98 protein-coding genes (1 of these 98 running past the window's edge) are annotated in these 115,343 nt (G+C 40.7%); 43 read left to right on the top strand and 55 right to left on the bottom strand.

Annotated features, from left to right (window positions below; genetic code table 11):
* Positions 1–151, bottom strand: partial view of a sodium-dependent transporter gene (locus H5183_RS08580; RefSeq protein WP_145233634.1) — the 5' portion only. The gene continues 1,274 nt to the left of window position 1, outside the view; only the first 151 of its 1,425 coding nucleotides appear in the window; the start codon lies at positions 149–151; its stop codon lies off the left edge, out of view.
* 316 nt (positions 152–467) lie between these two features.
* Between H5183_RS08580 and H5183_RS08575 the strand changes: the two genes are divergently transcribed.
* The 5 genes from H5183_RS08575 (at position 468) to H5183_RS08555 (ending at position 3,658) form a co-directional block, all read left to right on the top strand.
* The gene (locus H5183_RS08575; RefSeq protein WP_182731443.1) at positions 468–770 is read left to right on the top strand and encodes a YciI family protein; all 303 of its coding nucleotides are present in this window, start codon (positions 468–470) and stop codon (positions 768–770) included.
* A 218-nt stretch (positions 771–988) separates the two neighbouring features.
* Positions 989–1,252: a PepSY domain-containing protein gene (locus H5183_RS08570; protein WP_145233630.1), complete on the top strand. Its 264-nt coding sequence runs from the start codon at positions 989–991 to the stop codon at positions 1,250–1,252.
* 3 nt (positions 1,253–1,255) lie between these two features.
* On the top strand, positions 1,256–1,930 hold the full coding sequence (locus H5183_RS08565) for a response regulator transcription factor (RefSeq protein ID WP_016709350.1): 675 nt from the start codon (positions 1,256–1,258) through the stop codon (positions 1,928–1,930).
* The gene (locus H5183_RS08560; RefSeq protein ID WP_145233628.1) at positions 1,924–3,261 is read left to right on the top strand and encodes an ATP-binding protein; all 1,338 of its coding nucleotides are present in this window, start codon (positions 1,924–1,926) and stop codon (positions 3,259–3,261) included. The genes H5183_RS08565 and H5183_RS08560 overlap by 7 nt, the downstream gene beginning before the upstream one ends.
* Positions 3,248–3,658, top strand: a complete 411-nt coding sequence (locus H5183_RS08555) for a hypothetical protein (protein WP_145233626.1) — start codon at positions 3,248–3,250, stop codon at positions 3,656–3,658. Before H5183_RS08560 ends, H5183_RS08555 begins: the two co-directional genes overlap by 14 nt.
* 12 nt (positions 3,659–3,670) lie before the next feature.
* Here H5183_RS08555 and H5183_RS08550 read toward each other — a convergent pair whose 3' ends face one another.
* Entirely contained in the window at positions 3,671–4,711 is a 1,041-nt protein-coding gene (locus H5183_RS08550; RefSeq protein WP_182731442.1) for an AI-2E family transporter, read from the bottom strand.
* 132 nt (positions 4,712–4,843) lie between these two features.
* On the opposite strand from H5183_RS08550, the gene H5183_RS08545 reads away from it, so the two are divergent.
* The gene (locus H5183_RS08545) at positions 4,844–5,737 is read left to right on the top strand and encodes a TIGR01777 family oxidoreductase (protein WP_182731441.1); all 894 of its coding nucleotides are present in this window, start codon (positions 4,844–4,846) and stop codon (positions 5,735–5,737) included.
* Between the two features lie 220 nt (positions 5,738–5,957).
* On the opposite strand, the gene H5183_RS08540 is transcribed toward H5183_RS08545, so the two are convergent.
* The gene (locus H5183_RS08540; RefSeq protein WP_182731440.1) at positions 5,958–6,809 is read right to left on the bottom strand and encodes a universal stress protein; all 852 of its coding nucleotides are present in this window, start codon (positions 6,807–6,809) and stop codon (positions 5,958–5,960) included.
* 10 nt (positions 6,810–6,819) lie between these two features.
* Positions 6,820–8,307 carry a SulP family inorganic anion transporter gene (locus H5183_RS08535; RefSeq protein ID WP_182731439.1) on the bottom strand — a complete coding sequence of 496 codons (1,488 nt, stop codon included), beginning with the start codon at positions 8,305–8,307 and terminating at the stop codon, positions 6,820–6,822.
* 544 nt (positions 8,308–8,851) lie between these two features.
* On the opposite strand from H5183_RS08535, the gene H5183_RS08530 reads away from it, so the two are divergent.
* Positions 8,852–9,688 carry an ABC transporter substrate-binding protein gene (locus H5183_RS08530; RefSeq protein WP_259397135.1) on the top strand — a complete coding sequence of 279 codons (837 nt, stop codon included), beginning with the start codon at positions 8,852–8,854 and terminating at the stop codon, positions 9,686–9,688.
* 43 nt (positions 9,689–9,731) lie between these two features.
* Here H5183_RS08530 and H5183_RS08525 read toward each other — a convergent pair whose 3' ends face one another.
* The 8 genes from H5183_RS08525 to H5183_RS08490 all read right to left on the bottom strand — a co-directional run bounded on the left by H5183_RS08525 (position 9,732) and on the right by H5183_RS08490 (position 23,011).
* Positions 9,732–11,609 carry a hypothetical protein gene (locus H5183_RS08525; protein WP_145233610.1) on the bottom strand — a complete coding sequence of 626 codons (1,878 nt, stop codon included), beginning with the start codon at positions 11,607–11,609 and terminating at the stop codon, positions 9,732–9,734.
* Positions 11,610–11,618: 9 nt separating this feature from the next.
* On the bottom strand, positions 11,619–12,710 hold the full coding sequence (locus H5183_RS08520) for a hypothetical protein (RefSeq protein ID WP_145233608.1): 1,092 nt from the start codon (positions 12,708–12,710) through the stop codon (positions 11,619–11,621).
* Between the two features lie 57 nt (positions 12,711–12,767).
* Positions 12,768–15,833: a hypothetical protein gene (locus H5183_RS08515; RefSeq protein WP_182731437.1), complete on the bottom strand. Its 3,066-nt coding sequence runs from the start codon at positions 15,831–15,833 to the stop codon at positions 12,768–12,770.
* A 433-nt stretch (positions 15,834–16,266) separates the two neighbouring features.
* Positions 16,267–17,442 (bottom strand): 2-methylaconitate cis-trans isomerase PrpF, encoded by a 1,176-nt coding sequence (gene prpF, locus H5183_RS08510; RefSeq protein WP_145233606.1) that lies wholly within the window; start codon positions 17,440–17,442, stop codon positions 16,267–16,269.
* A gap of 11 nt (positions 17,443–17,453) precedes the next feature.
* Complete coding sequence (acnD, locus tag H5183_RS08505) at positions 17,454–20,060, bottom strand: Fe/S-dependent 2-methylisocitrate dehydratase AcnD (RefSeq protein WP_182731436.1); 2,607 nt, start codon at positions 20,058–20,060, stop codon at positions 17,454–17,456.
* A 146-nt stretch (positions 20,061–20,206) separates the two neighbouring features.
* Positions 20,207–21,331 carry a 2-methylcitrate synthase gene (gene prpC / locus H5183_RS08500; protein WP_145233600.1) on the bottom strand — a complete coding sequence of 375 codons (1,125 nt, stop codon included), beginning with the start codon at positions 21,329–21,331 and terminating at the stop codon, positions 20,207–20,209.
* A 25-nt stretch (positions 21,332–21,356) separates the two neighbouring features.
* Positions 21,357–22,235 (bottom strand): methylisocitrate lyase, encoded by an 879-nt coding sequence (prpB, locus tag H5183_RS08495; protein ID WP_145233598.1) that lies wholly within the window; start codon positions 22,233–22,235, stop codon positions 21,357–21,359.
* Positions 22,236–22,306: 71 nt separating this feature from the next.
* Positions 22,307–23,011 (bottom strand): GntR family transcriptional regulator, encoded by a 705-nt coding sequence (locus H5183_RS08490; protein ID WP_145233596.1) that lies wholly within the window; start codon positions 23,009–23,011, stop codon positions 22,307–22,309.
* A gap of 264 nt (positions 23,012–23,275) precedes the next feature.
* Here H5183_RS08490 and rsmF point away from each other — a divergent pair, with 264 nt between their 5' ends.
* Positions 23,276–24,712, top strand: coding sequence for a 16S rRNA (cytosine(1407)-C(5))-methyltransferase RsmF (gene rsmF, locus H5183_RS08485; RefSeq protein WP_145234083.1), 1,437 nt, complete (start codon positions 23,276–23,278; stop codon positions 24,710–24,712).
* Between the two features lie 369 nt (positions 24,713–25,081).
* Entirely contained in the window at positions 25,082–25,906 is an 825-nt protein-coding gene (locus H5183_RS08480; protein ID WP_182731435.1) for a polysaccharide deacetylase family protein, read from the top strand.
* Here the strand turns inward: H5183_RS08480 and H5183_RS08475 are convergent.
* The 14 genes from H5183_RS08475 to yceD form a co-directional block, all read right to left on the bottom strand.
* A complete protein-coding gene (locus H5183_RS08475) occupies positions 25,903–27,756 on the bottom strand; it encodes a metallophosphatase (protein ID WP_182731434.1) in 1,854 nt (617 codons plus the stop codon). The genes H5183_RS08480 and H5183_RS08475 overlap by 4 nt on opposite strands.
* Before the next feature lie 7 nt (positions 27,757–27,763).
* Positions 27,764–28,543 (bottom strand): TatD family hydrolase, encoded by a 780-nt coding sequence (locus H5183_RS08470; protein ID WP_182731433.1) that lies wholly within the window; start codon positions 28,541–28,543, stop codon positions 27,764–27,766.
* Between the two features lie 11 nt (positions 28,544–28,554).
* Positions 28,555–28,881, bottom strand: coding sequence for a PilZ domain-containing protein (locus H5183_RS08465; protein ID WP_145233592.1), 327 nt, complete (start codon positions 28,879–28,881; stop codon positions 28,555–28,557).
* Positions 28,882–28,888: 7 nt separating this feature from the next.
* The gene (locus H5183_RS08460; RefSeq protein ID WP_182731432.1) at positions 28,889–29,785 is read right to left on the bottom strand and encodes a DNA polymerase III subunit; all 897 of its coding nucleotides are present in this window, start codon (positions 29,783–29,785) and stop codon (positions 28,889–28,891) included.
* A 1-nt stretch (position 29,786) separates the two neighbouring features.
* On the bottom strand, positions 29,787–30,416 hold the full coding sequence (tmk, locus tag H5183_RS08455) for a dTMP kinase (protein ID WP_145233590.1): 630 nt from the start codon (positions 30,414–30,416) through the stop codon (positions 29,787–29,789).
* Positions 30,417–30,470: 54 nt separating this feature from the next.
* Positions 30,471–31,472: an endolytic transglycosylase MltG gene (gene mltG, locus H5183_RS08450; RefSeq protein WP_149982365.1), complete on the bottom strand. Its 1,002-nt coding sequence runs from the start codon at positions 31,470–31,472 to the stop codon at positions 30,471–30,473.
* A complete protein-coding gene (gene pabC, locus H5183_RS08445) occupies positions 31,466–32,308 on the bottom strand; it encodes an aminodeoxychorismate lyase (protein WP_259397134.1) in 843 nt (280 codons plus the stop codon). Before pabC ends, mltG begins: the two co-directional genes overlap by 7 nt.
* A gap of 54 nt (positions 32,309–32,362) precedes the next feature.
* Positions 32,363–33,601, bottom strand: a complete 1,239-nt coding sequence (gene fabF, locus H5183_RS08440; RefSeq protein ID WP_149982366.1) for a beta-ketoacyl-ACP synthase II — start codon at positions 33,599–33,601, stop codon at positions 32,363–32,365.
* Between the two features lie 118 nt (positions 33,602–33,719).
* On the bottom strand, positions 33,720–33,956 hold the full coding sequence (gene acpP, locus H5183_RS08435) for an acyl carrier protein (protein ID WP_016707440.1): 237 nt from the start codon (positions 33,954–33,956) through the stop codon (positions 33,720–33,722).
* A 240-nt stretch (positions 33,957–34,196) separates the two neighbouring features.
* Entirely contained in the window at positions 34,197–34,943 is a 747-nt protein-coding gene (gene fabG, locus H5183_RS08430) for a 3-oxoacyl-ACP reductase FabG (RefSeq protein WP_182731431.1), read from the bottom strand.
* Between the two features lie 12 nt (positions 34,944–34,955).
* Positions 34,956–35,882 carry an ACP S-malonyltransferase gene (gene fabD / locus H5183_RS08425; protein WP_145233586.1) on the bottom strand — a complete coding sequence of 309 codons (927 nt, stop codon included), beginning with the start codon at positions 35,880–35,882 and terminating at the stop codon, positions 34,956–34,958.
* Positions 35,883–35,941: 59 nt separating this feature from the next.
* A complete protein-coding gene (gene plsX, locus H5183_RS08420; RefSeq protein ID WP_145233585.1) occupies positions 35,942–36,985 on the bottom strand; it encodes a phosphate acyltransferase PlsX in 1,044 nt (347 codons plus the stop codon).
* 12 nt (positions 36,986–36,997) lie between these two features.
* Positions 36,998–37,168: a 50S ribosomal protein L32 gene (rpmF, locus tag H5183_RS08415; RefSeq protein ID WP_002962381.1), complete on the bottom strand. Its 171-nt coding sequence runs from the start codon at positions 37,166–37,168 to the stop codon at positions 36,998–37,000.
* 9 nt (positions 37,169–37,177) lie between these two features.
* Positions 37,178–37,702 carry a 23S rRNA accumulation protein YceD gene (gene yceD, locus H5183_RS08410; protein WP_145233584.1) on the bottom strand — a complete coding sequence of 175 codons (525 nt, stop codon included), beginning with the start codon at positions 37,700–37,702 and terminating at the stop codon, positions 37,178–37,180.
* Between the two features lie 142 nt (positions 37,703–37,844).
* Here yceD and H5183_RS08405 point away from each other — a divergent pair, with 142 nt between their 5' ends.
* A complete protein-coding gene (locus H5183_RS08405) occupies positions 37,845–38,438 on the top strand; it encodes a nucleoside triphosphate pyrophosphatase (RefSeq protein WP_182731430.1) in 594 nt (197 codons plus the stop codon).
* An 18-nt stretch (positions 38,439–38,456) separates the two neighbouring features.
* On the opposite strand, the gene H5183_RS08400 is transcribed toward H5183_RS08405, so the two are convergent.
* Complete coding sequence (locus tag H5183_RS08400) at positions 38,457–39,101, bottom strand: HAD-IA family hydrolase (RefSeq protein WP_182731429.1); 645 nt, start codon at positions 39,099–39,101, stop codon at positions 38,457–38,459.
* On the bottom strand, positions 39,098–40,057 hold the full coding sequence (gene rluC, locus H5183_RS08395; RefSeq protein ID WP_145233581.1) for a 23S rRNA pseudouridine(955/2504/2580) synthase RluC: 960 nt from the start codon (positions 40,055–40,057) through the stop codon (positions 39,098–39,100). Before rluC ends, H5183_RS08400 begins: the two co-directional genes overlap by 4 nt.
* Positions 40,058–40,682: 625 nt before the next feature.
* On the opposite strand from rluC, the gene rne reads away from it, so the two are divergent.
* Positions 40,683–44,108 (top strand): ribonuclease E, encoded by a 3,426-nt coding sequence (rne, locus tag H5183_RS08390; protein ID WP_182731428.1) that lies wholly within the window; start codon positions 40,683–40,685, stop codon positions 44,106–44,108.
* A gap of 216 nt (positions 44,109–44,324) precedes the next feature.
* Here the strand turns inward: rne and H5183_RS08385 are convergent, their stop codons facing one another.
* The 5 genes from H5183_RS08385 to yejK form a co-directional block, all read right to left on the bottom strand.
* Positions 44,325–44,783 carry a GFA family protein gene (locus H5183_RS08385; RefSeq protein ID WP_149982369.1) on the bottom strand — a complete coding sequence of 153 codons (459 nt, stop codon included), beginning with the start codon at positions 44,781–44,783 and terminating at the stop codon, positions 44,325–44,327.
* The gene (locus tag H5183_RS08380) at positions 44,764–45,495 is read right to left on the bottom strand and encodes an alpha/beta fold hydrolase (RefSeq protein ID WP_182731427.1); all 732 of its coding nucleotides are present in this window, start codon (positions 45,493–45,495) and stop codon (positions 44,764–44,766) included. The genes H5183_RS08385 and H5183_RS08380 overlap by 20 nt, the downstream gene beginning before the upstream one ends.
* Before the next feature lie 213 nt (positions 45,496–45,708).
* Positions 45,709–45,909 carry a hypothetical protein gene (locus tag H5183_RS08375; protein WP_182731426.1) on the bottom strand — a complete coding sequence of 67 codons (201 nt, stop codon included), beginning with the start codon at positions 45,907–45,909 and terminating at the stop codon, positions 45,709–45,711.
* A gap of 196 nt (positions 45,910–46,105) precedes the next feature.
* Positions 46,106–46,891 carry an alpha/beta fold hydrolase gene (locus H5183_RS08370; protein ID WP_220496299.1) on the bottom strand — a complete coding sequence of 262 codons (786 nt, stop codon included), beginning with the start codon at positions 46,889–46,891 and terminating at the stop codon, positions 46,106–46,108.
* A gap of 300 nt (positions 46,892–47,191) precedes the next feature.
* Complete coding sequence (gene yejK, locus H5183_RS08365) at positions 47,192–48,205, bottom strand: nucleoid-associated protein YejK (RefSeq protein WP_149982371.1); 1,014 nt, start codon at positions 48,203–48,205, stop codon at positions 47,192–47,194.
* Between the two features lie 62 nt (positions 48,206–48,267).
* On the opposite strand from yejK, the gene H5183_RS08360 reads away from it, so the two are divergent.
* The 7 genes from H5183_RS08360 to H5183_RS08330 all read left to right on the top strand — a co-directional run bounded on the left by H5183_RS08360 (position 48,268) and on the right by H5183_RS08330 (position 54,512).
* Positions 48,268–48,480, top strand: coding sequence for a DUF1414 domain-containing protein (locus tag H5183_RS08360; RefSeq protein WP_016707302.1), 213 nt, complete (start codon positions 48,268–48,270; stop codon positions 48,478–48,480).
* A gap of 5 nt (positions 48,481–48,485) precedes the next feature.
* Positions 48,486–49,982 carry a DUF3413 domain-containing protein gene (locus H5183_RS08355; RefSeq protein ID WP_182731425.1) on the top strand — a complete coding sequence of 499 codons (1,497 nt, stop codon included), beginning with the start codon at positions 48,486–48,488 and terminating at the stop codon, positions 49,980–49,982.
* Between the two features lie 76 nt (positions 49,983–50,058).
* The gene (locus tag H5183_RS08350; RefSeq protein WP_145233567.1) at positions 50,059–50,535 is read left to right on the top strand and encodes a DUF4124 domain-containing protein; all 477 of its coding nucleotides are present in this window, start codon (positions 50,059–50,061) and stop codon (positions 50,533–50,535) included.
* An 82-nt stretch (positions 50,536–50,617) separates the two neighbouring features.
* The gene (gene aceK / locus H5183_RS08345) at positions 50,618–52,336 is read left to right on the top strand and encodes a bifunctional isocitrate dehydrogenase kinase/phosphatase (protein WP_145233564.1); all 1,719 of its coding nucleotides are present in this window, start codon (positions 50,618–50,620) and stop codon (positions 52,334–52,336) included.
* 15 nt (positions 52,337–52,351) lie between these two features.
* The gene (locus H5183_RS08340; RefSeq protein WP_145233562.1) at positions 52,352–53,290 is read left to right on the top strand and encodes a LysR family transcriptional regulator; all 939 of its coding nucleotides are present in this window, start codon (positions 52,352–52,354) and stop codon (positions 53,288–53,290) included.
* Between the two features lie 167 nt (positions 53,291–53,457).
* Complete coding sequence (locus H5183_RS08335; RefSeq protein WP_182731424.1) at positions 53,458–53,901, top strand: PA2169 family four-helix-bundle protein; 444 nt, start codon at positions 53,458–53,460, stop codon at positions 53,899–53,901.
* 215 nt (positions 53,902–54,116) lie between these two features.
* Positions 54,117–54,512 carry a biopolymer transporter ExbD gene (locus H5183_RS08330; protein WP_182731423.1) on the top strand — a complete coding sequence of 132 codons (396 nt, stop codon included), beginning with the start codon at positions 54,117–54,119 and terminating at the stop codon, positions 54,510–54,512.
* 56 nt (positions 54,513–54,568) lie between these two features.
* Here H5183_RS08330 and H5183_RS08325 read toward each other — a convergent pair whose 3' ends face one another.
* From H5183_RS08325 to H5183_RS08315, 3 genes are read right to left on the bottom strand one after another with little or no spacing between them, the layout of a single operon-like run.
* Positions 54,569–57,568: a TonB-dependent receptor plug domain-containing protein gene (locus tag H5183_RS08325; protein ID WP_404936101.1), complete on the bottom strand. Its 3,000-nt coding sequence runs from the start codon at positions 57,566–57,568 to the stop codon at positions 54,569–54,571.
* A gap of 41 nt (positions 57,569–57,609) precedes the next feature.
* A complete protein-coding gene (locus H5183_RS08320; protein ID WP_145233555.1) occupies positions 57,610–58,686 on the bottom strand; it encodes a FecR family protein in 1,077 nt (358 codons plus the stop codon).
* A complete protein-coding gene (locus H5183_RS08315; protein ID WP_145233553.1) occupies positions 58,683–59,240 on the bottom strand; it encodes an RNA polymerase sigma factor in 558 nt (185 codons plus the stop codon). Before H5183_RS08315 ends, H5183_RS08320 begins: the two co-directional genes overlap by 4 nt.
* Before the next feature lie 384 nt (positions 59,241–59,624).
* On the opposite strand from H5183_RS08315, the gene H5183_RS08310 reads away from it, so the two are divergent.
* From H5183_RS08310 to H5183_RS08275, 8 genes are all read left to right on the top strand, one after another.
* Positions 59,625–60,821, top strand: a complete 1,197-nt coding sequence (locus H5183_RS08310) for an efflux RND transporter periplasmic adaptor subunit (protein ID WP_182731422.1) — start codon at positions 59,625–59,627, stop codon at positions 60,819–60,821.
* Between the two features lie 14 nt (positions 60,822–60,835).
* Entirely contained in the window at positions 60,836–64,009 is a 3,174-nt protein-coding gene (locus H5183_RS08305) for an efflux RND transporter permease subunit (protein ID WP_182731421.1), read from the top strand.
* Between the two features lie 123 nt (positions 64,010–64,132).
* Positions 64,133–64,765 (top strand): PilZ domain-containing protein, encoded by a 633-nt coding sequence (locus H5183_RS08300; protein WP_145234077.1) that lies wholly within the window; start codon positions 64,133–64,135, stop codon positions 64,763–64,765.
* Positions 64,766–64,852: 87 nt separating this feature from the next.
* Positions 64,853–65,908, top strand: a complete 1,056-nt coding sequence (locus H5183_RS08295) for an agmatine/peptidylarginine deiminase (RefSeq protein ID WP_182731420.1) — start codon at positions 64,853–64,855, stop codon at positions 65,906–65,908.
* Complete coding sequence (locus tag H5183_RS08290; protein WP_182731419.1) at positions 65,905–66,798, top strand: carbon-nitrogen hydrolase; 894 nt, start codon at positions 65,905–65,907, stop codon at positions 66,796–66,798. Before H5183_RS08295 ends, H5183_RS08290 begins: the two co-directional genes overlap by 4 nt.
* 44 nt (positions 66,799–66,842) lie before the next feature.
* Positions 66,843–70,316: a transcription-repair coupling factor gene (mfd, locus tag H5183_RS08285; RefSeq protein ID WP_145233542.1), complete on the top strand. Its 3,474-nt coding sequence runs from the start codon at positions 66,843–66,845 to the stop codon at positions 70,314–70,316.
* Complete coding sequence (locus H5183_RS08280) at positions 70,316–71,152, top strand: peptidoglycan binding protein CsiV (RefSeq protein WP_145233539.1); 837 nt, start codon at positions 70,316–70,318, stop codon at positions 71,150–71,152. The genes mfd and H5183_RS08280 overlap by 1 nt, the downstream gene beginning before the upstream one ends.
* Positions 71,153–71,170: 18 nt before the next feature.
* Positions 71,171–71,422, top strand: a complete 252-nt coding sequence (locus H5183_RS08275) for a DUF3862 domain-containing protein (protein ID WP_145233537.1) — start codon at positions 71,171–71,173, stop codon at positions 71,420–71,422.
* 45 nt (positions 71,423–71,467) lie between these two features.
* Here the strand turns inward: H5183_RS08275 and H5183_RS08270 are convergent, their stop codons facing one another.
* The 4 genes from H5183_RS08270 to H5183_RS08255 form a co-directional block, all read right to left on the bottom strand.
* Positions 71,468–72,016, bottom strand: a complete 549-nt coding sequence (locus H5183_RS08270; RefSeq protein WP_145233523.1) for an HPP family protein — start codon at positions 72,014–72,016, stop codon at positions 71,468–71,470.
* A 70-nt stretch (positions 72,017–72,086) separates the two neighbouring features.
* Positions 72,087–73,442 carry a hypothetical protein gene (locus H5183_RS08265; RefSeq protein WP_182731418.1) on the bottom strand — a complete coding sequence of 452 codons (1,356 nt, stop codon included), beginning with the start codon at positions 73,440–73,442 and terminating at the stop codon, positions 72,087–72,089.
* A gap of 113 nt (positions 73,443–73,555) precedes the next feature.
* Positions 73,556–76,273, bottom strand: coding sequence for a TonB-dependent siderophore receptor (locus H5183_RS08260; protein WP_182731417.1), 2,718 nt, complete (start codon positions 76,271–76,273; stop codon positions 73,556–73,558).
* An 822-nt stretch (positions 76,274–77,095) separates the two neighbouring features.
* On the bottom strand, positions 77,096–77,518 hold the full coding sequence (locus H5183_RS08255; protein ID WP_145233516.1) for a hypothetical protein: 423 nt from the start codon (positions 77,516–77,518) through the stop codon (positions 77,096–77,098).
* A gap of 338 nt (positions 77,519–77,856) precedes the next feature.
* On the opposite strand from H5183_RS08255, the gene ccoN reads away from it, so the two are divergent.
* The 11 genes from ccoN to ttcA all read left to right on the top strand — a co-directional run bounded on the left by ccoN (position 77,857) and on the right by ttcA (position 87,761).
* On the top strand, positions 77,857–79,290 hold the full coding sequence (ccoN, locus tag H5183_RS08250; protein ID WP_145233514.1) for a cytochrome-c oxidase, cbb3-type subunit I: 1,434 nt from the start codon (positions 77,857–77,859) through the stop codon (positions 79,288–79,290).
* 12 nt (positions 79,291–79,302) lie between these two features.
* The gene (gene ccoO, locus H5183_RS08245; protein ID WP_145234075.1) at positions 79,303–79,977 is read left to right on the top strand and encodes a cytochrome-c oxidase, cbb3-type subunit II; all 675 of its coding nucleotides are present in this window, start codon (positions 79,303–79,305) and stop codon (positions 79,975–79,977) included.
* 6 nt (positions 79,978–79,983) lie between these two features.
* The gene (locus tag H5183_RS08240; protein ID WP_064667100.1) at positions 79,984–80,169 is read left to right on the top strand and encodes a cbb3-type cytochrome c oxidase subunit 3; all 186 of its coding nucleotides are present in this window, start codon (positions 79,984–79,986) and stop codon (positions 80,167–80,169) included.
* Complete coding sequence (gene ccoP / locus H5183_RS08235; protein WP_145233511.1) at positions 80,166–81,131, top strand: cytochrome-c oxidase, cbb3-type subunit III; 966 nt, start codon at positions 80,166–80,168, stop codon at positions 81,129–81,131. Before H5183_RS08240 ends, ccoP begins: the two co-directional genes overlap by 4 nt.
* Positions 81,132–81,280: 149 nt before the next feature.
* On the top strand, positions 81,281–81,772 hold the full coding sequence (locus tag H5183_RS08230; protein WP_145233509.1) for a FixH family protein: 492 nt from the start codon (positions 81,281–81,283) through the stop codon (positions 81,770–81,772).
* Between the two features lie 10 nt (positions 81,773–81,782).
* A complete protein-coding gene (locus H5183_RS08225; RefSeq protein ID WP_182731416.1) occupies positions 81,783–84,158 on the top strand; it encodes a heavy metal translocating P-type ATPase in 2,376 nt (791 codons plus the stop codon).
* Positions 84,155–84,322, top strand: coding sequence for a cbb3-type cytochrome oxidase assembly protein CcoS (gene ccoS, locus H5183_RS08220; protein WP_145233504.1), 168 nt, complete (start codon positions 84,155–84,157; stop codon positions 84,320–84,322). Before H5183_RS08225 ends, ccoS begins: the two co-directional genes overlap by 4 nt.
* On the top strand, positions 84,315–84,986 hold the full coding sequence (locus tag H5183_RS08215; RefSeq protein WP_182731415.1) for a sulfite exporter TauE/SafE family protein: 672 nt from the start codon (positions 84,315–84,317) through the stop codon (positions 84,984–84,986). The genes ccoS and H5183_RS08215 overlap by 8 nt, the downstream gene beginning before the upstream one ends.
* A gap of 41 nt (positions 84,987–85,027) precedes the next feature.
* The gene (locus tag H5183_RS08210) at positions 85,028–85,762 is read left to right on the top strand and encodes an FNR family transcription factor (protein ID WP_145233499.1); all 735 of its coding nucleotides are present in this window, start codon (positions 85,028–85,030) and stop codon (positions 85,760–85,762) included.
* Between the two features lie 92 nt (positions 85,763–85,854).
* Positions 85,855–86,781, top strand: a complete 927-nt coding sequence (gene uspE, locus H5183_RS08205; protein WP_182731414.1) for a universal stress protein UspE — start codon at positions 85,855–85,857, stop codon at positions 86,779–86,781.
* 74 nt (positions 86,782–86,855) lie between these two features.
* Entirely contained in the window at positions 86,856–87,761 is a 906-nt protein-coding gene (ttcA, locus tag H5183_RS08200) for a tRNA 2-thiocytidine(32) synthetase TtcA (RefSeq protein WP_145233494.1), read from the top strand.
* Between the two features lie 68 nt (positions 87,762–87,829).
* On the opposite strand, the gene secF is transcribed toward ttcA, so the two are convergent.
* From secF to H5183_RS08180, 4 genes are all read right to left on the bottom strand, one after another.
* Complete coding sequence (gene secF, locus H5183_RS08195) at positions 87,830–88,756, bottom strand: protein translocase subunit SecF (protein WP_145233492.1); 927 nt, start codon at positions 88,754–88,756, stop codon at positions 87,830–87,832.
* Positions 88,753–90,606, bottom strand: a complete 1,854-nt coding sequence (gene secD / locus H5183_RS08190) for a protein translocase subunit SecD (protein WP_182731413.1) — start codon at positions 90,604–90,606, stop codon at positions 88,753–88,755. Before secD ends, secF begins: the two co-directional genes overlap by 4 nt.
* Positions 90,607–90,713: 107 nt before the next feature.
* Positions 90,714–91,211 (bottom strand): hypothetical protein, encoded by a 498-nt coding sequence (locus H5183_RS08185; RefSeq protein WP_182731412.1) that lies wholly within the window; start codon positions 91,209–91,211, stop codon positions 90,714–90,716.
* 127 nt (positions 91,212–91,338) lie between these two features.
* Positions 91,339–92,388 carry an NAD(P)-dependent alcohol dehydrogenase gene (locus H5183_RS08180; protein WP_145233486.1) on the bottom strand — a complete coding sequence of 350 codons (1,050 nt, stop codon included), beginning with the start codon at positions 92,386–92,388 and terminating at the stop codon, positions 91,339–91,341.
* Between the two features lie 222 nt (positions 92,389–92,610).
* On the opposite strand from H5183_RS08180, the gene H5183_RS08175 reads away from it, so the two are divergent.
* The 4 genes from H5183_RS08175 to H5183_RS08160 all read left to right on the top strand — a co-directional run bounded on the left by H5183_RS08175 (position 92,611) and on the right by H5183_RS08160 (position 98,849).
* The gene (locus H5183_RS08175) at positions 92,611–94,353 is read left to right on the top strand and encodes an ABC transporter ATP-binding protein/permease (RefSeq protein ID WP_145234073.1); all 1,743 of its coding nucleotides are present in this window, start codon (positions 92,611–92,613) and stop codon (positions 94,351–94,353) included.
* 173 nt (positions 94,354–94,526) lie between these two features.
* On the top strand, positions 94,527–96,593 hold the full coding sequence (locus H5183_RS08170) for a M13 family metallopeptidase (protein WP_182731411.1): 2,067 nt from the start codon (positions 94,527–94,529) through the stop codon (positions 96,591–96,593).
* A 179-nt stretch (positions 96,594–96,772) separates the two neighbouring features.
* Positions 96,773–97,486 (top strand): YebC/PmpR family DNA-binding transcriptional regulator, encoded by a 714-nt coding sequence (locus H5183_RS08165; protein ID WP_145233481.1) that lies wholly within the window; start codon positions 96,773–96,775, stop codon positions 97,484–97,486.
* A gap of 88 nt (positions 97,487–97,574) precedes the next feature.
* On the top strand, positions 97,575–98,849 hold the full coding sequence (locus H5183_RS08160) for a leucine-rich repeat-containing protein kinase family protein (protein ID WP_182731410.1): 1,275 nt from the start codon (positions 97,575–97,577) through the stop codon (positions 98,847–98,849).
* Positions 98,850–99,047: 198 nt separating this feature from the next.
* Here H5183_RS08160 and H5183_RS08155 read toward each other — a convergent pair whose 3' ends face one another.
* From H5183_RS08155 to glk, 7 genes are all read right to left on the bottom strand, one after another.
* Positions 99,048–100,802 (bottom strand): hypothetical protein, encoded by a 1,755-nt coding sequence (locus tag H5183_RS08155; RefSeq protein ID WP_182731409.1) that lies wholly within the window; start codon positions 100,800–100,802, stop codon positions 99,048–99,050.
* Between the two features lie 187 nt (positions 100,803–100,989).
* Positions 100,990–102,114, bottom strand: a complete 1,125-nt coding sequence (locus tag H5183_RS08150; RefSeq protein WP_182731408.1) for a sterol desaturase family protein — start codon at positions 102,112–102,114, stop codon at positions 100,990–100,992.
* Between the two features lie 279 nt (positions 102,115–102,393).
* A complete protein-coding gene (gap, locus tag H5183_RS08145) occupies positions 102,394–103,398 on the bottom strand; it encodes a type I glyceraldehyde-3-phosphate dehydrogenase (RefSeq protein ID WP_145233472.1) in 1,005 nt (334 codons plus the stop codon).
* A gap of 18 nt (positions 103,399–103,416) precedes the next feature.
* Positions 103,417–104,037, bottom strand: coding sequence for a bifunctional 4-hydroxy-2-oxoglutarate aldolase/2-dehydro-3-deoxy-phosphogluconate aldolase (gene eda / locus H5183_RS08140; RefSeq protein WP_145233470.1), 621 nt, complete (start codon positions 104,035–104,037; stop codon positions 103,417–103,419).
* A gap of 32 nt (positions 104,038–104,069) precedes the next feature.
* Entirely contained in the window at positions 104,070–105,920 is a 1,851-nt protein-coding gene (edd, locus tag H5183_RS08135; protein ID WP_145233468.1) for a phosphogluconate dehydratase, read from the bottom strand.
* A 478-nt stretch (positions 105,921–106,398) separates the two neighbouring features.
* Positions 106,399–107,412 carry a LacI family DNA-binding transcriptional regulator gene (locus tag H5183_RS08130; protein WP_145233466.1) on the bottom strand — a complete coding sequence of 338 codons (1,014 nt, stop codon included), beginning with the start codon at positions 107,410–107,412 and terminating at the stop codon, positions 106,399–106,401.
* Positions 107,413–107,447: 35 nt separating this feature from the next.
* Complete coding sequence (gene glk, locus H5183_RS08125; RefSeq protein ID WP_145233464.1) at positions 107,448–108,446, bottom strand: glucokinase; 999 nt, start codon at positions 108,444–108,446, stop codon at positions 107,448–107,450.
* Positions 108,447–108,797: 351 nt separating this feature from the next.
* Between glk and H5183_RS08120 the strand changes: the two genes are divergently transcribed.
* On the top strand, positions 108,798–109,814 hold the full coding sequence (locus tag H5183_RS08120; protein WP_149982408.1) for a LacI family DNA-binding transcriptional regulator: 1,017 nt from the start codon (positions 108,798–108,800) through the stop codon (positions 109,812–109,814).
* A gap of 224 nt (positions 109,815–110,038) precedes the next feature.
* A complete protein-coding gene (locus H5183_RS08115; protein WP_182731407.1) occupies positions 110,039–110,671 on the top strand; it encodes a trimeric intracellular cation channel family protein in 633 nt (210 codons plus the stop codon).
* A 100-nt stretch (positions 110,672–110,771) separates the two neighbouring features.
* On the opposite strand, the gene H5183_RS08110 is transcribed toward H5183_RS08115, so the two are convergent.
* The 4 genes from H5183_RS08110 to H5183_RS08095 all read right to left on the bottom strand — a co-directional run bounded on the left by H5183_RS08110 (position 110,772) and on the right by H5183_RS08095 (position 114,933).
* Positions 110,772–111,422: a membrane protein insertase YidC gene (locus H5183_RS08110; protein WP_182731406.1), complete on the bottom strand. Its 651-nt coding sequence runs from the start codon at positions 111,420–111,422 to the stop codon at positions 110,772–110,774.
* Between the two features lie 585 nt (positions 111,423–112,007).
* Positions 112,008–112,862 carry a CPBP family intramembrane glutamic endopeptidase gene (locus tag H5183_RS08105; RefSeq protein WP_182731405.1) on the bottom strand — a complete coding sequence of 285 codons (855 nt, stop codon included), beginning with the start codon at positions 112,860–112,862 and terminating at the stop codon, positions 112,008–112,010.
* Between the two features lie 339 nt (positions 112,863–113,201).
* On the bottom strand, positions 113,202–113,522 hold the full coding sequence (locus H5183_RS08100; protein WP_182731404.1) for a DUF2834 domain-containing protein: 321 nt from the start codon (positions 113,520–113,522) through the stop codon (positions 113,202–113,204).
* 835 nt (positions 113,523–114,357) lie between these two features.
* Positions 114,358–114,933, bottom strand: coding sequence for a hypothetical protein (locus H5183_RS08095; RefSeq protein WP_182731403.1), 576 nt, complete (start codon positions 114,931–114,933; stop codon positions 114,358–114,360).
* Between the last annotated feature and the right edge of the window lie 410 nt (positions 114,934–115,343).

Here is a 115,343-nt window from a genome sequence, read left to right as displayed (position 1 = left end):
CAAACAGCGCGTAAACGAGCAAAAAAGCACCACCACCATTTTTTGTTGCTGAGACTGGAAAACCAACCAAGTTACCAATACCGACCGCAGAGCCAGCAGCTGCTAATATAAATCCAAGGCGGGAGCTAAAGTGCTCACGAGTATCGCTCATTTAAAAACCTTATTATTATTTTGTACCATTCAAGCGACTCTACCAGTGTTGTGCTGGGCTTTTCAAGCAGATTCCACTTAAAAATATAATGATACTGTAAACCTTAGAGGTTGTTGTTCTTTTAAGATTAAAATTTGTTCAAGCTAACAGTGATTAAATCGCAGCATCAATTTACAGCCTCGAAAGTTAACTAAAAACTGCGCAAAGCTTTCGCGCTTTAATAGCGCTCTAAACTAATCGTAATTTATTCGCCTATTAATTTTGCTGTGCTAATATCAGCATAATTCCAATAATATTCAAATCCAGAGAACACACCATGCTGTATATAATTTACTCAACTGATGTTGAAAATAGCTTAGAATTAAGAAAAGCCGCCCGCCCTGCTCATTTAGCACGCTTACAAGAATTAGACGAGCAAGGCCGATTACTGACAGCAGGTCCATTACCTGCCATTGATAGCGCCGAGCCAGCTGAAGCTGGTTTTACTGGTTCTTTAGTGATTGCAGAATTTAGCTCATTAGAAGCAGCTCGCGAATGGGCTGCAGCAGATCCTTACGTCAACGGCGGCGTATATGAAAACTCACAAGTTAAACCGTTTAAAAAAGTTTTTCCTGGCTAAGTAAAACCAACAATCAAACAGGATTATACTATTTAAATGAACCAGATTTTAATGCGATGGGTATAAGACTTTGAGTCAAATCACCACAATTCAGTGTTTGTTCACCGGATGTTAATTAAACTCTGCTGCATTGAATCATCAGATTTAGTGATTTTTCACTTGAATTATAGCTACTTGGTTCATTAAACTATTCAGGTCTGGTTTAGGAGTTTTTCATCATGCGTACTGTGTTAGCTCTCAGCGTCGCCATCACTGTGCTATTTTCGAGTGTTTTTTCGACTAGTAGCCAAGCTGCATCTCAAGTCAATAAAGCTGAGATAAATAAAAAACAAGCTGTTGAGCTTGCTAAAAAAGTCGAAGATGGTAAAACTCTTAAAATTACCGTACTTAACGATATTTATACTGTAAGAATATTAAAATCGGACGGCCATGTCGTCGACGTTCATGTCAATAAAAAGACCGGCGAAGTGAAGAAGGATTAAGAAATGCGAATTTTAGTAATTGAAGATGATTTACACTTAGCAGACAATCTGCGTAATGCATTAGAAAAAGAACGTTATAGTGTCGATCTCTGTCATGATGGCGAAGCTGGTTTATTTCACATCACAGAATATCCTCTTGATATGGCGGTAGTTGATTTAGGCTTACCAAAAATTGACGGTATTGAACTGATCAATAAAGCCCGCGCACAAGGGATTACAATTCCAATTCTGATTTTAACAGCACGTGACCGTTGGCAAGATAAAGTTGAAGGACTTGATGCTGGTGCTGATGACTATTTAACTAAACCATTTCATGTTGAAGAGTTAATAGCCCGGTGTAACGCGTTGATCCGTCGTAGCGCAGGCAAAGCAAATCCTGAAATGACTGCTGGGCCTATTAAAATTCACACCCGCTCACAACAAGTGTGGGTTGATGACCGAGAGCTAAGTCTCACCGCATACGAATACAAAGTGCTTGAGTATTTAATGGTTAATCCACAAAAAGTGATTTCCAAATCTGAGCTAACAGAGCACATATACGATCAGGACTTTGATTTAGATTCAAATGTAATCGAAGTATTCGTACTGCGCTTACGTAAAAAGCTTGACCCTGATGGTACTTTAAACCCAGTAGAAACACTACGCGGACGCGGTTACAGGCTTAAAAGTCAGTGGTAGCATCGCAAATACCGTTAAAAGTAAGGCAAGGATTTATCCTTGTCTTTGTTTTATTAGTCGCTTTACCCATTTTATTCTTCTCTATTGGTAAGGCATACTATGCTTCGTTAGTCGAAGCCACCGAAAAAACCCTCGAAGCCCATTTATATTCTTTAATTTCAGAAGTCGATTTTACTGAGCGCGGCATTATCATGCCCAGCACTATTTTAGCTCCTGAATTGAATCGTTTAAATTCTGATACTTATGCGATGATCTATCGTGAAGAACAGCCTGTATGGCACTCTGAGTCGGCGGTAAATGTTAACTTTGTGCCTGACGAACTAGAAACCAAAGCAGGCGCTGCCGACTTTCGTCGTGTGGAATATAAAAATACAGTGTATTGGCAACTTAGCCTAACCGTTATTTTAAATAACATTGACCAGTCAGAGCATGCTCGCTTTATTTTATTAAAACGCAACGATGCTCTACTGCGGTTAATGGATGGTTTTAAGCAAACCCTTGTAAACTGGATGTACGTCATGGGTGTAGCCATTGCAGCATTAATGGCTGTGGGCTTTGTGTGGAGCGCGCGGCCGTTGCAACGACTGGATAAAGAAATAAAAGCCATTGAGTCAGGTGATATTCAAGAAATTAAAGGACTTTATCCTGTTGAGCTGCAAACTATAAAAGCCGATTTAAATTTACTACTCGAAACTCAGCAACGCCAAAAAGAGCGCTATCGTGCGTCTTTAAGCGACTTAGCTCACGCACTTAAAACGCCACTGGCAGTATTAAAATCGAGCCCGCTTGCCAACGATGCCGATGCCCAAGAGCAGCTTGACCGTATAAATGTGATGATCGAACACCAATTAAAACGCGCTGCAACGGGTGCAGCTGATACATGGAAAAAACAAACAGCCATTAAGCCGGTGCTAGATTCAATCCTCAATGCAATGAGTAAAGTTTACCGCGATAAAGATATTATTTTTACCCATGCGGTTAAAGACAAAGATTACTTTTTAGGTGACAAAACTGATTTACTCGAACTACTGGGTAACTTAATTGATAACGCCTGTAAAGCTTGTCGTTCACAAGTCGATATCCAAGTCATTCAAAAACGCAACCTCACTATCGCTATTAGTGATGATGGACCCGGTGTGCCGGTTGATAAACGCGAATCCCTGCTTACTCGTGGTACCCGCTTGGACACCTACGAAAGCGGACACGGTGTCGGTATGGCGATTGTGTCAGATTTAGTAAAGTCGTATCACGGTACCCTGACTATTTTAGATGCTGATACCTTAGGCGGCGCGAAATTTATTTTAGAGTTTAATTATAATGATAAAAAATAACTGGTTAATAGCTGTATCAGGGCTGCTTTTAGCACTGAGTACAACAACGTTTGCAGCAGAAGAGCAATGTACAGTCGTTGAGCAAGCAACACCTGATGAAGCTAAAAAATATATTCAATGTTTAGATAAACAGATAGAGACCTTAACCCGTATTCAACAAACCTGGATAAATAAAATCACTTTAGATTTAAATAAGATCCAAGAAGATACCGGTAACTCTCAGTTGCTACCAATTTTTAAACGTAGCATTATCAATTACCAAAAATACCTGGAAGACAGCTGTAAATGGCGTTATTTACACAAAGTACCCAACGCCACCCAGGCTGCAATTGTATATAAGCGCTGTGAATTGCGTATATTAGAGCAGCACATTACTGTATTAAAACAACCTATCTGACCACCACGGTGGTTATTTAGAAGGTGACTCGATTTCTTCACCATTACCTAACAGAGTCGCTAACCAGCGCCCTTCGTCGCTGGCTTCTAAGGCTATTTTAACAATCATCGTCAATGGCACCGATAACAACATACCTACCGTGCCAATCAGCCAACCCCAAAAGATGAGTGATAAAAATACCACTAAGGTCGACAGTCCTAAACCTTTACCCATGTACTTTGGTTCAACTATATTACCCATCACGGTATTAATAGTTAAATACCCTACTGCTACAATCCCTGCGACCAATGGTCCTTGCGTGATCAAAGCTAATAAAACTGCTGGGATAGCAGCAATAATAGAGCCAATATTAGGAATGTAATTAAACATAAATGCCATTACCCCCCATAACACGAAGTAGTCAACATTTAAGATCCACAGTAGTAGCCCAGCTAATATGCCTGTACCAACGCTTACCACTGTTTTGATCGCTAAATAAGAGTTAATAGAATTTAAAAAACGGTCTATTTGCTGCATTTTCATATCAGGATCGTCTAATGCCATATGAATTTTATGACTAAGCATAGGTCCTTCAAAAAGCATAAATACCACAGTTAAAATAATTAAGAACAAATTTGCCATCACGCCACCTAAGCCGGTCAGCATACCGGTGGCAACATCAATCATTTTTCCCGGGTCGAACATTGATATAACTTGCTCTTTATTGAGCAAAATATTGTACTTGGCAGCAACATCAACCAGCCAAATAAACTCATCCTGTAACTTACTTTTATATTCAGGTAAATGCTGTGAAAAGTCAGTCAATGATTGCCCGACTAAGCTGGCAAGGCTAACCCCTAAGCCAACCACCATCAACATCACTAGCATGATCGCGATGCCTTTAGGTATTTTGTAACGACCAAAAAAACTTAATAAAGGACTACAAATAATGGCAATAAATGCTGCAAGTACAAACGGAATGACAATAACACTTGCCGCTTTAATACCAGCTAAAGCAATCACCAACGCTGCAAAGATAACTAAACTTTTGTTTACCCCAGTTAAACTAGCCAAACTACAATCCTTTAAAATATAAACTGCAGCTAGTGTATGTGAAAAGTCTGTAAAATGAAATATTTGCAAAGTGATCAAAGCAGCCTACTCTACGTATAACGATTACATAATTACTAAAAGAGTTTTATTGCTATGCATATCTTAATAACCGGCGCAACAGGCCTGATCGGTCGTCATTTGTGCCCTGAGCTAAACAAAGAACATCAATTGACAGTGCTCACCCGCAATCCTGCAAATGCGACAAAACTGTTAGGTGAGAACATTAATGCGACTGACTCCCTTGAAGAGGTTGATTTTAACAATCTCGATTGCGTTATCAATTTAGCCGGTGAACCCATAGTAAATAAACGCTGGAGTGAAAAACAAAAACAAATACTGCGAGACAGCCGTATTACGATCACTCAACAAATTAGCGCTGCAATTAACCAATGCGATACACCGCCGCATACTTACATATCAGGCAGTGCGGTCGGATTTTACGGTCGCCAATCAACCACCGTAATTGACGAAAGCTTTGTTGATGTGACCCCTGAATTTAGTCATCAGCTATGCCATGATTGGGAACAAGCCGCCCTGCAAGCAGAATCAATCAATACTCGAGTATGTTTATTACGTACAGGTATCGTTTTAGCTAACAATGGTGGTGCATTAGCCAAAATGTTACCGCCATTTAAATTAGCACTAGGTGGTCCTATTGCTGATGGCCAGCAAGGCATGTCATGGATACATATCGAGGATATGATTAATTTAATTATACAGATTATCAATAACGTGCAACTCAGTGGCGCAATTAATATGACCGCCCCAACACCTGTATCAAATAGCGAATTTAGTCAAAGCTTAGGTAAAGTATTAAATCGACCAGCAAAAATAACTATGCCTGCATGGGTTCTAAAATTAGTAATGGGTGAAATGGCAGATTTGCTGCTTTACGGACAATATGTACAACCAACTAAAGCTCTTGAAAGCAGCTATTGCTTTCGTTATAAGACATTAGATACTGCACTTACGAATTTATTAAAGTGAACGCAGTAATTTATGCTAGATTACTATATGGCAATAGAACTAGTCAAAATGGGCTAGTTGGCCGGTATTTCTCATAATGTTTTCATTACTTTATGTTAAGGTCCACATTATGAGATACGATATTAAGCGAATTTACAGCATCTATCTAGAGCTCTATCGGAAGCTTCTAAAACGTTTATTTAGCTATAAGTATCTTTTTACATCTCGATTAGATGGTAGTTTAGCGTAAAATAACTAACGGCAATAGCGTGTTTTCTATCATTTTTAGGGTGTTACTGCCCAAAAAAGCATGTGCTATTTTTGAATGCGAAAAGGCCCCCATTACCAGCATTGCTATTTTATTTTTAGTTTTATATGCCATTAAAGAACTAAAAATATTACCCTCTAAAATACTTGATTTGACTTCAAAACCACTTTCAATAAGCAACGCTTCGGTGCGTTTAAATTTTTCCAACAAATCATGTTTGCCATTTTCTACAGTCACCAAATGACACGTTAAATGATGCAACAAACCACCAGCAATAATCTGTTTAACCATTTTATCTGCTGTTTCTCGTCCATCATAAGCAAGCATAAAGTTGTTCGGCTCACTGAAGTGACGATTGGCAATTAAAATAGGTGTATGAACATGGCGAATAACCTGCTCAATATGCGACCCAATAGCTTTAAAATTCTGTTCGTGAGTTTTACCGCTTCGGCCAATAACAATCAGTCGCGCTGCATCTTCAAGGTCGCAAATTGCCTCAACAATACCGCTATGGCGCTGCTTACTTTCAATTGACTTACACCCTTGTTGGCTAGCAAATACACTCGCGTGCTCTAACATTTCTTTGCCTATTTGCAATGCTAATTTACTGCGTTGCTCATCCAGTATCGCCATCTCTGATAATAATGATGTAGTTGCACCAAAACCAATTATGCCACTTAAGTCGTCAATCACAGCAGCGTTTTGTTTTTCTATGGCATGCAAAAATAGCATCGATTTATTAAGTTTCTTGGCCGCCCAAATCCCCGCCTTACACACATCATCTGTGTAAACTGAGCCATCTATACAAGTAATAATTTTATTCATTGTGCTCTCCTTAATGGCCTGTCATGAGTTTTTCAACTTCTTCAGGGTCATTGTGAACGCCAAATTTGTCAACAATCGTTGCTGTCGCGTCGCTCATACCAATAATCTCGACCTCTGCACCTTCGCGTCTAAATTTAATCACAACTTTATCAAGCGACGACACTGCCGTAATATCCCAAAAATGCGAATGAGTTAAGTCAATCACTACTTTAGCAACGACCTCTTTAAAGTCAAACGACTCAATAAACGGCTCTGAGGATGCAAAAAACACCTGTCCAACAACCTGGTATACTCGTTCATCAGCCGATGATTGCGCTGGCTTTACAACCATAAAACGACCAATTTTATTGGCGAAGAATAGTGTCGCCAATAGCACACCGACCAATACTCCCATGGCCAAATTATGCGTTGCGACAACAACAACGACCGTAGCAACCATTACGATGCTACTTGATAATGGGTTTTTCTTTAAATCTCGCAGTGAATTCCAAGAAAAGGTGCCAATCGACACCATTATCATCACGGCAACCAGTGCCGCCATTGGAATTTGCTTTAGCCATTCATCTAAAAACACCACCATAAGTAGCAGAAAAGCACCCGCGGTAAAACTTGATAAGCGGCCACGTCCCCCTGATTTTACATTAATGATCGACTGGCCAATCATCGCGCAGCCGGCCATTCCTCCCATTAAACCTGAACCTATGTTCGCGATCCCTTGACCTTTACATTCACGATTTTTATCACTAGCGGTATCGGTTAAGTCGTCAACAATTGTCGCTGTCATCATCGACTCCAATAAACCAACGACAGCAAGGCCAAATGAATAAGGAAGAATTATTAGCAGTGTGTCGAGGTTAAAAGGCACATCAGGCCATAAAAATATTGGTAAGGTATCTGGTAACTGGCCCATATCGCCAACAGTTCGAATCTCAAGTCCTACCAACATTGCAACCAAAGTTAAAACCACGATACACACTAGTGGTGATGGAATTGTTCTGCCTATCACCGGTAAGTAAGGGAATAAATAAATGATCCCAAGACCCGCAGCCGTCATCGCATATACATGCCATGTTACATTCGTCAGCTCCGGCAGCTGTGCCATAAAAATAAGAATTGCCAACGCATTTACAAAGCCTGTAACCACGGAGCGAGACACAAAGCGCATTAAACTCCCCAGTTTTAAATAGCCTGCAATAATTTGTATCACACCGGTGAGTAATGTCGCCGCCAAAAGGTATTCTAAACCATGCTCTTTAACTAAGGTAACCATCAGTAAAGCCATAGCGCCAGTAGCGGCAGAAATCATCCCTGGTCGTCCACCCACGATCGAAATAACCACGGCAATACAAAATGAAGCATACAAACCGACTTTAGGATCCACGCCCGCTATAATAGAAAAAGCAATCGCTTCTGGTATTAGCGCAAGCGCCACCACAGTACCTGCTAGTAAGTCCCCTCGGATGTTAAAAAGCCAATCTCGTTTTATTTTTTCTAACATAAAAAACCTTGTCATGTAGTTAACATTAACGCCCATACAGCAGTCAATAAAACACCGACAATGCTTTTACTAAACGATGACAACCGCATTTTCATTAATGTTTTTTTATTTATTAAAACGGCACATAAGCGCCTACCAATGTTTGGTATATAGGTATCACGCAGCGGTGATTTAGAGGAGGAATAACTTAGGGCGGCGTTAAACGCAAAACATTGTTCCTTATGTAGAATGAATAAATTATCGTCTTTATTCTTGCATCTAACGTATTTTTAAGCAAGCCAAGTAACTTTTGTGTAGGCGCTGACAGCTGCTGTCACTCCTTACCTTGCCAATAAAAACACATAAAAAAACATGCAATCATTTACCCGTTCCTTCTCAAACGGCTGCAACGATAAACATTGTAAATACATTTTAGTTATCGTCTTTTTAAGTTGTTAAATACATATATGCGACTAAACTTTAAGAATAATTACAAAAACTTATCAAATAAATGAAAAAGTACTTAGTCTTTCTATTGTTGTTTAGTGGATTCGCGAAAGCGACTATGACCCCTGTTTCTTACCAAGTCGGTGATCAAACAATCGTTGCTCCAGCAGTACGATATGAATATGGCTATGCTTACAATATTGAAGCAAAGAAACTTTTAAAACTAGTCACTTTAAATTGGCCCCCTTATATTGATGAATCACTTTGTAACAACGGTTGGCTATTTCAACTAACCGTTAAACTACTACTACAAAAAGGTTATGGAGTGCATATAGAGTTTCTCCCATGGGCCCGAGCACTAAGAGCGGCCGAATTAGGTCATGCAGATATTTTATTTCCTGAGTATTTTATTGATAATAATGTTATGTCAGAGAATAAGCCAAATAAAACGCGCAATGATTTAATGGCTTTATCCTCGGCTATTCCAGGTGGAAACTTGTCACTAGTCGCACTAAATGGCAGCCACTCAAACTATGACGGCAGTGTAGAGTCTATAAAAGATCAAATTATTGGTGTTGTCCGAGCATATAAAAACACCCCAGAACTCGATAAACTAATTGACTCAAAACAAATTAATACCATTGTTGCCAATAATGAGTTTCAGCAAATTCATTTACTTATGGGCCTACGGGTAGACCTAATTGTAGCTGATTTTGACGTGTTGATTGCCAGCATTGAAAAGTCTGCTGCCTCCGAAAAAGAAAAACAGCAAATGAAAACTGCTCTAATGGTATTGTCCCCACCTTTAGGTTACAAACCCCTCTATTACACAGTAAGTAAAGCAAACCCATATTGGCAGGAAATTTTAGCCGATCTCAATAACGAGATAAAAAAAATGAAAGAGCAAGGAGCACTTTCAAGCTATATTGAAGAAAAAAAACAATGTAGCAGCTAAAAATAAGGCGCTTAAATGTTAGCAAATAAGCGCCTATATATTATTAAAACAACGACTCAAATGTCCCATCAGGAAATAATATACCAGGAACCCCTCTTACCGCTGTTACATCTGCGATTTGTGTATCGCCAAAATATAATCCACCACTGTAGTTTCGACCTTTTTGCTTAACATCTAACCAGCGACCTTGAGCACCGTGGATCACTGCATTAATATTATTGCCAACAGTACGTAAGTTAATTTCAAGTGCTCTATCCTTTAGCCGTAAGGCAATCTCTGCATTGCTAATATCAGCTAAACGATTCAAACGACCAACATAAGCAAACTGAAAATCCGGTGCGCCATTTAATGGCGTTATCAATTGCACAGCAAATGCAAGATTCTGTGTAGCTTCATTTATAAATGGCGTTGCTTCTATTGCTTGTAGGTTAAACTGTGTCGTTTGATTTTCACTAACAAGCTGACCTTTAAAGTCAAAGCCAGATACCACTGTCACAAGCTCTTCAAAAGGAGTAACGAAGCGATCAGCGTTTAGCTTTATATCACCGGTTAAGACGCCGCTATTGGCACTTTCTAATGAAACCTTTGTCTCTATATTCAGCTGCCCGGTTGTTTCACTTTGATCATTTGAAAATGGATCGTCAGTTCCATCAAATGACAACACTAAATCACTCACATCGGCGTTTAGTTGAGCATCTTTGCCTATCACTTTCGCACTAATAATACCGGATACTTTATTACCCAGCAGTCCACTTACTTGCCATTGTGGAATATTTAAATCTAGCTGTACGTCATGCTCATCATACTGGCCACTAATAGCCCAAGAATAAGGGGATTGTTGGTAGTTTATTGTCAGTCCCTGTAAATTATAAACTCCTGCGTCGGTATTATTTAATGGCGAAAAGTTATAGAGCACGTCATAAAGCACATTCGCTAAAACGATAATAGTTTGTTGCGAGTCTTCGCCTAATATTGTTTCAAATTCAGTTAGCTTTTGTTTGAGCTCATCACTGTACGTTTGCTCTTGTAAGCGTGCCACACCTATTATATTACGCACATCTTCGAGTAACTCACGAGAGTGTAATTGCTCTTCATCTCGTTCTAGTGGCGAAATATTGCTAGCATTCCCAATCATAACTAGCTTTTGTTTGACCTCTCCAACGACGGATTGCAATAATTGATTACCATCTTCATTAAGTAAATTCTCTGACACATAGCGATCTGCAAAAGTACGATAAAGTGGCAAACTTGCTAACTGGGCCTGTTGTTCTACCACCGTATTATTGGCTGTATTTAAACTCGCCTCGATATCCGCAGCTCTTTTTAAGATCACACCAAAAGTCAGTGCATTAGTAAGCAACTCAGCTTCAAGGCTGTCATTCAACTGACTATGAGTGAGGTGATAAAAAGGTGTCGCACTCAAGCTTTGTGTGGTTATGCTTATGTCTAAGTTATTGTCGCTAATCACTGAGCTGATCGGCGATAAATAAACCTTATTTTCGCCCGGGGCTGCAAAAAAATCAGCACGGTAACTTAATGTCATATCCATCACTTCTTGATAATCAATGCGACGATTAGAATTCTGATCATTCGGGTTGTTTCTCACTGTGCGACCACAACCTGCAAAACTTGGACATGTTAACGTCGTTGCATTTGAGGTAAATTCAACATGATGAAAATTTAAAGTTGTGGTTGGTAAAGTCACATCATTAATATTTGCAACGTCAATATTTTCTATAGAGCCCGTGTTATCATTAATGAGTGTTAACGTACCCGCAGTGGATTGCCAAGGCGCAATATAAAAGCTTACCGAGGAGGACGTCAGCATGACAGGCAAAGTGTTTGTTGTGCCATTATCTGATGAGTCACCACAACCAACTAATGACATAAGTAAACTAACTGATATAAGTTTTTTAAACATCACAAGTCCTTAAAACGCTAACTTCAGGTACCAATTTACATTGGCATAATACGCTTTATCAATATCGAGATTATCGGTCTGTATATTAAAACCAAAATAATCGTTCTCAATACCCAGCAAAAATGCTTCACTTTTTATTTCATAACCACCAATAACTGCCCAATGATCCCAAAAGTGCATGCGTGCTTTTAATTGAGAAAACGTATCTTGATCAAATTGTTTAACCATCAGCTCTGAAGAAAACAAATCATTAATACGATAATCCGCATAAACCTTAACGCGCACCGGCATATCAAATTTATGTGTAACTTCATTACCATACTCTGACGTTGCTAAGCGTATTGTAGGCTCAGTAGCAATATCGCCATCATCGTTTTCAGTAAACGGGAGCTCTGTTGTATAACCATTTGCAAAACCACTTTTTTTATACTCGGTTTCATACAGTAAGTCTTGTGCGAGAAGGCCGATGGTTAAGTCTTGATTTATTTTCCAATTAACTGCTAAATCAACGCTGTACCCTAAGCCGGATGGGTTCTCATCAGGAGTAAATCGCTTAAATAAAATATCTTTCGAAAAATAAGAGTCAACTGTTAATGCGCCTTGGATCTCATCACTATAAACTGTACCTTCTACATTTATATCTTGAAAATGCGTACTAGCAAAAACCGTTAATTTAGGCGTTATTGTTAATGCGTCAGAGTCTAAAAATTTGAAATCATATGAAACAAACAATCCATTGGTGGTTGATTGCTTACCGTCTAGGTAATAAACATAATTTCTATCTTCAAAAGGAAGGTCATTTTTTTCGGTATGAAAGTAAACAGCAGTATCCGGATCAAAACTTAAAACATAATCAAAACGACTTTGATAACCGACTTTAAAATTTCCATAACCAACGCCAAACTCAAACACATTATAAGTAAATGCGCTATCACCTGATGTAAGTGGAGCATCAAAGTCGTCAATAAAGGCAGTGACAGGTTGTGCTTCTGTATACACTTCTGAATCGAATGTGGTAAAGACTTGAAACTGCTCTGCAGCGTAACTAATAGGGGTAATTAAAAAAGCGGAAAATCCTAACGTGAGAATTTTTTTTTTCATACTTATTTCACTTGTTATTATTTAAGAGGGAGAACGACTCTCCCTCTTATTTTTACGTTACTTCGATGAATCTAAAAAACTAATATCAGTGTAATCGATAACTTCACCATCAATATACTCTACAGAAATACCATTTGTGATCTCTGTTACTGTACCAAACTTCATCATCGCACCTGCGAAGTTAGCATTTACGCTACCCATAAAGTCCTCACCCTCTTCTGCCATCAAAGATAGTGTATAGCCAATACTATTATGTAACTCGATATCAACGGCATAATTATCATTTTCATTTGCCCAATCAACAGATAACATCGCAGTGAAATCAATATCACCTGTAACACCTGTTGCGCTGATCATGCCAAGCTCTGTTACATCTGCGCCAGATATGCTTAATGTACCAATAAATCCTGAATCACCGTCAACTATTTCAACACGACTCCAGCCATCTACTGATAACACATTTCCATCAACAGCCGTATCGCTTGAAACTTCCTCTTCAAAGTTAATTACTAAACAAGAATCTGATAGATCTTTAGGAATAGTCCCACTGTTAGCGTCGATACAATTCTGTAAAGCCTCACCCATATCATCAAGTGTTTCAATACTAACTTTTGCACCATCAACTGTTTCAATCATACCGCCAAACGCAAATACAATTGCTTTATTATTGATAGAACCATTAACGTTGATCTTATCGCCATTTTCACTATTAACAAGATTTAGCTCTAATGCATCTTTATCAAAGCTATACGTCCAATTAGGATATCGTGTAGAAACAACACCAGTGGCTTCATCTCCTAAGTCCCAAGCTTCTGTTAGCACATCATAAATAACTTCGGCAGTATCAAATAATGCTCGACCGCCTGTTTTCGTTACCAAAGTTGCATTTCGAATACTCTCAGTGCCTGCTTTAACATCAACTAATACTGTAAATGTTGCAATTGCTGCTTGGGCATCAGATTCAAGTGAGGTTGCACTGCTCAAAGCAGTATCTGCTTCGTTGCTAACGCTTGTGGCTAATGTAGCACTGAGTTTAGCTTCTGCAGATAAATTTGTAGCAATCTCTTTATCACTCGCTTCAGCGGCAATATCCATTAATGCAGCAGCAGCAACCTCAGCTTGTACTGCCGCATTAGCGAGTTCGGCTGCTTTTGCACTAGTCGCTGTAGCCACGGTAATTGCAGCTTGAGCGGATGACAAAGCAAGTTCTGCATTAGCTTTGTTGTCAATCGCTGCAGCGGCAACTGCAATCATAGCTGTTGCTAAATCACTTTGCGCAATCATTGCCGCAGAATCAGCAGCATCTAGGTTATTGCTTGCGATAGTCACATTGCTTTTTGCAACGTCGATATCGATGCCTAATGCAGTCACAGCCTCATTAGAGCGAACCACCTCAGCATCAATCCCCGTAATTAAAGTTGAAACCGCTGCGAGTTGGGTTGCAACAGCGCTACTTAACGAGTTTGCTTTATCAACTAATTGTTGATATTGCTCACCTAAACTTGCGGCGGTTGTTGCAATCCCTTGTGTTGAAGCAAGTGCAGCAGAAAGCTCTACTTGTAACTGGCTATATTCCGCCTTGCTCCCTGATAACGTAAACACATCAGCACTGTAAGCCAAAACCTGCTCGGTTGTTTCTAAACCAGCATCACCCAACGTTTTCACTTTTGTCAATTCAGCAGTACCAACAGCGATTGAGTCGGTAGACGTAGCTAATGCAGCAGTTGTTGCAGTAACTTGTAATTCTAACTCAGCCGCTACTTTAGCTGTTAGATCATCACCAGCATCACAGTTATCTTCACAGCCAATTTTCTCTAATGCTTTTTTAACTTCTTTTGCGGTTTCTTTTAAATCTTTATCAAGCCCTTTATCTTTTGCTTTTGCTTGCACATCTTCAACAGCTTTGGTGGCTTTATTTTTGAGTTTTGCAATTTCATCAGGATCGGTAATACCTAAGTTTTCAGCAACTTTAGCAAATGCTTCATCAATACCTTCACCTGTAACTACTGCGGCAAAAATAAGGCTGGTATTCTCAACTGCTTTTTGTAACTCAGCTGCAATCTTCTGGACAATTTCATTGTCACTGTTGCTTACTTTGCCTTCTTTAACAGCTGCAGATAGACTTGCAATAAGGTCTTTTAATGAGCCATTGGCACCCGCCCCCGCGACAGACTGCAATGAAACGGCAGTTTGAACTAATGCCAAAGTACCTGCATCCAGTGAATCACCTTCGCCAATATCACTGAAATCAACCGCACCACCAAGAGAAATATCACCAAGTAAAGAAGCGGCTTTAATTGCTGTATCAGGCCCTAATACTTGAATTAATGTTTTTAAACTTGCCGCTGCAACTGCTTCATCTGAGACTGCTGAACCATCTTTAGCACCGTCTAACAACATTTTTGCTGCGATACTCGTATATAAAGTCACATTAGCAAAGTACTGCTGCACACCAGTACCATCACCCTCCGCGAAATTAATACCACGAGCACTTGCTGGTGCTGGTGAAGCTTTAATAAACTTAACAACTTGTAATTCAAGATCATCTTTGTACCATTCGCCAAAATCAATCGCGGCATCGCCATTATTGATCATCCCAGCGACTTCAGATGCTGCTGGGGTTTCATCATAGCTGCCACAACCGGTAAATGAATCACACTTGACCATGCTGTCATCTTCTTTCGACGTACTCACCGTAATATAAAGCGGACCCGAAAAGCCGTCTTCTAGATAAATATTATAGGCACCACTGGTTGACGTCATTGTCTCTGTTGGATTAGCTGCCGCAACCAATGCCAATGCTTTGGCATCAGCGTCTGCTTGTGAAGTTGTCGATTCTGCAGTATAGCTTGCATCAGATGCAGCCTCTAAACGATAAGCTACTGGGACAGATTCCCCCGCATCATCAACAGTAGATACTGTCACTTTGGCATTTTTTAACGCGCCTTTTACAGCTTTCCCCGATACTTGGGTATTAAAATTAGTGCTGACTTCGCCTTTGTATACTGTAACTGGTTCAGGCTTGTTATAGTTATTATCATTTTCTGAGCCACAACCGGTCAGGCCGAGAGTCAATGCAACCGAGGCTGCAATTGGGGTAAATTTAATTATTCTTTTCGCCATGAAAATCTCCTAGGGTGCTTGTTAGCAAATAGCATTACTGAAATCGTAGCCTATATTAATATCAACAGTCATTTAAGTTAAAATTATGTATAAAACCGTATCAAATTAACGTAATTAACCACATTATTATTACATGTTATCAACTTACCACCAATATATGACAATTTATAAAAAAATGTAATTTTAATTACACCTGTAAATATGCATCTAACTAGCACTGCCATTTTTAACACAAGTTAAAAGAAATAAAATAAAAAACATTTAAAAACAAAGAATTAAAAAAACACTGTTTTTTTTTGAAACTCATTGAGGGACTAACTTTAGGGGAAATATCAAGCAAAAAATACAATTTGACGCAATACTGTTTACATTTTTTCACATAAATATGGATGTAAAAGTGGCCTGACTGCCACTTTTAGTTTTATTTCACTAATTAATTGACCTCAGGTACTCGGACAACGCCTTCCATTAGCACACGAGCACTGCGACTCATACTGGCCTTGGTAACCTGCCACTTACCGTTTTGAAGTATCGCTTGCGCGCCTACAGTTAATGTACCTGACGGATGACCAAAGTTAACTTCGCTCAACTGACCGCCACCAGCTGCAAGATTAACGAGCGATCCTGCTATCGCAGCTGCGGTGCCGATTGCAACAGCGGCAGTACCCATCATGGCATGATGAAGTTTCCCCATCGACATGGCACGTACCAGTAGGTTGATATTATCACTGTGAATTTCTTTACCGCTTGAAGCTAGATATGTCATCGGTTTATTAATAAATGCCACTTTTGGTGTATGTTGACGCGCTGCCGCCTCACTAATATGAGCGATCAAGCCCATTTTAACTGCCCCATGCGCTCTAATAGACTCAAGCTTAGCTAATGCTTGTTCGTCATTATTTATATCATCTTGAAGTTCAGTGCCGGTATAGCCGATATCTGCTGCATTAACAAAAATAGTAGGGATACCCGCGTTGATCATAGTGGCTCTAAGTACACCAAACTCAGGGACTGCTAGTTCATCTACCACATTGCCTGTTGGAAATAGCGCACCATCGCCATCCGCTGGATCAATGAACTCTAATTTCACCTCAGCGGCGGGAAATGTCACCCCGTCGAGTTCAAAGTCACCCGTTTCTTGTACTTCACCGTTAGTCATTGGCACATGCACTAAAATGCTTTTTTTAATATTAGCTTGCCAAACTCGCACTATAGCCATACCGTTTTCTGGAATACGGCTAGCATCAACAAGACCATTACTAATTGCAAATGCGCCAACTGCAGAGGTTAAATTGCCGCAGTTCCCGCTCCAATCAACAAACGCTTTATCAATAGCAACTTGGCCAAATAAGTAATCAACATCGTGATCAGCTTGCTCACTTTTACTTAAAATAACGGTTTTACTGGTACTAGAAGTAGCCCCCCCCATACCATCGGTTTGTTTGCCATATGGATCTGGGCTACCAATCACTCGCAGCAATAAATTATCTCGCCCAGAACCTGCCACTTGTGCAGCCTCTGGTAAATCGCTGAGATTAAAGAATACCCCTTTACTAGTGCCACCGCGCATGTAGGTGGCAGGTACTTTAATTTGTGGTTTAAATGTCATGACTGTTTTCCTTATACACTTTGCGTGGCTTCTAAAAAGTCTTGAGCAAAGCGTTGTAATACGCCACCTGCAGCATAAATGGATAGTTCTTCTTGAGTATCAATACGGCACTTTGTTGGCACATTTAATACTTCACCATCAGTGCGGGTAATCGTTAAATTAACGCTCGCACCTGGTGTTAATTCACCAGTTACATCGTAACTTTCACTACCATCTAGCTTAAGCGTTTTACGGGTGGTGCCCGCTTTAAATTCCAGCGGTAATACACCCATACCAATTAAGTTAGTACGGTGTATACGCTCAAAACCTTCTGCAGCAATAACTTCAACGCCTGCTAAACGCACGCCTTTGGCTGCCCAATCACGAGAAGAACCTTGGCCATAGTCAGCTCCTGCAACAATAATTAATGGTTGTTTGCGCTGCATATAGGTTTCGATTGCTTCCCACATCCGAGTAACTGTGCCCTCAGGCTCAATACGGGCATATGAGCCTTGTTTCACTTCGCCATTTTCAATCACCATTTCATTAAGTAATTTAGGATTAGCAAAGGTTGCACGTTGCGCAGTTAAATGGTCGCCGCGGTGCGTTGCGTACGAGTTAAAGTCATCTTCTGGCACACCCATATGCGTTAAGTACTCACCTGCTGCACTACTGGCCATAATTGCATTTGACGGTGATAAATGATCAGTTGTGATGTTATCGCCAAGTACCGCTAATGCGCGCATACCTTTCATGGTACGCTCACCAGCGAGTGCGCCTTCCCAATATGGCGGGCGGCGAATATAAGTACTTTGTGGGCGCCAATCGTAAAGTGGGTCGTTATCTTCACCGTAATCAACGGTTAAATTAAACATCGGCTCGTAAACCTTCTTATACTGCTCAGGTTTTACGCTTTGTTTAATCACTGCGTCAATCTCTTCATCTGATGGCCAAATATCTTTTAAGGTTACGTCATTGCCCTGCTGGTCTTGTCCGAGTACGTCTTTTTCAATATCAAAACGAATAGTTCCTGCAATGGCATAGGCAACTACTAATGGCGGAGACGCTAAAAATGCTTGCTTAGCGTACGGGTGAATACGGCCATCAAAATTACGATTACCAGAGAGCACAGCCGTGGCGTATAGGTCGCGATCAATCACTTCTTGTTGAATAACGGGATCAAGCGCGCCACTCATACCGTTGCACGTAGTGCACGCAAAGCCAACAATACCAAAACCAAGTTGCTCTAATTCTGACAGTAATTTGGCATCTTCAAGATACGATTGCACTGTTTTTGAACCCGGTGCTAATGAGGTTTTAACCCATGGCTTGCGAGTTAAGCCCTTCGCATTTGCATTACGCGCAATAAGACCAGCTGCAATGACGTTACGTGGATTACTGGTATTCGTACAACTAGTGATAGCAGCAATAATGCAGGCACCGTCCGGCATTAAACCGTCTTCATTTTCAACAACCCCAGAGATCCCCTGCACTGCCAAATCACTGGTTGAAACACGGCGATGCGGATTTGACGGTCCAGCAATATTGCGGCCAACGCTTGATAGATCAAATTTTAATACCCGATCGTACTGCGCTGTTTTTAGGCTGTCGCTCCACAGACCGGTAGTTTTTGCGTAATTTTCAACTAAGGCAATTTGCTCTTCTTCACGTCCTGTTAGGCGTAAGTAATCAATGGTCATCTGGTCGATATAAAACATCGCTGCGGTGGCACCAAATTCTGGTGTCATATTTGAGATAGTAGCGCGATCGCCTAATGTCAATGCATCTGCGCCTTCACCATAAAACTCTAAATAGCTTGATACGACACGCTGGCCACGTAAAAACTCAGTGATCGCAAGCACGATATCCGTTGCTGTAATACCCGGTTGACGTTTGCCACTGAGTTCAACACCAATAATATCAGGCAAACGCATATAAGAGGCGCGGCCAAGCATCACGCTTTCGGCTTCAAGGCCGCCAACACCTACTGCAATGACACCTAACGCATCAACATGCGGTGTGTGGCTATCAGTACCGACTAAGGTATCAGGAAAAGCAATCCCATCGCGGCTTTGGATCACCGGCGACATTTTCTCAAGGTTGATTTGATGCATAATGCCGTTACCCGGAGGGATCACATCAATATTTTTAAACGCAGTTTTAGTCCAATTAATAAAGTGGAAACGGTCATCGTTACGTCTATCTTCAATAGCGCGGTTTTTTTCAAAAGCATCAGGATCAAACCCTGCGTATTCAACGGCTAATGAGTGATCAACAATCAGCTGTGTTGGTACTACTGGGTTAACTTTAGCTGGATCGCCGCCTTTGGCTGCAATGGCATCACGCAAGCCAGCTAAATCAACCAGCGCTGTTTGTCCCAAAATATCGTGACAGACTACGCGCGCGGGATACCAAGGGAAATCTAAATCTTGTTTGCGTTCGATAAGCTGCGACAGTGCTGCGGTTAGCATTTGCGGCTCACAGCGGCGTACTAAATTCTCTGCTAAAACACGTGATGTATAGGGTAAGGCTGCGTACGCACCAGCCTTAATTTCATCAATTGCAGCTTGGGTGTCAAAATAATCGACATTAGAGTTAGGTAAGGGTTTTCTGTATTTAGTATTGTTTATGATAGTCATTACAAGACTCGCTAATTTGGTGACGGTGGTCGCACACGTATAGCGTGTTTAAGGGATGTATGAAAAAAGAGGCCTTAAAAACTATGCGCTAGTGGCAATGTGCAAAAAATAAAAGGTGAGCGTATTTTCGCCCACCTTTAATAGTCTTAACGTGATTCGATTGGCGTATAACTACGCGCTTCTGGCCCAGTGTAATCTGCACTTGGGCGAATAATACGGTTATTAGCGCGTTGCTCTTTTACGTGTGCGGTCCAGCCTGTTACACGGCTCATAACAAAAATAGGGGTGAATAACTTAGTTGGAATGCCCATAAAGTGATACGCCGATGCATGGAAAAAGTCTGCGTTACAAAATAACTTCTTCTCACGCCACATAATTTCTTCACAGCGCACTGATACTGGATAAAGTACCTCGTCGCCTAGCTCTGCAGCGAGTTTTTCAGACCACTTTTTAATGATCACATTACGTGGATCTGATTCGCGATAGATTGCGTGACCAAAGCCCATAATTTTATCTTTACGCTCCAGCATGCCCATGATTTCTTGCTCTGCATGGTCTGCATCTTTAAAGCCTTCAATCATATCCATTGCCGCTTCATTCGCGCCGCCATGTAATGGGCCACGTAACGTGCCAATGGCACCTGTTACACAAGAGTGAATGTCAGATAATGTCGATGCACAAACGCGACCAGTAAAGGTTGAGGCATTAAATTCATGCTCTGCATATAAAATCAGCGATACATTCATCACTTGAGCAAATAACTCTGATGGCGCTTTATCATGTAGTAGCGTTAAAAAATGCGCGCCAACTGAGTCATCATCAGTTTGTGTTTCAATACGCACACCGTCGTGAGTAAAACGATACCAGTAACAAATAATGCTTGGGAATACCGCAACCATACGGTCAATGGCATCATTAGCCTGACTAAAGTCATGCTCCATTTCAAGGTTACCTAGCATAGAGCAACCTGTACGCATGACATCCATTGGGTGCGCGTCTTTTGGAATGTTTTCAAGTACAGTTTTCAGTGCCGGTGGTAAACCACGTAAACTTTTTAGTTTAGCTTTGTATTCGCTAAGCTCTGCAGAGGTCGGTAATTCACCGCGCGAAAGTAGGAAAGATACTTCTTCAAACTGCGCTTTTTCAGCAAGCTCTGCAATGTCGTAACCACAATACGTTAAGCCTGAACCGGTTTGCCCTACTGTACAAAGTGCTGTTTGGCCTGCTACTTGTCCGCGAAGTCCTGCGCCGCCTAATGCTTTATCTACCATGATGTGTCTCCTGTTGAATTTATTATTATTTATCAGATTTTGCTGAAAAAAGGTTATCGAGTGTATTTTCATACGAGTGATAATCTAAAAAGTCATAAAGCTCAGCACGTGTTTGCATATTTTCAATTTGGCTCTGTTGAGAGCCTTCATTTAAAATTGCTGAATAGACGTTAAGTGCCGCTTTATTCATTGCTCTGAACGCGCTGAGTGGGTAAAGCACCATTTCTACGCCTACATCACTTAGTTGCTCTTTAGTATAAATTGGCGTTTGGCCAAACTCAGTAATGTTAGCCAAAATAGGCACATTAATCGCTTTGGTAAAGGCTTGATAGTCGGCAAGATCGTGTACGGCTTCTGCAAAAATCGCATCGGCGCCGGCTTCAACACAGGCTGCTGCACGTTCAATCGCGGCATTTAAGCCTTCTTTTTGAAACGCATCAGTACGCGCCATAATGTAAAAGTCACTGTCAGTTTTAGCATCAACAGCTGCTTTAATACGGTCAACCATCTCGCTTTGCGAGACAATTTCTTTATTCGGGCGATGGCCGCACCGCTTTTGCGCTACTTGGTCTTCAATATGAAACCCCGCCGCGCCGGCTTTGGTCATCTCTTTGACTGTGCGAGCAATATTAAATGCTCCACCCCAACCAGTATCGGCATCAACAAGTAATGGTAAATCGCTGGCACCTGTGATGCGGCGAATATCTTCCAAAACATTATCAAGACTGGTCATCCCCAAATCAGGCATACCAAATGAAGCATTCGCGACACCTGCACCTGAAAGGTAAATTGCTTGATGACCCATTTTTTCAGCCATCATCGCCGTGTAAGCGTTGATTGTGCCGACGACTTGTAATGGATGATTATTGGCAATCGCCTGTTTAAATTTTAATCCTGCTGACATTACATTCTCCTAACTTTGAACGGGGTTGCTTTATGACAACTTATATTTTTTAATGGTTTAATATGACGTTTTTACTGCTCCGCGCGCTCATTTTGCGCGGCATGTAAATTAAACTTCGTTTGTATATTGGCTTGCGATGCACTGATATGGCGCTTCATCAATAACTCAGCTAATTCCCCATCATGGTTTTCAATCGCATTAATAATGGCTAAGTGCTCATCAAACGCTTTTGATACGCGAGGCCCAACCATGCCCATTTGCACACGATACATACGAATTAACTGATAAAGTCCGTTACTCAATAAGTGAATAAGGTGGTCGTTTTTACTGCCTTTAATAATGCGATAATGAAAATCCAGATCGCCGGCTTCTTGATAGTAAGACTCACCCTCTTTTACACGTTGTGTTTTCAGATGCTGATTAAGTAATTGCTTTAAACTTTGTACTTCATCCGGTGCCATATTGTCGGCAGCTAAACGACACGCTAAACCTTCAAGCGCACTGCGAACTTGATATACTTCTATTAAACGTTCAGCTGTAAGTGCCACAACACGACAACCCACATTCGCTTTACGCTCAACTAAATAACAACTTTCAAGGCGGTTAAGCGCTTCACGAAGCGTTGCACGGCTTACACCATAACGCTTTGCCAGTTCTGGCTCGGATATCTTGCTACCTTGAACAATACTGCCTTCGACAATTTCTCGACGCATATCCACAAATACCTGATCTGAGGCGGTAGTAATAGGTGTTTCACTAAAAGCATCTTGCGTCATTGTTCACCTTCTAAGATTGTCGACAATTTACGGATACACTATGGTCTTTAGCTGTAAATGTGTCAACCCTAAATCAGTAAAAACTGCGTTTAAAAACGGCTATTGTCGACATAAGTATAATAAATAATGTTTAAAAACACTTAAAACACACATTTATGCACCAAGTGTCGACAGGTTTGTATACTTTAAAAGATTATTTAAGGCACTGCTCTGAGCCACTAATAATGCTAGAATACAACTTTAAAATTCTCTGTGAGCACTGCCTTGGACGCCAATACCTATATTCCCCAGCATTTTATAGATGACGTAAAGACCTATTTACCAGCACACCTAACATTGGATGACTTTCTCAATGCCTGTCGCAGACCGCTTCGTAAATCTGTACGTGTCAATACGCTTAAAATGTCGGTTGAGGATTTTCAGCAGTATGCCCTTGATAGAGGCTGGACATTAAGCCCAATCCCATGGTGTAGCGAAGGTTTTTGGTTAGAGCGCAGTGAACATGAAGAGCAAGCTCTGGCACTGGGTAACACGGATCTACATTTAAGTGGCGCTATGTATGTACAAGAAGCCAGTTCGATGCTGCCACCAATAGCACTTAAAGACGCATTAACTGATGCAACTCATGTGCTCGACATGGCATCCGCTCCTGGCTCTAAAACTTCTCAATTAGCAGCATTAATGAATAATCACGGGGTATTGGTTGCCAATGAACTGTCGTCATCTCGTTTAAAAGTACTCAGCGCAACCTTAAAGCGTATGGGAGTTGGCAATTGTGCATTGTCGCATTTTGATGGGGCTATTTTTGGCGATTATATGTATGAATGCTTTGACAGTATTTTACTCGATGCCCCATGCTCTGGCGAAGGTACGGTTCGAAAAGATGCTGATGCCTTAAAGAATTGGTCAATTGAGTCAAACATTGATATTGCCAAAGTGCAAAAAAACTTAATAAAAAGCGCTTTCTATGCATTAAAACCAGGCGGTACATTAGTCTATTCAACCTGTACTTTAACCCCGCTCGAAAATCAGCAAGTGTGCGAATATCTTCTCACTGAGTTTGCAGAGCATCTTGAAATACAACCATTAGATCATTTGTTTGCAGGTGCAGAGCGAGCCACAACCAGCGAAGGCTATTTGCATGTCTGGCCGCAAACATTCGACAGCGAAGGCTTTTTTATTGCTAAGTTTAAAAAGCTTGCTAGCTGCGATAATCCAAATCAAAAAGTAAAAAAAGGTGCATTCCCTTTTCAGCCGTTTGACAAAAAATCCAGCCAAGCATTTTACACTGAGCTAAAAAAACAATTTGACCTGACATCACTCAGCGGCTCACTAATGCAGCGCGATAAAGAACTGTGGCTATTCCCTGAGCAGTTTGCCGCCATTGAAAACAAAATAAAATACGCGCGACTTGGTATCCACCTCGGCATGATCCACAAAAATGGGGTGCGTCTTAACCACGAATTTGCCACCGTATTTGGTGGCCAATGTAAGGCTAATGTAATTGCGCTAAGTAACGAGCAGGCCAATGACTACTTTCAAGGTAAAGATATTCGTTTAAGCGAACCTAGCAACGCACTTGGCGAAGTGGTTTTAACCCTTTGTGGCTGTCCGATAGGGCTTGGAAAATGGCAAAAAAATAAAATTAAAAACTCCTTACCTCGAGATTTAGTACAAAACACTCAACTGATCAGCTGGTGATAATAATAAGGTGTGGATAAGTTGGCAACAACCAATGTATAAAATTTAAGCTTTGCGCTTCGTTTTAAGACAAACAGTTGTTTTATAAGCAGTATAAAAAATCATCATTTATTGGGTTTTTTTACATATGTTAACTACACTTAATATTACTTTCTACTTCTCCCTTAATGAACTTAGAAGGTGTTTTTAAAGTTAGCGCAGGCTCATTAGAGCCATCCCCTAAGCCCAGAACAATGCGGATTCGTTCTGGGCGTTTTTTTGTCTATAAATAAGCTATCGTCTTGAAATTTATTCAGTCACTTAGGTAATCATTGCTTTATTACACATAACTTGTTTCTATATATAGACTAAGAAAGTGTAAGGACTACCATGTTAAAAATATCTTCATTGATCATGACTATTTCAGTACTGTCATTCTCTGTTATTGCCAATCCTGAGTCGCAAAAATACCTTGGTTTTAATTACCCGCATAAAGCGCAAAATGCTGTGAGTATCACGTTTGATGATGCCCGTCACAGCCAAGTCGATGTTGGCGCTGCGATTTTGAACAGGCACCAAGTCAAAGCAACTTTTTATGTTTCCCCTTTTAACGTCAAGCAGCGCCTAACTCAGTGGCAAGACGCGGTAAAATCGGGCCATGAAATTGCAAATCATACCAGCAGCCACGTATGTACAGGGAATTTTGAATGGTTAAGAGCACAAGACTTATCACTTGAACACACTACACTCAAGTGGCTTGAAAATGATATTTTATCAGCGCAGCAATACCTAAAAGATCATTTAGGAGTGACCCCTCGCGCCTTTGCTTATCCGTGCGGCAATACATTTGTTGGCCGGGGCATTGATACTAAGAGCTACGTGCCTTTAATCGCTAAACATTTTGACAGCGGCCGAACTTGGTTAGATGAGTCAGCTAATAATCCTAATTTTACTGATTTTGCACAGCTAACAGGACTTAGGATCGACGGAATGAGTTTTGATGAAATCATTACCATGCTGGATCAATTACGGGAAAATAATGCTTGGTTGATTTTAGCGGGCCATGAAATTGGTAACGGAGATCAATATACCACTGACGCAAAAGTACTCGAGCAATTGCTTGTTTATCTGAAAGATCCTGCTAACGGTTATTGGTTAGATACAGTAAGTAACGTTAGCGACTATGTAAGACAACAGCGCAAACCATTAAATTAATCATTGCTTAAATCAAACTCTGTGGTGCGATTATCGGGATGGAGTAACTGATAACGCGCCAGCTTTCCTTGTTGTAATTCAATCAAACTAATCGCTGAATCACTCACCAAGTATTTTTGCCCCTCCCCGATGGTTTGATGTTTATCGACTTCCATCTGCCAACGCTTTGTAAAAAAGTTTAACGGGCTTTTCGGCGCGTATAAAATCGAGTCTAACTTATCCAGCACGTTAATTAATTTACGCGGAAACTCATTTTTAATACCACTGGCAGTAAGTTGCCAAATTCTATTGGGGTGCTTACCAAAGCGTTTCTGTACGGAAAAACAGAATGAGTAATGTACATCACCCGATAAAATAAGCGTTTCTTTAGGGGTATCGTCACGGCGAAAGGTATCCAGTAACTTTTTAGCTGAGCCTTCGTGGGCCATCCAGTTTTCAACATCAACTAATAATGGCTGTCCGCAAATATTAAACAATGACTGAATAGCTTCAATTGATTTAACGCCAAACACCGGTGCGGGTGAGACAATGATCACTTGTTCATGAGTCACTAAACTGTCTTCGAGCTCAGTGAGACGCTCCCAATCAAGTAGACCAGAGGGCTCATTAAAGTTTTGCTCATTACGCCAACGATGAGTGCGGGTATCCAGCACGACCACTTTAGGCACAGTATTCAGCTCATAATGCCAATGATTAAACTCGAGAATGGTTTTATCAAACGCTTTAAATTGCCATTGTTTTTGCTCAGAAAAACTCGTCTTAAACGCATCAAGTAAAGCGGCTGTTTTATGACCTGCATCATTGCCAAAGCCTTGCATCAGCCAATAACTGATCAAGCCATTATTAACAATACGGCGGCTAACTGGATGTTGGTAAATAACCTGCTCCCAACCAGCCGTCAAGTTCCAATCATCGGTAACATCATGATCGTCAAACATCATTAACGTTGAAATATTTGCCAGTAGCACCTGAACGTGTACTAAGCCATTTTTAAAATCCGTTAAAGCTGCTTTTTCATTATCAAAAACTTGCTGGCATTTGGGCGAGCTTGCTTGATAGCTAATACTATCAAAGTCAATTAAGTCCCACAGTAACGGGCTAAAATTGAGTAAATAAAGGGCTATAAACTCTTCAAAAAAGATCAAGTGATTTGCAGCTTTTAAGCTTGAAAAATGTGGCTCATCTTTTTTTAGCCAATAGCCAACCCCTATTTTATTGCGTTTTTGCCAAGGGACCGTCGGTAAATATAAGTGGCGCTGATAAAGTTGTTCACTTAACTGTGCAGGTAAATCAATTGCCAGTGGTTGCTCTTGGTATATTCCTAATACGCTGATCAGTCGTTCAATTGCTAATAACATCGCACCAGCAACATCATCGGCATACACTTGATCACCAGAGAGCAGTAAAACATCCGCCCCGGTTTGATTTACACTGCGATTTTGCTGTTGAAAATCATTCGCAGCCACTAAGCTATCTTTTGCAGGATGATGTGGGTTACGGCATGAGCCATGTAAAATCTGCTCAAGTTTTTGCGGGATCACAAATTCAGGGGTGGCTTTTCCTTGATAACAAAAATCACTTAAATCAACGTCTAAGTTGCTGTTTAATAGTCGGTAGCTGATCAGCTGATTAACAGGCAATGTTGCGGCAATCGGTTTTACGATCACAAAGTGCAAGTAAAGATGAGTACCTAAAGCAATGCTCTGTTGCTCACTAAAAACGTCTATATCATCAAATTCAATACTAAATTGTGATGCTACAGACGTTGCAAACTGTATGCAAACCTCTGCAGCATCAGCTCGGCGCACCATCGGCCCCATTATTAATAGAGGAAGTGATGCTGTGCTCATATGCTAATTAACCTTTGTTCACTAAGTTGAACAATGAGTAGAAGTTTTCCGTAGTCGCGTTGGCAAGCTCTTTGTAGCTAATACCTTTTAAATCAGCAATGTAATAAGCAACATCTTGCACATAAGCGGGCTGATTAGTTTTCCCACGATACGGTACTGGCGCTAGATAAGGCGAGTCTGTTTCGATTAATAATCTATCAAGAGGGATTTGTTTAACAACATCTTTAAGCTCTACGGCATTTTTAAAGGTCACAATGCCAGAGATAGAAATATAAAAGCCTAAGTCGATGGCTTTTTTAGCCATATCCCAATCTTCAGTAAAGCAATGCAATACACCACCACACTTTTGTGCGTTATGTTCACGCATTAAGTTTATGGTGTCGTCGCGCGCATCGCGAGTATGAATTATAAGTGGTTTTTGTAACTCGTTCGCCACTTCAATATGACCCACAAAACTTTCTTGTTGCACGGCATGGGTGTCTTTCGAATAATAGTAATCAAGCCCTGTTTCGCCAATTGCTACTACTTTATCGTGGCTTGCTAAATCAATTAAGCGTTGTTTATCAAGTGCGTCTTTTTGATCAAGCGGGTGAACACCACACGAAGCAGAGACATCACTATAGCCTTGAATTTTTTCTAGCATACTAGGGAATTGATCAAGTGTGACACTCACACATAAAAAGTGTTCAACTTGTTTAGCCCGTGCACTATCAAGTACTTGGTCTAAGTTTAAATCGAGTTTATCAAAATCGAGTCGGTCTAAATGGCAATGAGAATCTACAATCATGTTACTGCTTACTACATGGTATAAGTTGGATTACCAGAGTTTAACATAGTCCCTAGTAGTTTTTCGATCTTCACATTTAGGTTAGTTTTATCATCGATAAAACTAATACCAATGCCCGGTGGATTAGAACTTTGCGCGCCTTGTGGCGTGATCCATGTAACTTTTCCGGTTATTACATCATCTTCAAGCGCATCCGGTAATGTCACTTTTAATGCCAATGAATGACCCATCTCATAACGCATATTAGTGCGCACAAATAGTCCACCATTTTTTAAATACGGCATATAGCAGCGGTATAATTCATCTAGATCATCTAAATCGACTAATAATTCTTGCACAATAATCCTACTTATAGCTTTTACGTAAACGATACGCTAAACGAGACACTGCCAACGGCAAGTTCAATCCTAATATCTGTGTACTGTTTTGCACAAATTCGGCCAATGCATTTTGCGCACTCTGATATGAATCAAAATCCATTCCAACAATGAGTTGTTGTTTTAATTGTTCGCTTAAAAATAAACAAAAGACGCGAACACGCTCTGTATCTTTACTGATAATATCAACTAACGCACTGAAATTATGGCCTTGTTTTAGCTCAGTTGCAAACTTATACAATTCATCGATTACTTCCAGCTGCTCATCTTGTTGCCAACGGGCAATCAATAATGGCTGCTGGGTAAACATTTTTAACCATGGATATGCAGGAACGTGCAGTTGGGAAATCCAATTCATAGCAACATTGGCGTCATTCACTTTTACTTGTGTAAGCGCGCAGCGACTTAAAATAGTGGCCGGTAATTGCGTTGTCGCACTCGTTGTTAGTAACAAAAATCGCTGCGGGCTGGGCTCTTCTAACGTTTTAAGTAAGGCATTGGCCGCCGCTGTGGTCATTTTATGGCAATCATTGATCACCACCACTTTATTGGCATTTTGCGCCGCTGATTGATGCATGAAATCGCTGACACTGCGAATATCATCCACACCAATGCTTTGTCCATCAGCTTGCACTACATATTTGTCAGGATGAGTAACCGCTTGATTTAAATGGCAGCTCTTACAATGCCCACAAGGGACTAAGTTAGTTGCAGACAAGCACAATAATGCATTAGCCAGCTGCTCCACTAAGGCGAGCTTACCAACACCTTGTTGACCATTAAATAATTGTCCATGGTGAAAACGCCCAGCATTAAAACTGGCTGCTAATTGCTGCTCAACATTGCTAAGCCAAGGATAAATCATGTTAATTGTTACTTTTCATAAATTGTTCAAGCACGGTAATAATATCTTGATGTACTAATTGCATACTTTGACCTGCATTAACTGTTTTAATAGTGTCATCACTATTTGCGAGTTCTAAATAGCGTGCGCGGGTACGTTCAAAAAAACTCAATGCTTGTTGTTCTATACGATCCAGTTCACCGCGTCCTTTCGCACGGGCAAGGCCCACCGCAGGTTCAATGTCCAAATAAATGGTCAGATCTGGTTTTAAACCTTTTAATACAATATTGGCGAGAGAATCTAACGTAGTAGCGGCAATTTCACGTCCGCCGCCTTGGTAAGCCTGCGATGATAGATCGTGACGATCGCCTAATACCCATTGTCCTTTAGCAAGTGCTGGACGAATAACATTATGTAGCAGTTGCGAACGGGCTGCATACATCAGCAGTAATTCTGTTTCGCTGGCAATCTGTTCGACATGGTTATCTTTTACAATAGTGCGCAGTGCTTCAGCGATGGGTGTGCCGCCGGGCTCGCGTACATTAATAAAATCAACTTTGTGCTGCTCTAAAAAATGTTGGCAAATTGCTATAGCTGTCGATTTACCGGCCCCTTCTAAGCCTTCAATCACAATAAATTTTGCTGCTGTCATGATCTCTCTTTTTAGTTTGAAAAAGCATTAATCGGCTTTCTCGTTTTATATTCTTTACTCTGATTTGCTTAACTGTTTTTGATAACGTAAGTAATCTTGTACTGCTTTGTTATGTTCTTTTAAGGTTTTAGAAAATTGATGGCTACCATCGCCTTTGGCAACAAAATAAAGGTACTCAGACTCAGGTGGATTGACTGCTGCAAGTATTGCCGCTTTTGACGGCATAGCAATCGGCGTAGGCGGTAAGCCATTAATTTTATATGTATTATACGGAGTATGATTAGTTAAATCTTTACGTTTTATATCACCATCAAAGTCAGCACCAATGCCATAAATCACGGTTGGATCAGTTTGCAAGCGCATTTTTGTATTTAGTCTATTAGTAAATACAGAGGCTATTAATGGCCGTTCGCTGGCAAGACCTGTTTCTTTTTCAATAATTGAGGCCATAATCAATGCTTCGTAGGCCGTTTTAAACGGTAAATCAGCAGCCCTGTTTTGCCAAGCCTCATCAAGTACATTTTGCATTATTTTATGCGCTCGTTTGAGCACTGAGCTTGTCGTATCATTAGCATGATAATAATAGGTATCAGGAAATAACCACCCTTCTAAATGCTGCTCAGAGCCGACTATTTGCTGAGATAACTCACCAAGACTTAAATCTTGACGAAGATACTGGGCTTTACTTATTGCCGCTAACACGTCACGAAGTGACTGACCTTCAATAATTGTAAAACTAAAGCTTACTTGTTTACCTTGATTGATTTGCCGAATGTTATCAAGCACCGTGGCGTTATTAAGTTGATATAAACCAGCTTTTAAATCCGTCAGTGTCGGATCGAGTTTCGCGAGTATCTGATAACGTAAGCACCCATCTAACCATTTTTTTGCTTGCCACTGTTGGCAGAGTTGATTAAACCCCGTGCCTTTTTTAACTTCAAACAACGTATTCGCTGGCGCTTTTAAACTACTGTTAATAGTAGCTTGCAACTGTTGATAACCAACTCCAGTTACCAATAATGCTAGCAACACAATCGATATAATCACTCTTAACACGCAGACTCCTTGGTAAATAAACCATGCAATAATACTAAACTATTTGCTAACTCAAATTGCATACCATCAATCGCTGTAACAGGCACAATTCCCATTAAGCTATTACAACTAAATACTGCTTCCATTTGCAGCAATTGTTCTAGCTTAATATCAGTAAATTCAATGGTTAACTTATCACACAGTGATTGCAGATAAACCCCTTGAATGCCACAGTTTTGCAAACTTGGACTAAAAACTCGAGCATTTTTAATAGCAAAAATATTTGCCGCAGAGGTTTCAATCACATTATTGTGATAATCACACACCAGTACATCATCACAATCTTGCCCTTGCATGGCGCGTTTGATCATTACTTGCTCTAAACGATTTAACGTTTTCAAACCAGCAAGCAATGGTTGCGATGCAAGTTGCACAGGGCTAATAGCGAGTTTAATACCTTGTTGTGCTAATTGAGCGTAGTGTGAAGGAAACGGTAATAGCGACAGTACAATCAATAAATTGCTTTGTTCAGGAAGGCCATAACCACGCCCTCCTTTACCACGTGTAACCACTATTTTTAATACGCCCAGCAAAACCGTCTTAATATACTCAGCGATTGCTTGCTGCAGCGCCGATAAATCCAGCTCACCAAAACTAAGTCGCTGCGCGCATTCAACTAATCGTGCACTGTGAAGTGGCCAATGCTCTACTTGAGCATCAACTATTTTTGCAGTTGTAAAAAAGCCATCGCCATAATTAAAGCCGCGATCATTGCTACTTATGCTAACGCCTTGCTGTGGCGTGACTAATTTTATTGTTTGCGCTATGTGAGTTTTTTGTTTTGGCATATTTTGCATATAAAAAAGCCCAGTAACAACTGGGCTCTTATTTTGTCTCGTTGTTAAAAAAGATTATACCTTTTTAAATACCAACGAGCCATTAGTACCACCAAAACCAAATGAGTTACATAATGCGTAATCAAGTTTCGCATCACGAGCCGTGTGTGGAACGTAGTCCAGATCACAGCCTTCATCAGGGTTATCAAGATTAATTGTTGGTGTTACTTTTTGATCTTGTAACGACAAAATAGTGATAATTGATTCAACAGAGCCTGCTGCACCGAGTAAATGACCCATCATAGATTTTGATGAACTCACCATCACATCTTTGGCAGCATTACCAAAAATTGACTTAACCGCAGAGGTTTCTGCTTTATCGCCAGCGTTAGTCGATGTACCGTGAGCATTAATATAACCCACTTGATCTGCATTGATTTGCGCATCGTTTAAAGCATTTTCCATCGCCAAGGCTGCACCGGCACCATCTTCTGGTGGCGACGTCATGTGATAAGCGTCACCGCTCATACCAAAACCAACCAACTCAGAATAGATTTTTGCACCTCGGGCTTTCGCATGCTCGTATTCTTCAAGTACGATAACACCTGCACCATCAGCAAGTACAAAGCCATCACGGTCTTTGTCCCATGGACGTGATGCAGCTTGCGGATCGTCGTTTCGGGTTGATAACGCACGTGCAGCGTTAAAACCACCCATACCAATTGGCGTTGAGGCTTTCTCTGCACCACCGGCAACCATCGCATCAGCATCACCATAAGCAATCATGCGCGCAGCGTGACCAATGTTGTGTAAACCTGTTGTACAGGCTGTCACGATAGAGATATTTGGACCACGTAGACCGTGCATAATCGATAAATGACCAGAGATCATATTGATAATGGTCGACGGCACGTAAAAAGGAGAAAGCTTACGTGGACCACTGTTTAATAGCTTTATGTGGTTTTCTTCAATAAGTGTTAAACCACCAATGCCTGAACCCACAGCAACACCAACGCGGGCTGCGTTTTGCTCTGTGATCTCAAGGCCAGAATCTTGTAGTGCTTGTACACCTGCTGCAATGCCATACTGGATGAACAAATCCATTTTTTTAGCATCTTTTGCCGGCATATAGGCTGACGCATCAAAATCATTCAGCAAACCAGCGAACTTGGTGCCAAAACTAGATGTATCAAAATGAGTGATAGTTTGGATACCACTTTTGCCATTTAACAAGCCTTGCCAGGTTGATTCAACATCATTACCTAGCGGCGTCAACATTCCTAAGCCAGTTACGACGACTCGACGTTTAGCCACGGTTTGCCTCCAATAAGGGAATTATTATTTTTCTGGTGGGTATTAATACCCAAATGCGTGGAAATACAGGGTATAGATAGATTAAGGGCAGCGAACGCTGCCCTTAATATGCGATTGATTACTCAGCGTGAGCCGTTACGTAATCGATTGCAGCTTGTACTGTAGTGATCTTTTCAGCTTCTTCATCTGGGATCTCAGTATCGAACTCTTCTTCAAGAGCCATTACTAATTCAACAGTATCAAGTGAATCTGCGCCTAAGTCATCAACGAAAGAAGCTTCATGCTTTACTTCTTCTTCTTTAACACCTAGTTGCTCAATGATGATTTTCTTTACGCGTTCTTGGATGTCGCTCATTCTTCTTTCCTTTATTAAAAACGCCAATGCGTTATTTTCAGATTGCGGCGTAGTTTACGGCGCATAATTCTGTGATTCAAGGATTTGCTGATAATTTTTTATCTGGTCAAACCTCTTGACGGTTATTTGTGTCTTTTATCGCTTATTTTCAGCACGAATTCAAGTATGTTTAAAGCAAGTTAACAAAAAATTCAACATTTTTCGACAAGCCGCCTCAAAACAAAATAGGAACAAAGTTCCTTACACCATGTACATCGCACCATTTACGTGCAAAGTTTCGCCTGAAACATACGCTGCTGCATCAGATGCTAAGTAACATACTGCGGCGGCAATTTCATCCGGTTGGCCTAAACGCCCAGCAGGAACATTAGCAAGCGTAGCTGCTTTTTGCTCGTCAGTTAAGCTGTCGGTCATATCTGTTTGAATAAAACCAGGAGCAACTACGTTGACTGTAATACCACGAGAAGCAACTTCACGCGCTAACGACTTAGAAAAACCAATTACACCCGCTTTAGCTGCTGCGTAGTTAGCTTGCCCTGCATTACCCATTGTACCAACAACTGAACCTATATTGATAATTCGACCGTTTTTCTTTTTCATCATCGGGCGTAACACTGCTTTAGATAAACGAAAAACTGAGCTCAAGTTAGTATCAATGATATCGTCCCACTCTGCATCTTTCATACGCATAAGTAAGTTATCGCGGGTAATACCGGCATTATTTACTAATACGTCGATATCGCCTAAATCTGATTTTATCGCAGCAAGTGTCGCCTCGATCGACGCAGGATCAGTTACGTTTAACGCATAACCTTTACCATTCTCGCCTAAGTATTCGCTGATATTTGCAGCACCGGACTCGCTGGTTGCAGTACCGGCAACTTTAGCACCTTGTGCTACCAATGTAGTGGCGATTGCTTTACCAATACCGCGACTAGCGCCTGTAATTAGGACAACTTTGCCCTCTAACGAAAATAAATTTGCCATTTTTCCCTACTCTTATTTTGCTTCGTCAATGGCAGTTTGGCTATTCACCGAACCACATACCATTGCTTTATCAATGCGTTTAGCAAGACCCGTTAACACCTTCCCAGGGCCAAACTCGTAGCTTTGGGTAATGCCCTGCGCTACCAATGCTTGTACTGTTTCTGTCCATCGTACTGGACTGTATAGTTGACGCACTAATGCATCTTTAATAGCGTCCGCTGAACTTGCAGCTGTTACATCAACATTATTAATTACATCACACTTAGGTGTATTAAATGTTAAAGCAGCTAAATCTTTTGCTAATTTTTCTGCCGCTGGTTTCATTAGTTCACAATGTGAAGGTACGCTTACCGATAAAGGCAATGCACGTTTTGCACCGGCTTCTTTACACGCTTCCGATGCTCTGTCTACTGCGGCTTTATGACCTGCAATCACAACTTGACCCGGTGAGTTATAGTTTACTGGTGCAACCACTTCACCTTGTGCTGATGCCAAGCACGCGGCTTTAATTTCGTCATCACCTAAACCAATGATCGCAGCCATTGAACCCACGCCTGCTGGCACAGCTTCTTGCATATATAAACCACGGTTTTCAACCAATTTTACAGCTTCGCCTAAGCTCAACACATCAGCACATACCAGCGCTGAGTATTCACCTAAACTGTGACCTGCCATCGTTACGTCTGCATCTGGATTTGCAGCAAGCCATTGGCGGTAAATTGCCACCGATGCTGTTAATAATGCCGGTTGCGTACGATGGGTTTGATTTAATTCTTGTTCAGGACCATTAAGTACTAATGCAGCCAAATCATAACCAAGTGCCGCTGATGCTTGCGCAAACGTCGCTTTAACAATATCAGATTGCTCTAATAGTTCACTTAACATACCCACAGATTGTGAGCCTTGACCCGGAAAAACAAGTGCAATTTTTTGTGCCATACTTTGCTCTTTTAATTAAACAAATAAATAAATTTTTAAGTACGCACCTGACATAGTAATTAATCGTCAGTTGCGACTTTTTTAGTTGAATGTGTTTGCTCGAAGATAGCTGCAATTTTTTCAGGAAGTTGACGTTCCACCTCTCTAGCAGCTTCGTCGATAGCAGCATGAAATGCTTTAGCTGAGGCATTTCCATGGCTTTTTACGACAATACCGCGCAATCCTACCAGAGAAGCGCCGTTATACTGGTCGGGGTTCACCCGTTTATAGAGTTTTTTTATTACTGGCTGTAACATAAATGCTAAACATTTATAGAAAAAGTGCTTTTGCAGTGCTTTGGTAAGCTTAAACATAATCAGCTTGGCAATCCCTTCACAGGTTTTCAAAGCCACATTGCCCACAAAACCTTCACAGACGATCACATCTGATTTACCAGTAAAAATATCACTACCTTCGCTGTAACCAGTATAATTAAGGTAGCTACATTGTTGCATCAGTTGTGCAGCTTGTTTGATATCTTCATGGCCCTTAATGTCTTCGGAGCCAATATTTAATAAACTCACTTTTGGACTATCACAGCCCAGTGCTTGCCCTGCGACAACCGAACCCATAATGCCAAATTGATATAAGGTTTGTGCATCACAATGCACGTTCGCACCTAAATCAAGTAAGTAAACCGGATTTTTTCGCTCAGTTGGCACAGCAGAGATCAATGCAGGACGTTTTACGCCTGGCAACATTTTCAGCACATAGTGAGCCATAAATAATAATGCACCGGTATTTCCGGCACTAACGCACGCTTGTGCCTCACCTGATTTAACTAAATCAAGAGCAACGCGCATTGAGGAATCTTTTTTAGATCGCACAGCAGAAGACGGTTCACAGCTATTGGTGACTACTTGACTACAATGACGAATTATTAAACGAGGATGAGATAGAGAATCGAGAGACTCGAGTTCTTTAGATATTACTTGTTCGTTGCCACATAAGATCAATCTTAGGTTGGCATTTGCATTTACCGCGTTAACGGCTGCGGGGATAGATGAACGGGGGCCATAATCGCCCCCCATCATATCTAACGCAATTGTTAGATTGGTCAGCATAAAAGCAATCTCTTATTTAGAAATTACTTGAACGCCTTTGTAGTAACCATCTGCAGTCACATGGTGACGACGATGAGTCTCACCAGATGTTTGGTCTACAGTTAAAGTTGGACCACTGATCGCATCGTGTGAACGGCGCATGCCGCGTCTTGCACGAGACTTTTTGCTTTTTTGTACAGCCATAGTCTTCTCCTAAGAATCTTTCTTAAGTTGTTTCAAAATATCAAATGGATTTGGTTTATCATCTTCCGCTTTTAAAACACCAAAGCTGGCAGGCTTTGCTGAATAACTGCATGAAGCTTCGTTGTGGGTAGCAACTAATGGCACGGCTAAAATTAGTTCGTCTTCGATTAAATCAAAAACGTTAACTTCACCATTTTCATCAAGCGCTACTTCATCGTAGTCTTCTGGAAAAATCTCTAACTCTGTATCCTCACCGACTGGTGAATAAACAAAGTCTTGAACCAAATCCAACCCTAAATCACCATTACAACGTTGACAAGTGACAGTAACATGTGTGGACAAATTGCCTCTAATCACAGCGAAACCTTGATCATCGTTTTTGCAATGAATTTTTACCGCTATTTCACCTACTTCTTCCTGCACAACTTCCCGTAAACGGGTAAGTTTTTCAAGCGGTACAATACCGTCATACTTTAAACGGTGTTGCGCTGCCTTGCCTGGATGAAGAGTGATGGGAATTTTCACCTTTTGCATAGGGGCTGCATCATATAGATAGTTACTTGGTTAGTCAAAGTAAAAAACCAATTTTAGCTGGTTTTTCGCGATTCATTTCTTTGTTTTGCCAACGGATCTGATTTATCCTAACTCAATCTAATTTTCATTAGGAAAACAATCCATGCAGCACCCGCTTATTTTAGCCTCAAGTTCACCCTTTCGTCAGTCTTTATTGCAAAAATTTAATCTGCCGTTCGACAGTTTTTCACCTGATATTGACGAATCAGCACTACCCAATGAAGCCCCAGTTGAACTTGTAAAACGCTTAAGTGAACTCAAAGCACGCGCAGCCACTACCCTTTTTAAACAAGGCTTAGTAATTGGCTCTGATCAAGTTGCCGTATTTGAGCAACAAATCTTAGGTAAACCACACAACAAAGAAAATGCCATTAAACAACTGAGTTTATTTAGCGGTAATACAGTCACATTTCTAACGGGCTTATGTGTTTATGATATTCAAAGCAATAAAACAAAAACCCTAGTTGAACCCTTTAATGTTACATTTAGAACACTGACACAAGCACAAATATCTGCTTACTGCGACGCAGAGCAACCCTACAATTGTGCAGGCAGCTTTAAAAGCGAAGGCTTAGGTATTTGTTTATTTGAAAAGCTTAGCGGTGATGACCCTAATAGCTTGATTGGTTTACCACTTATCAAACTCAGCCAATTATTGACTGAGTTTGGTATGGATGTGTTAAGTAATCAAGACTAACTATTTATTCGCTACGACTTAAACTAAACGCGCAGCTAATTGCTGATACGAATCAACTGTCGCAATCGGTGTAAACTCGTTTAGCTGCTGGGCGTTATGCACCCCCATAGTTACACCTAAACGGTCAATATTGGCCGCTTTTGCCATCGCCATATCTATTTTAGTGTCGCCAATCATCAGCGCATCATCATGGCTAATATTGAGTTCATCGAGCAGTTGCAACAACATATCAGGAGCTGGTTTTGACAATGCATCATCACTGGTGCGGGTCGCTACAAAGTAATCCCGTAACTGTGTTTCATCCAGCAAGCGTTCAAGGCCGACTCGGCTTTTGCCAGTAGCAACAGCTAACAATACGCCACGGTTTTTTAATGCCGCTAAAGTCTGTTCTACATCAGCAAATAAAGGCGTAGGCGTGTTATCAAGATGTTTATACTGATGCTTATAACCGGCGATTAAATCAGCGTGTAAATGGCTCTGCTGAGGAAATAACACCGTCACGGCCTGCTCAAGTGATAAACCAATGATATTTTTAACCGCCTCGTCACTGGGGCAAACTACACCACAGACTCTCGCGGATTGATGCATACAGTTAACTATTTTAGCCACTGAATCTATCACCGTGCCATCCCAATCAAATATAACTAATTTATAGGGTTTCACGGTTTTGCGGCACGTAACGTTTTAATACAATTAGCCAGCGCTTTATCAAGCGGCGCTTCTACTCGCATAGTAGTTTCATTTTTTGGATGATAAAAACTCAAATCGTGCGCATGTAAAAATAATCGCCCTAATCCCACTTTACGCATCGCCGCATCAAATGCTTGGTTGCCATATTTATCATCACAAGCAATTGCATGACCTTTACATTGTGTATGCACACGAATTTGGTGAGTACGACCTGTTACTGGTGATGCCTGCACTAACGAACATTCAGCAAAGCGCTCCAGTACTTTAAAACGAGTATGTGAAGGTTTACCTTCAACGTTATCCACACGTACTACTCGTTCACCTGATTGTAGGGTGTTTTTACGCAGCCCTTCGGTGACATTTTTAGTTTTAGAATCCCATTGCCCATCAACCAATGCCCAGTAATTCTTTTCCATGGTTTTTTCACGTAACTGTTCATGCAAGCTGGTCAACACTGAACGACGTTTCGAGATTAACAAACAGCCTGATGTATCACGGTCTAAACGATGTACAAGCTCTAAACTGCGCTCATCTGGGCGCAATACGCGCAATGCTTCAATTAAACCATAACTGAGCCCACTGCCGCCATGCACAGCCATGCCTGATGGTTTGTTAATGACGATAAGGTATTTATCTTCAAATAAAATAGCCTCTTCAAGTTTGGTCACTACATCAAGATTTTTAGGCACAAACTCTTCACGTTCAGCTATTTGTATTGGTGGAATACGAACGATGTCATCGAGTTGTAATTTATACACAGGTTTGATGCGTTTTTTATTAACCCGCACTTCCCCTTTGCGAAGAATTCGATACACAGCGCTTTTAGGCACCCCTTTTAAATGAGTAATAAGAAAGTTATCAATCCGTTGACCTAAATGGTCTTCGGTAATCGTGACGAAAGATACTTGTAAGCCGGTTTTTTCTGACATTGCCTAATCACTGATTTAAGTAAAATAATTTTAGTTGCTAACACAGTTATAATAATGGGATAATCACCGTCGCAAATATATATTTGCAAATAACAACGGTGCTTTTTAACACATTAAAACATTCGTGATGCACATTCTGGGTAATTGATCATACAGATCCGAGATAAGTTTTCCAAAGCTTTTATACATACCCAGTTTACACGTGCCTTCAATTAACTCCGATGCGTGTAATATATCGCCAGTTAAGTTTGAGCATGAAGTGTTATTTAATGTTGATGAAAAAAGCAATTTGAACAGATAATTTGTCTGATCGTGACGGCGTACAATACGCCGTTCAGCAGATGTGTTGTAACCGTACAAGTTAATTTAATTAATGGTCGACTCTGGACAGAACTCGAATACGTCACTGTAAAAAAACAGCCGATAGTTTTGGCACCATAATAGAATTTAATAACGTGACAACACGTTATTGTCAGCCAGCACCATAAAGATACTTAGAGTACGGATACAGTACCAAGCTCCCCCACAGACCCAGTCGTGAGATTGTACAAAAAGAAGCGATGGGAGCAACTGAACAGGCGAAAAGTTTCGTCATGTCAGAGACATAACACAGTAGAGTAACAATATGAAACGTATGCTAATCAATGCGACGCAGCAAGAAGAAATGCGCGTAGCACTGGTTGATGGCCAGCGCCTGTATGATTTAGATATCGAAAGCCCGGGTCACGAACAAAAAAAAGCCAATATTTATAAAGGCAAAATCACTCGTATAGAACCGTCATTAGAAGCCGCCTTTGTTGATTACGGCGCTGATCGTCACGGATTCCTTCCTTTAAAAGAAATAGCCCGTACTTACTTCCCACAAGGTTATACTTTCCATGGTCGTCCGAATATTCGTGACGTGATCAAAGAAGGTCAAGAAGTTATTGTCCAAGTAGACAAAGAAGAACGCGGCCAAAAAGGCGCAGCCCTCACCACTTTTATTAGTGTTGCAGGTAGCTACTTAGTCTTAATGCCTAATAATCCTCGTGCTGGCGGTATTTCTCGTCGCATCGAAGGTGATGAACGCACTGAACTTAAAGAAGCTTTAAGTCGTTTAGAACTGCCTAAAGGCATGGGTTTAATCGTGCGTACTGCCGGTGTTGGTAAATCGTTTGAAGAACTAAACTACGATTTAAAAGCGCTGCTTGTTCATTGGGATGCGATTCAGCAAGCCTCTGATGGCGGTAAAGCACCGTTCTTAATTCATCAAGAAAGCAACGTGATTTTCCGTGCGATTCGCGATTATTTACGCCGTGACATAGGTGAGATCCTAATTGATAAAGCCCGTGTATTTGAAGAAGCTAAAGCGCACATTGAGCGTTTTCGCCCTGACTTCATGAGCCGTGTAAAACTTTATCAAGGTGAAGTGCCTCTTTTTACTCATTATCAAATCGAAAGCCAAATTGAGTCTGCGTTTCAACGTGAAGTACGCTTACCTTCTGGTGGTTCAATTGTTATTGACCCAACTGAAGCACTTACTTCTATCGATATCAACTCATCTAAAGCCACTAAAGGCGGCGATATCGAAGAAACTGCGCTTAATACCAACTTAGAAGCTGCAGACGAAATTGCTCGCCAATTACGTTTACGCGATTTAGGTGGCTTAATCGTTATCGACTTCATTGATATGACACCACCGCGCCATCAACGTGAAGTAGAAAATCGCTTAAAAGATGCTGTTCGTCCAGATCGTGCCCGTGTACAAATTGGTAAAATTTCGCGTTTTGGCTTACTTGAAATGTCGCGTCAGCGCCTACGCCCTTCATTAGGTGAAGCGAGCCAAGGCCCATGCCCACGTTGTAGTGGTCAAGGTACTATTCGTTCAAACGAGTCGATTGCATTGTCAATCCTACGTTTAATCGAAGAAGAAGCGATTAAAGACAATACCTCACAAGTTAATGCCCAAGTACCTGTAGCGGTTGCCTCATATCTGTTAAATGAGCAACGCCGTAGCGTGCATCGCATCGAAAAACGTCATAACTGTGATGTGGTGATCATTCCAAATCAACATATGGATACACCACATTATGAAGTAATGCGTTTGCGTAAAGATGAAACAATTGAAGCGGCAAGCTACGAGCAAATCACATTACCTGAACAAGAAGTGTATGAAACATCAAAAACACCAACGGTTGCGGTACGTGAAGAGCCGGTGTTAAAAGGCGTAGTTATGCCATCAACACCAGCACCACAAGCTCAGGCTCAAGCAACCCCAGCAGCGGCACCACAAAGTGTTGCAGCCCAGCCGCAGGTAAGTTTATTTACTACTATCAGCAATTGGTTTAAGGCTTTATTTGCAACGCCTGCTGAGCAAACAGAAAGTAAAGAACAACAGCAGCAAAAAACAGCGAGTGAATCTCGTAATAATCCACGTCGTAACAATGACGGTGATACACGTCGTCGTAATAACCAACGTCGTCGTAACAATAATTCACGCACTAAACCGCAAAGCGAGCGTACAGAAAGCGTAGCTGAAGAAACGCCAGCAGTTGAAAACACGCAAAACAACGAGCAACAGGAAAGAAACGATAACCGTAACAAACGTCGTCGCAATCCTAACTCACGTAAGCGTAACGATAACCGTAACGATGACAGCAAAGTAGTAGCAGAAAAAACCGAAGCAAAAGCTGACGTAAAAGACGTTGCACCAAGCCAAGATGTCGTTGTTGAAGCAACGGAGCAAAAACCTAAGGTTCGTCGTCAGCGCCGTAACTTACGTAAAAAAGTTCGCCTACAAGATGAAAATGCACAACCGGCTACAACCAACAATGACGCGGAGCAACAAGCTACGCCTGTTGTTGATGACAAGCCAGCTAAGTCAGTTGTAACTCAAACTGAAGAAGTTAAAGCACCTGTTGAGGCTACTGCTGTTGAAACAACGGCTGTTGAAGCGCCTGAGCAAAAAGCTGAACAGAGGGCACCAAACGAGCAAGAGACAGTAACATCGACTGATGAAGAGCAAGGCCAAACGCGTACGCGTTCACGCCGTTCTCCACGTCATTTACGTGCTGCCGGGCAACGCCGTCGTCGTCCTGAGGGTGAAGAAGCTACGCCAACGCAAGGTACACAACCACCAGCATTTATTCCAGTTGCAGATCAAGCCGCTGCTGAGTATGAAGCTGAGTTAAAAGCCAAGCAAAATAAGCAAGCTGCAGAAGTAGTTGAAGAAAAACCTGCCGTTGCTGAATCAGCTCCGGAAGTGGTTGAACAAGCACCTGTTGCTGCTGAACCGACTCCAGAAGCGGTTGAACAAGCACCTGTTGCTGCTGAAGCAACTGAAGAAGTGGTTGAACAAGCGCCAGTTGCTGCTGAAGCAACTGAAGAAGTGGTTGAACAAGCACCTGTTGCTGCTGAAGCAACTGAAGAAGTGGTTAAACAAGCGCCAGTTGCTGCTGAAGCAACTGAAGAAGTGGTTGAACAAGCGCCAGTTGCTGCTGAACCTACTGAAGAAGTGGTTGAACAAGCACCTGTTGCTGCTGAAGCAACTGAAGAAGTGGCTGAACAAGCGCCTGTTGCTGCTGAACCTACTGAAGAAGTGGTTGAACAAGCGCCTGTTGCTGTAGAACCAACTCCAGAAGTGGTTGAACAAGCGCCTGTTGCTGTAGAACCAACTCCAGAAGTGGTTGAACAAGCGCCTGTTGCTGTAGAACCTACTCCAGAAGTGGTTGAACAACCGCCTGTTGCTGCTGAACCAACTGAAGAAGTGGTTGAACAAGCGCCTGTTGCTGCTGAACCTACTCCAGAAGTGGTTGTTGAGGAAGCACCAATGGCAGAGACTAAGCCTACTGCAAAACCTGTAGCACACACTAAAACAGTGATCACTTCAGGTAAAGCAAGTGCGCCAATGGCACAACCTACTGCCGTTGCAGATAGCGAAGTCGCCCATACGCCAAAAGCGATGGCACACGACAAACGTGACGCTATTCCAGATAGCGGCTTACGTGCCGGTTCTATCAAACCAGCTGGTCGCGCGAATGCTGCAATGACTAAAACGATGAGTGTTGACTAACACTTTTGGTTTAGCTTAAAAGCACACTAAAAAGCCGCGTTAATGAAAATTAACGCGGCTTTTTTAATAGCAGTTATAAGGTTAAAGAGAACGATTTACTAGGTTCTAGCTAAAGCAGACTAGCCTAAGCAGAGATATTAGATAAATAGTGATGGAAAAACAAACAGCACATTGCACTTGTTATTTATAAAAAGCGCATGAAGGGTAATGCTATATTTATCCTTGTTTTAGCATATACTCATGCAGCAATTCAGGAAACTTTTCTTGCGGTGGAAACTTACAAAAACTGTGCTCTGCCCCCGTACTCGCCCACTCAAGTTTTTCATCCGTGTAAGTTTCAATGAATGGCTTGTAGGTGCGAGAATCATCTAGCATTGTTGAGCGAACATTTACAAAATCATCCAAACCTTCTAGGTGGGTAAATAACCAGCTCATACAATGTCCACAAAAAAAGTGCTGCGTACTGCTGTCATGCAGCCCGCCAATAACAGGCGTTCCAGATGTAATAAAAAAGGCAGCTCGTTGGAATAATGAGCTTAAGCTAAATGCGCTAGACGTCATTTTCTGACAACCAGTGCAATGACAAGCCATGGTGATCATTGGCTTTGCGCTAACTTCAAACTTTACCTGTCCACAACGACAATGGCCTTTTGTTTTATGAGATGTACTGTCCATTATAATCTTCCTTTAAGTTCAATTTTATCAACGCCGATGCTACGTTGAATGTATCACAAATAACCTTAGCACATGCTACAGGGTTTGATTGCGCTATAAAATGTCCGCCTTCAATCTCAACTTGGCTGAAGCTGGAACACATTGACGCTAAGTACTTCACCGCACTCGCGCTTACCAGTAAATCTCTACTAGGGCGAATATAAGTCACTGGGCAATCTAACTCGCACTGTTGTTTTGAAAGGCCAGCTATGTTGCCTAATCTTAATTTGAGTTTACGTTTATTCGCTGTTTGCAGCGAAGCAAATACGGGATAAACCAACGTTTGGCCACCCGTTAAACTAAAACCAAACAGATAAAGTAGCTTTTTACTTAAATAATTTGCTGACAGTAAGCTAACAGGTAAAAAGCCTGCCAACTTAGATAACAAAGAAGGCGCTGAGATAAAGCTGGCCAAAAATACGATGCCTTTCACACGACTGCCAAGTAGCTTATAAAGCTCACAAGCCACCGGCCCAGAATAAGACTCCGCGACAATATAAATATCAGTATCTTTAAAACGCTTTGCTATTTCTGCCGCTTGTTTAGCATAAGTTACGCCTTCAAGTGATTCATATGAGATCACTTCAGTATTTATATTTTCAGGCAAGTTTTTTGTCAATTTAGCAAACAGACGGCCAGTACCATCAAGGCCAGGAAGCAGTATAATTTTCATATTTAAATTCAGCACCCAACGTTAGCATTCAAATACTTGAACTTTGATTTTGGCCAAGTGCTTTTGTGCACAAAAATCATGAGCAAGAAATATGAAAAGTGTAAAAACAATTTAGCTTTGCTCATAAACACCTAGACTCGTTAAATTATACAGTAACTAATTGATTATCTAAAACGATGGCAAGTCGAAGGCTCATATTATTAGGGATGTTTGTTATTTTTTCTTTTCTTGTATTGCGGTGCCAACTGAAAGACCAATGCCAGCGCCAACAGCAATGCCAATAGCTAAACTAAAATGTAATATGTTAAATATTACATCAATAACCACACCGATAGCAGAGCCAACTCCACACCCTATTGCCATATATACACCTAAGGTTTTATTTGCTGATTTACCTTCCTTTTTATTACTCATATCAGTCCTTAAATCATCACAGCTATATCGGCTTATCTACAAGTCTAAAAAATGACTCGATTTGATTTATTTTCATTTGTAAACTAAACACAGCCTAGTTACTATTTTGGTTAAATTATTTGTAAGCACATAGCTAACTATACCGTCTCATCGCTTACTGCAGCGGCAAATCATGTAAATCAATTCCCTGCATTTATTAGTCTTTAATTCTTTTCAATAATTCAATTACTTCTTGCACCACCCTATCTGGTTCATCATTTTGAGGATAATGATAGCTCTTATCTGTTAATACAGCTTTACCTTGTGGAAAAGACTCAGCCGAAGTTGAATGCAATTCGCCCCACATTTTTCGGCCTTCATCGGTAAAAAAGAGTAATGGCGGATTTTTATACTTTTTCACGGATGCAATAACGGTTACTGGAATATCTGGGATCTGTGGATAATCTGGCAATGGTCTTTTCGCCCAAAAGTCCAGATACTGGTTGGACATACCATTAGCCATATCGTCTAATTTCACTTGTGCTATTTCTTTCTCAGCTTTTGCAAGATCAATTTGGCGCATGATATCAACATCATGCTCCGAAGCAGGCTCAATCAGCATGAGGGCTGAAACCCACTCAGGATAAGTTGCAGCGAATCGTCTTGCGATATAAGCACCATATGAATGAGCAATATAGACAATTGGTTTTTCAACGTGTAACGCTTCAAGTAGCATGAGAGCTTCGTTTGCATACTCTTCCGAGCTGTAGTTTTTTCTCAATTGCGTAGAACCGCCGTTACCAATTTTTAAATAACGAATGATGCGGGCTTCCTTTGCAAGCTTTTCAAAAACCGGCTCCCAATCAAATAACCCCGCAGAGCCACCAGCCTCTAAAAATAGAGTATGCTTGCCACTCCACGCAATTTCGTACTCAATATCATAGCCATTAACCTTAATAAAATTAGGCTTGGCAAACACACTTGCCGTAACAAAAAACAGCAAAACATTAATCCAAATTTCACTTTTTCTCCTTAAAGACTAGCAAGCCTGTGGATTAACTCATTTTATAATTCACTTTTATTAATAAACCATAGCCAAGTTACTATTTTGGTTAAATTATTTTTTGTATTAAAAGCTAGAGTAATAATCTTATTCGCGGTGGTTTTTTCATACAACTTAATTAATTTAGTATCGACTGTAACTATGCTTCGGCACACAGCAAAAACAAGAAAGCGCGGTGTAAACACCACGCTTTCAACTAATTCAAATCTGCTTAAAACTTACTGCTTATGGCTTATGGCTCTAGTCTTCACTTTCCATAAACCGTTGCAATTGATCTTTAAGGTTCGGCGGTATGCCTTTAATAACTAACGTATCCGTAGCTTCGTTGTACATTACCCGTTCGCCTAGATGTTTGCGTTCAAAGCTGATGCTCACGCCGCCGCCAAGGCCAGAGAATTTAACCATACTGGTAACGGTTTTTTTATCGACCGGGAATGACTCTTCTAGGTCATAGCTTTGCTCTTTGCAAAAGCTTTCAAATGGGTTGTCGTCACCTTTTGTGAGCGTTGCTGATAACTCGCTGACGTTAGCATCTTCACCAGTAGTAACGCAGTCATTACAGTAATCAAATACTTGTTTACGCAGATCGTCTTTTTCAGATTTATCAAATTGTTGCTCTGATAAATAATCTTCAACTGCATTGAGCATTACTTGGCTTTGCTGTTTTGGATCGATGCCTTCTTCGCAACCTAAAAAGTCTAAGAAGAAGTCGGCGACTTTGCGCCCTGCTCGGCCTTTAATAAATGAGATATAACGATTGTCTTCTGCTTGGGTGTCCCACGCAGTTAAATCGATGCGTGCAGCTAGTTGCATGCGGGAAATATCTAAATGGCGTGACGAGGCTAAATCAAGCTCAGAGGTAATAGAGTAATGCTCTTTGATGTTGATCATTGCAATCAGCATATAATCGGTTGCTACGTATTGATAATGACAAAATACTAAATAGCCAGTTTCGTTAAACGCGTACTTATCAAGTTCCTCTTTAAGTACAGCTGAAGCTTGCTCTGTCATGTGCCAAAAGCCAAGCTCGCTGTTGCGGTAACTTTGCATGGCTGATGCAACTACAGAGTTTTTATCACCACTAAAAGCACAGTACCCTTTACCTGGTTTGCCGTTGTATGCGTGATGAAGTTGCTCGATGAATACAGCGACTTTATCATTCACTGCCATTTCGTCATTGCGCAAATGAATTTGCGTATCGTCGTCTTTTTTGTCTACATAATGAACGACTAACTTTTTAACATCTATTGCCATCTTTGTTTTTCACGCCTCTGGTGTTAAAATGTGAGAATATAACTCTTTTATTGAACCAACTGATGCCAATCTTATCAAAATATTCTAATGATGAAGTAGAACAAATCGTCGATCAGCTCATTGATGTGTTAACTAAGCACAATGCGCCGGTTGATTTAAGTCTTATGTGTTTAGGAAATTCTATCACGCATATCTTAAAAGAGCATGTACCAACAGGGAAAAGACAAGCGGTTGCAGACAATTTTGCCAAAGCACTTGCGCAATCGGTTAAATAGACTTTATGAATTTATCGCAGCACAATCAGTTTTCGTCTAAAGCGAGTCAATTATTAAGTTGGGGGCATTTGTTTACTTTTGCCAATATCGGCTTAGTGTTGCTCATAAGTTTAAGTTACTTATTTGCTGACTCTCCACCTACCAGCTTTATGGGTATTCTTTATATGCTAGTGACATGGCTTAGTCACACTAGTTTTATTACATTTATTGCCTTTGTACTGACGATATTTCCGCTAAGTTTAATATTTCCTTATCCACGTCATATCCGCGGTATGGCTGCAATACTTGCCACTTGTGGTGCATCACTACTGACGCTTGATGCCTATGTGTATTTTAACTTAGGCTACCATTTAAGTAGCTCTGCGTTACCTGAGATTATTACCTTATTGTGGCATCGTTTAACTAGCTCTCCAGCGCTGACAACCCTGCTCGCTGGGGGAATTGTAATGCTTATTTTTGCATTTCAGTTATTAGCAAGTAACTATACATGGCACCATTTAGCTCGCTTAAAACAATATAAATTTGCTCGCTACGCCGGCTCATTGTTATTGGTATGTTTTGCGATGAGCCACAGTATTCATATTTGGGCTGATGCAAATTTGAAGTTTGACATTACTAAGCAAGATAATGTTTTACCCTTGTCCTACCCAACGACAGCAAAAAGTTTATTGGCAAAAAATGATTTACTTGATATTGAAAGTTACGAGCAAGCACATAACGTAAAGGTTAATACACAAAATGTAGATTACACGGCTCCAACACCAATTGCTCGCTGTGAAGACTTTACTGCTGCGACAGTCGATATTTTAGTGTTTAGCTCTGCACCTGCGTTAACTAATTTTGCTAAACAGCACAAAAATTTAAATAAAACAGAGCAGTTTTTACAACCCGTTCACCATCAAGATGTACTATTTAGCTTGATTTACGGTTTACCTGCATACTACAAGCCAGCCTTAATGACAGAGCAAACATTGCCGGTGTGGCAAAGTAATCGTCGTAGTATTAGTGTCAGTGGCTTTGATGATTATAACTATATCAATAATACAACAGCGGGTGATGCAGCAATTCGTATCATTAAAGCCGATGAAAACACTGCGCTTCGAGAGGGAGTCAATCAAGTATTTGCATTTAGTTTAGCCGATGTTGATCACGGTATTGTGAGTGCTTCATCTTTATACAGCACGGATAGAAAAGTAACCCGCACTGAAGGCTTGATCCAGCCAAGCGATTTAATTGCCACAAGCGTTGGCCAATATTTAAATTGTGCTGATATCGCAAAGCAAAGCATGCTAGGCGTTAATCTGTATAACAAAAAAGGCGATATGGGCGTTAATTATTCGCAAGGCGTATTTATTGCCTATAAGAAAGACCGTATTACATTAATTGATTCTGATGGTAATTATAAAAATATCTCTGCTGCTCAAGGCTTTTCAATAGAGCAAGGTTTAGATATTCCGTTTTTAGCACAAAGCATTAAAAAGCTAAAAACCTTTACCGAATAACTGCCACTGGCAATTTACCCAAGTTAGGTTATAGTTTTTGTATATGATTATGCCCTAACTAGGGAAGGCTAGCGTAATGAAACTGTGTACTCTTTTCGTTATTTTTATTAGTTTGCTATTTGTTGCTGATCAGGCGGCTTCCGCAGATCAATATTACAAGTGCGTAACCGACAGAGGTACTACTTTTAGCCAATTTCCCTGTGGCGGGCAGGCAACGCAACATAAAATAGCAGTGTCGCCCAACGTCACTCCGGCCAATGTAAATCATGTCAAAGCGCTTAATTCTCTTGAGCGTGAACAAATTATTCGTAATCTCAACGCTGAGATACGCAGCGTTAAATATAAACTCGCCATTTTGAGTCGTGACCGTGATCGCGCTGAATACGAGCAACTGCAACGGCTTAATCGTTTAATGAGTGATGATGATAAAAAAAAGCTTAGTAAAGAGATAAAAAAGCAGCTAAAAGTGATCAATAAAACGTTTGCCAAAAACACCAAAACGACCAACAAACAGCTCTCTGCACTCGAAAAAAAACTGAAACGTTATGAATAAACTATTGGGTTTTACCAATATTTAGCATACTCTTAACATGTGTAGAGCATATACTCTACAGGTCATTTTGGAGTACCCGTTCATGCAACCACAAAACATTGCCGAGCTAATTTTAAATGGCTTTAAAAAGCATTATAAATTATTTCAGCAGATCACCGCACAAGCACCTCTGGCATTTGCAAATAAAAACTGGACAAAAATGCACGACATTAGTCGCTTGCGGATCACTTATTACGATGATCGGGTTAACGAAACCACCCAGCAACTACAAAATCAGCAATTAGCCAATCAACTGGATGAATCACTCTGGCTGCAAACAAAACAAATCTACCAGCACTTTTTAACGTTTCATCCACAAGCAGAATTAGCCGAAACATTTTATAACTCTGTGTTTTGCCGCTTATTTCATCGACGTTATTTTAATAATGATTTTATTTTTGTAAAAGCCACCTTAGCAGATGCCCCTGCGCTTCCTGTAGAAGCAGAATACCGCAGCTACTTTCCTGTTGTAGACGGCTTAAAGCCCACTATCCGTAAAATAATTAATCAATTTGATTTTAAAGCCGATTTTGTTAATTTAGAGCGCGATATACGACTTTTAGTAAAGGCGTTTTATAAACAAGCACCCGACACCCATCACCGTGCGTGGCAAATGCGCTTTGACATATTACAAACGCCGTTTTATCGCAACAAAGCAGCCTATATTGTCGGCCGTGTGGTATCACAAAGTGGTGTGCAGCCATTTATTATTGCGGTGTTACATCATCAAGAGCAAGGTCTGTATCTCGATGCTTTACTGACTAACTCATCGCAAATGCGGGTTATTTTTGGCTTTGCTCGCGCTTATTTTATGGTTGAAACCCACGCTCCTTCCGCATTAGTTCGGTTTTTAAACCAACTAATGCCCAACAAAACCTTAGCAGAGCTTTACAATGCCATTGGCTTTCATAAACAAGGTAAAACCGAGTTCTATCGCGAGTTTTTAACCCATTTACAACGCTCCAGTGATGATTTTGTGATTGCCCCTGGCACACCGGGCATGGTGATGATGGTATTTACCCTACCTTCATTTGATTATGTATTTAAAATAATTAAAGACAAATTTGGTGAAAGTAAACCATTTGGCCGCGATACCGTTCTCAAACGCTACCAATTAGTTAAAAGCCATGATCGGGTTGGTCGTATGGCAGATACCATAGAGTATTCTAACGTCGTATTCCCTGTTGCGCGTTTTAACGCTACATTGCTTGCACAGCTTAAACAAACTATTGGTTCATCAATGATCATCGAAGGCGACTTACTGATCATCAAACATATGTATATTGAGCGACGCATGACGCCACTGAATTTATATTTAGAAAAAGCTAATACTGAAGATGCCGCTGTTGCCATTGCAGAATATGGCCAAGCACTCAAGGAAATGATCGCCGTTAATATTTTCCCAGGCGATATGTTACTTAAAAACTTTGGTGTCAGTAAACACAAACGCATTATTTTTTATGATTATGATGAAGTGCAATATTTAACAGACATGAACTTTAGGGCATTGCCTAAAGCAAAAAGTTATGATGACTACTTAACCAATGAGCAAAGTTACTCTGTGGCACCACAAGATGTATTTCCAGAGCAGTTATGCACTTTTGTAATGCCAAACCCGCAATACAAAGCAGTTTTCAGCCAAACACATCCAGAACTATTAGACGTCGCATTTTGGCAGCAAGCGCAACGAAATATAAAAGCAGGGGTCGTTAGCCATATCTACCCTTATCCAGCAGCGCAGCGTTTTATCCATCAATGGTAGACGAAAGGACACACAATGAATATCAGTAAAATAGATTTAAACTTACTCGTTTATCTCGACACCTTATTACGCGAATGTAATGTTACTCGCGCCGCAAACCAGCTTAGCATTACACAGCCGGCAATGAGTAATGGTTTAAAACGTTTACGTAACCTGTTTAACGATCCGATCTTAGTACGCACCAGTGATGGTATGGTGCCCACTGAACGAGCTATTGAATTGCAGCCGGTGATCCGTGGCATCTTAATGACATTAGAAGAAACGCTTGCACCAAACCGTGAATTTGAGGCCAGCCAAAGCAAACGGGTATTTAGGATTATGGCCAGTGACTATGCTGCCAGCACCTTAGCACCTAAGCTACTGAGTAAATTACACGATGAAGCGCCGGATACCACACTCGATATTCTCACTCCAAGTGATGTTACTTTTCATGATGTAGAAAACGGTAAAGTTGATATGGCAATAAATCGTTTCGAAAACCTACCGCAGTCGTTTCATCACAAACGTATTTGGAAAGATAGCTTTTGTTGTTTAGTAAAAGCTGACAACCCGATCATTGAAAATTTTAGCCTCGATAGTTATTTAAAAGCTCGGCATATTTGGGTAAGTAAAACAGGTTTTGGTGTCGGGGTTGGTATGGATCCTAAAGACGTACAAAAACTTGGCTGGGTTGATGAAGCGCTCGCCCACTTTGGTAAACACCGAAATATTGCCACATTCACCCGTAATTACCACGTTGCAATACATCTAGCGAAAGAGAAGAACCTGATTGCGACACTCCCTTCAAAAGCCGCTAATATTTATTTAGATGATCCCGGTTTGCAAATTCTGGAGCCTCCCTTCCCTATACCACCATTTGAGTTAGATATGATTTGGAGCCCATTACTTCACAGAGATGCCAGTCATATTTGGTTACGCCAAAAAGTAGCCGAAGTTGCAGATGAATTAAAGTAACGCTCTTACAAAAGCCCTGTAAAATTTGCTTACTGGTATTTTCAAGTAAGCAAACATCAATTTAAAAGTATTAATAATCATGATGTTAAAATAATTTAAAAATGGAATGGCAATTGCTTTAAGTTACTTGAACTTTAATATTCATTTAACTTAAAGAGGTCAATATTATGAATGCCCAGCAAGGAAACGAAGTAAATCATATCACTGACATTATCCAAGTAATGAACAGCGGCATCGACTTTTATGAAAAGGCGCAGGAAAAAGTACAAGATCCAGCCATTGGTGCGCTATTTCAGCGTATGATAGACGCACGTAAAGTCAGCGTTGAAAACCTACAGCCTTACGCTATTAATCAGCAAGGTGAACGAGAAGATGGTTCGTCTTTTGCTGTTGAAGCTCGCCGAGCATATACCGCACTGATCACAAAATTTAGTGCCAACAACGATCAAATTTATCTCAAAGAGCTTGAAGAAGTGGAAGATAAAACACTTGAAGAAATTAAAGCTGCCATGAAAAAACCACAACCGCACGATTGTGAAGCCGCCCTCGCTAAAGTATTACTGACCATGCAAAGCTGTCATACGGAAATGAGCCGTATGCAGAAGCATTAACCACAATGCTTAAATGAAAGCCCAGCCACGCGCTGGGCTTTTTTATGCTCATAATTATAGTTAAATGATTTTTATAACAAAATAATGCAAATAATTAATAAAAATAGCATGTTTATTTAACCACAGCATGATTTTAATCGTCTAGGCTTATTAATAGGTACCTACTATCCCGCTGTGGCGCCGCAGCATTTTATCAAAAATAACAAGGTTCCATTATGAGAAATAAACAACATGTAAACCCACAAAACGCTGACGTTGATATGACGCCGATGCTTGATATTGTATTTATACTTTTAATATTTTTTATTGTTACAACTTCATTTGTAAAACCTGTGGCAATAGAGCTGCAACGGCCTGTAGATAAACCCAGTATTGATAAACAAACTAAAAGTGCTCATTTTAGTATTGACCAAAGCAATGCGGTGTATTTTGCGGGGCGATTAATTGACTTAAACCAAGTTACCACTAACCTTGCGATGTTTGCTGCGAAGTATAATATCGCCACAGTACAAATAGCCGCTGACGAAAACAGTACGCATCAAACTTTAATGACAGTAATGAATAATATCAAAGAGTATGATAACTACCACATCGCACTCACATCACACTAAAAGCAAAAAAAGGGCCAGACGGCCCTTCAAAACTAAATAACGTAGGAGAAGTTATTTTAGAATCGGTATTCAGCACCTACATAGTAGTAAGCACCGTTAAAACCAAATGGTGCTGAACGGCGTGAGTACTCAAATACACCGGTTGAACTGATAATAGTATTACCAGAAGCATCAACAATTGTGCCTGAGCGAGAATTACCTATGGTATTTTTATCAGGGTAAACGTCAAATAAATTGTTTGCACCAATATTTAGTGACAAGTTATCTGTGACAAAATAGTTTACTTTTACATCGGTAAGAATTTCAGCGCCGTAAGTCTGGCGACCGCCATCTTCAACCGTGTATTCGCCATAACGATTGAGCGATAAGTTTACCGTCCAATCTTCAAGGCGATATAATGCACTTAAGTTTACTCTGTCTTGTGGTTGCCATTCTTCGATGATTGAGGTTTCTTGCGAAGAAAATACATCTTCGACAGGGATCGTTTCCAAACCACTGCCCGCAGGAGTAAATAAATCAACCACATCGGTTTCAGTAAAGTTAGCCGCTAATGTAAAATCTAGGCTACCGCCTAAGCCTTCCGTGTTCCATGTCGCAACAAAATCCACACCTTGCGTTTCGGTATCTGCACCATTTAAGAAAAACTGCCCTGCACCTGCGCCAGAACTAACCAATGCAGCATCTAGCGTTGATGACAACCCTTTACCTAAACGGTTACTGATCACAATACGGTCGTCAATATCAATTGAATAATAATCAACGGTAACATTAATATTATCCGTCACGTTATACACAATACCTAAGCTCATGTTTTGTGACTTTTCTTCTTTAAGTTTTGGAATACCAATACTCTGTGCAAGCGTGCTGTCGTTTCTAAAAGTACCAACTTCTTCTGCAATTAGATCGCCATTAGGACCAACTACAAACTGGGTACTGATATTATTGAAATACAATTGCTGCATTGATGGTGCTCTAAAACCAGTACTCACCGCACCGCGCAGTGAAACGTCATCAGTCACCGACCAGTTACCCGCTAACTTAAAGTTAACCGTATCACCAAAGCCTTTGTAGTTATCGTAACGCAGTGCGCCAGAGATAATTACATCATCAATAATGTAAGTTTCAGCATCAAGGTAAAACGAAATCACATCACGTGATTCATCCACAGAAGATTCCGGCGATGAACCACCAAAACCTTGTGTACCACCTGCTGCATTTTCGCTGCCAATACCACCGCTCATACCATCGTAAATATTAACACCATTATTAGTATCATAATCACGGTAAGCGTATTCACTGCCTTCTAAAATACGATATTCATCGGTGCGAAGCTCGGCACCCATTGCCAGTGAAAAATTATCATAATCTTGTGTAAAATCAAGATTGATTGTTTGCAGTGATAACTCCATGCCATACGCATACGCTTGGCGAGGAATAGTGGCACGAATATCATCAGCACTTAAACCTTGATCATAACGTAACAAATTAGCGTATGAACCATTGATAGTGTCACTAGTGGTATAATCGATGCTGTTTTCACCATAGGTGTATGACAGGTCAAGACTAGAGCTATTATCAAACTCTTTTTTAAAGCCAAAGTTATACGAGATATCATCAATGGTGGTGTTGATCATTGGCAAAAAGCCCATCGGGATCACCGCATCACCATCTTGTAAAACTGGGTTGCCATCAGCATTGGCATTATGACGGAAGAACGCCGCTGATTCATTATCACGAGTTGAATAAGTAATAAAGCCATAGAGCTCACCACCAGCAAGTTCATAACCGGTATTCACCGTTAAAGCAAATTGTTGCGAGTCTGCATCACCAATTCTAAACGTATCACGTGGTGCAGTCAGCTCACGAGGATCGCCCGCTAACAGCGTGCCATCATCAAGCTCTGTGCAACCATAAAACTGGCAAGAGCCATGTAAACCGGCACGATTTGTAGGTGCACGGTCGCGGTAGTTGATAGTGGTATTTAAATAACCATCATCGCCTAAAGCAAAGCCTTTATTAAAATCAACCGTAACGGTTTCGCCATCACCTTCAGAATACTGGCCATAATTAACCGCGGCTTTACCGCCTTCATCAGCATCTTTTAATACGATGTTGATAACACCCGCAATCGCATCTGAACCATATTGCGCAGCCGCACCATCACGTAATACTTCGATACGTTTAATTGCAGCAGCTGGGATCGCATTCATATCTGTACCTGCGGTACCACGACCTACAGATGTATTAATATGGATAATGCTGGCTTGGTGACGACGTTTACCATTGATAAGTACTAATGTTTGATCTGGCCCTAAGCCACGTAAAGTAGCAGGTCGTAGTGCATCAGTACCGTCACTGATCGATGAACTTGAAAAGTTAAAAGACGGTGCGATAGCTTGTAACATACGGCCGACTTCTGTTTGTCCGGTATTTTCTAGCGCTTCAGCACTTAAAATATCAACAGGTACGGGTAAGTCTTCGACCGAACGCCCTGCTACACGGCTACCAACGATGGCGATTTTTTCAATATTTTCTTGAGCGGCTTGTTCTTGTGCATTAGCAACTTGGCTATTGGTTGCCATTAAAAGTGGTATTACAGCAGCACTGACCCCTGAAAGCTTTCTCATGTTGTTATCATTCCTATTGATTTGTTTGAGTTTTATACTCAGTAAACCATTTTGATCAACAACCGCATCGAGTTCAGTATTTTTCAGCATTGTACTAAGCGCTTCTAACTGAGTGTAATAACCATACACTGATTGAGCTTGGTATTGTTTTGCTAAATCAAACGAAAAAACCACGGTTTGTTCTGTTTGTTTTGCAAACTCTATCAATGCTTGATCTGCTCGCTGCGCTTTTATATCAAATTGTACCATCTGTGGATTTGCAGCCTCAGCCTGAACTTTTAGGCTAAATACTAAAGGTGCTAATACAATTAACCCACAAATTGGATACGTTTGGTTACTGCGCAACTTATACAAACAGTTGAGAAAGAATAATCCGCTATGCAATCCTATTTTTTTATTAATTATTTTTTTACTTTTTATATTTACCATTGTAACTTCTGACACTTTAAATCAAAGAGCAAGCATAAAGCTTAGCTGTGATCACCGTGTTTTAGGCTTACGATATGTTCACCTAAACGTTCATGCTCAATGGCTAAATTGATGCGCAGGCTATCAAGTAAACCGATAATATCACCGGCTTTAAACACCCCAGCCACTTTTAAAGAAGCTAATGCAGGATCAGCAAGTTCAAAACGCGTTGCGGTATAGCGACTCACTTCTTGCAGTGCTTCGCTTAACGACTCGCCATTAAAAATTAGCATACCTTGTTGCCATGCTAGATCCCGTTGTACATCATCTTGTGTTAACCGTTTGATTGGCTTGGTAATACTTTCTTTAATTAATGCTTTTTCGCCAGAGATAACAATACTAGCATTAATTTTTTTCACACTGTCTGTATCATTACTAGCACTTTGTAATTGTACAAAATCATCAGCATTTACGGCAACCGAAGGATCCGTGATCATCACTTTACCCTCAGTAACAACCAGCTCAAGATCCGATGCTGCATTACGTTGCACATTAAAAACAGTCCCCAGTGCGGTAAATGACTTATCGCCTGCCATCACCGTAAATGGACGTGCGGCATCTTTAGCAACATTAAAACGTCCTTCGCCTCGACTTAAAATCAGTTGTCGGCGGTTTTTTGTATACGCAACTTCTAATAAGCTATTGGTATTTAATTGCACAATCGTACTATCTGGTAGCACAAACGTTGCTTGCTCACCGACTTTAGTACGGTAAATTTTACTGTACTTGGCTTGTTCTTGTGGTGTTGTTGGCCACTGCTCAATACCAACAAATATAAAGCTGGCAACTAGCAATGCGGCAAAGACACTTGCCGCAATCGAAAAATTAATTTCTCTGCGGGCAGGCTTATTGATGCTGTTTTTATTGGGAAATAAGCTACTCAACTCATTTAATACGCTCAGTTCATCCCATAACTGGGCTAACTCAAATACCGCATCTTGATGGGCTTTATTTTGTTGCACCCAGTGCTGAAATTGCATACGTTCTTGCTTTGATAAGCCCCTATCCATAGCACTTATCCAACGACTGGCATCTGCTTGAATAGCATCTTTAGACGAAAATTGATGGATATTACTCATTTTCCCACCCTCCTGGCAGGTTCAATAGTGGCACTGCTGTGCTCACCTAACTGCTCATGTTGCTGCATGTAGCGCATAGATTGTAACAAACCTTTGGCAATATGTTTTTCAACCGTACTTTCACTTAACTTCATTTGCGCTGCGATTTCTTTTTGGCTCATGCCATATACTTTCTTTAAAATAAAACATTTTCGCACTGGCTGGCTTAGTTGCTCAGTAGCACGGCAAAACAATAAAAAGCGCTCTTTTGAGGTCACTTCATCCTCAAGCTGCATAGATCTCAACGACTGCTGATAATCATCAGAGGTATCTAATGAATCGCAATGCTGATTATCCCATTTAGCAATGTGGTTAAGCGCCAAATGCTTAGCAGTCTTTAGCATATAACTGCGTGTATATTTAATATCTTGTTTTAAATCAGCTTGATAGCTCTTAACAAAGGTTTCTTGTACTATATCTTCCACGTCATCTGGTTGAACAATGCGCGAAACAAAACGTCGCAACTGTGAAGACAGATCAATAAATGTTGTAGATAATGTCGGCTTGCGCGTCATTATTAACTTTACCCTTGCTATTATTATTACGCCTAGGGTACGAGTTTTAGCGCCAATTACAAGGCAATTTGTTAATTTTGTGGTTATTAAAGCTGTTTCGCTAACAAAGCACTTACAGCACTTCATAATTAAGCTATTGTCATACAAAGTAATGACTTCATTACTTTATAAACAGCTTTACAGAATATCTAAATTCTAAGGTATCAAACTACTTTGAGCTTTAAAAAATACTGAAAAATAAACACGAGCCTGTACCTGTAAAAATTTAGGGTATACACTCGTATTTAACTAAGCTATACGGATTAAGCACCACGTAAGCCATGCTTTTAGCTTATAAAACATTATAAATTATTCATACTTAACAATTGGAACTGTGGAGTAACCATGCGTCTGTCTTTCGCACTATCAAAATTATCTTTATTCTTATTTACTTCGGCTTCGCTGTTTCTACAAGGTTGTAGTGAAGCACCTAAAACTGAGCAAGCAGCAATGCATCCAGCAGCTGTGGCAACAACTATAGCAACCTATGAAAATGCCCCATTCACTATTGAACTACCGGCAACCTTATCAGGTTCTAAAGAAGTTCAAGTACGTGCCAGAGTAACGGGGATCCTAGAATCTCGTAACTTTGATGAAGGCCAGACAGTTAAGCAAGGTCAGTCACTTTTCACTATAGATTTAGCCCCTTACCAATTGGCGGTTGAAAGCGCGCAAGCTGCTCTTAATGGTGCAAAAGCATCTTTAGTGCAAGCCGAACGTGAAGTGAAACGATTAGCCAAACTACGTGCTGAGAAATCAGTCTCACAACGAGATTACGATAACGCCAGCTCCACCCAAGATATTGCTAACACGACGTTAGAGGCCGCGAAAGTTGCATTAAAAGAAGCCCAACTGAATTTACAATATGCGCAAGTAAAAGCGCCTGTCGCTGGAGTAATGGGCCGTGAATTTGTGTCGGTAGGCACTTTTGTATCAGGTCCCGATCTATTATTAACGCAAATTACCCAGTTTGACCCTATTCGTTTACGATTTGGTATTTCTGAGCGTGAACAATTACAAATGCGTCAAGATGTTGCAAATGGCTCTTTAACGCTGCCAGAAAAAGGTCAGTGGCACACGAGCATTAAATTGCAAGACGGTTCACTCTCCAATAAAAGTGGCAAAGTTAACTTCTCTGATGTACGTATTAATCCAAATACCGGCACCAGCGAACTACAAGCAATTATCCCCAACACTGATTTTGAACTTCGCCCAGGTCAATTTGTGCGAGTGATGTTAAGTGGTGCGGTACGCAAAAATGCATTTGTAATACCGCAACGTGCGGTACTTGATAATGGCACTGGTAAATTTGTTTATGTAGTCGCTAAAAATGAACAAGGCGGCACGATTGCGCGCCCAGCTCCCGTTGAAGTAGGTGAGTGGATCCAAAAGCCAGATAATCAAGGTGATAAAAACTTTTGGTTGATTAAATCAGGCATACAGCAAGGCGATGAAGTGATCATCGATGGTATGGCAAAGATTTTCTTCCCGGGCATGCCAGTGGCCGTTAACAATGCAACAAACAACGTAAGCGCAGAATAGGCGCAGGGAGTTTTATGTTTTCTCGTTATTTTATCGACAGACCTATTTTTGCGTTTGTGATCTCAATTGTTATTGTGCTGGCGGGCCTGGCTGCCATGCGCAGCTTGCCGATCGCACAATACCCTGAAATTGCCCCACCCGTTGTGCAAGTGACAGCAGCCTATCCGGGTGCGTCGGCTGAAGTACTCGAACAAACCGTAGCCGCGCCGATTGAAAATGCGATTACCGGTGTTGAAGGCATGATGTATATGTCTTCAACCTCGACAAGCTCTGGTGCAACAACCATTGAAATAACGTTTGAAATTGGCACCGATATTGACCAAGCAGCAGTTAACGTCAATAACCGTGTAAAGCAAGTTGAAGCTCGTTTACCTGAAGAAACACGGCGCCAAGGCGTGGTGGTGCAAAAAGGTTCATCGAGTTTTTTGCAAGTTCATGCGTTTTATTCACCGGACGGCACTCGTGATAGTCTATGGACTTCAAACTATGTCACCCTGAATATTTTAGACCGTATTAAACGTGTTCCTGGTACAACGAGCGTACAAATTTTTGGCGCGAAAGATTACGCCATGCGTATTTGGCTGCGCCCTGATGTAATGAGTCAGCTCGGTGTTACTGTTGAAGAAGTCGCAGGGGCAGTTCGCAGCCAAAACTCTCAATATGCAGCAGGTTCGATTGGTGCAACCCCCACTTCACAATCAGCGCAAGAGCTGGTTTACAGTGTTACCGCTCAAGGGCGTTTATCAGAGCCTGAACAATTTGAAGAAATCATTATTCGTTCAAACCTTGATGGCAGCAGCTTACGTTTAAAAGACATTGCCCGTGTTGAACTTGGTGCAAAAGATTATAACTTCAGAGGCACTATCAACGGCAAAGAAGCAGTACTATTAGGTATTTTCCTACAACCTGGTGCCAATGCACTTGATGTAGCAGCAGAAGTTAATGGCGTATTAGCAGAGTTAACTCAGCAATTTCCCACTGGACTTGCTCACTTAAATTCGTACGATACCACCCGTTTTGTTGAAGTCTCGATCCGCGAAGTAGTGAAAACACTACTTGAAGCAATGGTGCTGGTTTTCTTAGTGGTGTTCTTATTTTTACAAAATTGGCGCGCCACACTGATCCCAACTCTTGCCGTACCGGTGTCATTACTTGGTACGTTTGCTGGCATGTATATGCTTGGTTATTCTATTAACTCATTGACTTTATTTGGTATGGTACTGTCTATTGGTATCGTAGTGGATGACGCCATAGTGGTACTTGAAAACGTAGAGCGTATCATGCACGAAGAGCATGTGAGCGCCCATGAAGCCGCAATAAAAGCGATGAAAGAAGTATCAGGACCTGTTGTTGCTATTGTTCTAGTACTTTGCTCAGTGTTTGTGCCAATTGCATTTCTAGGTGGCTTAACTGGCGAACTATTCCGTCAGTTTGCGATCACCATTTCAATTGCTGTGAGCTTATCTGGCATAGTTGCACTAACAATGACCCCTGCTTTATGTGTGCTTATTTTAAAACAAGAGCATAAACAAACCGCAAGCTTCTTTTTATGGTTCAACCGTGTATTTACTAAAATAACCAGTAAGTATGTGGGTGCTGTTGGTTTTATGGTGCGCCGTGGCGCATTAGGTTTATTGCTGATGATTGGTATGGTGTCAATTACCATTGGCCTTTGGAAAAGCACTCCTGGTTCATTAGTGCCTGATGAAGACCAAGGCTACTATATTTCAGCTATTTTCTTACCTGATGGCTCATCCCTTGAGCGTACAGAAAAAGTAGTGGCTGAAGTTATTAGCGCCGTACAATCTAATCCTGCCAATGAAAATGTGGTGGCATTTACAGGCTTTGATTTTATTGGCGGCGGTTATAAAAACAGTGCAGCCACCTTATTTGTAACCCAAAAACATTGGGATGAACGAGAGATTGATACTAAAAGTTTGGTTAATGAGCTGTTTATGAAAACTGCGCATATCAACGAAGCACTTGTTTTAGCGTTTAACCCCCCTGCTATTTTTGGTTTAGGGAGCACTGGCGGATTTGAATTTTATATTCAAAACAAAGGCGCAGGTGGCCCAGAAAAACTGCAACAAGCCATGGGTTTAATGATGGCTGAAGCACAAAAAAGCCCTATTTTAAGTGGCCTACAAACGTTGTGGCGACCAAATGCACCGCAACTTAAAATTGATGTAGATCGTGAACAAGCCCGCGCAATGGGCATTGAAATTGACGATGCCTTTACAGCCCTTGCCGGCACACTGGGTACTTATTATGTGAACGACTTCAATAAGTTTGGCCGAGCTTGGCAAGTACTTATGTCAGCAGAAGCTGAATTTAGAATGAAGCCTGATGACATTGGACGAATTTATGTAAAAAACAGTCAAGGTACTATGGTCCCTATGTCTGCGTTTACTAATATTGAATATAGCCGCGGACCAGAAAATCTAAATCGTTATAATAACTTGCCTGCGGTAAAACTGCTCGGTAATGCTGCACCCGGTTACAGCTCTGGCCAAGCAATTGCTGAAGTTGAACGTATTGCAAAAGCAGTATTACCACCGGATATGACCTACGACTGGACCGGCTCTGCGTATCAAGAAAAACGCAGCTCAGGTACCACAGGAATTGCTTTAGGCCTTGCGGTGATCATGGTTTTCTTAATCCTTGCAGCACTATATGAGCGTTGGTCATTGCCACTCTCAGTGATGCTAGCATTGCCATTTGGAACCTTTGGCGCATTGGTATCAATCTGGTTAGTAGGCATGACTAACGATGTGTACTTCCAAATCGGCTTAGTGACCTTACTTGGTTTAGCCAGTAAAAATGCCATTTTGATTGTTGAATATGCATTGATGAAACATCAACAAGGTTGGAGCGCAAGCGCTGCAGCACTTGAAGCTGCCCGCCTTCGATTTAGACCCATCATCATGACTTCGATGGCCTTTATTTTAGGTGTAGTGCCATTAGTATTGAGCTCAGGCGCCGGTGCAGGTGCACGTCATAGCGTTGGTACTGGCGTTATGGGCGGCATGATGGCAGCAACCTTCCTTGCCGTGTTCTTTGTACCACTGTTCTTTTATTGGTTAACTGAGCGCAAACTTACTGAAAAACGCTCGCGAGCAGATTTATCCGATGAAATTGCAAGCCACCACAAGCGTGAACATGTCGACACCCAAGAGGGTAATTTATGATTTAAGCTCAGCTACAAAAATATAAGGGCAAACAGTGGTTTGCCCTTTTTTATGGTAATTTGATAACTAGCAATTTTATACTGTCGGCGCTACTATTAAACTATTGCGTCGAGGAGCCTTATGATGAATAGTGAAAAATTAACCGAGTTTGAGCAGTACTTTCAGATTGATGAAAGTAATCGAGTAAATTTATTTGCTGTTGACGATAGCAAAGTGCCTACTACCTTAGCGCAACTAGAAGCAGATATCCCACCGTTATTTAAATTGGCCAATGAGGTTAGTGAATTAGAGCAAAGCTCGTTAAGACCATTGCGTAGCCTTGGTGATTTGGCACAAGAGCTTGCCGTATTTTTACAAGCACAATCGCGTAAAATCGACTTGATCATGAGCCATATATTGGCCTCAGAGCAGCCCGAAGATAACGCCATTTATTGTGATAGCTACGGCGGTGGCGGTGTCAAACTAACCGATACAAAAGTCTACTCTATTGGCCAAGCATTTCGCACTAAATTATTTTTACAGCATGAAGCCTCTGCTATTTATTGTTACACCGAGGTAGTTGCAGTTAATAAGATTGACGATGAATACTACCAATACACCCTACTTTTTAAAGCCATCCGCGATACTGATCAAGAACTTGTGGTACGTGCTAGTTTACATGCACAAACCAGACAACTGAAAAAGCGTCAGCTGCTGCAACATGAAAGCGACAACTTTGATACCCAAGACACAACAGAGCCAACAAAACCAGAATAATATAGCTACTAGCAACCCTCATTTTGAAGTGGCTTGGCTATAGTTGAAATGCTAAACTAATAGCACCTTTGTTTGTTTATTAAATTCATGAACTTTAGACTTTTACCCGAATGGGCTGAGCAAGACGCCGTTATGCTCACTTGGCCACACCAAGCCACTGATTGGTGCGACAATTTAACCGCTGTAGAGCCTGTATACGTGCAATTATGTCAGCATATTTGTAATGCAGAGCAATTAGTGATCATCGCTCATGATGAAGCCTTAAAAACACACATTAGCCAATTATTGCGCAACAACGCTGTTGATTTGAGCCGCGTGCATTTTGTTGTTACTCCCTGTAACGATACGTGGGCACGTGATCATGGCCCATTAACCTGCGCCGCAGTTGCTGATAATAGCCAACTAAAAATTGTTGATTTTATCTTTAATGGCTGGGGTAATAAATTTACCAGTGAATTAGATAATAAAATTAATGCGGTACTAGTTAAACAACTTGCCGATACGCGCAATCAATACCAAGCGCTTGATTTGGTTCTTGAAGGTGGCGGTGTAGAGATTGATCAACACGGTGTACTATTGACCACCAGTGAATGTTTGCTTAATCCAAATCGTAATCCAGATCTAACCCAACAAGACATTGAACAGTGCTTGCGTGAACAACTTGGCGCCACCGACTTTTTATGGGTTGATCATGGCTATTTAGCTGGTGACGATACCGACAGTCATATCGACACTTTAGTGCGTTTTGCGCCCAATGATACCTTAGTGTATGTAAAGTGTGATGATAAAAATGACCAACACTTCAGCGCTCTTGATGCCATGGAAAAGCAGTTACAAGGTTTTAAAACAACAACAGGTAAACCTTATACCTTAATTGATTTACCATGGCCAAAAGCCGTATTTAATGATGATGGCGACAGGTTACCTGCCACCTACGCAAATTATTTAATCATTAATGGTGCTATACTTGTGCCTATTTATGCTGATGCCAATGACGAATTAGCCTTAGCACAAATTCAAACGGCCTACCCTGAGCATCAAATAATAGCCGTTAATTGCTTACCAATTATTCATCAATTTGGTAGTTTACACTGCATTACTATGCAATTACCCCGTGGATTTTTAGCTGGAGCATCATTATGAGCAGCCCTGCAAATTTAACCGTTGCCTTAGTGCAGCAAAGTAACAGTGATAATGCCGCACAAAACATGGCAAAATCAATTGCCGGTATTCGCGATGCCGTAAGCCAAGGCGCACAACTGGTGGTGTTACAAGAATTACATCGCAGTCTGTACTTTTGTCAAACCGAAGATGTTGATGTATTTGATTTGGCAGAGACTATTCCTGGCCCAAGTAGCGACACTTTAGCTGAGCTTGCAAAAGAATTAAGCATTGTTATTGTTGCCTCTTTATTTGAAAAACGTGCCACAGGGCTTTATCACAATACTGCGGTAGTGCTTGAAAAAGACGGCACAATTGCGGGTAAATACCGTAAAATGCATATCCCTGACGATCCAGGCTTTTACGAAAAGTTTTATTTCACTCCGGGTGATTTAGGTTTTGAACCAATTCAAACTTCTGTCGGCAAACTTGGTGTCTTAGTGTGTTGGGATCAATGGTTTCCAGAGGCTGCGCGTTTAATGGCAATGGCCGGTGCTGAACTATTAATTTACCCAACCGCAATTGGCTGGGATCCACGTGATGACGAAGGCGAGAAAACACGTCAAAAAGATGCGTGGGTAATATCGCAACGCGCACATGCGGTTGCCAATGGCGTACCCGTGATTAGTTGTAATCGTGTCGGTCATGAAAGTGATCCAAGTGGTCAAAGTGAAGGTATTCAATTTTGGGGTAACTCTTTTATAGCGGGTCCTCAAGGTGAACTGCTAGCAGAAGCCAACAACACTGATGAGCAACTGTTACTTGTTGAACTTGATCAAAAGCGTTCTGAAAATGTAAGACGCATTTGGCCGTACCTACGCGACCGTCGTATAGATCATTACCACGATTTAACCAAAATATATCGCGATTAAGAATAAATTAGCGCCTCAGTAGAGGCGCATTAAAGGAGTAGTAAATGGCGTTTGCGCAATGGGCAGCCTTGCCTTGGGTAAAATCTCAAAAAGATAAAATTCAATGGGGGCAACTCACTGGCAGTGGTTTAAGTATTGCCATTGCACAAGGGGTTAAACAACAAGATGGCTTAGTGCTTATTGTTACCCCTGATACACCCAGTGCACTGCGCCTTGAAACAGAGTTGGAGTGCTTGCTACCCGAGCATCCAGTAATGATATTCCCTGATTGGGAAACGTTGCCTTACGATCATTTCTCACCCCATCAAGATATAATTTCATCGCGCTTAGCCACCTTAAATACTTTAAAGAAAGAACAACAAAGTGTATTAATTGTGCCTGTGTCTACCTTGATGCTACGTACCGCCCCTGCTTCGTTTATTTATGGTTCAACCATTAATTTTAAAGTCGGTGATATTCTCGATACCCACAAACTTCGCAGTAACTTAGAGCAAGCAGGCTATTTGCATGTGCAACAAGTCATGGAGCATGGTGAATACGCCATTCGTGGCTCGATTGTTGATTTATATCCAATGGGCAGTCCGCATCCATTTAGACTCGATTTTCTTGATGACGAACTTGATACCATTCGTTTATTTGATGTTGAAAGCCAACGCTCGGATGAAAAAGTCGATAAAATTGAATTACTACCTGCTCATGAGTTCCCTACCAACGAAGCCGATATTGAACGATTTAGAATAAACTACCGTGAAAAATTTGGTGCCAGCTCATCGCAAGATTCCGTGTATATGCAAGTGACCAAAGGCAATTGGCCTGCTGGTATCGAATATTATATGCCGCTGTTTTTTGAGCAATTAGCCACTATCTTTGATTACCTGCCAGATACTGCAACAGTGATGCAACTAGGAGATTTAGAAGATGCTGCGGAGCATTTTTGGCATGATATTAATGTGCGTTATGAAAACCGTCGAGTCGATCCACTGCGCCCGTTACTTGAGCCAGTTGCACTTTATCAACCCATTAATGAACTGTTTGAAAATTTAGGCAACTTTGCTCGCATTCGGTTATCGCAAGCAAAACTCGCGACAAAAGCAGGCAATAAAAATCTAGTCACCAGCGAGTTACCCGCAATACGCATTGATCATAAACTACATGAACCCTATCAAGCATTTATAAATTATGTAGCAGCGCAAAAGAAACAAAAAGGCCGTATCTTACTGTCAGTAGAATCCGATGGTCGCCGTGAATCTCTGCTCGCTATACTTAAACCCAGCGGCTTAAAGTTTAAAGAGTTTTCATCATTCGATGAATTTGTAAATAGCAGTAGCGATGTTGGCTTAATTGTCAGCCCACTAGAACAAAGTGTAGTACTTGGTACAAAGCCCGCATTATCCATAGTTACTGAACAAGAATTACTTGGCATTAAAGTATCCCAGCGTCGCCGTCGTAAACATAAATACGAAGCTAGCCAAGATGCGCTCATCCGTAACTTAGCTGAACTTAAAGTTGGCCAACCGATTGTACACTTGGACCACGGTGTAGGCCGCTACCAAGGTCTGCAAACGATTGATGCGGCGGGACTGATCACTGAGTTTGTAACCATTACCTATGCCAATGAAGCAAAGTTGTATGTGCCAGTGTCAGCCCTGCATATGCTCAGTCGTTATTCTGGTGGCGAAGAAGCCAGTGCACCGCTGCATAAACTGGGATCTGATGCTTGGGAGAAAGCGAAAAAACGCGCGGCTGAAAAGGTACGTGATGTGGCCGCTGAATTACTCGATATTTACGCCCAGCGTCAAGCTAAAGCTGGTAATGCATTTGCCCTTGATGGTGCTGCTTATCGCGTATTTAGTGATGGGTTTCCATTTGAAGAAACTGACGATCAGCGTAACGCTATCGAAGCTGTGCTAGGTGATATGCAAAGTAAACAAGCAATGGATAGGTTAGTCTGTGGTGATGTAGGTTTTGGCAAAACTGAAGTTGCGATGCGCGCCGCCTTTGTTGCTGTAAACGACAATAAACAAGTAGCGGTTTTAGTACCAACTACCTTGCTTGCACAACAACACTTTGAAAACTTTAAAGATCGATTTGCCGACTTACCCATTGAAGTCGGTGTGCTGTCTCGCTTTAATTCGCCTAAAGAACAAAAAGACACCCTAGAAAAAATGGCTAAAGGTACCTTGGACATCGTCATTGGTACTCACAAATTGATCCAAGCCGATATTATATTTAAAGATCTTGGCTTGCTCATTGTCGATGAAGAACACCGGTTTGGGGTACGTCAAAAAGAGAAGATAAAATCACTGCGTGCCGATGTTGACATTTTAACACTCACTGCAACACCAATCCCACGTACATTAAATATGGCCATGAGTGGTATGCGTGATCTTTCAATCATCGCGACCCCTCCTGCAAAACGCTTAGCGGTTAAAACATTTGTTCGTCAACGCGATGCAGATTTGATCAGAGAGGCGGTATTGCGGGAAATAAAGCGCGGTGGCCAAGTATACTTTTTACATAATAACGTTGAAACTATTGACCGCGTGGCAGAAGAAATTAGTGAGTGGGTACCTGAGGCAAGCGTCGCTTCTGCCCATGGCCAAATGCGCGAACGTGATTTAGAACAACTGATGAGCGAATTTTACCACCAGAAATACAACGTACTTGTATGTACTACCATCATTGAAACGGGAATTGATATCCCCACAGCCAATACAATTATTATGGATAGAGCCGATAAACTAGGCTTAGCGCAGTTACATCAGTTACGGGGTCGAGTTGGTCGCAGCCATCATCAAGCTTATGCTTACTTATTAACGGGTAATCCTAAAGGGCTGTCGAAAGATGCTGTAAAACGCCTTGAAGCCATCGAGTCACTGGAAGATTTAGGTGCCGGTTTTGCACTCGCAACCCACGATTTAGAGATCCGTGGTGCTGGTGAGTTGCTTGGTGATGATCAATCAGGACAAATGCAAACCATCGGCTTTAGCTTATATATGGAAATGCTTGAGCAAGCTGTGAAATCTCTTCGTGAAGGCAAAGAGCCTACCCTTGATAACTTGCTACAACAACAAAGTGAAGTGGACTTAAAATTAGCCGCTTTACTCCCTGAAGATTATATTCACGATGTAAATGCGCGACTAGGTATTTACAAACGGGTTGCCAGCTGCGCTAACCTAGATGATATGGACGAATTACAAGTTGAGCTGATTGATCGCTTCGGTCTGCTGCCTGATGCAACTAAAAACCTATTTAGTTTGCAGCAACTGAAACTCAAAGCCAGCGAATTAGGCATCAAAAAAATTGAAGCAAATCCAAAAGGTGGCTATTTTGAGTTTAGTCAACATACTAAGGTTAACCCTAGCTTCATTATAGGTTTGATACAAAGTGCACCTAAGGTGTATAAAATGGATGGTGCAAATAAGTTGCGCTTTGCGATCAATGAAGCGAATGCCCGCGAACGCTTAAAAATGGTCACTGCAATGATTGCGGATTTCGAAAAAAAGGTTAGCCATTAATGTTGCTTAAAAAATCTCTTATCCTACTATGCTGTGTATTTAGTAGCACAGCATTTGCAGAACGTTGGTTTGAAGTAGAAATACTGATATTCAAACAGCGCCCAGCCCCTTATTTGCAAGAAGACTTTAGCTTAGCTAAAGAACCAATTAACGCTAAACGTAGCATTGATTTACTGACACCACTTTATATTGAACAAGCTAAGCAGGAATGTATCAACGGCGACACTCGCTTTAATTCACAGTCGTTAACCGATTCTGTGATTGGTGTAAACCGCTCTAATTTGTGCGATAACAACATCGATTACCTGCGCAGTTATTCAGTGTTACCACTGAGCCCATTAGCGCCTGTTAAAGATGATATGGAGCAAACCTACTTACTTGCTCCCGAACAGCTACAATTTACATCACAGCAACAAGAACTACTGCGTAAAGGCCTCAAACCTATACTTCACACCGGGTGGCGTTTTGAAGGGGCGAGCCAATCTCGTTCTGAAAGTATTAAACTGTTTGGTGGTAAATTATTGCACGCACCTGTGATTGCGCAAACGCCACAGTATACAAATAATGACTTTATTAGTTTAGTCAGTCCTAATCAGTTCATAGCCCCTGCAATTGAGCAAAATGCAGATAAGTGGGAATTAGATGGCACTTTTAATATTTATTTGCGCCATTATTTATTTATTAATGCCAGCTTTGACGTAAATGAAATCCAAGTAACTGGTGAAATCCAACACGCTCGGTTCTCACAATTCAAACGTGTGATAAGTGGCGACATTCATTATTTTGATCATCCAAAAATGGGCATGATTGTACAAATTAGAAAATTTAACCACTAAATAAAGGAAGATGACCGAATGAAAAAACTTTTAATTATTGCTGCAACATTAAGCCTAGCAGCTTGCTCAAAAGTAAACTTAGATAATTACGAGAAAATCGAAATTGGCATGGACAAAACTGCAGTAGAAGCAATTTTAGGAAGCGCTGATAATTGTGTAGAAAAAACCCTACACACAAATTGCACATGGGGCGATGACAGTAAAAACATTGAAATAACCTTGGTATCAAACAAAGTATCTTTGTATAGTAAAACTGGTTTAGAAAAATAAACCATTGCAGTAGGTAGTAACGATGTTGCCACCTACTGACAGTTATTACCACCAATAGACAGGATAATGACGCTTAGGGTTACGTGATAAATTATTAACTAGCAACCCAACTAACAGCATAATTGTCGTACCAAACAATACAGGGCTTACGACATAGTAATAACCTAGCTGTTGTATACCGCTACCACCAATAACCGCAATCAAAGCAGTAGCGCCACCCGGTGGATGCAAAGTACGCGTTAAGTGCATAACCGCAACTGATAGTGAAACAGCCAAAGCACTTGCCAACATTAAATCGGCAGTTAGCAGTTTTGCCACAGTAACACCCACCAACGCACTGAGAACATGACCGCCAATAAGATTACGCGGTTGAGAAAACTCTGCCAATGGCGCACCGTAAACAAGCACAGCAGTTGCACCTAAAGAACCAATTAAAAATAAATTAGTTAACGGATCAAACTGTAAGCTTTTGCCAATTATTGCAACTAAATAAATGCCTAAAAATGACCCAATTAAAGACCAGATGATTTTACTCATCGGTTTACGTGGTGGACATTGACTGGTTGCGGCCATCCTGGAAATCAGAAAGCGCATATCACTCCCCCTCAAGCTGTGTAAAAAGAGGGAGATAATACCTGATAGATAAGAAAATCGACGACAACATTTATTCCATTTCGCTATAAATCAGTTCAATGCTAACTATTTTACTTCTATTTAAGGTGATTTTATAACGCTGGTACTTTATCTCTTCGTCATTTTGATATGAAAGCACTACATTTAGTTGATAGCGCCGCTCCACACTTTGTTTAGATATTTTATTATTATCAAGATGATACAGTTTACCTTCGCCTTTTTTTAAGTTCCGCGCAAACGCCGCTAAACTAAACTGCAAGGTCTGTTGCAAGCTATCATAACCAGGTAAGAACTCTTTTGCATTAACCCGTATTTCACTGGCAAAGTGCAGCCATTGCGCTGCTTGTTTATTTTGTTGACGTCGTTTTGAAAATATTTTTCGTACATCCTCTGGAATATGTTTAAAGCGTGTATATTCAAGCCAGATGTATTGTGTAGCTATTTTATCTTTGGTAACACTATTTCGAAATTGAAATCGCCATTTTGGGCGCCCTTTCACAATAGCACGCCAAATAACTCGTGTTATGTCTTCTTTAAAAATTTCTCGCATCCCGTAAATAGCGCCCAAAATGATCACTAATGTTGCAGTCACTTCGGTAAATGAGATCCGCGCATTCAGAACCACAACCATAACAAGCGCCATTATAATCGCTGTAACGGTTCCTTTAACCAATCGTTTTAAATAACTATTAAGGTAACGAGTATTACGATTTAACACCACACCATGCTCAATCAAACGCTGTAAAAGACGCATCTTATTGGTGATCCGGTTTGCATCCTGAAGGGTTGATTCCGAGTTATATTGCAGCTCATGTCGATAATTTTGCTCTGCTTTACAAAAATTCATCAGATCATTACGCTCTTTCGCGTAATCACTGCTACGTGGCCCTTCGTCAAGTAATTTTAAAAACGACTGCTCAATATGCCAACTCAGATAGTTATCTGCATTGGTATAAAACGAGATCAGTTTTTCATCATCAGGTGTGTAACGCCTTAGCTTTTTAAGTAAGCTTTGACTTTGTTCACATAATTCAATAGCGCGCTGATAAAACTCATCAACTTCTTCAATCTTTAATGTATCTTTGATATCAGTATCAATCGCTAGGCGGACTTGATAACAATACAAATTGAGGTTTTGCCGATAGTCTTGTTGTTCACCTTTATTTTTACTAACAAAGCGACTGCGCACTAAAGGTAAATGGATATTATTGGCGTTATACGCTAAATACGATTTGAAGTGGTTATTAAAATACGATTCTTCTGTTAACGTTTGCGGATTGATGCCCATTTCATTCGGAATAGAAAAGTACATATCAATGCGCTGTTCAGAGCGCGGGCTCAATTCAGGTTCAATTATAAAGGATAAGTTTTCATCCTGTTTTAGCAATCAGCTCTCCTAATAAGTAAAAAGATGCATCTAGTTTACTGCCACACTTTCATTTGTTCAATAAAAAAGGCCTAGTAAACTAGGCCTTCATAAGAATCCAATATTCTTACTAATTAGAATTTAACATTCACACCAGCGAAGAAACGACGACCCAGTACATCGTATGTGTACGGGTCAGTGTTTGAATCATTATTACCTGTGTAGTAAGGAGGTTGCTTATCAAATAAGTTGTTTACACCTGCAGATAATGCAACAGTTTCATTGATCATGTATGAACCACTGATGTCATGGTAGATAACAGTTGGTGTAGACGGCGCATAACACGTGTCTTTACCGATACATGAGTAACTATCCATACCAGAGATGTAACGAGCTTGATACTGTGCATCCCAGTTATCGCCAGCTGCATTTAGTGTAAAGTTAGACTTAAGATCTGCATAGCCACCAATGTTTGAAGTTATTAAACCAGCGTAATCAACAGTATCATCAAGAACAGTTACAACATACTCGTCTAGGTAAGTAGTGTCTAAACCTGCTTTCCAGTTAAGGCCTGCAGCTTCAAAGCTATATGATAAGTTTAAATCTACGCCAGACGTTTCCTCAGCACCAACATTTTGCAGCTGATTGTTGAAACTAATTCGACCTGTGCTATCCATGCCGATATTAGCTGACTGACATAATACAGAATCAGCATTTGCAGTTGTTGCTAAACATTGATCGACAATATATTGCTCGTTAACTGATGCAATCGCATTATCAATCTCAATTTTGTAATAATCAATTGTCATGCTGAAGCCGTCAAACCACTCTGGCTCGAATACGATACCTGCTGTGAAAGTATCCGCTTCTTCAGGAGTAAGTAATGAGTTACCACCTACTGTTACTTCAGCTTGATCTTGTGCACCAGGGAAAGTTACACGTTCAAAAGAAGGTGAATTACCTGAATAAAGCTCAGAAACGGTTGGTGCTCGGAATGCTGTAGATACTACACTACGGAACATTAGTTCGTCATTTGCTTTCCATGTTAAACCTAGCTTCCATGTTTCGTCAGAACCAAATGTGCTGTAATCAAACGCACGGATTGCAGCGCTAAGCTCTACGTTTTGAGCAAATGGTGCATCAGCAAGTAATGGGATTGCAAATTCAACATACGCTTCATTTACGTCAAAGCCGCCAGCGGTTGGTTCAACCATAGGGTCATTTGCAAGGCCTTGCGCTGTTAGTGAATCTGGTGTGTACCATGCTTTCTCTTGACGGTGCTCAACGCCCGCAGCAAAAGCAGCATAACCTGCTGGTAATTCAAACATTTCACCTGATACAGATGCTGAAACTATAAATAACTGACTACCACCATTGTTTACTTCAGTGTAAACATTTTTACGGAAATCTTCAGATGTCCATGCAGCTTGATCAAGCGGGTTAAATGTACCTTCAGTGATTTGTTCTTGGATAGCACCCATATTGTGAAGGTTGGCTGTCTTATCAACAGAATCGTTACGACCGAAGTTAGCTGACACATCCCATGAGTAATCACCTACAAAACCTTCTGCACCAATTACCGCACGAACAGTGTCTACTGACTGTTCGAAATAACGAGGGCCAGTGTCTGACATACGACGCCCATAAGAGATATCATCACCATATGCGTAGTTTAATGTGTCAGTAATATATTTACCGTCTGCATCACGATCTGCAAGACCATCGCCATTGCGGTCAACTTTACCTACATAAGTTTGACCAAGTAATGAATCGCCCATATTTTCATTGTACTTGAAATCAAACCATACTGGCTGTGCAGCCATTTGCTGTTGCGACCAACGTTTTGTGTAGGTAAATTCCGTAAATACACGTGTATCGTTTGAAATTTCATAACTTGCAAGGCCAGTTAAGTTCAAACGCTCCATTGGCGTGTATAAGTAGCTATCTGGCGCAAAGTTATAAAGGTCTGAATCTGTATACGGATGGAGTCCACCAAGGCCGCCTAAACCATCATCGGTTGGGGCAAGACCTGAAGTAACAGGGTTACCATCAGCATCAACTGTTGAACCATCTTCATTTACATCACCAATTACACCACCTTGCCAAATATGGCCACCTGGGCTGTATGGAGAACCACCGTTACAATTTAGACCGTTAGCACCTTCTGCAATAGGACAACTTGAGAAATCACGATCTGATTGCTTTGCTTTACCACGGTCAGTGTACTGCATACCGATAACAATGTTACCTTTATCGAATGAAGAACCAACTGTAAAATCGAATGAACTTTCAGTTGCATCGCCTTCGCCTGTGATTGCCGAGTTGACGTTCATATCAAGGCCTTCGAAATCATCTTTTAGGATGATATTCACAACACCTGCAACCGCATCCGTACCATATACAGCAGATGCACCATCTTTAAGTACTTCTACAGATTTGATCATTGAAACAGGGATCGTGTTTAGGTCAACAGTTGATGCAGCGCCAGTACCTGAGGCAATCATACGACGACCGTTTACAAGTACTAATGTTCTACTAGAACCTAGTCCACGTAAATCAATACGTGCATTACCACCAGAACCATTGTTAACGCCAGGGTTTGTCATTGCACCGCCTGTGGCGGTCATTTTTTGTAATACGCTATCGATGCTTGTGGCACCCATTGCTTTAATATCATCTGCGCCAATTAATGTAACTGGGCTAGCGTTTTCCATATCTGAACGCTTAATGCGAGAGCCCGTAACTTGGATTTTTTCAATTGATTGGGCGCCATCTTCCGCAGCCACTGCTTGCATTGTTGAAAACATAGGGATAGCTGTAACTACAGCTAAACCGATAATAGATTTTTTCATGTGAAACCCTACTTGTTGGAGAAATACCTTGCTCAGGTAGCGCTCGTTTTATTTGAGAATATCGAGTCAGCGAGGGCAACTTAGGCGGACTTAACTGAATGAAATCTGAATGAGCGGTTAATAATTACCTTCGCAATTATTGATAAACCCGCAATAGGTACATTGGTTAATGAATGTTTCATTGTTAACTAGTTAATACACCTTATATTCAAACACTTAAGTGCGAAGAAAAACATTTTAAACATGTATGAAATCAAACTAATGGACTTTGTAATTATATGTAATTAACGTATAAAAATACCTAAATCAGAAAATTTCACAAGTTAATCACATCATTTTATTAAAACTGCAAAACTGACCAACAACTGCTAACCATAGTTATGCAATAATTTTGCGTATTTAAGCTCTATGCAACTTTTTTGATAGCAATATAGTGGGGTTTAGCTTTGTTCATTGCAGCTTAATGTCAAAATAAGGTGGTTTTATGCGCACTCTATAAATTTAACTGAAAAAATAAAAATTCAAGGCGAGACTTAAACTAGAAACCCTGATTTACAAATAGATACTCAACTTAATATTCAGCGTATTATTTCAGTAAATATTGCTTTGAAGTGTTTTGAACCGTTAAAGGATCAATTAAGAAATGGGTCCAGTGCATTGTTAATGCATTAAGTCAGCTAATACTTAGCAAATGAAGGTAACAAAAATAGCGTGTTTGGATAGGCAGAATAAGTGATAACGGACATTTGCAACTCTATGCCCTAAGCTTCGGATAGCAACTTTCTTAACCAACACTCCGATTTAATATGGATTAAACTGATATCAATAAGTCGCATCAAAGTAATAAAATACATGCTTAAGTTGACCCTGTGGATTTTTAACTTCGAGTGTCAATTTCCAGGTCATATTGCGCTCGGAACAAATACCAACCATACTTTGTGCGACTAAAATATCGTCAAGCGGCTCAAACAACACCGGAATATATCCCATATACATAGTGATGCCTTCAAGTTTTGCACTGTGAACTAACAATGAGCTTGGTAACGATAAATTTATCTCAAAAGGCGTTTCTGGCGTTATTTGTTGCTCACTCAACCAAATTTTTACCTGATTATCATACTCGCATAACTGATTTGGCTGACAGCTTGCACCTTGGCGTTGCTCTTCTATACTTAGCGATTGTGGGCCACATGCAATTAACAGGTTCAATACGCTTAAAAACACAACTAAAAGCTTAATTGGCATAATATTCCCTAGATAAAGTAAAGGCTGATACTAATCAGCGCAGTGTTAAAATACAACCACAGAACTAAATTCTTACACAAATGTACAAAAGTGCATCAAAAAATAACCAACTGCATGTGAAAAATTGATTGATGTCATAATTTTATGCAATTGACCTATCTTTTTTAGGCCAAAAATTTTATCATTTCCCCGCAAAAATAAGGGTTTCTCGAGTTTGTTTTCTGAAGCAGTCAAAGCTTTGAGGGTTTTTGATAACATACTTAAGAATAATAGTAGGCCCCACTTTATATAGTGGGTAATTCATTTCTAAACGCATTTATTGCAGCGGAAGCCAGAAAATGAGCCAAACAGTAGCATCACAAACTGAGTACAACTATAAGGTTGTACGCCAATTCGCTATTATGACAGTGATTTGGGGCATCGTTGGCATGAGTATTGGGGTTCTGATTGCTGCCCAATTAGCTTGGCCAGCACTTAACTTTGATACACCATGGTTAACATACTCTCGACTACGTCCGTTACACACGAACGCAGTTATTTTCGCATTTGGTACAAGTGCACTATTCGCGACATCATATTATGTCGTGCAACGTACTTGCCAGACGCGCCTTCTCTCAGACAAATTAGCCGCCTTTACATTCTGGGGTTGGCAGTTAGTTATCGTACTTGCGGTTATCACTCTACCTCTAGGTATAACAAGTTCAAAAGAATATGCTGAGCTTGAGTGGCCAATCGATATCTTAATTGCTGTAGTGTGGGTTACCTATGCGGTTGTGTTTATGGGCACCATAGCTAAGCGTAAAGTATCGCACATTTATGTCGCTAACTGGTTTTATGCTGGCTTTATCATTACTGTTGCAGTGCTTCACATTGTAAATAGTATGGCTGTGCCTGTATCGTTAACTAAATCATACTCAATCTACGCAGGTGCAGTAGATGCGATGGTTCAGTGGTGGTACGGTCATAACGCTGTAGGTTTCTTATTAACGGCTGGTTTCTTAGGTATGATGTATTACTTTGTACCAAAACAAGCAGGTCGTCCAGTTTATTCTTACCGTTTATCTGTTGTTCACTTTTGGGCTTTAGTATCACTTTATATTTGGGCAGGCCCTCACCACTTACACTACACTGCACTTCCTGATTGGACACAGAGTTTAGGTATGGTTATGTCAATCATCTTATTCGTTCCTTCTTGGGGTGGTATGATCAACGGTATCATGACGCTATCTGGCGCATGGCATAAACTACGTACTGATCCAGTACTACGCTTCTTAGTTGTTTCATTGTCTTTCTATGGTATGTCTACCTTTGAAGGCCCGATGATGGCGATCAAGTCTGTAAATGCCCTTTCTCATTACACTGATTGGACTGTTGGTCATGTTCATTCTGGTGCACTTGGTTGGGTTGCGATGATTTCTATCGGTGCTATTTACCACCTTATCCCAGCATTATTTTCTCAAGGTCGTATGTATAGTATTAAACTGGTTAACACACACTTTTGGTTACATACTGTAGGTGTTGTTTTATACATTGTAGCAATGTGGATTTCAGGGGTTATGCAAGGTCTAATGTGGCGCGCAGTAAATGCTGACGGTACATTAATGTACAGCTTTGTGCAGTCACTTCAAGCATCACATCCATTCTATGTTATGCGCTTCCTAGGCGGTGTGTTCATCGTGGTAGGCATGCTGGTTATGGCTTATAACGTTTACCGTACTATTTCTGCGAAGAATGATTCGTTGAAATTAGATGCGCAAGCACAGTTAGCATAACGGAGTGAGATGATGAGCAATAATAATTCACAAAACAAACATGAAATAGTCGAAAAAAATATCGGCCTTATGGCTATCTTGACTGTTTTTGCTATCAGCTTCGGCGCACTAGTAGAGATAACTCCACTGATGTTCCAAGATGATACAACAAAGCCAGTCGATGGTTTACGCCCACTAAACGCGCTTGAAATGGAAGGCCGTGATATCTATGTACGTGAAGGTTGTTATAACTGTCACTCACAAATGATCCGCCCTTTCCGTGACGAAGTTGAACGTTATGGTCACTACTCGGTTGCTGGTGAGTCGGTTTGGGATCACCCATTTCAATGGGGTTCTAAACGAACTGGTCCAGACCTAGCACGTGTGGGCAAACGTTACTCGGATGACTGGCATTATGCTCACTTAGTGAATCCACGTGCTGTGGTTCCTGAGTCAAACATGCCAGGTTTTCCTTGGTTAGCAGAGGATCGCGTTGATACTAGCCTTACTCTGAAAAAGCTTAAAATTTTCCGTGATACATTTGCTATTAATCCACAAAATCCAGCTCACCCTGGTTTAGGATATGGTAGTGATGAAGAACTAATCGCTGACGTTGCTAAAGTTGATGCTATGAATGACGGTAAGGGTGCAACAGAAATGCAAGCCCTCATTGCTTACTTGCAACAACTTGGCACGCACTTGAAGTAATTAATTATGGATTACGGAACATACAGAGGCATTTTAACTCTGGTAATTTTAGTACTATTTATTGTCATTGTTGTGTGGGCATATAGTAAGCGTAGTAAAACACGTTTTAAAGACGCCGCTAATGTCATCTTTGAAGATGAGAAAAAACATAATGATACAATCTCTAACGAGGAAAAGGGGTCTGAGAAATGACTAGCTTTTGGAGTATATGGGTTATTGTATTAACCCTTGCATGCTTATTTATCATTTTTGGATTACTAGTGTGGAATTTAACAAACTACACTGGTGTTAAAGAAGGTGAAAGCTGCGGGCACGAATTTGATGGTATTGAAGAACTAAATAATCCACTACCTAAGTGGTGGACTTACATGTTCTTTGCAACATTTGTATGGTCAGTTTATTACTTAGCAGCATATCCTGGCCTAGGTAACTGGGAAGGTATTGCTAAGTGGAGCAGTTCTAACCAGGGTATAACCTCTTTAGCTGAATCTAAAAAAGCAGTTGAAGAAGCTAAAGCGAATGGCGAATTTGTAAAGCTTGATGCGGAATATCGCGCTGCAGATGAGCGTTTTGGTCCTATTTTTGCGGCTTATGCTCAGCAAGATATTGAAACACTTGTTACTGATGAAAAAGCACTGGAAATTGGTCAGCGTTTATTTGCTCAAAACTGTTCACAGTGTCATGGTTCTGATGCTCGTGGTGGTCAAGGCTTCCCTAACCTAACTGATAAAGATTGGTTATATGGCGGCACGCCAGATAAAATCAAAGAAACACTTTTATATGGTCGTATTGCTGCAATGCCACCTTGGGGTGCTGCATTGGGTGAGCAAGGCGTTAAAGAAATGACTGCTCATGTACTAAGCTTATCAGGTCGTACCGTTAACCAGAAAGATGCAGCAGCAGGCGCAGCTAAGTTTGCAATGTGTGCCGCGTGTCATGGTGCTGATGGTAAAGGTTCAGTTGCACATAACTTACCGTTTGGTGCACCTAACTTAACTGATAACATCTGGCTGTATGGTGGTTCTCAACGTGCTGTTGAAGAAACACTTAATAACGGCCGTGCCGGTGTTATGCCTGCATGGAAAGATATTTTAGGTGAAGAAAAAATCCACCTATTAACTGCATACGTTTATAGTTTATCGCAAGATAAATAATTAAAATGTTAATGGGTTGTTTATATTTTAATGTTTTAATTCAATAGATTAATTAAGATCAAAAAAGCCTCCATCTGGAGGCTTTTTTTTAGTCTTTTCAATTTAAATCCTATAAAATGCCCTTATCGCAAAACAAATTAAGTGTATTTATGACCTCTACTCCTTGGTATAAAAATTTCTGGCCGTGGTTTTTAATCTTTTTTCCGCTAGTTGCCATCATTGGCTGTATTTCCCTCTTTATAACTGCGATCGGCAATGGCCCTGATATGGTGGTTGATGATTACTATAAAAAAGGTAAAGCAATTAATTTAGAATTGAGCAAATTTGATAAAGCCAAAGCGTTATATTTACATGGGGAATTAAACGTCGAAACAGACAAAGTAAGCTTTAAATTCAATAAAGGGGATACCAGTAATATCCATTCTTTAAAGCTATCGTTTTACCACCGTACAATCCAGGCCCATGATTTTAGTACTCATTTAACCCCTAATGCAAATGGTGAATTTACAGCAATTATTGATCCATATAGTGATGGTACTTATACTGTATTTATTGAGCCAATAGACGGTAGTTGGAAGTTAAAAGAAAACATCACTTTGCCAAGTAAGCAAAGTATTACCATAAGTCCTGAATATAAGTAGTAAAGCTATCATGTCTAATAACTGCTTTCATTGCCTTGAAAGTGTACCATCTGGTTTTAGCGCGACTGTTGTTATAGACGCAAGCGCACAACCGATGTGTTGCATTGGCTGTCAAACCGTTGCCGAGACAATTGTTGCTCAAGGTATGACAGATTATTATAAATTCAGAACCGTACGCGCTGGTAAAGTCGAACAGCTAGTACCAGAGCAATTAGCATTTATTAGCAGTTACGATAATCCAGATATTCAAGACGAGTTTATTTCTCAAACCAACGACATCAGTGAAGTGTTATTGACCGTTGAAGGGATCACTTGTGCCGCCTGTGCATGGTTGATTGAAAGGCAGCTGTTAAATATACCCGCAATCAAACGCGTTGACGTAAATACATCAACAAACCGTGCGATGATCCAATGGCATAAAGATCAGACACCACTAAGCGACATTATCAAATCGTTATTAGAAATTGGCTACAAGGCCTACCCGTTTCAAGTCGATATTGAAGCAAGTCAAAAGCAGCTAGTTGCCAAATCGTACATTCGCAGGCTCGGCGTAGCAGGCTTAATGACAATGCAAGTGATGATGTTTGCTTTCGCCATGTACTTTGGCATGTTTTCTGGCATGGAAGAAAGCTTTGAACAGTATTTTCGATGGATCAGCTTAATACTCGCTTCACCGGTTATTTTATACAGTGCTATGCCCTTTTTAACCAATGCAATTAATGGCTTAAAAGCCAAGCAGTTAAACATGGATCTTCCTGTATCCCTGGCTATTTTTGGCGCATATGGCGCAAGTAGTTACGCCACAGTGATGGCCGTGGGCGAAGTGTATTTTGAATCAATTTGTATGTTCACCTTCTTATTATTGCTAGGTAAATATTTAGAGTTTAGGGCTCGACTGAAAGCCAGTGAGTTTACTGCTAACTTACAAAAGTTATTACCACTTACAGCCCGTACTTTGGATGAAAACGGCCACGAACATATTATTGCAGCTAAAAAATTAAAACTCGGTGACCGAGTCTTAATTAAAGCCGGAGAAACAATTCCTGCAGATGGTGTTATTTGCTCTGGCAGCACCACCGTTGATGAAGCAATGATGACAGGTGAGCATTTACCAGTTAGTAAGTACATTGATCATCAAGTTTTTGCCGGTACCGTGAATCATGATGGTGTAATTGAAATCCTTATCAATAAAATTGGTCAAAATACTCTTTTAAACCAAATAATTAAATTGCAGCACAGTGCGCTTGCCACCCGTCCTAAACTGGTGGAAATCACCGACAAAGTGGCACAGTGGTTTGTTGCCTGCTTGCTGGTATTTGCCTCACTTACCGCCATCGGCTGGTATCAAGTTGACCCTGAACATGCCTTTTGGATCACCATTGCGGTCCTTGTTGCAACTTGCCCATGTGCGCTAAGTTTAGCAATTCCAACCGCCTTAACCTGCGCGGTGGCTACCTTAACCCGCAAAGGAATACTCATTAAGCAGTCTCATGTGCTAGAAACACTACCACAATTAACGCGCGTTGCTTTTGATAAAACAGGCACGTTAACACAGGGGCGTTTTAGCCTAGATGCTGTGGACTTATTAGCAAATTCTTTATCTAAAAAACAGATTTTGGCTCTTGCAGCACAACTTGAAAGTTACTCCGAACACCCTATTGCGACTGCATTTAATGAGTTCACACCCACACAGCGCGACTTAACGAATATTAAAATTCATCCTGGCTGTGGCATCACCGGTGAAGATGACAATCATAACTATGCAATTGGTAAAAGTGGTTGGTTCAACAGTAAAAAAAGTAATGCTCAAGCAACGTTCTACATTGATCAACAACCGGTTGCTAATTTTTACTTTGTAGATGAAGTAAAAAGTAATGCGGCAAACTTAATTACCTCTTTACAACAGCAAGGCTTAACCTGCCACATGCTAACTGGGGACGCCTCAAATGCAGGGCAACAAATTGCTAAGAAGCTCAAACTTGATAGCTTTAAAGTAGGCTGTCTACCAGAGGATAAACAAAGCGAAGTGAAGCTGTGGTCAAGCCAAGGTGAAATTGTTGCCATGGTAGGAGATGGTGTCAACGACAGTCCAGTGTTTAATAGCGCGCATTTATCTATCGCAATGGAAACCGGCGCTGATATTTCCAAAAACACCGCCGATGTGGTATTACTCAATAGTGATTTAGCCGCTATAGAGCATTTATTGACGGTATCGAAAAAAACACGCCGAATAATAAAGCAAAATTTAGCGCTTTCATTGCTCTATAATGGTTCAATCTTACCGCTTGCGGCATTAGGCCTAGTTGCACCTTGGATGGCTGTGATTGGGATGTCTGCCAGTTCCATCATTGTGATCAGTAACTCACTAAGGTTATTAAAATTATGAGTATAATTTATATTCTAGTTCCAATTGCTATTTTATTTGTACTGATCGCGATTGGAGTGTTTTTTTGGGCCGTTCGCGGTGAACAATTTTCAGATTTAAACAAACAAGGCCATAGCATTTTGTTTGAAGATGATAAAGAGCAGCACAAAAAAAGTAATGATTGACCCCTTATTTGTCAGCGCTTTTATCATGGGCCTTATTGGCAGCGGACATTGCATAGCAATGTGTGGTGGTATTGCCAGCTCCTTACAATTAGCCACAGATAAAACCCGACCATTGCAGTACTCCATTGCGTATAACATCGGTCGTGCCGGCAGTTATATGCTCGCAGGGGCGCTCGTTGCTGGGATCAGCAGCCATTTTGCCACCCAAAGTCATTGGTTCGCGTTAATTTTAGCGTTTTTAAGTGGCCTGTTTATGATTTTGGTTGGCTTGTATATCATGCGGTTAGGCGCAAGCTTACAATGGCTGGAATCGCTAGGGAAAACCTTGGTGTGGCAGCACTTGGTAAAACTAAATCGTTTTATAATGCCAATCAACTCATTACCTAAAGCAATGGCTTATGGCGCATTATGGGGTTGGTTACCCTGTGGTTTAGTTTATTCAGCGCTAACCTGGGCGATGACCAGCAACACAGCCCTTGATGGCGCTCTAGTCATGCTATTTTTCGCGCTTGGTACGTTTCCCGCGATGTTAAGTATCGGCATGGGCGCACAAGTATTACATAAAGTATTAAATCACCCATGGGCACGAATAGCACTGGGCAGTGTACTTATTTGGTACGGGATTTATTTACTTATCATTGCAACTGACAAGCTGCTGCATTAATCTTAACAAATTAATGTGACAACATTTAATGGACTGAACTAATGGATTTATATCAAAACAAAGCCAAAAATAATTGCACAATCAGCTGCAATGACTGCAGCATAAGTCAACTGTGCTTGCCTTTTACCCTCAATGGGCAAGAAATGGATAAACTTGATGAAATCATTGAGCGTAAAAAACCATTACACAAAGGGGATTTTCTTTTTGAATCAGGAGCGCCACTGAACGCTATTTTTGCTGTTCGTTCTGGTTCATTTAAGTCCTACACCCTTTCAGAGCAAGGTGACGAGCAAATTACTGGCTTTCACCTCGCAGGAGATTTAATCGGCTTTGATGCAATAAATAAAATGGCACACCAAAGCTTTTCTCAAGCGCTCGAAACCTCAATGGTATGCGAAATTCCATTTGAAACACTTGATGATCTAGCGGGTAAATTACCAAAACTACGCCAGCAGATTATGCGCCTGATGAGCAGTGAAATTAACTACGACCAAGAAATGTTTTTGTCACTGAATAAAAAATCAGCCGAAGAGCGCTTAGCTAGTTTTATCTACAACTTGTCAAATCGCTTTGGCGAACGCGGGTTTTCTCGTAAAGAGTTTCGCTTTACCATGACCCGTGGTGAAATTGGTAATTACCTTGGTTTAACCGTTGAAACGATTAGTCGTTTACTGAGTCGTTTTCAAAAAGCTGCTTTAATAAAAGTGGAAGGTAAGTTTATCACTATTCTAGATAGTGATGGGTTATCCGCAGCTGCAGCAATCCACCCAAAATAAACTTGATCTAGCGCAACTAGTTGTTAGCTGTTACTTTAACTACTCACGTTATACGTTACACTCTAGCTATAAAGTAGTTAAAGGAGCAGCTTATGAACACCATCAAACAAATACTCGCCATTATTGATCCAACCGCTGAGTCTCAGCATGGTTTATCTCGCTCTATCGAATTAGCCAAAAAGTCCGGTGCCAGTATCACCGCTTTTATGAGCATTTATGATTTTTCCTATGAGATGACGACCATGCTCTCTGGCGATGAGCGCGAGGCAATGCGCAATGCCGTCGTTAAAGACCGTCAGTTATGGCTGGATGAAATTTTGCAACACTACCCAGACGTCGATATTAACAGCCAAGTGGTTTGGCATAATCGCACTTATGAAGCGATCATCGATACGGTAATAGACCAACAGTTTGATTTGGTTGTAAAAGGAACTCACCAGCACGATACACTTAAGTCAGTAATTTTTACTCCAACCGATTGGCATTTAATTCGTAAATGCCCAGCCCCGGTATTATTGGTAAAAGAGCACGCTTGGCCTTCGCAGGGTAATATTTTAGCTGCTGTTAACGCTGTAAGTGAAAACCAACAGCACCTTGATTTAAACCATCGTATTATTCAAGATGCGCAGTTTTTATGTGAACTGGCTAACGCAAGCCTTAGTATCGTTAACGCCTATCCTGCGACACCGGTAAACATTGCAATTGAAATCCCTGAGTTTAACCCCAGTATTTATAACGAATCGGTAAAAAAACACCATATAGAATCGACCCATGAGTTAGCAGCTAGTCATCAAATCGCCCAGCAAAACTGTGTCATAGAAGAAGGTTTACCAGAGGACGTGATCCCTGATGTAGCAAAGCGCCTTAATAGTGAATTAGTGGTGATTGGTACGGTTGGCCGCACTGGATTAAGTGCAGCCTTAGTAGGTAACACCGCAGAGCATGTCATTGACAGCCTTGATTGTGACGTATTAGCCTTAAAACCCGACGGCTATGTGAGCCCGCTGGCAAAAGATTAAATAAATTTTGTTGATTGAAACTTTAGGCATATAATACGCCCCTTTATTTTACCCATAGTTCTAAAGGGGGCGTAATGTCGCATTCTGTTCAAGCCAAAGCTCAACATAGCTTATCTAAGTTACAAAAACGCTTACGTCGTCAAACCGGTCAAGCGGTGATGGACTTCAATATGATTGAAGAAGGCGACCGTATCATGGTGTGCCTCTCTGGTGGAAAAGACAGTTATACTCTACTTGACATGCTGCAGCATTTACAGCGTGTTGCACCTATTAAATTTGATTTGTTTGTTGTTAACCTTGATCAAAAGCAACCAGGCTTTCCTGAACATGTATTGCCAGCATATTTAGACACTCAGAATATTGAATACAAAATTGTTGAAGAAGACACCTACAGTATAGTGACTGATATTATTCCTGAAGGTAAAACAACCTGTTCGCTATGCTCACGCTTACGTCGCGGTATTTTATATCGTACCGCAAATGAAATGGGGGCCACTAAAATCGCCTTAGGTCATCATCGCGACGATATGATCGAAACCCTATTCTTAAATATGTTTTATGGTGGCAAACTGAAAAGCATGCCAGCTAAATTAATGAGCGATAACGGCGAGCACATGGTAATTCGTCCATTAGCCTACTGTAAAGAAACAGATATTGAACAATATGCTATCAGCCAAGCATACCCTATTATTCCATGTAATCTGTGTGGCTCACAAGAAAATCTGCAACGCAAACATACCAAAGCAATGCTTGCACAGTGGGATATTGAGCACCCTGGTCGTATTGAGAGTATTTTTACTGCAATGCAAAATGTTGTGCCTTCGCATCTAGCAGATAATGAGTTATTTGATTTCACCAACTTAAAAACCGGTGAAGTAATTGATGGCGGCGATATTGCGCTTGATAAACCAGACATACCAAAACAACCTGTACTTAACGATGATGAAACAGCTGATGTTGTGACAATTAATTTAAGTTAACAAATTAACTTAAAGAATAACAATGCCGCGTATATCGCGGCATTTTTGTTTTTCGTTGATAAAGTCAGTTACGGCATATCCATCAACGCTTGGCTTTGCTCATCGACCTTAACTTGATAGTTTTCATGCCTTAAACCAAGTAACTGTGGTAACGTTGCAGCAATACAAATTGACGATAATGTTCCCACAACAATTCCTACAAATAGTGCGATAGAAAATCCCTGTAACGGCGCACCAGCCAATAACCACACACTCGCCACTGTTGCAAGAGTAGTGCCTGAGGTGATTAAAGTACGGGTCAAAGTGCTCTTAATTGATTCATTGATCACCGTATTCACGCTAGCTTGTTGTGTTGTGGAATCTAAGCGCAGTAGCTCGCGTACCCTGTCCCCGACAATAATTGAATCATTTAATGAATAACCAATGATTGCCAGTAAACTCGCTAACACGGTTAAGTTAAAATCAAGCTGTAACCATGCAAATAAACCAACTACCACCACCACGTCATGCATTAAAGCCACAACCGATCCCAACGCTAAACGCCACTCAAAGCGTAGCGCTAAATAAACCATCACGGCAACCATTGCCGCAAATAATGCCAAACAGCCTTGTTCAAATAATTCATCGCCAACTTGAGAGCCTAAGTAAGAAGATGACAACACTTCAGCACCCAATGTCTCATCTTGCGTAAGCGTTGCTAACCAAGGCGATGTACTGGCTTGCTCTGCCTCTCTTAACTGAAAGTGCTGGCTAGATTGAGCGCTTAAGGTAAAGTCATCATGGTGATAATAACTAATTTTTTTCGCCAGCTCAGCCTCACTAATTGGCACTGCAGTGGTAAACTCAGTTAAATAGCCACCAGTAAAATCAAGGCCGAAATTCAATCCTTTTGTAGCAACCCCTATTACAGAGAGCAGCACTAGTAGGATAGATAAAACCAACCCCGATAAACGTAAGCGGGTTGTGGTGCTCATTTTTTCATTTGAATTGCTCATGCGCGAGCTCCTCGCTTATTTGCCAATTTTAAATACAAAGTCTGACTCAACGCCTTAGAAACATACACCCCGGTAAATACGCTAGTTATTAGCCCTAACGCCAGCGTAATTGCAAAGCCTTTGATTGGCCCATAGCCAATACCATATAAAATAATTGCCGTGATCATAGTGGTAATATTAGCATCAAAAATTGTCGCAAATGCTTGTTGGTAGCCCTGCTCTATCGCTTGATATGGTGCTCGGCCTTTACGGCGCTCTTCTTTGATCCGCTCAAAAATAATAACATTAGTATCAACAGCCATACCGATTGTCAGTACCAGCCCGGCTATGCCCGGTAAAGTTAGCACCACACCAGGCAGCAGTGACATTAATCCTACTAAAGCTGTTAAATTCAATAATAAGGCAATATTTGCCACCAGCCCTAAACGGCGATACCACAGCGCCATAAAGGCTAATGTAATACCCATTCCCAACATTAAGGCCGCGAGCCCATTATGTATGTTATCTGCGCCCAAGCTTGGCCCAATGGTTTGTTCTTGTACGATTGTCACCGGCGCAGTTAATGAACCTGCACGTAATAGCAATGCTAAATCCTGCGCCGCTTGTGGGCTTTGCATATTAGTAATACTAAATTGGCTACTCAAATGTTGAGCTATATTGGCAACATTAATCACTTCACTTTTTTTAACTACTTCACCTTTGACATTTTTATAATATTCAGAATACACCGTTGCCATTGGTTTACCGATATTACGTTTGGAAAATGCCGACATCGCCTCGCCACCTTGGCTATCAAGGCTAAGTTGCACTAGCGGCTTGCCCCATTCATCGCGCCCTGCATGGGCATTATTGATGTGTTGTCCCGAAAAAATAGCAATTGGGTCTAAATTGATCGAGCCACCATTTTGCAGGTTAAAGGTTTTTCCGCCGATTTCTTTAAGCTGATAAAAATCAAGCGACGCTGTTGCACCTATAATACGTTTTGCTTCACTTGGATCTTGTACACCGGGTAACTCAATACGAATACGTTGTTTACCTTGGCGCTGGGTAACTGCTTCAGTAATGCCTAATTCTTCAATACGGCCTCTTAAAGTGGTTAAGGTTTGACTCATTACTTCTTTATCAAACGCATTACTACCTTGTTCACTAAAACTAAATGCAACCGTTGTTAGATTACCCTGTGAATGCGCAGTTGCCATTAAACGCTCAAAACGCTTTAGAACATTCGCCTGTACTGCGGCTAAGTCACTTTTAGCAGCAGGCAACGCGTGTAATTCAAAACCATGGGCATTTTTTTGTACACGAACACCTCTGGCTTTTTCATCACGAATAATTGTTTTAGTTTGTTCATACGCACTATCAAGTTGCTCTTGTTGCGCTTTCACTAAATCAACATCTAATACAAATAACACACCACCATTAAGATCAAGACCTAATTTTATAGGTGCTAATCCTAAGCTTTGTAACCAATCGGGACTTGTTTGATGCGTGACTATTTTTGCATTCAACTGCTTAAATTCACTTTTTAACGCTTGTTGCGCTGCGGCACTTTTGGTTGGCTCTTGTAGTAACACATTTAATGAAAGGCTGTTTTGCGCCACTTGAATTGATTGCTCAACCAGAAACCCATGTTGATTTAAAAAATCAATAACAGACTTTTGCGAAGGAGTATTCGCTAGTAACTGCTGTGGATGTTGCTGGCTCTGCGTTGTACTCAGATGCAGCCACGATTTTGCTGGATATAAATTTGGTAAGGCACTGATCGCTAATAATACCAGCGCCAAAAACATCGCCATATAGCTTATTTTAAAACGCTGTAGCAGCGGTTTTTTTGATGAATTTTTTAACATATTGCTTCCTTTAAACCAATGCAAGCATCGGTTTCTCGCCTCATAGGCGCAGTAATTTATTTGCTTTAGTTGAATGACTAAAACATCGAAAAAATTAGTAGGAAGAGTTAACTGTAGTAAGTAAGTACTGCACGGTATTGTAAGTTGGCGTCTTTCCAACCACTAATCCGTGATTTTTTACCTTCGTAGGCTACAAACCAAGGTAATGTTATTGGCGGTTCAAGGGGTTGTAAGTAAAGTTGGCGCGCAAGGCTAGGTACAAAAAACTCAAATATTGCCACATAACTTGGCTCAACTTGGCTTTGATACAGAAATAGCGATGAATTACTCGCTGAAAAGCGTGGCTGTAAAGACTCAAACCCCGCGCCTTCTGTTTGTTGATCAGCCGCCGCAATTGGTACCTTCTTGGTAAAAGGGGTGATATCTGATACTGAAGTATCAAATACCTTAACCTCTAAAGCACTCAAATCAGATAACATCGCCGACTGAAAAAAAGCGGTAGGCTGGCTCACATTAGCCTCAGCGTTGCTCACAGCATTAGCCTGCACACTAAAAAGTGCAGTAAACAGCAGAAATACAGTAAGGACTAAGCGAAAACGGATCATTTTATTATCTAAATAGTAAGCTGGTATTATAAATGGGGAGTAATTGCCCTATTTCAATAGCTAATTTGCAATTGAACAAAAAAAACCGCAAGTAAAACTACTTACGGCCAAAAATCACAGTCGATAATTAAGCGACTTCAAGTGAGGACATGTCAATGACATAACGATGAGACAAGTCACCTTCTTTTAAGCGTTCAAAAGCCTGATTAATGTCTGCCATATTGATCATCTCTACTTCCGGTAAAATATTATGCAGCGCACAGAAATTAAGAATTTCTTGAGTTTGTGCAATACCACCAATCAAAGAGCCAGCCACGCGGCGACGCCCCAATAATAATGGCACCGAGTTTGATTCAGCCATCTCACCCACTTGTCCGACTAATACTTGAGTACCATCAATATCTAATAGGGGCATATAAGGGGTAAAGTCATGCTTAACTGGAATAGTATTAATGATCACATCAAACTGATTAGCGTATGCTTTCATGGCTTGTTCGTCTTTAGATACCAGTAAACCTTCAGCGCCATATTCCAACGCTTGCTGTTTTTTATCATCTGATCGACTAATAGCTGTCACATGGGCACCCATTGCCGCAGCGATTTTAATTGCCATATGGCCTAACCCACCTAAGCCAATAACGCCAACTCGGCTACCAGGCCCGACATTAAAAGTACGTAGCGGCGAATAAGTGGTAATACCCGCGCATAAAATTGGCGCACACTTAGCAAGATCAAGTGATTCTGGAACGTTTAAAACAAACTCTTCGCGCACTACAATGTGTTTAGCGTAACCACCTTTGGTTGATTCACCAGTGATACGATCTTTTCCTGAATAAGTTCCGACCATGCCTTCGCGACAAAATTGCTCTTCGCCTTTGTGGCATTGGTCACACTCAAGGCAGCTATCAACCATACAACCAACTGCTACATTATCGCCAACTTTGTATTTAGTCACTTTGCTGCCAACCTCAGTGACACGACCTACAATCTCATGTCCTGGTAAAATTGGGTAACTGGTGCCACCCCAATCATTATTTACGGTATGAAGATCTGAATGGCACACCCCGCAATATAAGATTTCAATCGCAACATCTTCATCGCGCAAATCGCGTCTTTCAAAATGAAATGGCTCTAATGGCGTATTAGCTTGATGTGCTGCGTATCCGATAGTTTTCATCTGCTTTCCCTTCTATGTTAAAAACTGAGTTTAATTAACCACTCTAAAACATTGTCTTAAGCTGCCTAAACTGTACTATGTGCTGTTAGTAGTATAGCCCTAGATACAAACTGTTAAAGTTTATACTCTAGGCTACTAGAAAAAGTTTAATGCAGACTTAATAGAGTTAGAGAAAATATGCGCGGAATGGGTAAACAAGAAGCAATAAAACATCATGATGCGATGAATTTAAAGCAAAGCATTGTCACCTTGTGGCCTTACTTGGTTGCTTTTAAAGGCCGTGTAACACTTGCAACACTGGCATTGATCGCCGCAAAGGGTGCCACTTTATTGATGCCATGGGCGCTGAAAGAAATAATCGACAGTGTTGATCCAAGTTTACAAAATATAGTCATCGTACCCATAGCTTTACTGTTACTGTATGGCGGACTACGTTTTGCGAGTGTGTTTTTTGGTGAAGTACGTGATGCGTTGTTTGGTCGTGTAACTGAACATGCTATGCGCCATATTGGCCTAAAAGTATTTAATCACCTACACAGCCTTGAGTTGTCGTTTCATCTTGATAGGCAAACTGGCGGCATTAGCCGTGATATAGAGCGTGGCACCAGTGGCTTAAGCTTCTTAATGCGCTTTTTAATGTTCAATATTGTGCCAACTTTATTTGAAATAGCCGTAGTTGCGATTATTTTTGCAACTTTATTTTCGCCGTGGTTTGCCGTAGTTACCCTGCTTGCAGTGGCTTTATATATTACCTTCACGGTTGTTGTAACACAGTGGCGCAACCGCTTTATTCGCGAAGCAAACCAAGCCGATAATAATAGTAACAGCCGTGCTATTGACAGCTTACTTAATTATGAAACCGTTAAATATTTTAATAATGAAAAGCATGAAGCACAAACATATGATGGCTTTTTAGCTAGTTGGGAGCAAGCCCGGCTTAAAAACCGCTTATCGTTGCTTGCCCTTAATTCAGGTCAAGCCTTGATCATAGCAGCAGCGATCACCGCTTTAATGTGGCTTGCTAGTATTGAAGTGGTTAAAGGCACACTCTCTATTGGTGAGTTGGTAATGATCAACGCCTATATGATCCAATTATTTTTACCGCTCAATTTTTTAGGCTTTGTTTATCGAGAAATTCGCCGCGCCTTAACCGACCTTGAAAATATGCTCGGACTATTAACCCGTAAACCACTCATTTCAGATAAAGCAAATGCACAACAGCTCAATATACAACACGCTGATATAGAATTTAAAAACGTTAACTTTGGCTACCATCCATCAAGACCTATCATTAAGCAGCTTAGTTTTTCTATTAAAGCAGGCAGCAAAGTCGCGGTGGTGGGCGCCAGCGGTGCAGGAAAAAGCACCCTAGCCCGTTTACTGTATCGCTTTTATGATATTGACAGCGGTGAAATACATATTGATGGTCAACAACTTACTAGCGTCACACTCAACAGCTTGCGACAAGCGATTGCCATTGTGCCACAAGATACTGTGTTATTTAATACCAGCATTCGCGACAACATTGCTTATGGCCGTCCAGATGCTACAGCACAAGACATTGATAATGCTATTAATATGGCGCATTTACGCAGCTTTATTGATAGTTTAGATAAAGGTGATCAAACCCTCGTTGGTGAACGAGGTTTAAAAGTTTCAGGCGGTGAAAAACAACGCATTGCCATAGCCCGAGCCATTTTAAAACGCTCCCCTATTATCATTTTTGACGAAGCAACATCAGCGCTAGACTCTCATTCCGAGCAAGCAATATTAAAAGCCATGTCTGCACTAGCCTCTAATCATACCAGTTTAGTTATTGCCCATCGCTTATCAACAATAACAGATGCAGATACGATTATTGTGCTCAAAGAGGGCCAGTTGATCGAGCAAGGCAAACATGATGAGTTACTTAAATTCAATGGTGAATATGCGCGCATGTGGGAACTTCAACAAAAAACAGCATAAACATGGAGACTCATCTTCGGCGCGGGATACACACTGTATGCCGCGTAGTTTGTTGTTTCACCTAACTGAGAAGTAATTCACCTCAAAAGTTTGTCTGTTTTTAGGTTATCAATAACAATCTGAGTTAGAAAACGTGCAATAAAAATAATTAAATTACATTCAGGGGAAGTCCAATGAAAAAAACACTTATTGCAGCAACACTTGCTGCCACATTTCTGACCGGCTGTTCAGAGCCTAAAACAACACAAGCGCAACAGCCTAGTACCGAAACCCAGACAGCAAAAGCTGAATTAGGTGTCTTTGGGGTAGATTTAACAGCCCGCAATGAAGCCATAAAACCAGGTGATGACTTTTTCATGTACGCCAGTGGCACATGGTATGACAACTACGTTATGCCTGCCGATAAAACTCGCTACGGTGCATTTGCAGGATTGGCAGAACGTAGCGAAGAGCGTGTTAAGGCAATTATTGAAGAGATCGCAGCCCGTAAAGATTTAAATACTGAAGAAAAGTTAGTTGCCGATTTCTATAACGCGTATATGGATACCGATACCCTTAATAAGCTTGGTGTGTCGCCAATTAAACCACTACTAACGGAAATTAGTAACGTTTCATCAACCGATGATCTAACCAAATTATTTGGCCAATCGTGGTTAACGGGCGTTAACTCGCCTATTGGTTGTGGCATGTGGTTTAACCGCTTAGACCCAAATAAATATGAAATGTCATTAGGCGCTGGCGGCTTAGGTTTACCAGATCGTTCTTACTACCTTGAAGATTCTGAACGTTTTGTTAAAACTCGTACTGCTTATGTAGCCCATATCGCCGACATGCTTAAATTTGCAGGTGTTGACAATACAACTGAACGTGCTGAGGCAATTTTAGCCCTTGAAACCAAAATAGCACAAGGCCACTGGCCACGAGAAAAACGTCGTAACCGCGACCTTACCCTAAATCAAATCGAACGCAGCGAGCTGAGCTCTAGCTACCCTGATTTTAATTGGGATCTGTATTTTGAACAAACAGGATACCAAGTACCACAGTTAAATGTATCGCAACCAGAGCCGATCAAAGCAATGATTGCATTGATCAATCAAGAAGATGTTACTGTATGGAAAGATTACTTAACCTATCACGCACTAAGCTCTAATGCAGAGCTACTGTCTGAAGATGTATTCAATACTAACTTCGCATTTTACGGAAAAGAGCTAAATGGCCAGCAAGAGCCACGCCCACGCTGGAAACGCGCTATCAGCCAAATGTCGAGCACTGATTCATTAGGTTTTGCCATTGGTAAAGTGTATGTAGCACGCTACTTCCCTGAATCATCAAAACAACAAATGTCAGCATTGGTAGAAAACCTGCGAACGGCTCTGGGCGAACGTATTGACAACCTAGACTGGATGGGCGCAGAAACGAAAGTAAATGCCCGCGCTAAACTCGCTGCGTTTGTGCCTAAAATTGGCTATCCCGATGTATGGCAATCATTTGATGGTTTAAGCATAAGTAGCAATGATTTGATGGGCAACATCAAAAATACCCGCGAGTTTTTCCGAGCTGAAAGCGCTGCAAAAGAATTGCAAAAAACCGACCGTAACCGCTGGGGCATGACACCACAACGTGTTAACGCATACTACAACAGTTCGTTTAACGAAATTGTATTCCCTGCAGCAATTCTACAACCACCATTTTTCGATCCTAATGCCGATCCGGCAGTAAACTATGGTGGCATTGGTGCCGTGATTGGTCATGAAATGGGCCATGGTTTTGACGATCAAGGCTCTAAATCAGATGCTAACGGCGTACAACGTAACTGGTGGACGGATGCCGATCGTGCTGCATTTGATGCCAAAGCCGACCAACTTGCTGCACAATACAGTCAATACGAGCCAATCCCTGGTAACTTCGTTAATGGTCGTAATAGCTTAGGTGAAAACATCGGTGACGTGGGTGGGTTAGCAATGGCTTATCACGCTTACAAACTCAGCCTAAACGGTAAAGAAGCGCCTATTATTGACGGCCTTACGGGCGATCAACGGTTCTTCCTCGCCTGGGCACAAGTATGGAAAGAAAAACGCACTGAGCAAAGCATGTTAAACCAGCTTCGTGGTGGCACACATGCACCCGGTCGCTTTAGAGCACAAGCACCACGTAACCACGATGCTTGGTACAAAGCATTCAATGTACAACCTGGTGATGCCTTGTATTTACCAGAAGATCAACGCGTACGTATTTGGTAATAACCCGATACATTTCGATTGAAAATATAACCCGCAACTGCGGGTTATATTTTTTGTGCTGCTTGCTCACTCAAAGCAACTTTAATTCCCACTGAATTCTGTATTTCCAAGCGAGTTGGGTATAGAATACGGCACTACAAAATTTATACTTTTAAAAACATATTTAAGGCGAAACGCAGATGGGAAGAGCTTACCAAAACAAAAAAGATTCAATGGCTAAGACTGCGGGTGCTAAAACTAAAGTTTACTCAAAGTACGGTAAAGAAATTTATATTTGCGCAAAAAATGGTGGTATTGATCCCGATGGCAACCTATCGCTACGTCGTTTAATTGAACGCGCTAAAAAAGATCAAGTACCAGCACACGTAATTGACCGCGCAATTGATAAAGCCAAAGGCGGCGGCGGTGAAGACTACTCAGCAACTCGTTACGAAGGCTATGGCCCTGGTAACTGCATGATCATTGTTGATTGCTTAACTGACAACAACAAACGTACCTTTGCTGATGTACGTGTATGTTTTACTAAAGCAAACGCTAAAATTGGTGCACAAAACTCGGTATCTCACCTATTTGATCATTTGGCTATTTTTGTATTTGATGGCGATGATGACGAAGCCGTGCTTGAAGCACTAATGATGGCTGACGTTGATGTTACTGACGTAGAAGTTGAAGCCGGCAAAGTCACTGTTTTTGCTCCGCATACTGAGTACAACAACACCCGTACCGCACTTGAAGAAATGGGCGTTACTGAGTTTGATGAAGATTTGATCTCTTTTGTGCCGCAAGTTGAAGCACCAATTGCAGGCGAAGACGTAGAAGTAATGGAACGCTTTTTAGCGATGCTTGAAGATTGTGACGACGTACAAAACGTGTATCACAACGCACAATTTTAATTTTATTGACTAAAATTATGACTAAGGCCAACTTGATTGGCCTTTTTATTTTCTTATTGTTAAACCCCTAAATAAATGGATTTGTATTTTGAATACCGTTGAACAGCTTCGTAGTGGTAAATTAGCTGGCACTAAACGTTTACAGCTAGTTGAAGAGCTAACCACATTCCCAGACGAAATTTTTACCCTTGCAGATACCCTCGAAGTACTCGATTTATCAAATAATAACTTATCTGATTTGCCCGACGAATTTGCTAGTTTAACTAAATTAAAGCGGGTGTTTTTATCATTCAATCAGTTCCAGCATATTCCTGCTGTATTGGCAAAATGCCCTTCCCTTATTATGATTGCATTTAAAGGCAATAAAATCAGTGAATTTGCCGAGCATAGTTTGCCGCTTTCGACACAATGGTTAATTTTAACTGACAACCATATTGAACAATTGCCAGACTCTTTTGGTGAACTTACGCAACTGCGTAAACTTGCCCTTGCTGGTAATCGACTAACGACTTTGCCACACAGCATGCAGCAGTGCCAAGCGCTTGAACTCGTGCGTTTATCTGCGAATAACTTAACTGATGTTAATGACTGGCTGTTTGAATTACCAAAACTCAGTTGGCTGGCTTTTGCAGGCAATGACTTTAATAAAGCACAAAGTTTACAACAAGTTCAATTAGCAGCCGTACAACTAAACGAGTTTTCACTTGTTGAAAAAATTGGTGAAGGTGCGTCTGGGATTATTCACTTAGCACAGTGGCAGCACAATAATGTGGCGTTAAAACTGTTTAAAGGCGCGATCACCAGTGATGGCTATCCACTTGATGAAGTAAACTGTTGCTTGCAAGCGGGCGAACATAAAAACCTAATAAACGTTCTCGCCTATATCGATAACCCAGAGCAACTTGGTCTGGTTATGGAGCTTATCAGCAAGGACTATCAAAACCTCGGCTTACCGCCGTCACTTGATACTTGCACCCGCGATACCTTTTTTGGGCATACACAGTTCACTGCTCACGCCATTAAACACATTGCTAAGCAAATGGTCAGCACCCTTGCCCACTTACATATCAATAACGTAAGTCATGGCGATGTATATGCGCACAACACCATGATAAACGATGAATACACAGTATTGTTTGGTGACTTTGGCGCAGCAACTAATTTAGACTCTCTGACCGACTATCAGCGCCAACAAATGCAGCGTATTGAAGTCAGAGCGATTGGCTGCTTAATTGATGATTTACTGAGCGTGTGTTCTGAAGTTACGAGCGATGCAACACAGCTAAGAACACTTGCTCAACAATGTATGAATGCAGATATGAGCCAACGACCAACTCTTAAAGCACTAATAGAAAAACTATAACTTTTATGCGCGACTCTACCTCTGAGTCGTGCTTTACCGCCTTGCTTTGCTACATAGCTATAAAATAAAACTGAATATAAATAAGCCTTGGTCTACTTATATGGCTTTCGTGTCTGGTATGCTTTTATAATATCAGTAACTTTACTGAGCTTTGGTCAAACTAATTCACCCAAAGCTCAGTTGGTTAATAAAATAGCGTTAATCAAGCGTTATTGTAATGACTTCGTTGGCAAATTCGCTATACACCACAAGGTGTTTTTCAGAAATAGTCTCAAAATGAAAGTCTTTCATTGAATAACTTTCCCATGACACATCATCTTTGATCAAATACTCTTTATCCGCTGATAGGGCCCACAGTTGCCCCGTAGATTGATTAGATGACGCATCACCTACATAAACCAATAAATAGCCTTGTTCACTCACAATAGGAGTTATTTTTTTAGTATTACTTCGTGCATAACTCGCAATTGTGCGCCATGTTTCATTATAAACTCTGATCGGTTGAGTGGTATTTAACCGTGATTGCAACTGCAATTCTGACTGCTCTGTACCAGCCTTACGTAAATATTTAAGCACGGCATATTTTATCGATGCTGTCTCAACAAAATCACCCGCTAGTAAAGTATCTAAGTCGCCGCCAATCCAATCAGGAGTTATTTGTCTTAACGCGGTTAAATCGAATGCAGTACTTGTCTCTACTTGTTCTCGTGTAAATTTAAACTGTTCAATGCCACTGTCTTGGTTTGTAAATAAGAACTGGTTATTACCATTTTGCCAAATAGTAGCATTGCGTACATTATTCAATGAAAACACAGCGTCATCGCGCGCACTTGGTATGACGTCGATTAAATTTATAAGCAACTGCTCATCTGTACCAAAACCTAGACCAAATGTGATGTCATCATATTCAAAAAAAGGTGTATGACTAAATGTAGTGATCTGATTACTCAATACAGTTTTCCCTCGGATCTGAGCATTTATTATCTGTATATACGATTTTGATGAAACCTCATTATTATCTTCAAGCGCTAGATAAAGGTCTTGATTATTTGCAATAAATTCACTTTGCAAAACCCCATCGTTGATTAGGTTAGATACTGCTTTCCATTTACCACTTTGCCAACTATAAACACCATCAGGAAAAGACGTTAACGCAAATAGTTTACCGCCTGAAATAGCTAGACCTGAAGCGTTAATATCATGGATTTTATAATTACCTAATTGGCCGTTATTAAAAGAGGCTGAGTGTAATTTGTATTGCGTAGAGGCGCCTTCAGTAATAAACCAAACTTGCTCATCAAACCATAAATATTCAGATTCAATTAACAGCTCTTTGTCGGGGTTATCAAACAATAATTGCTTTTCTTGTTCACTAAACACCAAATATAATTTACGTTTTTCATACACCACAGTATAAGGACGACAAGCTACTTTAAACTTAAGATTAGAGATGTCATCAACTTCGCAAATCTGTGGCCCACCAAGCGCTGTAATTTCAGGCTCAATCATTGTAAGTGGTGGAACCGAGACCGGAGAGTCTTTTAACTGAATACTTTGCTCGCCATAACGAATAGTTACAGGGTATGAATAAGGGGTTGTTTGTGCAAAACTCGCCTGAGAAGATACACATTTAACAGCAAGGCTATAATTCAACGTTGTTGTATTGCTCAGCTGTGTGTCGCACGTGATACTTTCTGGTATAGCTAATAAGGTTGGTTGTACAAATGTTTTTGACGTTGCGCTCAGTTCAATAACCTTGTCTGCAGTAAGCTTCGCTTTGTTATCCATCCATGACACTTCAAGTCCTGCGGCAACACCATTGGCTGTTATTTTGAGCGTAAACGTTTGCTCTGAAATAGCAGGTGGCTTTGTGTCTTGACTGTCTCCAGAAGAGCCACCGCATCCACTTGCGGCTAAAATAGATAAGCTCACTAAAAATGATTTAAATTGCAAAATAGAATCCTTGTGTTTAATTAGTTTCAAAAAAGTCGCTAGTAATACATATTCCTTCAGTTATCAATTATTACTACCAGTACCTTTTTTAGCAATATATTTTTTAGTTATTATCTGTCCATACCAATACTCGATAAAATATGACTACTATCGAAAACACTAAATTGAAAGGATTCCCATATCGCGACTATTTTTGCTTTTTAAACGGAAACAGCTGCTGTTTTAACATCCCAGTTGGTACATAGTCCCCGACTACGCCATAAGCTTCTGGCCATTCTTGTTGGCCTTTTACGGCTGTGCCAAAAACATAATCTAACAATGAAAAGTGCGCAGCATAATTACGGTCAATGGCCGCTTTATCTGAAGAGTGATGCCAATGATGAAACTGTGGCGTAACCAATAAATATTTCAACCAACCAAATTTCACCCGTACATTGGCATGGTTAAATACCGCCTGAAAACCCACGATTATCACATATAAGCTGATCACTTGTTGCGAAAAACCCAGCACGAAAATAGGCGTAAGTACTAAACTGCGCGTCACTAAAATCTCTAAAATGTGCTGGCGAGAGCCTGCAAGCCAGTCCATTTCTTTTGCACTGTGATGAATACCATGAAAACGCCATAAATAAGGCACTTCATGATAAGCGCGGTGTACAAAGTACTGCATCAAATCAGCGACTAAAATAATTAACAGCACTTGCAATATAAAAGGTAATTGACTGATGTAGCCCTGCACAGTGCTTGACACTGCCCAACCAAAACCATAGTGCACAAAGTGATTAGTCACTAATAACACAAACCCAATAATCAAATGGTTAACAAAAAAGTGGTTTAGATCACCGCGCCATTCACTGCGTAATATCTTTTGTTCTTTGCGGTGCGGTAACAGCTTTTCAATGAGAATAAATATTAAGGTTGAACCCAATAAATCTAATATAAACCAGTCTAGGCCTATATAGGGTGTGTTATCAGCAAAATCATTCACCTCAACATTAGGGCCGCCAAACACAATGGCCAGCACAATAAAAAACCACGCAGTTGCACCTAAACGTTTATTTTTGTTACGTACAAAGTTAAGTAATCCCAAACTACCGGCCACGATAAGCGCACCAAACATCAGTTGACGTAAAAATTCTACACTGTAGCTCTTTCTCAGTTCCGGTGTGGTTAAATATTCTGGAAAATGAAAGGCGAGCACGCCTAAACAAGACAGCATCGCTAAAAAGCAGCCGATATAACCGCTAATATTACCTTCACCTATTTGTAGGTGGTTAGTACGGAACAGGTGAGTTTTTAGAGTATTTTTCATTAGTAATTCCTTTTATACCAATCGTGTTAAGTTACTGACCATTTATAGCGACAGATAAATACAGTGATAACAAGGCGTAAATTTTGACATGTAGTTGTTCTACATGAAAATCATAACGCAGTTAGCGCTTTATTTAGCTCGCTAGAATGGTTAAATATTTAAGTCGATTGCTATTAAAACAGCTCGCAGAATACCATATCTACAGCCCAGCGCTAGACACAAAAAAGCCGCGATAGTCGCGGCTTGGTTGGATAAAGCTAAATTTTTACGTGGTACTTATTACAAGTACTGACCTAACGCTTTAACTTGGTCTAACATGCGGTTTGAGAAACCCCATTCGTTATCATACCAAGCCATCACTTTAACTAGTTTGCCATCAGCTTTCGTTTGCGTAGAATCAAAGATTGACGACGCTGGGTTATGGTTAAAGTCAATAGAAACAAGCGGTAGCTCGTTGTATTGTAAAATATCTTTCATAGAACCAACAGATGCTGCTTTCATGATTTCATTGATTTCTGTAGCAGTTGTTTCACGCTTTGTAATAAACGTAAAATCAACCAATGATACGTTGATTGTAGGTACACGAACTGACATACCATCAAGTTTACCAGCAAGCTCAGGTAACACTAAACCAACCGCTTTAGCAGCACCAGTTTTAGTTGGGATCATTGACTGCGTTGCACTTCGCGCTCGATACAGATCAGGATGATAAACGTCTGACAAGTTTTGGTCATTAGTGTAAGCATGGATTGTCGTCATGCTACCTTGCTCAATACCGACTGTATCGTTAATTGCTTTGGCAATTGGTGCTAAACAGTTAGTTGTACATGAAGCATTAGAAATAATGTTGCTATCTGCAGTGATCACATCACTGTTTACACCGTGAACAACAGTTGCATCTAAATCAGTACCAGGGGCTGAAACGATTACTTTTTTCGCGCCCGCTGTAATATGTTTTGCAGCATCTTCACGCTTAGTGAAAAAACCCGTACATTCTAAAACGATATCAACGTTTAATGCTTTCCATGGTAGGTTAGCTGGATCGCGTTCTTGGGTAAGAGTAATAACGTCGTCGCCAATCAGCATGGTGTTATCAGCAAGCGTTACTTTATGAGAAAATTGCCCATGCACTGAATCATATTGTGTTAAATGTGCATTAACATTAGCCGGTGCTAAGTCGTTAATTGCGACAATTTTAATTTCATTATTTTGTGCAGACTCATAAAGCGCGCGTAAAACATTGCGACCGATACGGCCATAGCCATTAATTGCTACATTAATCATTTCAAAACTCCACTTAAATTATTTAACTTCACTTGCTTGGCGAGCAAGCGCTTCAATGGCTTGCCAGTCTTTATTTTCAATTAGTTGTTTATCTAGCATCCAGGTACCACCAACACAAATAACATTGCTAAGTGCTAAATAACTAGGTGCTGTTGCTAGGCTAATGCCACCGGTTGGACAAAATGTTACTTGTGGTAATGGCCCACCAATCGATTTAAGCATTGCTGTTCCACCTGCAGCTTCTGCTGGGAAGAACTTTAAAAACTTAAATCCGTGACTGGCTAATTTCATCACTTCACTTGGCGTTGCGGCGCCCGGTAGAAATGGAATATCAGTGCCTTTTGCCAGTGCTAAAAGTTCATCATTTACGCCTGGGCTCACCATAAAATCAGCACCTGCGGCAACTGATGCATCAAAGCTTGCTTTATCTACCACAGTCCCGGTGCCAACATAGGCTTCTGGTACTTCGGCTTTCATTAGCTTTACAGCTTCTGCAGCAATCGGTGTACGCAGTGTAATTTCAAGTGCTTTTAGACCGCCGTTATACAGCGCTCTTGCTAGTGGCGCTGCATCTTCTAAATTATCAATTACCACCACTGGCACTACCGGTGCCGATGATAATATTTTTTCTATGCTCATAGTGTGTTCCTCATACCCAGTTTGGCGAATTATTATTCTATTCCAAAGGCGCTAGCGCCCATGTCTGCGCTACTTACGATATTTCTAAATCCGGTGAACAACTCTCGGCCCGTACCAAACGTTAAGCTAGGTACGCTAAGTTGTAATTCACGTTGTGCTAATTCTTCATCACTTACATGTACTTTTAAGATACCTGCTGGTGCATCAAGAGTAATTAAATCACCTTCCTGAATCTTAGCAATAATGCCGCCTTCAACCGCCTCTGGTGCTAAGTGGATTGCCGCTGGCACTTTACCTGATGCGCCTGACATACGACCATCAGTTACGATCGCTACTTTGTAACCTTCATCTTGCAAGGTTGCCATTACTGGCGTGAGCTTATGCAGCTCTGGCATGCCTTTGGCTTTTGGACCTTGCTCTTTCAGTACAGCAATAAAGTCTTGGTTTAGCTCACCGCGTGTATAGGCTTCTTGTAATGCACTTTGTGAAGCAAAAACTTTTGCTGGTGCTGTAACAACTTGATGTTCAACTGCAACCGCAGACACTTTGATCACGGCTTTACCTAAGTTACCAGTTAGTAACTGTAAGCCACCTTGTTTACTGAATGGGTTGTCAATTGGACGAAGCACATCTTCGTCTAATGAATTCTCTGGACACGGTACCCATTTAACTTTGCTTGGGCCTGTTGCGCTCGTCATGATCAGGTTGCTGTCAGTATCTAAACGTGGTTCTTGGGTATACGCCTCGAGACCTTCGCCAACAATGGTTTTAACGTCATTGTGCAAGAACCCTGCACCAACGAGTTCTCTCATAAGGAAACCCATGCCGCCGGCTGCTTGGAAATGATTTACATCAGCAGAACCATTTGGATAAATACGTGTTAGCAGTGGCACCACTTCTGATAAATCCGACATATCTTTCCATGTCAGCTCAACGCCTGCCGCTTTGGCAATTGCCACTAAGTGAATTGCATGATTCGTAGAGCCACCGGTTGCTAACAAACCAACTAAACCATTAATAATGGTTTTTTCAGTTACAACATCCGCTAAGCAATTGGCATCTTTACTTTGAATCAATTGTTTAAGCATGGTTTCTACCGCATTACCGGTTAAACCATCACGCAACTCTGTATATGGATTGATGAACGAGCTACCAGGAAGGTGCAAGCCCATAATTTCCATCAACATTTGGTTACTGTTTGCAGTACCGTAAAACGTACAAGTACCCGCGCTGTGATAAGACGCACTCTCCGCTTCTAAAAGCTCATCACGGCTTACTAAGCCTTGAGCAAACTTTTGACGAATACGGGCTTTTTCTTTATTTGGAATGCCTGACTGCATCGGGCCTGCTGGCAAAAAGTACACCGGTAGATGACCAAATGATAAAGCACCAATTAATAGACCAGGGACAATTTTGTCACACACACCTAAGCAAAATACGCCATCAAACACATCGTGTGATAATGAAATAGCTGTCGACATCGCAATTACATCACGAGAAAAAAGCGATAACTCCATGCCATCACGGCCCTGAGTTACGCCATCACACATGGCTGGCACGCCGCCTGCAACTTGAGCTGTGGCATCGTACTTTGTAGCAATGTCTTTAATTAAATCTGGATAATCTTTGTATGGCACGTGCGCAGATAGCATATCGTTATATGAATTGATAATCGCTAAGTTTGGCTGCTCATCAGCTTTTAAACGTGCTTTATCGTCACTGCTACACGCAGCCATAACATGGGCGATATTGCCACAACCTAAACCAGAACGAACTCTTGTTTGTTTTTTTGCATGATTGATGCGTTCTAAATAGGCTTGGCGAGTAGCTTTACTGCGTTCAATGACGCGTTCGGTGACTTCTTGAATACGAGGATGTAACATAAAATTCGACTCATCTCTAAGGTTAGAGGATAAAGGCTCAGTGGCAAGTACATACTCCACGAATGAACTTGCACTGAGCATCTTTGATTTACCCGTTCAAAGGTATACGTTGCCAGGTTGTCTCTCACAATCAACCTGACACCGGTGTCACTGTATTAACGCATGACTGTGACACCGGTGTCAACCCTATCCTATAAATTTAGTTTAAATATTTTAAATGACCAAATAATGAACGAAAATAATTTTTCAATAAGAGGATCTAGCTTGGTCGTTAAATTGTGTTGCTGGAGAGCTTGAAAATGTGAGGATTTTTACTTTAATGCATTGATTATAATATGTTTTTATAAGCGAAATCATATCAATCATAAGTACCTATGAGCGGATAAAAAACCCATATAGCAACAACATGCAGACTGCTTTGTTAAGCAAAAAAATGCCCGAGTAAGCGTCACTCAAACTCGGGCAACTGTGAAAAGCCTTATCTAACTTGTGCGGTAGACTCGCGTGTGATTAATCGCGCTTCAAGCGTAACCTGATACGGTTGCTCTTGCGGATCACCAATATGCTCAATCAGTTTAGTAACCGCTTGTTTGGTCATTTCTTCAACCGGTTGCGCTATAGTAGTAAGACCAGGCCAAATATGACGAGCAATTGGCGCATTATCAAAACCCGCGATAGAAATATCATCGGGTACTTTAAATTGACGTTGTGTTGCCAATTTTAATACCGCCGCAGCCATGTAATCATTTGATGCAAATACGGCGGTTGGACGTGGGGTTAAATCTAAAATGCTGCGCGCACTATCGACCCCAGAATGATAACTAAAGTTACCCTCTTCAACCAAACGTTCATTAAATTCAATGCCGTGCGTACTAAGCGCTCTGCGATAACCTTTGAAACGCTGCTCAGTGGCACTGTGATCTGGGTGGCCTTTAATAAACGCGATCGCTTTATGGCCAAGCTTAATTAAGTGCTCAGTGATCTCAAATGCGCCCTGCTCATCATTACTGCGTACTGAAATTGAATCGTCTTCAAGCACTGCTGATGCAACTCGTGCATACGGAATTTTTTTACTTTTGAGAAAATCGACTAATACCTTAAAATCTGAAAATGGCGGCGTCAATACCAAGCCATCAAGACGAGAAGATTGTAGTAAATGCTCAATATTACTGATCAACGCATCACCACGTAAATCACATGGGTGGATCAACAAGTTATAGTTGTTTTCTTGACACGCAGCAAGCGCACCAGTTTGCACCCGAGTGATATAACTTTTACTCGGGTTATCGTAAATGCAACCAATAATAAAACTACGATTTTGCGCCAAACCTCTGGCGATCGGGTTAGGAGTGTAATCTAGCTCTTTAAAAACCTTAAGAACTTTTTCACGGGTTGCATCACTAACATTAGGTTCATTATTTAAAACCCGAGACACGGTTTTTTTAGAGACCCCGGCATAACTTGCAACACTATTTATTGTAACTTTCTTCATCCAACCTTCCCAATAACACCCCTATGAGCGATGTATTATGACTGCTCATTGACGTGCAAACATGCAGCAGCACCAATAAGTGGAATATTATCTTGTGTGACTAACGTCACTGGTATTTGGCTCACATACTGCGACATGATCCCTTTAGCACCAAAACGCTCAACAAAACGACTAGCAAGTAAACGAGCTTGCATACGCGGTAAAATACCGCCACCAATATACACACCACCTAACGCACCAAATGCCAGTGCTAAATCGCCTGCGACACTGCCAATCCAATCACAAAATTGATTTAACGTAGCATCGCAAATGGCACATTCACCACTATTTGCTAATTCGCTAATTTGTGCAGCGGTTAAATTCTTAGCATCGACACCTTTTACAGCCGCCATGGCTTGATACAAATGAGCAATACCCGGCCCTGAAAATACTGTTTCGACCGATACATGTGGCAATAGCTTACGTAACTCGATGATCAGCTGAGTATCTAATTCACTCACTGACGCCAATGTTATATGCCCACCTTCACAACTCAAAACAGCACGTGATTGGCTAGTACGCACTAAACACGCCGCACCAAAACCAGTGCCCGGACCCATGACTGCAATATTTGCATCAGTATCGGCTTGTCCTGCTTTAACTGCAATGTTTTGTTGTGGATCTAAATAAGGTGCTGCATAGGCAAACGCAGCAAAATCGTTGATCACTTCCAGTTGAGCTAAATTAAACTCAGCTTTTACTTGTTCGACACTAAAGTGCCAACCTAAATTAGTTAAATGTACTTGGCCTGCTTTTATCGGTCCAGCCACGGCTAAACACGCGCGTCGAGGTTGAATATGACTAACTTGAGATAAATAATGCGTTATTGCCGCTTCCAATGAACCAAAATTGGCACTGGGAAAAATGATATTATGCTCAATAACGAATTGTTTTTCTTGTAGGTTAAAAGCAGTAATTAAAGCAAAACGGGCATTAGTGCCGCCGATGTCGGCCACTAAGATAGGATCGAATTCTGAATTTGGCTTGGAGTTCATCGTGTTTTCTCTTTTGTCTAAGCGGTTTATATACTTAGCTATAACCGTGCTTATTATTGTAATTTCAATGGTCTTGCTATCGCTATGAGATAAACTTTGAGCTATCACCTCAAAGTAGTTACTCTAGTATAAAAAAATGCTGCCCAACTAAATGGGCAGCCAATACGTTTTGACAACAAAATGATAAAACACCCGCATTATGACACCGGTGTCAGGGTTGGATCAATAAAAATTTTAAATTACTGATAAATTACTGATAAATTACTGATAAATAGCTTGTAAAAATCAGCAAATAAACGAGAATAACACGAGTTATTTGCACTTTAGTTACTTGAAATAGTTAGGTTGTGTATGAAAGGTAAAGCTACATCGTTTGACATTGCACACTACGCAGGGGTATCACAATCCACTGTCTCGCGCGCCTTGCGCAACAGTCCATTGGTTAATGAAGAAACCCGCAAACGTGTTTTTGAGGTAGCCAAACAGCTTAACTATAAAGTCGACAAAAATGCGAGTAACCTTCGAACTCAACAAAGTAGTACATTGGCTTTGTTACTGTTTGAAGATCCCACAGCAGATGAATCACAAATCAATCCGTTCTTTTTAGCGATGCTCGGCAGCATAACGCGTGCTTGCGCAAAAGAAGGGTATGACTTATTGGTATCGTTTCAATCTGCAAGCTCAGATTGGCAAGCGGACTACGAAGACAGTCACCGTGCTGATGGTATTATTTTATTAGGTTATGGCGATTACATTGATTTTCAGCCTAAGTTTAATACCTTGCTTGAACAAAACACCAAATTTGTTTGTTGGGGAGCAACGGTAGATAATCGTGCCGATTTAACAATTAGCTGTGATAACTATGGCGGCGGCCAACTTGCTGCTGAGCATTTATTGGCGCATAACCGAACTGATTGCGCATTTATTGGTGATGCATCTGATCATAGCCCTGAATTTTTTGCCCGTTTTAATGGCTTTAAAGACAAGTTAAAACAACATGCTATTACCTTAAGCGAGCGAAAAATAGCGAATGCGATTTCGACCGAAGAGTCTGGTTATCATGCCACACGTTCGCTTATTGCCAACAATATTACCTTTAATGCCCTTTTCGCTGCTAGCGATCTGATTGCTATAGGTGCAATACGCGCTTTAAAAGAAGCCAATATTAACGTGCCGAAAGATGTAGCCGTGATAGGTTTTGATAATATTTCGATTGCCAGCTATGTAAACCCGCCACTCACAACCATAGAGCAAAACACCACAATAGCAGGACAAATGCTAGTTGAAAACTTACTAAAACTAATTCGTGGTGAACAAGTACAAAGCACCCTACTAACACCGCGACTAATTGCACGAGGTTCCAGCTAACTACATATATTTTATTACATTATTTACGGTCTTTTGTCCTTATTTTTTTATAATTACACGCTAGGTCAACGTACTATTAACAGCCAATTCACACATTGATTTCACATTAGTTTTTTTTATCTGAAACTGAGCGTTTTTAGTGTAATTTCTCACTCGTCTTTTTATTAGTTTCTCTCTACAATCGCACTTTTATTTTTGCTCTTAAAAATTCAAGTGAATATCTTATGCTATTAACTATTGTTTATATTATTGGTATTACAGCCGAAGCCATGACCGGTGCGCTGAGTGCTGGGCGCAGAAACATGGATTGGTTTGGGGTTATGTTAGTAGCCAGTGCCACAGCAATTGGTGGTGGCAGCGTACGCGATATTTTACTTGGCAATTACCCTTTAACTTGGGTAAAACATCCAGAATATTTATTGATCACCTGCGTTGCCGGTATTATTACAACTTGGCTTGCAAAATGGGTGGTTAAATTTAAAGGCATTTTTATGCGTTTAGATGCCCTTGGGCTTGCCGCCTTTAGTATTATTGGCTGCCAAGTAGGGCTTAATATGGGTTTGCACTATGGTATTTGCGTAGTCGCTGCTATTGTTACCGGCGTATTTGGTGGATTATTACGTGATTTAATTTGTCGCCAAGCGCCGCTAGTATTACATCATGAGCTTTACGCCAGCGTAGCGCTGATTGTAGCTTGTTTATATCTAGCACTACACCACTACAACATTGATGACAACATCAGCGTTATTACAAGCCTATTTGTAGGGTATTTAATACGCATGGCATCGGTACGCTTCAAATGGCGCTTACCGACGTTTAGTTTATTAGAACCAGCTAATTTGAAAAATGAACAGTAAAGGCAGTCGTTTATTAACCCCTGCTCATAAGCTTTTCAATAGTCCAATTACTTTTTAGGCTATTGAAACAGCCAAAAAATATTATTTTCATACGTTAAAACTAAATAGTTTTACCGGCTGTTTTATTTTGAAAGTAATTATTGAGTAATAAAGATTGCAATAAACTTGTACCACTTGATGTTGCCCAATATAAACCAATAGCAGAGGGGAAGTTTATTAAGGTAATAACACAAATCACAGCTGGAATAATAAATAATAAGGTACTGGTTTGCTCAGCAGTACCAGGCATCATCGCCATAGAAAAATAAGTGATCACACCCACCAACAATGAAAGTGCAATATCGGGTTTTGCTATGCTCGCAATCCACGCAAACTTACTATTAAACACGATTTGTTGAAGAGCTTGAAACGTACCAAAGCCAAATAAACCTTGACCTGCCATATTTAACACACTCTTTTTATCAATAAATTTAATGTTGTGCTTTTTATAGAGCGCCATTGTCGATTTAGCTATTGCACTGGGTTGATCTTTATATTTGTTTTTTATTTCATCAAGCTCAGGCTTTAATACAGCTATCGCCTTTTTGTTACTAACGGTTTTGGCCATCGCTAACAAATTAATCGGCATTAAAACTAAGCGACCAATTAGTGTAAATAAAATAATAGCTAAAGCTTGGCTTAGCCCGACTTCTTGAGTAAAAAAGGCGATAGACTGCACGATAAAGCTCGTAAAAAAATTCCAAAGTTCCATTTACACTTCCCTTTCAGTTTGATGTATTAAAAGTAAACATCTCGACATATTATGTCAAGATGTTTATTAATGTTCATTATCGCGCTGATGGATCTTTTTTAATGATATTTACCAAATAAGGCTATTTTTTATCATGATAAAGACATTTAAACGTTTCTTACTTATGAGCTATATCGAGTTTCTAAAGCTGAGCAAAAAACCTCAAGTAAGCGAAGATTCGGAGCTAGTTTAACTCTCGATCACTTCTTGATGACTAATATTCGCACAAGAAATTCAACTGAATTATTCACTGCAGAGAAAATTAACTAATTTTATATTAAGATCGTTTTCTACCTCAACCCAGTACTTAACGTTCTATATTTCACACAGCCTTTGAAACTAATTTCTCCTTAAAAAATCATCAGCATGTTGTGAATCTGCTTTAAGTAGATGACATTTCCTTTAGTAAGACCAGAGGCGGATAAGCAGTAGTCGTAGTAATAAATAGCAATGTTGTCTGTGATGCTCAGAACAACATTTTTTAGTTATTTCACATCAAATCATGAACTTAAATGACACCATCAGTACTTGATAGCATATAGTTATTTAATAAGAGGGTGTTGCAAGCATAGGGTAAGTAAATAAGAAAAAGTGAAACACATTAACGAACCAATGGCATAAAATAGCCCACTCTAAACGCTGAGTTTTATAAAAAATGTATCCATAGCCAAAACCTGCAACAGCTGCCACTAGCATGTAACTAGCTCCAGCTGAAAAGTGTGCGAGTGAAAATAAACCAGTAGTGATCACAGGCGCTAGTAATGCAAACCGAGCAGAGATTATCACTTTCGAAAGCTTAGTTTGTATTATCCCTCTAAATAACGCCTCTTCTGCAACGCAGGTAAAAAATAGATTAATTGCTATAAATAAAAACCAAAATTCGGGTACTTTAGGCGCAAACTCCATAAGACCCAATATTAAAGCAGTGATGAGTGCAGCTAAAATAGTGATAGCAATAATCAAAAGTGGATACCCTACACTTATTGGTTTTAGCGTTTTATTTTTTGTAAAAAAATAAGCGCTCAGCATCAAACCCGCTAATGCTTTATCGAAATTAGCATACAGGGTAAATGTAATCGCATTGCTAGTAAGCTGTTCATTAACAACAATAGGCTGGTTATTAAAACCGGGGAACCAATGTAAGGCTAAACCCAGTGAGGCTATTACAAACAAAGGCGTTAAGATACTGCGTATTAACGCAGAGGTTGCAGATACCGAAAAGTGCAATAAGCCTAAACAAAACACAATAACAACAACTGCGTATAAGTTTATATATTCCTGATGATAGGCAGTTATAACACTTAGCAGCAGCAAGTATTGCCAAATTGGTTGGCGCAAAATTACTATCTTACAAAATGGAAAAACGCATAAAATAGATAGCGCTAGGAAACAAAAAGCCATGAATGTGTAATCTTATGTTTTAGATTTTAAAAAGGCTTTTTACTTTAATTAACGCCTTTTTCAGATCCGACCAGTTGTATGACATTTATAAAAGTAAAAAAGCTCTATCTGCTTTTTACATTTAATATCAATGATACAAAGCACTATAAATGGCATTAGTATCGAAATAAATAACACCATTGAAGTACCCATAGCGCTAAAAATAGGGCTACCACCAGTAACTACGTCCCATTGCTTACATCTGGAAAATGATGGCGATTTTAAATTCAGTGCTAGTAAGTAGTAAAATACGGAAAGCGCCAGATACTTGAAGATAGTATTGACGCCATAACTTATTTATTAGGGCTGTGATTCAAGGGACTGCTTTTCTTTAAGGTAAAGATAAAGTGGAAGCCCAAACGACACACCCACAAACAACGTACCCAGCACAGCAAAATATCGATATGTCACTTTATTTCTGCGACCATCGACAATGATAAAACCCAACAAAACAACGGCAGACACTGCAACATCAAGCCAAGCAAATACGCTGATAGAATTTGTCGCCGCATCATTAAACAAGAGACCAAGATCTAAGCCATTTGTAACTACCCAAGGAACAAAGGCGCCATAGGGTAATAAAATGCCTAATAAAGTAAGTACCAGATAAAACCTAACCATTTCACCATCCTTGCAACTATTTTTAGTAAGCCATAATCAATCTGTAGAATAACTCGTATTTAATTTATTTTTATTGATAGTTTAACCATAGGCGAGTTCCTATTTTGATTCAATCGGTTACTTCGATTTACGTAAAATATAAAAGGTTGTCATTGCCTCATTGACAGTCTATTTTGACCATGATTTTATCTAACAAGTTAACCGTAGGTTTAGAATAATATTTATTACGGAAGATGAACCATCCACTGCACTTTCTGTTAATTAAAAGCGCATCATAGATGTTGTTGGGCTAGGGATTAGAAAGCTCAGGCTAACCGATTATCTGCTCTTTTCTGGAGCGGAGGTAAAGACTATATTTATCACTACTTTTTTGTCTGCTTTACTTATATTTGAAATATCAAACGGTTCCTATACTTAAATAGCTTTTAACGCTTCTTTTTCTAGCTCTTTTTAGCCTGTAGAACACAACTTAGAAAAATTTAGATAACCATTATCTTCAAGGTTTATATGTACCTGCACTTTTTGACCAAAACAAGTTTCGCAAACAAATAAATGTGATTCAATTATACTCTTATTCTTACTAGCCCACTTTGGAACATCAGATTTCTCGTTAAAATCCACAACCTTTCTAGTTGAGAACTTCCTTCAGGTAGTTAATGCTTCATGGTTGAAGCACAGCCTATCATGAGCAAAACAAGATATAGTTTGATTAGATGTTTCATAATTCGCTAGAGCATATATCAAGCCAATTACTTGATTTAAATTTGACCGTCACGGTATGAAGACGGCCAAAAAAACTCTAATGTCTAATGACAGTAGTTAAGATCAATATATGCTATATTTTTGTGACTAGCTCTGTTTTTACAGGAGCAATTAACTCTTTAAATTTAGGGTGTGTAATTAAATCGCGAATCAAAAGCTGAACAGCAGGTGAAAATTCTTGAGCAACTTGTTGACAGGCTTTATCTGCGACCCAATTGGTTGAAAACTCATGTCTGGTCGATATTTTCACAGCGTTATCATTGCTTGATGATGCCGTAAGTTCAAACATCCATTTCCCATTGCCTATATTGGAGTTGAAGTCTATTTCAGTAAAATGTCCATTTAAAATAATCTCCGATTGCTCTTCGTATACACCTGCAACTTTCAACTCTGAAACAAATGCACTGTGAATGTAACTTTCAAAAGACTCTTTATTAGGAGTCTCAACTGAGCCAGCTCCTCTACATGATATGCCACTTTGTCCTGGCTTTACTGATGTAAATGGCTTAACAGCAACTTGTACACCCTTATAATTTTTAAGTGTCTCTATATTTTCAAACGATGCGCCATATTTTGAGGCATGGAAAGAACAACCTGAAATATATATAGCAGTAATCCCTATAATCATTATTTTTATTGTTTTATGCATTCTACCTTCCCTTTTTGTATTTAAAAAATTCAGTTTACGACCAAATTAAATAAAAAATATAACGAGCCTATAGAATTACTCGTTTTAAATTTATTTTTATTGATGTACCGACCATAGCTGAGTTCCTATTTTGATTCAATCAGTTACTGCTATTTCACGTAAAATAAAGAGGACTTAGCTATGTTTTAATTGTTTTTTGCAAGGTGTTAGAGTGACGTCTTTGAGTGGATAAGCACTTCCCTTTCTTAATGTATCGTGTTTTGCAGTGTTTCTAGAAAATAGAATAAATAAAAAGGACATACACAAGAATAAAAAAGTAGAATAAAAAGGACAGACACATATTTTGTGTCAGAAAATTTAGCACCTCTTCCGTTGTGGGTAACCGTATCATTATTTTTTTGCACACTGTT

It is taken from the genome of Pseudoalteromonas sp. SR44-8, from assembly GCF_014163635.1.
Taxonomy (GTDB): Bacteria; Pseudomonadota; Gammaproteobacteria; order Enterobacterales; family Alteromonadaceae; genus Pseudoalteromonas; species Pseudoalteromonas rhizosphaerae.
The sequence above is the reverse complement of the archived record's forward strand: the minus strand, read 5'-3'. Positions and strand labels throughout refer to the sequence as shown.

Coding starts and splice junctions, on each gene's coding strand:
- H5183_RS08575 (WP_182731443.1), top strand. CDS start 468: ATGCTGTATATAATTTACTCAACTGATGTTGAAAATAGCTTAGAATTA.
- H5183_RS08570 (WP_145233630.1), top strand. CDS start 989: ATGCGTACTGTGTTAGCTCTCAGCGTCGCCATCACTGTGCTATTTTCG.
- H5183_RS08565 (WP_016709350.1), top strand. CDS start 1,256: ATGCGAATTTTAGTAATTGAAGATGATTTACACTTAGCAGACAATCTG.
- H5183_RS08555 (WP_145233626.1), top strand. CDS start 3,248: ATGATAAAAAATAACTGGTTAATAGCTGTATCAGGGCTGCTTTTAGCA.
- H5183_RS08545 (WP_182731441.1), top strand. CDS start 4,844: ATGCATATCTTAATAACCGGCGCAACAGGCCTGATCGGTCGTCATTTG.
- H5183_RS08540 (WP_182731440.1), bottom strand. CDS start 6,809: ATGAATAAAATTATTACTTGTATAGATGGCTCAGTTTACACAGATGAT.
- H5183_RS08535 (WP_182731439.1), bottom strand. CDS start 8,307: ATGTTAGAAAAAATAAAACGAGATTGGCTTTTTAACATCCGAGGGGAC.
- H5183_RS08530 (WP_259397135.1), top strand. CDS start 8,852: ATGACCCCTGTTTCTTACCAAGTCGGTGATCAAACAATCGTTGCTCCA.
- H5183_RS08525 (WP_145233610.1), bottom strand. CDS start 11,609: ATGTTTAAAAAACTTATATCAGTTAGTTTACTTATGTCATTAGTTGGT.
- H5183_RS08520 (WP_145233608.1), bottom strand. CDS start 12,710: ATGAAAAAAAAAATTCTCACGTTAGGATTTTCCGCTTTTTTAATTACC.
- H5183_RS08515 (WP_182731437.1), bottom strand. CDS start 15,833: ATGGCGAAAAGAATAATTAAATTTACCCCAATTGCAGCCTCGGTTGCA.
- prpF (WP_145233606.1), bottom strand. CDS start 17,442: ATGACATTTAAACCACAAATTAAAGTACCTGCCACCTACATGCGCGGT.
- acnD (WP_182731436.1), bottom strand. CDS start 20,060: ATGACTATCATAAACAATACTAAATACAGAAAACCCTTACCTAACTCT.
- prpC (WP_145233600.1), bottom strand. CDS start 21,331: ATGGTAGATAAAGCATTAGGCGGCGCAGGACTTCGCGGACAAGTAGCA.
- prpB (WP_145233598.1), bottom strand. CDS start 22,235: ATGTCAGCAGGATTAAAATTTAAACAGGCGATTGCCAATAATCATCCA.
- H5183_RS08490 (WP_145233596.1), bottom strand. CDS start 23,011: ATGACGCAAGATGCTTTTAGTGAAACACCTATTACTACCGCCTCAGAT.
- H5183_RS08480 (WP_182731435.1), top strand. CDS start 25,082: ATGTTAAAAATATCTTCATTGATCATGACTATTTCAGTACTGTCATTC.
- H5183_RS08475 (WP_182731434.1), bottom strand. CDS start 27,756: ATGAGCACAGCATCACTTCCTCTATTAATAATGGGGCCGATGGTGCGC.
- H5183_RS08470 (WP_182731433.1), bottom strand. CDS start 28,543: ATGATTGTAGATTCTCATTGCCATTTAGACCGACTCGATTTTGATAAA.
- H5183_RS08460 (WP_182731432.1), bottom strand. CDS start 29,785: ATGATTTATCCTTGGCTTAGCAATGTTGAGCAGCAATTAGCAGCCAGT.
- tmk (WP_145233590.1), bottom strand. CDS start 30,416: ATGACAGCAGCAAAATTTATTGTGATTGAAGGCTTAGAAGGGGCCGGT.
- pabC (WP_259397134.1), bottom strand. CDS start 32,308: ATGCAAAATATGCCAAAACAAAAAACTCACATAGCGCAAACAATAAAA.
- acpP (WP_016707440.1), bottom strand. CDS start 33,956: ATGAGCGACATCCAAGAACGCGTAAAGAAAATCATCATTGAGCAACTA.
- fabG (WP_182731431.1), bottom strand. CDS start 34,943: ATGGCAAATTTATTTTCGTTAGAGGGCAAAGTTGTCCTAATTACAGGC.
- fabD (WP_145233586.1), bottom strand. CDS start 35,882: ATGGCACAAAAAATTGCACTTGTTTTTCCGGGTCAAGGCTCACAATCT.
- plsX (WP_145233585.1), bottom strand. CDS start 36,985: ATGCTGACCAATCTAACAATTGCGTTAGATATGATGGGGGGCGATTAT.
- rpmF (WP_002962381.1), bottom strand. CDS start 37,168: ATGGCTGTACAAAAAAGCAAAAAGTCTCGTGCAAGACGCGGCATGCGC.
- yceD (WP_145233584.1), bottom strand. CDS start 37,702: ATGCAAAAGGTGAAAATTCCCATCACTCTTCATCCAGGCAAGGCAGCG.
- H5183_RS08405 (WP_182731430.1), top strand. CDS start 37,845: ATGCAGCACCCGCTTATTTTAGCCTCAAGTTCACCCTTTCGTCAGTCT.
- rluC (WP_145233581.1), bottom strand. CDS start 40,057: ATGTCAGAAAAAACCGGCTTACAAGTATCTTTCGTCACGATTACCGAA.
- rne (WP_182731428.1), top strand. CDS start 40,683: ATGAAACGTATGCTAATCAATGCGACGCAGCAAGAAGAAATGCGCGTA.
- H5183_RS08385 (WP_149982369.1), bottom strand. CDS start 44,783: ATGGACAGTACATCTCATAAAACAAAAGGCCATTGTCGTTGTGGACAG.
- H5183_RS08380 (WP_182731427.1), bottom strand. CDS start 45,495: ATGAAAATTATACTGCTTCCTGGCCTTGATGGTACTGGCCGTCTGTTT.
- H5183_RS08375 (WP_182731426.1), bottom strand. CDS start 45,909: ATGAGTAATAAAAAGGAAGGTAAATCAGCAAATAAAACCTTAGGTGTA.
- yejK (WP_149982371.1), bottom strand. CDS start 48,205: ATGGCAATAGATGTTAAAAAGTTAGTCGTTCATTATGTAGACAAAAAA.
- H5183_RS08360 (WP_016707302.1), top strand. CDS start 48,268: ATGCCAATCTTATCAAAATATTCTAATGATGAAGTAGAACAAATCGTC.
- H5183_RS08355 (WP_182731425.1), top strand. CDS start 48,486: ATGAATTTATCGCAGCACAATCAGTTTTCGTCTAAAGCGAGTCAATTA.
- H5183_RS08350 (WP_145233567.1), top strand. CDS start 50,059: ATGAAACTGTGTACTCTTTTCGTTATTTTTATTAGTTTGCTATTTGTT.
- aceK (WP_145233564.1), top strand. CDS start 50,618: ATGCAACCACAAAACATTGCCGAGCTAATTTTAAATGGCTTTAAAAAG.
- H5183_RS08340 (WP_145233562.1), top strand. CDS start 52,352: ATGAATATCAGTAAAATAGATTTAAACTTACTCGTTTATCTCGACACC.
- H5183_RS08335 (WP_182731424.1), top strand. CDS start 53,458: ATGAATGCCCAGCAAGGAAACGAAGTAAATCATATCACTGACATTATC.
- H5183_RS08330 (WP_182731423.1), top strand. CDS start 54,117: ATGAGAAATAAACAACATGTAAACCCACAAAACGCTGACGTTGATATG.
- H5183_RS08325 (WP_404936101.1), bottom strand. CDS start 57,568: ATGGTAAATATAAAAAGTAAAAAAATAATTAATAAAAAAATAGGATTG.
- H5183_RS08320 (WP_145233555.1), bottom strand. CDS start 58,686: ATGAGTAATATCCATCAATTTTCGTCTAAAGATGCTATTCAAGCAGAT.
- H5183_RS08315 (WP_145233553.1), bottom strand. CDS start 59,240: ATGACGCGCAAGCCGACATTATCTACAACATTTATTGATCTGTCTTCA.
- H5183_RS08310 (WP_182731422.1), top strand. CDS start 59,625: ATGCGTCTGTCTTTCGCACTATCAAAATTATCTTTATTCTTATTTACT.
- H5183_RS08305 (WP_182731421.1), top strand. CDS start 60,836: ATGTTTTCTCGTTATTTTATCGACAGACCTATTTTTGCGTTTGTGATC.
- H5183_RS08300 (WP_145234077.1), top strand. CDS start 64,133: ATGAATAGTGAAAAATTAACCGAGTTTGAGCAGTACTTTCAGATTGAT.
- H5183_RS08295 (WP_182731420.1), top strand. CDS start 64,853: ATGAACTTTAGACTTTTACCCGAATGGGCTGAGCAAGACGCCGTTATG.
- H5183_RS08290 (WP_182731419.1), top strand. CDS start 65,905: ATGAGCAGCCCTGCAAATTTAACCGTTGCCTTAGTGCAGCAAAGTAAC.
- mfd (WP_145233542.1), top strand. CDS start 66,843: ATGGCGTTTGCGCAATGGGCAGCCTTGCCTTGGGTAAAATCTCAAAAA.
- H5183_RS08280 (WP_145233539.1), top strand. CDS start 70,316: ATGTTGCTTAAAAAATCTCTTATCCTACTATGCTGTGTATTTAGTAGC.
- H5183_RS08275 (WP_145233537.1), top strand. CDS start 71,171: ATGAAAAAACTTTTAATTATTGCTGCAACATTAAGCCTAGCAGCTTGC.
- H5183_RS08270 (WP_145233523.1), bottom strand. CDS start 72,016: ATGCGCTTTCTGATTTCCAGGATGGCCGCAACCAGTCAATGTCCACCA.
- H5183_RS08260 (WP_182731417.1), bottom strand. CDS start 76,273: ATGAAAAAATCTATTATCGGTTTAGCTGTAGTTACAGCTATCCCTATG.
- H5183_RS08255 (WP_145233516.1), bottom strand. CDS start 77,518: ATGCCAATTAAGCTTTTAGTTGTGTTTTTAAGCGTATTGAACCTGTTA.
- ccoN (WP_145233514.1), top strand. CDS start 77,857: ATGAGCCAAACAGTAGCATCACAAACTGAGTACAACTATAAGGTTGTA.
- ccoO (WP_145234075.1), top strand. CDS start 79,303: ATGAGCAATAATAATTCACAAAACAAACATGAAATAGTCGAAAAAAAT.
- H5183_RS08240 (WP_064667100.1), top strand. CDS start 79,984: ATGGATTACGGAACATACAGAGGCATTTTAACTCTGGTAATTTTAGTA.
- ccoP (WP_145233511.1), top strand. CDS start 80,166: ATGACTAGCTTTTGGAGTATATGGGTTATTGTATTAACCCTTGCATGC.
- H5183_RS08230 (WP_145233509.1), top strand. CDS start 81,281: ATGACCTCTACTCCTTGGTATAAAAATTTCTGGCCGTGGTTTTTAATC.
- H5183_RS08225 (WP_182731416.1), top strand. CDS start 81,783: ATGTCTAATAACTGCTTTCATTGCCTTGAAAGTGTACCATCTGGTTTT.
- ccoS (WP_145233504.1), top strand. CDS start 84,155: ATGAGTATAATTTATATTCTAGTTCCAATTGCTATTTTATTTGTACTG.
- H5183_RS08215 (WP_182731415.1), top strand. CDS start 84,315: ATGATTGACCCCTTATTTGTCAGCGCTTTTATCATGGGCCTTATTGGC.
- H5183_RS08210 (WP_145233499.1), top strand. CDS start 85,028: ATGGATTTATATCAAAACAAAGCCAAAAATAATTGCACAATCAGCTGC.
- uspE (WP_182731414.1), top strand. CDS start 85,855: ATGAACACCATCAAACAAATACTCGCCATTATTGATCCAACCGCTGAG.
- ttcA (WP_145233494.1), top strand. CDS start 86,856: ATGTCGCATTCTGTTCAAGCCAAAGCTCAACATAGCTTATCTAAGTTA.
- secF (WP_145233492.1), bottom strand. CDS start 88,756: ATGAGCAATTCAAATGAAAAAATGAGCACCACAACCCGCTTACGTTTA.
- secD (WP_182731413.1), bottom strand. CDS start 90,606: ATGTTAAAAAATTCATCAAAAAAACCGCTGCTACAGCGTTTTAAAATA.
- H5183_RS08185 (WP_182731412.1), bottom strand. CDS start 91,211: ATGATCCGTTTTCGCTTAGTCCTTACTGTATTTCTGCTGTTTACTGCA.
- H5183_RS08180 (WP_145233486.1), bottom strand. CDS start 92,388: ATGAAAACTATCGGATACGCAGCACATCAAGCTAATACGCCATTAGAG.
- H5183_RS08175 (WP_145234073.1), top strand. CDS start 92,611: ATGAATTTAAAGCAAAGCATTGTCACCTTGTGGCCTTACTTGGTTGCT.
- H5183_RS08170 (WP_182731411.1), top strand. CDS start 94,527: ATGAAAAAAACACTTATTGCAGCAACACTTGCTGCCACATTTCTGACC.
- H5183_RS08165 (WP_145233481.1), top strand. CDS start 96,773: ATGGGAAGAGCTTACCAAAACAAAAAAGATTCAATGGCTAAGACTGCG.
- H5183_RS08150 (WP_182731408.1), bottom strand. CDS start 102,114: ATGAAAAATACTCTAAAAACTCACCTGTTCCGTACTAACCACCTACAA.
- gap (WP_145233472.1), bottom strand. CDS start 103,398: ATGATTAATGTAGCAATTAATGGCTATGGCCGTATCGGTCGCAATGTT.
- eda (WP_145233470.1), bottom strand. CDS start 104,037: ATGAGCATAGAAAAAATATTATCATCGGCACCGGTAGTGCCAGTGGTG.
- edd (WP_145233468.1), bottom strand. CDS start 105,920: ATGTTACATCCTCGTATTCAAGAAGTCACCGAACGCGTCATTGAACGC.
- H5183_RS08130 (WP_145233466.1), bottom strand. CDS start 107,412: ATGAAGAAAGTTACAATAAATAGTGTTGCAAGTTATGCCGGGGTCTCT.
- glk (WP_145233464.1), bottom strand. CDS start 108,446: ATGAACTCCAAGCCAAATTCAGAATTCGATCCTATCTTAGTGGCCGAC.
- H5183_RS08120 (WP_149982408.1), top strand. CDS start 108,798: ATGAAAGGTAAAGCTACATCGTTTGACATTGCACACTACGCAGGGGTA.
- H5183_RS08115 (WP_182731407.1), top strand. CDS start 110,039: ATGCTATTAACTATTGTTTATATTATTGGTATTACAGCCGAAGCCATG.
- H5183_RS08110 (WP_182731406.1), bottom strand. CDS start 111,422: ATGGAACTTTGGAATTTTTTTACGAGCTTTATCGTGCAGTCTATCGCC.
- H5183_RS08105 (WP_182731405.1), bottom strand. CDS start 112,862: ATGGCTTTTTGTTTCCTAGCGCTATCTATTTTATGCGTTTTTCCATTT.
- H5183_RS08100 (WP_182731404.1), bottom strand. CDS start 113,522: ATGGTTAGGTTTTATCTGGTACTTACTTTATTAGGCATTTTATTACCC.
- H5183_RS08095 (WP_182731403.1), bottom strand. CDS start 114,933: ATGCATAAAACAATAAAAATAATGATTATAGGGATTACTGCTATATAT.